This is a genomic window from Streptomyces sp. NPDC050485, assembly GCF_044458185.1.
Classification (GTDB): Bacteria; Actinomycetota; Actinomycetes; order Streptomycetales; family Streptomycetaceae; genus Streptomyces.
This window is the reverse complement of record NZ_JBITHR010000001.1, coordinates 111,951-225,996: the sequence shown is the minus strand read 5'-3', so window position 1 is coordinate 225,996 and position 114,046 is coordinate 111,951. Positions and strand designations below refer to the sequence as shown.

The window sequence follows — 114,046 nt, the reverse complement described above, 5'->3', positions numbered from 1 at the left end:
CGCTGTGGTCGGTGACCGAACAGCGGCACAAGCTGCTGCCGACCGCGCTGCTCTACTACGGCGTGCCCCAGCCGCCCGGCGCCGCCACGTGCCTGGCCACCTCCAACGGCACCGCCGCGGGAGGCACCCTGGAGGACGCCGTGCTCCAGGGCTTCCTGGAACTCGTGGAACGCGACGCGCTCGCCCTGTGGTGGTACAACCGCACCCGCCACCCCGCCGTGGACCTCGACGCCTTCGACGACCCGTGGATCACCGAACTGCGCCGCGTACACGCCTCGTTGGACCGCGAGGTGTGGGTGCTCGACCTGACCGCCGACCTCGGCATCCCGGTCCTTGCCGCACTGTCGCGGCGTACCGGCGCCGAACCGGGGCAGGCGCAGCACATCATGTTCGGCTTCGGCGCCCACTTCGACGCGGCGATCGCGCTCCGCCGCGCCCTGACCGAGCTCAACCAGATGATGCCGCACGTGGTGGCGCCCGACGGCAGCGTGTCCCGCGCGGCCACCGACGACGCCGACGTCCGCGAGTGGCTGCGCACGGCCACCGTCGAGGACCACCCCTACCTGCTCCCCGCCGACGTCCCGCCGACCGGCCCCGCCACCCACCCCTGCACCGCGCGCGACGATCTGCGTGAGGACATCGAGGCCGTCGTGGCGCTCCTGGGGAGCAAGTCGATGGAACTGCTCGTCCTCGACCAGACCCGGCCCGACGTGGGCCTGCCGGTGGTCAGGGTGGTGGTGCCGGGACTGCGCCCGCACTGGGCCCGCTACGCCCCCGGACGCCTCTTTGACGTCCCCGTACAGCTCGGCCGACTGGCCGCGCCGACCCCGTACGAGAACCTCAACCCCGTCCCGCTCTTCCTCTGAGCGCCCGCACCCCGCACGCGAACACCACACCCTGCCGGTGGAAGGACCCCCTGTCATGCGTATCGACCGCCTCGCGGCCCGTGAACTGAGCGAGTTCTGGTCGCTGCGCGAGGACGTCACGGTCCTGCCCGGCCAGGACACGCTGCTGCGCACACCCTGGGGGGAGCTGCGCCTGGAGCGCCCGGGGCCGCTGCTGCGCGAGGCGCTGTACCGGATGGAGCTCGGCCCGGTGTCGCTGGGCAATGTGGTGCCCGGCTTCCCGGGGTACGAGGTGCCCGATGGGGAGTGGAACGACGCGTCGCGCGAGCTGCTCGACGCCCTGGACCCTCTCCAGCACGTCATCGTGCGCCACTTGGCGATCGGCGCCTCGCCGCTGCTGAGTGTGGTCCCGCTGTCGCCGGCCGCCAGGTTCCGTCCGCCGCCGGTCGCCCCCGGCGCCGAACACCGGCTGCCCATGGACGTGGTGCTGCGCAGGCCGGGACGCGATCCGGTGCTCGCGTACGAGGGCTGTGACCACCGGGTGGAGCTGCACGGACCGGACGCCGCCCGGCTGCTCCTCCATTTGCAGGGCGCGTACAGCGATTTTCGGTCACCGTTCAACGATTCGCTGCCCCAGGCGGTGGTGCGGGCGGCCCGGTCGTATACGGCGGCCGCCGGAATGCTGGCCGTCCACGACGTGACGGGCGGTGCCCGTCTGTGAGAACCGGTCGAGCACTACAGATCCGGGCGCTGGATTACCTATGATCCGGTCCGAGACGTGCTTCTGACCGGGCACCGTTGAACCATGGGGGACATGTGAATGCAGCAACGGTCGGCTCGGTGGATGGGGAATCCGCCGACGCCGCCAGTCAGGAGCTACCGCCGCAAAAGGCGATAGCCATCACCGCGGTGGTGCTGGTCGGTTTCTTCGTCATCGACGGCTCGTTCGTCTGGGCGCAGCGGCCACCGGTGTGGGAGAGCGCGGCCGCCCTGCTCGCCTTCGCCGCGATCATGGGGTTGCAACTCGGCCATTCCTTCCCGCGGCTCTTTCCCCGGCTCACCCAAGTGCGGTATGCGGCCTGGGCGTTCCAGATCCTGCCCACCTATCTGCCGCTGGCCCTGTTCGGCGAGGCCTGGGGAGGAATGTCGGAGTTCCTCGCCGCGTCGGCGGTGCTGGTGTTTCCGACCGTGACGGGCTGGGCGCTGTTCTCCACCGTGATCGCCGCGGATGTCGTGGAGTTCCACCACTACGGGCTCGCCTGGGGCGATGTCGTCTACGCCAGCGTCGAGGCGATCCTCATCCCGCTCGTCCTCATCGGGCTCTCCCGGATGTCGGAGATGATCAGCCAGCTGCACCGCTCCCGGGCCGAGCTCTCGCGCTTGGCCGTGGCCGCCGAGCGGCTGCGGTTCGCCCGTGATCTCCACGACGTGCTGGGCTTCAGCCTCTCCGCGATCACCCTCAAGTGCGAGCTCGTCTACCGCCTGTTCACCGACGCCCCGGCGAAGGCGCAGGAGGAGCTGACCGAGATTCTGGGTACGTCGCGCAAGGCGCTCGCCGATGTGCGTTCGGTCAGCCGCGGCTACCGGGAGATGTCCCTGTGGGGCGAGGCGGACACGGCCGTCTCGATGCTCAGGGCGGCCGGCATCCGTACCACCGTGCACCTCGACCGCCACGAACTGCCGGGCGCGGTGGACACCATGCTGGCCACGGTGCTGCGCGAGGGCCTGACCAACCTGCTGCGGCACAGCAAGGCCGAACAGTGCCTGATCACGGTCGAACGCCGGGGGCGCGACGTCGCCTTCACGCTGGCCAATGACGGAGTCCGCTCCGGACGGCAGCCCAAGGGCGGCCCGGACGGCGGGCTCGCCGCGCTCGACGAGCGGGTCCGGCTCGTCGGCGGCACGCTCGCCCACCGCGCCGACGACGGCTGGTTCCGGCTGTGCGTCACCGTCGGGCTGCCCGACTCCGGCGAACCGGCGGCCGGCCCGTCGCCCGCCGCGGTCTGCGCGGACGACCCGGAGCAGCCGCCGGCGGCCCGGCCCCGCGGGGCGGGCCACCTGCACGTGGCGCCCCGGGACGCCGGCGCGATCACCCTCGCGGTGCTGGTCGGCTACTTCCTGGCCTGCTCGGCGGAAGGCTGGTCCTTCGCCCCGGCGGGCGGCTTCCCCAAAGGCGTGGAGCTGTGCCTGCTCGCCCTCCTCGCGCTCCAGCTGACCGAGTCCTTCCACTGGCGGTTCTCCTGGGCTGCGCGCTACCGCTCGCGACTGCGGTACGGGGCGCTCGGCCTCCAGGTGGTGTTCCAGTTCCTGCCCTTCCTGGCCTTCGGCCGCGCCTGGCCGGGCATCCCCGGATTCCTGGCGGGCTCCGCGCTCCTGGTGCTGCCCGCGGTGGCCGCCTGGCCGGCGCTGCTGATCGTCACCGCGGCCAGCGACGCCGCGCTGTACGCGTCCGGGGTGCCGCTCCAGGACGTCATCTACGAGACCGCGTACACCCCGATCTGCGCCCTCGTCGTCTTCGGCCTCTCCCGCATGGCGCAGCTCGCCTCCGAACTGCACCGCTCGCGCACCGAGATCGCCCGGCTCGCGGTGACCACCGAACGCCTGCGCTTCGCCCGCGACCTGCACGACCTGCTCGGCTTCAGCCTCTCCGCGATCACCCTCAAGTGCGAGCTGGTACGCCGCCTCGCGAAGACCAGGCCGGTGCAGGCGCAGGAGGAACTCACCGAGGTGCTCCAGATCGCCCGGCAGGCGCTCGCCGACGTCCGCACGGTGGCCGACGGGCGGCAGCGGATGAGCCTCACCGCGGAGGCGGCGAACGCCACCGCGATGCTGGCCGGAGTGGGCATCCGGGCCACCGTGGACACCGACTGCGGAGAGCTGCCCGGCGACGTGGACACCGTGCTCGCCACCATGCTGCGCGAGGGCCTGACCAACATGCTGCGGCACAGCAGGGCCGCACACTGCAAGATCACCGCGCAGCGCACCGCGGCCGGGGTGTGCCTCACGCTCGTCAACGACGGCGTGGACGGCTGCGCCGCGCCCGGCCTCGACTCCAAGGCCGACGGGGGCAGCGGCATAGGCAATCTGACCACCCGGGTCAACGCGGTGAACGGCCGGCTGATGGCGGGGCCGCGGCCGGACGGCTGGTTCGAGCTGAAGGCCGAGGTCGAACTGCTCGCGGCGTGAGGGACGTTACGAGCGGGCTGGGGGCGCGTGCCGGGCAGCACTGAGGGCCCGTACCGGGCACGGCTGGGGCGCCGTGGCGAGGTCGGCGGAGAAACGTTTTGTCCGGGACTGTGGCGGCAGCCCCGGCCCCGGTCCTCAGACCGAGTGCAGCCACCCCGCTTCGCGCGCGAGGCGGATCGCGTCGACGCGGTTACGCGCGTTGAGTTTGCTGACGGCCGAGGTCAGATAGTTCCGTACGGTGCCGGACGACAGGTGCAGCCGGGTGGCGATCTGGGCGGCCTCCATGCCCTCCGAGGCGAGCTGGAGCACTTCCTGCTCGCGGTCGGTCAGGGGGGAGGGGCCGGAGTCGAGGGTGGCGAGGGCCAGTTGCGGATCGATCACGCGCTCGCCCGAGGCCACCTGGCGGATCGCGGCGCAGAGGCTGTCCGGATCCGAGTCCTTCGGCAGGAAACCCGAGACGTGCGCGGCCAGCGCCCGTCTGAGGTTGCCGGGTCTGCCGAGGCTGGTGAGGATCAGCGTGCGGCACTCCGGCACCGAGGTGTGCAGTCCGGCGGCGGCGGTGATGCCGTCGGTGCCGGGCAGATCGATGTCCAGGACGGCGACATCCGGCCGCATGGCCATCGCGGTCGGCACGATGTCCGTACCCGACGACAGCTCCGCGACCACTTCGAGATCGGGCTCCAGTTCAATGAGTGACACCAATGCCTTGCGCAGCATATGCATGTCTTCGGCGATCAGAACTCGCACCATGGTGCCCCCCGTTGTGCTGGATCAAGGGTCGGTTCCAGCGATTATGCAATAGGACGCGGCCAAGATCCCGGGCTGAGACGAATCCGGCACATGCCGTTTCCGGACCGGTACGAGCGCCCTCGCACCGGCGCCTTTCAGCCAGCGCCCGACCACCGCTCAAGTGGCCGCTCCCATCCTCCCTCCACCCCGGCGCCGTCCCGGCGGCCGGGGCGAAGGGAGAGGTGGCATGGACATGAACGGACGTTGCAGCTCGGAAGGGGTTCTCTGACATGGCCCTCCGGACGAACCCGGATGTTCCGGGCGACGGCTCCGGCCGTCGCCCGAAGGGCACGTGGCGCCGCTTCGTCGGCCGCTGGCTGCGACCCGTGGGCGAGGCCCTCATGATCCACGGCGGTGTCGACATGTATCTGACCGCGGCCGACGGCAACAGGGCCCGGCTGCGCTCGCTCGACAGCGGGTTCCGCCTGATGCTGCGCACCGACGCGGACGGCCCGCCGCCGGGCCACCCCGAGCGGCTGCGCCCCGACGTCCCGCTCACCCGCCAGGAGCTGTCGCTCCTGCAGGACCTGCTGAGCGAGGTGCCGGGACCCAGGGGATGAGCGGTCCGCCGCCCCAACAGTTGATCTTCAAGTACCCGTCAAGGGCCGACGCGCAGAGTGGGAGGACCGACCATCCGTCCGAGCACCAGGGAGCAGAGGATGACCCCAGCGAGGAGCTTCACGCACGCACTGGCGGCGCGGTTCGCCGACAGAGCCGCCGAGACCGCTCTGCTCTGCCTGGACGGTGACGGCGACCCCGGCCGGCGCACCTACCGGGAACTCGACGCGCGGGCCAGGTCCGTCGCGGCCGCGCTGCTGCGCCGCCGCGCGGCCGGCACGCCCGTGCTGATCTCCATGGACGGCGGCCCGCACACCGTCGCCGCGCTCATCGGCTGCCTGTACGCGGGCGGGGTCGCCGTGCCCGTGCCGCCCCCGGAGAGCTCGCGGGCCGCCGCCGAACGCACCGCCGCGATCGCCGCCGAGACCGATGCCGCGATCGTGCTCACCGAGTCCGCACACGCCCCCGAACTCTCCCGCCGCCTCGCCGACGCCGGCCGGTCCTCGGTGGTGTGCCTCGCCGTCGACTGCCTGCCCGACGACGGCGCCGACTGGCAGCCGCCCGCCGTGGACGCCGGTGACACCGCGCTCATCCAGTACACCTCCGGATCGACCGCCGCCCCGCGCGGCGTCCAGGTCACCCACGCCAACCTCCTCGCCACCATGGAGTCGCTGCGCGGCGCGCTCGGCACCGATGAGAACGCGCGCGTCGGCGGCTGGCTCCCGCTCCACCACGACCTCGGCCTGATCGGCCAGCTGCTGCATCCGCTCTGGCTCGGCGCCACCGCCGTCCTCATGCCCCAGCGCCTGTTCGCGGCCGCCCCCATGCGCTGGCTGCACGAGGTGGCCCGGCACCGCGTCACCGTCACCGCCGCCCCCGACTCCGCGTACGCCCGCTGCCTCGCCGCCGTCACCGACGACGACCTCGCGGAACTCGACCTCAGCGCCCTTGCCACCGCCGTCAACGCCTCCGAACCCGTCTCCGCCGTCACCCTCGCCGCCTTCGCCCGGCGCTTCGCCGCCGCGGGCCTGCGCCCCGGCGCGCTCGCCGCCGGATACGGGCTCGCCGAGGCCACCCTCCTGGTCAGCCTCACCGGTCAACGTTCGCCCACAGAAGCGGTGTTGGGTGCCGAAGGACTTGAGCGCGGCCAGCTGGCCGCGCCCGAGCCGGGCCGCCCGGTGCGCACCCTGGTCGGCTGCGGACCCGCGACCGGCGTCACCGTACGCATCGTCGACCCGGACAGCTCGGCCGTGCTGCCGGACGGATCCGTCGGCGAGATCTGGGTGCGCGGCGAAGCGGTGGCCGCCGGGTACTGGCGCCGCCCCCTGGAGAGCGCCGCTGTCTTCGGCCACGCCACCGCGTCGGGCGAACGCGGCTTCCTGCGCACCGGCGACCTCGGCGCGCTGCGCGACGGCGAGCTGTACCTCACCGGCCGCATCAAGGACGCCCTCCTGGTGGACGGCCGCACCCTGCACCCGCAGGAGGCCGAGCGCCAACTCGCCCGGTCCGGCGCCCCGTTCGGCTCCGCCGTGGTGCTCTCCGCGCCCGCCGAACGCGAGGAGATCGTCGCCATCCAGGAGATCCGCGGCGCCGGCTGGAGCCGCGGCCAGCTCGCCGACCTCGCCGAACGGGTACGCGGCTGCCTGCACGAGGAGTTCGGCGCCCGGCTCGGCCCAGTGGTCCTGGTCCGCCCCGGCACCGTGCGCCGCACCACCAGCGGCAAGGTCCGCCGCTCACTGATGCGCGAGCTCTATCTGCGCGGCGAACTGCGCCCGCTGTACGCGTCGGCGCCCCCGTACGCCCCGGAAGGAGGCTGAGCCCATGCCCGACACCGCCGTCCGGGCCGCCGACCCGGAGGTACGCCACCGCGCCGAGCGGCTCGAATTCCGCTTCGGCGACCCCTGCGACCCGGCGAACCCACTGGGCTTCCGGGCCCTGCTCGCCGCCGACGGCGACGGCGAACTGCTCGCCGCCGCAGAGGAGTTGCTCGACGAGGAGGGCTTCGGCGCCGAGCTGGTGCCGGTCGCGCTCGGCGGCCGGCTGCACGACGCCGACCAGCTGATGCGGATGCTGCGGCCGGTCTTCCGCCGCGATGTCGCCCTCGCCTTCGGCTACGGCATCACCTCGCTGTTCGCGGCCGCCCCGGTGTTCGCCGCCGGGTCGCCGGGCCAGCGCGCGAGCGTGGCGCGCCTGCTCGCCTCGGGCGGCCGCGCGGCCATCGTGCACCGCTCGCTGGCCCACGGCACCGCGATGCTGCGCGGCGAACTCACCGCCATGCAGTACTCGGGCGGCCATGTCCTGGACGGTCGCAAGGACGTCGTCATCAACGCCGAACGCGCGGGCGCCGTCGTCGCCTACGTCCGCACCGACCCCGCCCCCGGCCCCGCGTCGCACTCCGTGTTCCTCCTCGACCCGGACCGACTGCCGCCCGACGGCGTGCGGTTGCTGCCCCGCCGCCCCACCACGGGCCTGCGCGGCTGCCGCTTCGCCGGGTACGAGTTCGACGCGTGCCCGGTACCCGGCGATGCCCTGGTCGGCGAACTCGGCGCGGGCGTACGCCTGTCGCTGCGTACGTTCCAGCTCAACCGCACCCTGATCACCGGCGCGGTGCTCGCCTCCGTGGACACCGTGCTGCGCGCGGCGGTGCGCGCCGCGCTCGCCACCGGCACCGTGGGAAGGCGTCAACGCGGGGTGCTCGCCGGGGTGTTCGCCGATCTGCTCGCGGGCGACAGCATGGCCACCGCCGTGCTGCGCGCGCTGTCCCTGCTGCCCGGCGCCGCCCATCTGGCCGCCGCCGGACTCAAATACCTCGTACCGGATCTGCTCCGGGACGACCTGGAGGAGCTGGCCACCGTGCTCGGCGCCGGCGGCTACAGCCGCGACACCGACCAGGGCATGCTCGGCAAACTGCTCCGCGATCTGCCCGCCGCCGGGCTCGGCCACGCCGGGACCGCTTCCTGCCAGGCCGTGGTGATCCCCCAACTCCCGCTCCTGGCGCGGCAGTTCTGGGGCCGGGAGGCCGAACCGCCCGCCGCCCTGTTCGGTACCGGCGAACCCGTGCCGCACCTCGACCTCGGCGGCCTCGAAGTCGCGGGCGGCGGCGACTTCCTGGCCGCCTCCCTGACCGCCTGCGCCGCCCGGCTTGCCGACTCCGGCGAGCCGGGTGCGTACGGCGACGTGCTCTCCGCGACGGCCGCCGCCTTCCACGCCGATCTGCTCGCCGTGCGCGAGGCCTGCCTCCTGATCGAACCCGGCGACCGGGCCGCGCTCTTGAGCCCCGCCACCGCCGCGCTCGCCGACCGGCACTCCGTGCTGTCCGCGGCCGGCGCCGCCCTCGCCACCTGGGAGCGCCACCGCCACACCGGCACGTTCCTCGCCGACCCCGCCTGGCTGATGCTCGCCCTGCACCGCTACGGGCGGCGCCTCGGCCTCACCCTTCCTCCGCTGCCGCCGGACTGCGTCGACCGGGTCGCGGAGGAGCTGCTGGCGCGCTTTCGGGCCGGCCGCAGTTTCGATCTTCACGACGCGCCTCTGGCGGAAGCAGGTACCCCATGAGCCCCCTCACCAGGACCGGCATCGCCGAACCCCTTCTGATGCCGGGACCGGACAGCCCCTGGAGCCGGGTGCGGCAGTCGATGGCCTGGCACGGCCATGTGGTGGTCCACGCGAGCTGGCGGGACTGGCTGCCGGCCGCCGTCGCCGACCCCCAGCTGCGTCCCCTGCTCGGCGCCCGCGACTGGCAGCGCCTCAACGCCCTCCAGGAACCCGAGGCCCGCGACCGCTTCGCGGCATCGCGGCTGCTTGTCAAATACGCCGCGGGCGCGGCCCTGCAGACCCCGCCCGAGACCGTCGAGCTCGCCTCCAAGGCGGGCGGCCGCCCCTATCTGCGCGGCTGCGACCAGATCGAGGTCAGCCTCAGTCACACCCGGGACCTCCTGGTGGTGGGGCTCAACCGGCGCGGCCGGGTCGGCGTCGACACCGAGCTGGCCGGCCGCCGCATCCAGTACTCCGCGGTCCAGCGCCACCTGTGCACCCCCGCCGAGCGCCGCTGGCTCGGCGCCCTGGACGAGGCCGAGCAGCAGCGCCGCCTGGTGCGCACCTGGACGCTGAAGGAGGCGTACACCAAGGCGCTCGGGCAGGGCATGCGGATGGGTTTCACCCAGTTCGGCTTCGACCCGGAGGCCACCACCCTGCTCACCCCGCAGGGCGAGCCCGCCTCGCACGGCGAGTGGGCGTTCGCCACCTTCGAGCTCGACGGCGGCTATCTGGTGGGCGTGGCCTGTCATGACGCGGGCCTTGAGGACGAGGGCGACACGGCGGTCTCGACCATGCTGGACGAGGGCTTCCTCGGCGAGGTCGTGGACCTGGTCGGCCGCGCCCACCGCTGAACGGCCGCGGGCAGCACAAAGGCCCCGTTCCGTCCTGGGGAAGGACGGGAACGGGGCCTTCGCGTTACTTCTGGATAGCGCCGCGCCCGCGTGGCGAACGCGTCCGCGCGCGGCACTGAGCTGCCGTCCGGGAGCGGTAGAGGGGCCGCTGGGTCCCGTCGGGCGGGTCGATCAGATGAAGCGGTTGGTCTCAGCCCTGGAGGCCGGCCACCTTGAGCGCCAGCGCCGACTTCTTGTTGGCGGCGGCGTTCTTGTGGATGACACCCTTGCTGACGGCCTTGTCGAGCTTCTTGGAGGCCTCGCGAGTGGCCACGGTGGCCTTCTCGAGGTCACCGGCCGCGACGGCCTCGCGAGCCTTGCGGATCGCGGTCTTGAGCGAGGACTTGACGGCCTTGTTGCGCAGGCGCGCCTTCTCGTTCGTCTTGTTCCGCTTGATCTGGGACTTGATGTTCGCCACGAAAGAGCCTTTGCAGGTTCGATGATTTAGATCTTGAGTTGTGCCCTGCCGCCGAGAGGGTGACGAGACACAGCTGTCCACGTTACCAGTCACCTCCCGACCAGCCCAAACCGAGCACAGGCCCGCAGGCGTGGGACGATAGAGACTGCTACTTACGTATCGAACCGTCGTCGACCCGAGACGAGACGCCGCGATTCGACCGCGCGTCTCAAGAATCAGGACCCTGCGTGCCCGCGACTCCTCCCAACGTGCCCGAGCCGAGCCGTACCGACCCGGCGCTGATCCGCAACTTCTGCATCATCGCGCACATCGACCACGGCAAGTCGACCCTTGCCGACCGGATGCTCCAGCTGACCGGCGTGGTCGACCAGCGGCAGATGCGCTCCCAGTACCTCGACCGGATGGACATCGAGCGCGAGCGCGGCATCACGATCAAGAGCCAGGCGGTCCGGCTGCCGTGGGCCCCCACCGAGGGCCCCGACCAGGGCCGGGCCCACATCCTGAACATGATCGACACCCCGGGCCACGTGGACTTCACGTACGAGGTCTCGCGCTCACTCGCCGCCTGCGAGGGCACCGTCCTGCTGGTCGACGCCGCCCAGGGCATCGAGGCGCAGACGCTGGCCAACCTGTACCTGGCCATGGAGAACGACCTCACCATCGTTCCCGTCCTCAACAAGATCGACCTGCCGGCCGCCCAGCCCGAGAAGTTCTCCGAGGAGCTCGCCAACCTCATCGGCTGCCGGCCGGAGGACGTGCTCAAGGTCTCGGCGAAGACCGGTGTCGGCGTGGACGCGCTCCTGAACCGCGTGGTCCGCGACGTGCCCGCCCCGGTCGGCGTCGCCGACGCGCCCGCCCGCGCGATGATCTTCGACTCGGTCTACGACTCGTACCGCGGTGTCGTCACCTACGTCCGTGTGGTGGACGGCCAGCTCAACAAGCGCGAGCGCATCCGCATGATGTCGACCGGCGCCACCCACGAGCTCCTGGAGATCGGCGTCTCGTCCCCGGAGATGACCCCGGCCGACGGCATCGGCGTCGGCGAGGTGGGCTACATCATCACCGGCGTGAAGGACGTCCGTCAGTCCAAGGTCGGTGACACCATCACCAGCCTGCACAACGGCGCGACCGAGGCCCTCGGCGGCTACAAGGACCCGAAGCCGATGGTCTTCTCCGGTCTGTATCCGCTGGACGGCTCGGACTACCCGGACCTGCGTGAGGCCCTCGACAAGCTCCAGCTCAACGACGCCGCCCTGGTGTACGAGCCGGAGACCTCGGCAGCCCTCGGCTTCGGCTTCCGCGTCGGCTTCCTCGGCCTCCTGCACCTGGACGTGATCCGCGAGCGCCTGGAGCGGGAGTTCGGCCTCGACCTCATCGCGACCGCCCCCAACGTGGTCTACCGGGTCGTCCTGGAGGACGGCAAGGAGGTCACGGTCACCAACCCGAGCGAGTTCCCCGAGGGCAAGATCTCGGACGTGTTCGAGCCCGTCGTGCGGGCCACGATCCTCGCGCCCAGCGAGTTCATCGGCTCGATCATGGAGCTCTGCCAGACCCGCCGCGGCACCCTGCTCGGCATGGACTACCTCTCCGAGGACCGGGTCGAGATCCGCTACACCCTGCCGCTCGCCGAGATCGTCTTCGACTTCTTCGACCAGCTGAAGTCCAAGACGCGCGGGTACGCCTCGCTCGACTACGAGCCCACCGGCGAGCAGGCCGCGAGCCTGGTCAAGGTCGACATCCTGCTGCACGGCGACAAGGTCGACGCCTTCTCCGCCGTCACGCACAAGGACGCGGCGTACGCCTACGGTGTGCGGCTCGTCGCCAAGCTGCGCGAGCTCATCCCGCGGCAGGCCTTCGAGGTGCCCATCCAGGCCGCCATCGGCTCCCGGGTCATCGCCCGCGAGACGATCCGCGCCATCCGCAAGGACGTCCTCGCCAAGTGCTACGGCGGTGACATCTCCCGCAAGCGCAAGCTCCTTGAGAAGCAGAAGGAGGGCAAGAAGCGGATGAAGATGGTGGGCTCCGTGGAGGTCCCCCAGGAGGCCTTCATCGCGGTGCTCTCCAGCGACGAGTCGGGCGGCAAGAAGAAGTAGTACGCCCTCGATCACCGGCTCTTCGCACCACCGCCACAACGGACCCCCGCGCCTTCGCGCGGGGGTCCGTTCGTTATGAAACCACTCTCCGTTGCCCCTTACGCGCCGGGCGACGGCGCTCTACTCTGATCACGGCCCGGTAGTTACTGGCCAGTTAAACAAGCATCGGACAAGCCAGAGCACTCGGACAACCAGCAGTCGTGCAGCCTTGCCGCAGGCCAGCCCGGAGGACGTCGTGAGCGACACACAGACCTTGATCGAGAACCGGCCGCCGTCCGTGGCGACCCTCTTCGTCCAGCGCGTGGACGCCACGCCGGACGCGGAGGCCTACCGCTACCCGGTTCCGGGCGCGGGCCGGGCGCCCGACGAATGGAAGTCGCTGAGCTGGGCGCAGGCCGCCGAGCGGGTCTACGCCGTCGCCGCTGGCCTGATCGACCTGGGCGTAAGCGCCGAGGAGCGGGTCGCGCTCTCCTCCTCCACCCGCGTCGAGTGGATCCTGGCCGACCTCGGGGTGATGTGCGCGGGCGCCGCCACGACCACGATCTACCCCTCCACCAACGCCGAGGAGTCGGCGTTCATCCTGGCCGACTCCGAGAGCCGGGTCCTGATCGCGGAGGACGCCGCCCAGCTGGCCAAGGCCCGCGAGCGCCGCGCCGAGCTGCCGAGCCTGAAGCACGTCGTGGTCCTCGACCCGGCCGGCGTCGAGCCCGCCGAGGACGACCCTCAGGGCTGGGTGCTCAGCCTCGCCGAGCTGGAGGCGCGAGGCGCCGCCCACCTGGAGAAGAACCCCGAGGCGGTCAAGGAGCGCGTCGCGGCCATCACCGCCGACCAGCTCGCCACCCTCATCTACACCTCCGGCACCACCGGCCGGCCCAAGGGCGTACGGCTGCCGCACGACAACTGGTCGTACATGGCGAAGGCGATCGCCGCGACCGGTCTGGTCACCGCCGACGACGTGCAGTACCTGTGGCTGCCGCTCGCCCATGTCTTCGGCAAGGTCCTCACCTCCGGCCAGATCGAGGTCGGCCATGTGACGGCGGTCGACGGCCGGATCGACAAGATCATCGAGAATCTGCCGGTCGTCCAGCCGACCTACATGGCCGCGGTGCCCCGCATCTTCGAGAAGGTCTACAACGGCGTCGCGGGCCGGGCCCGGGAAGGCGGCGGGGCCAAGTACAAGATCTTCCAGTGGGCGGCCGGGGTGGCCCGCGAGTACGCGAAGGTCAGCCAGGACAACTTCCGCCGCACCGGGCGGCCCGGGGCGCCGTTCGCGCTCGCTGCCAAGCACAAGGTCGCGGACGCGCTGGTCTACAGCAAGATCCGCGAGGCGTTCGGCGGGCGGCTGCGGGCCTGTGTCTCCGGCTCGGCGGCGCTCGCGCCCGAGATCGGCTTCTTCTTCTCCGGCGCCGGCATCCACATCCTGGAGGGCTACGGTCTCACCGAGTCCTCGGCCGCCTCCTTCGTCAACCCGGGCGAGGCCTACCGCACCGGCACCGTCGGCAAGCCGCTGCCCGGCACCGAGGTGCGGATCGCGGACGACGGCGAGATCCTGCTGCGCAGCCCCGGCATCATGCAGGGCTACCACGGGCTGCCCGAGAAGACCGCCGAGGTCCTGGAGTCCGACGGCTGGTTCCACACCGGCGACATCGGCGAGCTGTCCGCCGACGGCTATCTGCGCATCACCGACCGCAAGAAGGACCTCATCAAGACCTCCGGCGGCAAGTACATCGCGCCGGCCGAGGTCGAGGGCCAGTTCAAGGCGGTCTGCCCGTTCGTCTCCAACATCCTGGTGCACGGCGCCGACCGGAACTTCTGCACCGCGCTGATCGCCCTGGACGAGCCGACCATCCTCGGCTGGGCCAAGGAACAGGGCATCAAGGGTTCGTACGCCGACGTCGTGGCGGCCCCCCGCACGGTCGAGCTCATCGACGGCTACGTGGCCCGCCTCAACGAGGGGCTCCAGCGCTGGCAGACGATCAAGAAGTTCCGGCTCCTGCCGCGCGATCTGGACGTGGAGCACGGCGAGCTGACGCCCAGCCTGAAGCTGAAGCGGCCGGTGGTGGAGCGCGAGTACCGCCCGCTGATCGAGGAGATGTACGCGGGCTCCCGCGAGGCGTAGGAGGTGTGACGCGGCCGGGCTCAGCGTTCCCGGCCGCATCTCAGCTCCCTCAACACCTCCTCCACGCCGGCCAGTTGGCGGCGTACGTCTCTCATGTCGCCCGGCCCCTCGCGGGACAGCTCCGTCTCGATCAGGCCGAGGCGGTCGGCGATCCGGCTCAGCTGCTTCTGCTCCTGCGCGAGCAGCCGCTCCAACTGGCGGTTCTTGCGGTGCAGATCGAGGAAGACGTTGACCTTGGCGCGCAGCACCCAGGGGTCGAAGGGCTTGGTGAGGAAGTCCGCCGCACCCGTGGCGTACCCGCGGAACGCATACCCGTTGTCGGCATCCGTACCGGTCAGGAAGATGATCGGCACGTCCTTCGTCTGGTCGAGCCGTTTGATGTTGGACGCGGTCTCGAACCCGTCCATGCCCGGCATCCGCACGTCGAGCAGCACCACCGCGAACTTCTGCCGCAGCAGTGCCTTCATCGCCTCCTCGCCCGAACGCGCCCGAACCAGCGGCTCGTTAAGGGGGCCGAGGACCGCTTCCAGGGCGATCAGGTTGTCCTCCATGTCGTCGACCAGGAGGATGCTCGCCCGGTCGCCGGACGGTCGTGCCGCTGTGCTCATGACGGGGTTCGCCTCATACGCTCGGTGGTGCGGTCGCGGTGTCCCCGGTGCCGCTCGACTGTTCCGGGACGGAAGATGTGGCCCCGTCCTGCGGCGACTCGCCGCCGGGGTCCAGGAGGGTGCAGACGACCATGAGGAGCTGGTCCACGTCCACGGGCTTCGGCACGTACGCGTTGGCGCCCTGCGCGATCGACTTCTCGCGGTCGCCGGGCATCGCCTTGGCGGTGAGCGCGATGATCGGAAGGTCGCTCCACTGCGGGCTGCGCCGGATCGCCTCGATGGTCTCGTAGCCGTCCATCTCCGGCATCATGATGTCCATCAGGACGAGTTCGATGTCCGGGTTGCGCTCCAGGGCCTCGATGCCCTCGCGCCCGTTCTCCGCGTAGAGCACCGGCATGCCGACCCGGCCCAGGACGTGGGTGAGCGCGAACACGTTGCGGATGTCGTCGTCGACGATCAGGACCCGGCGGCCGGGCAGCACGTTGCCCGCGCGCCCCCGCTTCCACTCCTCCAGTTTGGTGGTGGCGGGCCAGCCGTCGTCCTGGTCGGGCAGCAGGACGTGATCGGAGGAGAGCCGATCGGAGGCGTCGAGGGTGGCTTCGGGGTCCTGCTCGGCCTCGCTGAGCACATGGCCCGGATAGCGGACGGGGACGTACAGCGTGAAGGTGGAGCCGCTGCCCGGCTGGCTCTCGGCGATGATCCGGCCGCCGAGCAGTCCGGCGATCTCCCGGCTGATGGACAGGCCGAGGCCGGTGCCGCCGTACTTGCGGTTGGTGGTGCCGTCGGCCTGCTGGAACGCCTCGAAGATCACCGGGAGCTTCTCCGGCGCGATGCCGATGCCGGTGTCCGTGACGGCGAAGGCGATCAGGTCGTCCACGTCGCTCAGCACGGCGTTCTCCGGGTCCTTGATGCGGTTGACGCGCAGCTCGACGCGGCCCGACGAGGTGAACTTGATCGCGTTGGACAGCAGATTGCGCAGGATCTGCTGGAGGCGCTGCTCGTCGGAGTACATCTCGCGCGGCACGTCCTCGCCGACCGACACCTCGAAGGCGAGCCCCCGGTCGAGGGTGATGGGGCGGAAGGTGGCGTGGACGTAGTCGAGGAGCTTGATGAGGGGGAGCTTCTTGGGGCGTACGTCCATGCGGCCCGCTTCGATCTTCGACAGGTCCAGGATGTCGTTGATCAGCTGGAGGAGGTCGGAGCCCGAGCGGTGGATCGTGGTGGCGAACCGCACTTCCTGGTCCGAGAGATGGGAGTCCGGGTTGTCGGAGAGCAGCCGGGCGAGGATGAGCAGCGAGTTGAGGGGCGTGCGCAGCTCGTGCGACATGTTCGCCAGGAATTCGGACTTGTACTGCGACGACGTCGCCAACAGGGCTGCCTTTTCCTCCAGTTCCGCGTTCGAGCGCTGCAACTCGGCCTGCTGGCGCTGGAGTTCGTCCGAGCGCTCCTGGAGCTGGATGGCGAGCCGCTGGGACTCGCTCAGCAGCGATTCGGTACGGGAGTTGGCGATGATGGTGTTGATCGCGACCCCGATCGTGTTCACGAACTGGTCGAAGAAGGCCAGGTGGACGTCGGAGAATCGGGAGAAGGAGGCGAGCTCGATGACGCCGAGCAGCTTGTCCTCGAAGAGGATCGGGATGATGACGACACTGGCCGGGGAGGCCTCCCCGAGCCCGGAGTTGATCTTGATGTAGTCCGGCGGGGCCTCCTCCAGGAGGATCCTCTTCTTCTCCAGGGCCGCCTGGCGGACCAGACCGTGGCCCGGCATGCCGGTCGTGTCGACGGTCGCGCCCTGGGCCGAGCCGTACCCGGCGATGAAGGCGAGGCCCTTGGTGGAGCTGGTGGTGCGGGACGGGGCGTCCTCGCCGTCGGGGTCGGCGAGGAAGAACGCGCCGTACTGGGCGTTCACCAGCGGGGTCAGTTCGCGCAGGATCAGGTCGGCGACCTCCATCAGATCGCGGTGGCCCTGCATCAGACCGGCGAGGCGGGCCAGATTGGACTCCAGCCAGTCCTTGGCGCGGGTGGTCTCGCGGAGGTTGGACACCATGAGGTTGATGTTGTCCTTCAGCTCGGAGACCTCGCCCCGGGTCTCCACGGTGATCGAACGCGACATGTCGCCCTGGGCCACGGCGGACGCCACCTCGGCGATCGCGCGGACCTGAGTGGTGAGGTTGAGCGCGAGCTCGTTCACACTGGTCGTCAGGCGCTTCCAGGTGCCGTACACGCCCTCCACCCGTGCCTGGCCGCCCAGTTGGCCCTCGGAGCCCACCTCGCGAGCCACCCGGGTGACCTCGGAGGAGAACGAGGACAGCGTGTCCACCATGGTGTTGATGGTGGTCTTCAGCTCCAGGATCTCGCCGCGGGCGTCCACGTCGATCTTCTTGGAGAGGTCGCCCTGGGCCACGGCCGTGGCGACCTGGGCGATGTTGCGCACCTGTGAAGTCAGGTTGTCCGCCATGTAGTTGACGTTCTCGGTGAGGTCCTTCCAGACGCCGGAGACGCCCCGGACCTGGGCGCGGCCGCCGAGGTTTCCTTCGGTGCCGACTTCGCGGGCCACCCTGGTGACTTCGTCGGCGAAGGCGCGGAGCTGCTCCACCATGGTGTTGACGGTGTCCTTCAGCTCCAGGATCTCGCCGCGCGCGTCGACGGTGATCTTCTTCGACAGGTCGCCGTTGGCGACGGCGGTGGTGACCTGGGCGATGTTGCGTACCTGTGAAGTCAGGTTGGATGCCATGAAGTTGACGTTCTCCGTCAGGTCGTTCCAGACACCCGCGACGCCGCGCACCTGGGCCTGACCGCCGAGGTTTCCTTCGGTGCCGACTTCGCGGGCCACCCTGGTGACTTCGTCGGCGAAGGCGGAGAGCTGGTCGACCATGGTGTTGATGGTGGTCTTCAGCTCCAGGATCTCGCCCTTCGCCTCGACGGTGATCTTCTTGCCGAGGTCTCCCTGGGCGACGGCGGTCGACACGAGCGCGATGTTGCGCACCTGCGAAGTCAGGTTGTCCGCCATGAAGTTGACGTTCTCGGTGAGGTCCTTCCAGACGCCGGAGACGCCCCGGACCTGGGCGCGGCCGCCGAGGTTTCCTTCGGTGCCGACTTCGCGGGCCACCCTGGTGACTTCGTCGGCGAAGGCGGAGAGCTGGTCGACCATGGTGTTGATGGTGGACTTGAGCTCCAGGATCTCGCCCTGCGCGTCGACGGTGATCTTCTGGGACAGGTCGCCGTTGGCGACGGCGGTGGTGACCTGGGCGATGTTGCGTACCTGTGAAGTCAGGTTGGACGCCATCAGGTTGACGTTGTCGGTGAGGTTCTTCCAGACCCCGGACACGCCCCGGACCTGGGCGCGGCCGCCGAGCCGGCCCTCGGTGCCGACTTCGCGGGCTACCCTCGTGACCTCGTCGGCGAAGGCGGACAGCTGGTCCACCATGGTGTTCACGGTCAGCTTCAGTTCCAGTAACTCGCCGGTGGCTTCGACCGTGACCGTACGGGTCAGGTCGCCGCGGGCCACCGCCGTGGTCACCGCCGCGATGTCGCGGACCTGCGCGGTGAGCCGCGCGGCCATCGTGTTCACGGCCTCGGTGACATCGCGCCAACTGCCGCTGAGGCCCTGCACCTTGGCCCGCCCGCCGAGCCGGCCCTCGGTGCCGACCTCGCGGGCCACCCGGGTCACCTCGCCGGTGAACAGCGAGAGCTGGTCGACCATCTTGTTGACCGCGCCGCCAAGGCGGCGCAGATCGCCGCGCAACTGGCGGTTGCCGTCGTGCAGATCGACCCGCTGGGTCAGATCGCCGCCCGCCACCGCGTCGAGCACCCGGGTCGCGTTCGCCGCCGGCACCACCAGGGCGTCCAGCAGGGTGTTCGCATTGGCGATGCTGGCGGTCCAGGTGCCCTGCCCGGGGCTGGCCGCGAGCCGGTCGTCGAGCCGCCCGTGCCGGATCACCTCGCGGCGCACCCGGGTCAGCTCGTCGCTGAAGTGCTGGTTGCGCACCACCACTTGGTTGAAGACCGCGGCCAGTTCGGCCGGCATGCCCTCGTGGACCTCCTGGAGCCGGACCCGGAAGTCTCCGTCGCGCAACGTTTGCATGGCGGCAAGCAGGGGCCGCAGCTCCGAGGCCCGGACCCAGCCTCCCTCCCCGGGAGGCATAGCACTGTCTGTGTTCATCGCTGCCCACTTCGATGACTCGGCGCTTATGGCCACGCTCAGTCTGTCACTCTGTCGGAGTCGTGAGCGGCGCATCGCAAGAACCGGTCAGGAGCCGCACCGTGGGACCCCTTCCAACGCAGCGGGAGACCTTGAACAGCCTGATTCCACCGTCCTCGCACGCCCCTTCCGCGGGCGCCGGGACCCGGACCGCCGACGCCGCCCCGGGCCTCCCGGCGGCGCCCAGGACCCATGCGGCCGCCCGCACCCGGCTGCCCGGAAACTCGCTTGCGCCCGGGGCCGCCCGCCGGTTCATACGGGCCACGCTCGCCGGCTGGGCCGGGCCCGGGCCGCCGGCGCCGGGCGAAGTCCCCGAATTCTCCGACCGGTTCGTGGACGACGCGGCGGTCCTGGTCAGCGAGCTGGTCACCAACGCGGTCGTGCACGCGGGCACGGCCGTCGAACTGCTCTGCCGCCTGGGGCCCGGTGACGGGCCGGGACCCGCCGCCCTCGTCATCGAGGTCTCCGACCAGCATCCCTCCCGCACGGTACGCAGCGAGCCGCGCTGCGCGCGGGACGAGCGGGCCGAGTACGAGTACGGGCGCGGTCTGCACGTCGTAGCGGCGCTCGCCGAATGCTGGGGCATCACCTACCGCACCGGGCGCAAAACCGTCTGGGCCCGCCTCGCGGTGCACGGCGACGAGCAGCCCGGGCCGAACCGGGCCCCCTGCGCAGACGTCCTCCAACGCGGCCTGCGCGCGGCCGAGATACTCGCCCCGAACCCCCACCGCGGCCCGCGGCAGCCCGAACCCGACTGGGTCGACCGCGGCGCCCTCACCTTCCTCGCCGAGGCCTCCGACCTCCTTGCCGGGCAGTTCGACGAGGACATGATCGCGGCGCTCGCCGGACAGCTCATGGTGCCCAGGTTCGCCGACTGGTGCGCCATCTGGCTCGACGCGGACGCCGGCCCCGCCGCCGCGCCCCGGCTGGCCCGCGTCTGGCACGCCAGGGAGTCCGCGCTCGAAGTGCTGCGGGCGACCGTCGAGAAGGAGCCGCCCCGGCTGCCCGCATCGGTCGGCACGGGTCCCGTGCCGGTGCCCTGGCCGCGCATGGCCGGGCAGCCCCACGACGGCGCGGCCCTGGCGTACCGCCTGGTCGCGGGCGGGCGCGGAGTGGGCGTCCTGCTGCTCGGCCGGGCCGGCCTGATACGCATGCCCGACGAAGTCACCGGCCTGATCGAGGACTTCGCGCGCCGAGTGGGCCTCGCGATCGGCGCGGCCCGTCAGTACACCCGGCAGGCCACCATCAGCCGGGTGCTCCAGCGCGGCCTGTTGCCGAGCCGCGTCGCCGAGATCCCCGGCGTCGACAGCGCCCTCGTCTACCAGCCGAGCAACGGGGGCGTGGCGGGCGGCGACTTCTACGACGTGTTCCCCGGCGCCGGCGGCCGCTGGTGCTTCGCGCTCGGTGACGTCCAGGGCAGCGGCCCCGAGGCCGCGGTGCTGACCGGGCTCGCCCGGCCCTGGCTGCGACTGCTCGCCCGCGAGGGATACGCCGTGCACGAGGTACTGGACCGGCTCAACCAGCTGCTCGTGGACAACACGACCGACGCCACCGAGGCAGCCGAGGCCGCGATCCGCCTGGCGGCCGTCGAGTCCGCCGCACCGGCCGAGCCGCCGGACGGCCCGCAGACCCGCTTCCTGTCCCTGTTGTACGGGGAGCTCGTGCCGGACGCCGAGGGCAGGGGAGTGCGGTGCACGCTGGTCAGCGCCGGGCATCCGCTGCCGCTGCTGCTGCGCCCCGACGGCTCGGTGCGGCCGGCCGCCGCCCCGCAGATGCTGCTCGGTGTGGTCGAGGGCGCGCGGTACGAGAGCGAAACCTTCCGGATGACCTCCGGCGACACCCTGCTGTGTGTGACCGACGGGATCACCGAGCGGCGCTCGGGACCGCGGCTGCTCGACGACGGCGACGGGCTCGCCGCGGTCCTGGCCCGCTGCACGGGCCTGACCGCGTCCGGGGTGGCCGCCCGGATCAAGCAGGCGGTGTACGCGTTCGCCGAGGCCCCGCCCGCGGACGATCTTGCGCTGCTCGTCCTGAGGGCGAGGTGACCCGGCAGCACCCGCGGTGCCGGACAATGGGGGCATGCCTTCCGTACTGCCCGATGGTGAGCCCATGCCCGAGGACGGGTCGCTGCCCCGCCACGCCCTGGAGGGCGCGGGGGAGCGGCCGCTCGGGTTCTACCTGCACGTGCCGTACTGCGCGACGCGCTGCGGCTACTGCGACTTCAACACGTACACGGCCAGCGAGCTGGTCGGCAAGGGCGGTGTCCTCGCGTCCCGCGACAACTACGCGGACATGGTCGTCGAGGAGATCCGGCTCGCCCGGAAGGTGCTCGCCGACGACCCGCGCCCGGTGCGGACCGTCTTCGTCGGGGGCGGCACGCCGACGCTGCTCGCCGCGGGCGACCTGGTGCGCATGCTGGCCGCCGTACGGGACGAATTCGGCCTCGCCGACGACGCCGAGGTGACCACCGAGGCCAACCCCGATTCGGTGGACCCGGCGTATCTGGCGGAGCTGCGGGACGGCGGGTTCAACCGGGTCTCCTTCGGCATGCAGAGCGCCCGGCAGCACGTCCTGAAGGTCCTCGACCGCACGCACACGCCCGGCCGCCCCGAGGCGTGCGTCGCCGAGGCGCGCGCGGCGGGCTTCGAGCACGTCAACCTGGACCTGATCTACGGCACCCCGGGCGAGAGCGACGACGACTGGCGGGCCTCGCTCGCGGCGGCCGTCGGCGCCGGGCCCGACCACATCAGCGCGTACGCCCTGATCGTGGAGGAGGGCACCCAGCTCGCCCGGCGGATCCGGCGCGGCGAGGTGCCGATGACGGACGACGACGAGCACGCGGACCGCTACCTGATCGCCGACGAGGTCCTCGGCTCGGCCGGTTTCTCCTGGTACGAGGTGTCGAACTGGGCCACCACCGAGGCCGGCCGCTGCCTGCACAACGAGCTGTACTGGCGCGGCGCCGACTGGTGGGGCGCCGGTCCCGGCGCGCACAGCCACGTCGGCGGGGTGCGCTGGTGGAACGTGAAGCACCCCGGCGCGTACGCGGCGGCGCTGGCCGGGGGCCGCTCCCCGGGGGCCGGGCGCGAGGTGCTGGCCCCCGAGGACCGCCGCGTCGAGCGCGTGCTCCTTGAGCTCCGGCTCCGCGAGGGCTGCGAGCTGACCCTGCTGCGCCCGGCGGGCCTCGCGGCGGCGCGCCGCGCGGTGGGCGAGGGCCTCCTCGACCCGGCGGCGTTCGACGCGGGTCGGGCGGTTCTGACCCTGCGGGGCCGACTCCTGGCAGATGCGGTGGTAAGGGATCTGGTCGACTGACCAGCATGCCCGGGGGCGGAGCCCCAACAGGCGACGGGCCGCAGCCGAACACACCCCCGGAGGGTCTCGGGAAGCCCCGATGCCCGTAAGCAGGGGTTCTGTCCCGCCCGACGATGCAGCGAGCGGGACAGCTTGAATTAAGTGCCAGCTAGTCCGTCCCTGCCGTACCGAACTCCGTCCTGGTGGTGCTCGTTGTTGTTGAGTGCCCGCCCCCGGACTCGAACCGGGGAACTCTGCGGCCGATATCCCGTACGGGCCGGTACCGCGCACCTCTGTCGTTGGGTCAGCGGTCTTGGCCGTCCTGGCCGTACGCCCTTCCGAGTGCCATAGCGGGTAGTGCCCACCGCGCCGGGTATTGATCGGTGCGTCAGCAGCCACGCCGCTATGAAAGGTGAGAATCATGCAGGCGAAGGTTGGAGATCGCATCGTCGTCTCCGGCAGAATTGGAATGCCGGAACTATCCGGTGAGATCGTGGAAGTGCGGGGAAACGACGGCGCCCCGCCGTATTTTGTGCGCTTTGATGACGGATATGAGCAGCTCGTTTATCCCGGCCCCGATTCAACGATCAGTCCCGCCTAGCCCGGCGAACTCACCGACTTGGGCCAGTCTGGACCCGGTGGGTACTGCACGCGCTTACAACCCTTTCGGCGCCCTGGTCAAGGGCGGTTACTCATGGGCGGTGCAGTCCCCCTGTCCGCCGTAGCGGACTCGCGCTCGCTGCTCCCTGGTTCCCCCGAGGGCGAGCTGACGAGGGGCCTTCGGCGCGCCCCATGGGCCCGTCTGCGGGCATGGGAAAGCCCCGCGGGCCCGAGGGGCTACCGGGGCCGGTGCGGACCGGTCGTACTGCATTCCAGGACGAACCTGTAAGGCACCGGGCCTAGCCCGCACACTCCATGTCGGTGCGGGGTAAGGCGAGCCTGTACGCCACTCGGGGAACGCCCAGAGCCCCGGCGGACAGTGGCCAACCGGGGCGTGCTCGGTCTCGTACGGGGTTGTTACGCGGCAGGCGCGAGAGCGTTCGGTGTGAGCTTGCGGTGCGCTTTGGCCATGGGCGTGGGCCCGTGGTCGGGGTTGTTCTCGGTGCCGATCTCGTCGGCCATGGTCGCGTTCTCTTCAATGGTGGGGTCAAGGTCAACTCGTCCGGCCGAGAGAGCCGCCCGCCGAGCTGCGGACGATCAAAGGGGCCGATCTTGGAAGCGGACACGTCCAGGTCGACCGCTTCGCGCAGTGTGTCGCCCTCGCCGAAGTCGATGCCGAGGGCTGCCGCTGCTATGCCGTCGGCTTCGCGCTGACGCTCGGGGCTGGCGGTCTCATCCGTCCGCACCGACAATCGGACGCACCGCACCCCGCGCAGGGTCTCGGTAGATGCGATTCCTACGGGTGTATATGCCTTATCCATGCCCCCCGTAGGGACTACGGCACCGTCACGAAGTCGATCAAGTGCTCCACCGAGCCCAGCAGCGTCGGGTCCAGGTCCTTGTACGTGTGGACGCGGGACAGGATGTGCTGCCACGCCGCGCCCGTGTTGTCCGGCCAGCCCAGCGCCCGGCACACGCCCGTCTTCCAGTCCTCGCCCCGGGGAACCCTCGGCCACGCCGCGATGCCCACCGAGGACGGCTTCACCGCCTCCCACACGTCGATGTACGGGTGGCCGACGATCAGTACGTCCGCATCCGTCACCGACGCCGCGATGCGGGACTCCTTCGAGCCGGGAACGAGGTGGTCCACCAGGACGCCGAGGCGGGCGTCCGGGCCGGGGGAGAATTCGGCGACGATCGCGGGGAGGTCGTCGATGCCCTCCAGGTACTCGACGACCACGCCCTCGATGCGCAGGTCGTCGCCCCACACCTTCTCCACCAGCTCCGCGTCGTGGCGGCCCTCGACGTAGATCCGGCCCGCCCGCGCGACCCGGGCCCGCGCGCCCGGTACGGCCAGCGATCCGGAGGCGGTGCGGGCGGGGCGTACGGGGGCGGCGGAGGGGCGTACCAGCGTGACCACCTTGCCCTCCAGCAGGAAGCCGCGCGGCGCGAGCGGGAAGACGCGGTGCTTGCCGAAGCGGTCCTCCAGCGTGACCGTCGGCCCCTCGGCCGTCTTCTCGCAGCGGATCACGGCCCCGCAGAACCCCGTGGAGACCTCCTCCACGACCAGATCGGCCTCCGCCGGCACCTCGGGCGCGGGGGCCTGCTTCTTCTTCCAGGGGGGCGTCAGGTCAGGGCTGTAGCTGCGCATTCGACAGAGAATACGGCGGCCCGCCCACCCCTACGAGCCGAACCTGGCCGCGAGTTGGTCCCGCTGGGCGCGGACGAAGGCCGCGTCGACCACCGACCCGTGCCCCGGTACGTACACCGCGTCCTCGCCGCCCAGCGAGAGCAGCCGGTCCAGGGCGGCCGGCCAGCGCGAACCCACCGCGTCCGGGCCCGCCTGGGGCTCGCCCGACTCCTCGACCAGGTCGCCGCAGAAGACGATCTCGGGAGATCCGCCGCTCGCCGGGACCAGGACCGCCAGGTCGTGGCCGGAGTGGCCCGGGCCCACGTTGGCGAGCAGGACCTGGCGGCCGCCCAGGTCCAGGGTCCACTCGCCGCACACCATGTGCTGCGGCCTGACCAGCAGGTCGGCGGCCTCGGCTGCCGCGTCGTCCGGCACACCCTGGCGCGTCGCGTCGCTGCGCAGCTCGTCGCGGTCGAGGGCGCGCTCGATCCCGACCGCCCCGAACACCTCGGCGCCGGCGAAGGCGGCCGTGCCGAGGACGTGGTCGAAGTGCGGGTGGCTGAGTGCGATATGGGTCACCCGGCGGCCGAACAGCGCCTCGGCCTGCGTCCGGAGCTCGGCGCCCTCCTGGAGGGTCGCGCCGGTGTCGTAAAGGAGGAGCCCGTGCTCCCCGGAGACCAGCCCGGCCGTGGCGTCCCAGACCGGCAGGCGCCTGCGGCCCACCCCGTCACCCAGGCGCTCCCAGCCGAACTCTTCCCAATTGACGTCCATGACGCGACGCTATCCGCAATCCCCCGGTGACGTCGCACGGTAGCGTGGTCGGCCGCCCTTGCTAGGGGCGTACCGGTCGGCCGTACACTGGCCGGGGGATTGCTGGCACTCGAACACAGCGAGTGCCAAAACGGACGGCAACTGGAGGTGTGCGCGATGCTCAGTGAACGCAGGCTTGAGGTGCTGCGCGCCATCGTCCAGGACTATGTCGGCACCGAGGAGCCGGTGGGGTCCAAGGCCCTGACCGAGCGGCACGCACTGGGCGTCTCACCGGCGACCGTGCGCAACGACATGGCGGTACTGGAGGAGGAGGGCTTCATCGCCCAGCCCCACACCAGCGCCGGCCGGATCCCGACCGACAAGGGCTACCGGCTCTTCGTCGACCGGCTCGCGGGCGTCAAGCCCCTGTCGTCGCCCGAGCGCCGCGCGATCCAGAACTTCCTGGACAGCGCCGTCGACCTGGACGACGTCGTCGCCCGTACGGTGCGGCTGCTCGCGCAGCTGACCCGGCAGGTGGCGGTCGTCCAGTACCCGTCGCTGACCCGCTCGACGGTGCGGCACGTGGAGCTCCTCTCACTGGCGCCGGCCCGGCTGATGCTGGTGCTGATCACCGACACCGGGCGGGTCGAGCAGCGCATGGTCGACTGCCCGGCGCCGTTCGGCGACGCCTCGCTCGCGGACCTGCGGGCCCGGCTCAACGCACGGGTCGTGGGGCGCCGCTTCGCGGACGTGCCGCAGCTCGTGCAGGACCTGCCGGAGTCCTTTGAACCGGAGGACCGAGGAACCGTTTCGACGGTCCTCGCCACCCTCCTCGAAACCCTGGTCGAAGAGACCGAGGAGCGGCTGATGATCGGCGGCACCGCCAATCTCACCCGCTTCGGACACGACTTCCCGCTGACCATCAGGCCGGTGCTGGAGGCGCTGGAGGAGCAGGTCGTGCTCCTCAAGCTGCTCGGCGAGGCCAAGGAATCGGGCATGACCGTACGCATCGGGCACGAGAACAACGCCCATGAAGGACTGAACTCCACGTCCGTCGTATCGGTCGGCTACGGTTCCGGCGGCGAGGCGGTCGCCAAACTCGGCGTGGTCGGACCGACCCGCATGGATTACCCCGGAACGATGGGAGCGGTACGCGCAGTGGCACGTTACGTCGGACAGATCCTGGCGGAGTCGTAAGTGGCCACGGACTACTACGCCGTACTCGGCGTGCGCCGCGACGCATCTCAGGACGAGATCAAGAAGGCCTTCCGGAGGCTGGCGAGGGAACTTCACCCCGATGTGAACCCCGACCCGAAGACCCAGGAGCGGTTCAAGGAGATCAACGCCGCTTACGAGGTGCTCTCCGACCCGCAGAAGAAGCAGGTGTACGACCTCGGCGGCGACCCGCTGTCGTCGTCGGGCGGCGGCGGTGCCGGTGGCTTCGGTGCCGGTGGCTTCGGCAACTTCTCGGACATCATGGACGCCTTCTTCGGCACGGCCTCGCAGCGCGGCCCGCGCTCGCGGACCCGCCGCGGCCAGGACGCAATGATCCGCCTGGAGATCGACCTCAACGAGGCGGCCTTCGGCACCACCAAGGAGATCCAGGTCGACACCGCCGTGGTGTGTACGACCTGCTCGGGCGAGGGCGCCGCGCCCGGCACCTCCGCGCAGACCTGTGACATGTGCCGCGGCCGCGGCGAGGTGTCCCAGGTCACCCGGTCGTTCCTGGGCCAGGTCATGACGTCGCGCCCCTGCCCCCAGTGCCAGGGCTTCGGCACCGTGGTCCCGACCCCGTGCCCGGAGTGCGCGGGCGACGGCCGCATCCGCTCGCGCCGCACGCTCACCGTGAAGATCCCGGCCGGTGTCGACAACGGCACCCGGATCCAGCTCGCGGGCGAGGGCGAGGTCGGCCCCGGCGGCGGCCCCGCCGGCGATCTGTACGTGGAGATCCACGAACTCCCGCACGACGTGTTCCAGCGCCGCGGCGACGACCTGCACTGCACGGTCACCATCCCCATGACGGCGGCGTCGCTCGGCACGAAGGTGCCGCTCCAGACGCTCGACGGCATGGAGGAGGTGGACATCCGTCCGGGCACCCAGTCCGGCCAGTCCATCCCGCTGCACGGCCGGGGCATCACGCATCTGCGCGGCGGCGGCCGGGGCGACCTCATCGTGCACGTCGAGGTCCTGACCCCGAGCAAGCTGGACCCCCAGCAGGAGGACCTCCTGCGCCAGCTGGCCAAACTCCGCGGCGAGGAACGCCCGACGGGCCAGTTCCAGCCGGGCCAGCAGGGCTTGTTCTCCCGCTTGAAGGACGCGTTCAACGGCCGTTGAGCCGAAAGAAACGAGGAGGGGCTGGCTTTCCCGGTACTGCCCGGGAAAGCCAGCCCCTCCGGCGTTTGAGGAGCGGGGTCCGGGGCGGAGCCCCGTGCGGGGTGGGCAATCAGCGGGCGATTCGGTGCGAGAGCAAGCACATGGCACGATGCGAGCATGGCTTTGACCGATCTCTGCCGGTATCCGATCGTGCAGGCGCCCATGGCGGGTGGCGCCTCCGGTCCGGCACTGGCCGCGGCCGTCTCCGAGGCCGGCGGGCTCGGATTCCTCGCCGCCGGGTACAAGACCGCCGACGGCATGTACCAGGAGATCAAGCAGCTGCGCGGGCTGACGAACCAGCCCTTCGGAGTCAACCTGTTCATGCCCCAGGACCCGCACACCGACCCCGCCGCCATCGAGGTCTACCGGCACCAGCTGGCGGGCGAGGCCTCCTGGTACGAGACGCCGCTGGGCGACGCCGACACCGGGGGCGACGACAACTACGAGGCCAAGCTGGCGATCCTGCGCGAAGACCCGGTACCGGTCGTCTCGTTCACCTTCGGCTGCCCCGAGCGCGCGGTACTCGACGCCTTCACGAAGCTCGGCACGTACACGATCGTCACCGTGACCACCCCCCAGGAAGCGCAGGCCGCGCAGCGGGCCGGGGCGGACGCGGTGTGTGTGCAGGGTGTCGAGGCGGGCGGCCACCAGGGCACCTACCGGGACGATCCGCAGACCGGCGGGGCAGGGCTCGGACTGCTCACGCTGATCGCACTCGTCAAGGAGACGGTCCAGCTGCCGATCGTCGCGGCGGGCGGCCTGATGCGCGGCGCGCAGATCGCGGCGGTGCTCGCGGCGGGCGCGGCCGCGGCACAGCTCGGCACGGCGTTCCTGGTCTGCCCGGAATCCGGCGCGAACGTACTGCACAAGCAGGCGCTGACCAACCCCCTGTTCGTCCGTACGGAGTTGACGAGGGCGTTCTCCGGGCGGCCCGCGCGCGGCCTGGTGAACCGTTTCATGCGGGAGCACGGTCCGTACGCCCCCGCCGCCTATCCGCAGGTGCACCAGCTCACCGCGGGCCTGCGCAAGGCGGCGGCCGGGGCCGGTGACCCCCAGGGCATGGCGCTCTGGGCCGGACAGGGCCACCGGCTGGCCCGCGATCTTCCGGCCGGCCGCCTCGTCGAGGTGCTGGCCGACGAACTCGACGCCGCGGGCGCCGAGTTGACCGCGACACTGCAGAATCTGAGGAACATGAGGAGTGCGTCATGACCGCCCCGGTCTTCGTCGTGGACAAGGTGCCGGGCGGCGGCGAGTTCGTCCTGGACGGGGCGGAGGGGCGGCACGCCGTCTCCGTCAAGCGGCTGCGCGCGGACGAGGAAGTGACCCTGACCGACGGCCGCGGGACCTGGGCGGACGCCGTGGTCGTCGCCGCCGAGGGCAAGGACCGCCTGGTCGTACGGATCACCGGCGGGTGCGCGACCGAGGACGAGCCCGCGGTACGGATCACCGTGGTCCAGGCGCTGCCCAAGGGCGACCGGGGCGAGGTCGCCGTGGAGACGATGACCGAGACGGGCGTCGACGCGATCGTGCCGTGGCAGGCCGCGCGCTGCATCACCCAGTGGAAGGGCGAGCGCGGCCTCAAGTCCCTTGCCAAATGGCGCAGTACGGCCCGCGAGGCGGGCAAGCAGTCGCGCCAGGTGCGGTTCCCCGAGGTGTCCGAGGCGATGACCACCAAGCAGGTGGCGGCGCTGCTCGCCGGGGCCGACCTGGCGGTGGTCCTGCACGAGGACCGCGATTACGCCTCCGGCGCGCTGGCCACCGCCGAACTGCCCGAGCACGGCGAGATCGTCCTGGTGGTGGGCCCCGAGGGCGGGGTCTCCCCGGACGAACTGGCCACTTTCACCCAGGCCGGAGCCAAGCCGTACCGCCTGGGCCGCAGCGTCCTGCGCACGTCGACGGCGGGCACGGTGGCAGCGGCCCTCCTGATGGGGCGTACGGGCCGCTGGTCGTAGCCCCCGAATTCGCCCCCTTGGCGGGCGAAACGGCCTGCTTGGCGACAGGTCCTGGCGGGCGAAAGGGTCCTGGCGGGGCAGAACGTTCCGCCTGGCGAATAAGTCCTGGCGGGCAAAAATCCAGCCTCTCATGGGGGTCCCCCCTGGCCCTTCAGGCCTTGGGGGAGTTTGAGGAGCGGGGTCCGGGGCGGAGCCCCGTGCGCACCGGGCTGCGGCCGGAATCGGACAACGGCCGCAAAAAAACTACCGCCCCCGGGTGCGACGGTGGCACCCTGGCGCTCATGGGGGCCAAGAGGTCGTACCGCCGCACCGCACACCGCACCCTGCCCGCCTTGGCCACGGCCGCCCTGGCGATCGGCGGGGTCGCCGCCTGCGACCCCGTCGGCGGGCTCAACTCCGCCGCCGTGGCGGTCACCACGCAGCAGACCGCGACGGCCGCCCTGAGCCACGAGCACGTCGACGTGAAGTGGCTTACCTGCACGGCGCACCTCAACGGCGGCGCCGGTCCGACCCCTTCGGCGGGCAGCACCACCCAGCAGGTCGCCGACGTGAGCTGCCAGGGCGAGACCAAGGACGGCAAGAAGATCACCGTCGACGGAAAGGTCACGCAGGAGCTCCAGGGCCGCTGCGTGAAGGGCGACCTGACCGCCAAGGTCGCGGGCAGGACCGTCTTCCGCGCCAGTGTCCTGGGCAACTGCGATGCCCCCGCCCCGACCACCGGCCCCGCGACGCCCGGCCCGCGCGGCAACCCCACGGTCACGGTGACCGTCACGGTGACGGAGTCCTTCCACGGCAAGTAGCACTCCTCGGAGCGCAACCCCCTCCGGCAAGCAGGCGCCCCTCCGCCAAGCCGCGCGCCGGAGACGACGGCTACTCCACGCCAAGCCGCGCGCCATCTGCGGCGGCACTCCACGCCTACGCCACGCACCACCCGCGGCAGCGCCCCCCACCTTCGCCAGAACGCGTTGAGTAGCATGCGGTTACCTGATCAACGCGACCAAGGAGGACCGGACCGTGGCCGGAGAGCCGCAGGCCGACTGCCTGTTCTGCAAGATCGTCTCGGGCGAAGTCCCGGCGACCGTCGTCCGGGAGACCGCGACGACCGTCGCCTTCCGCGACATAAACCCCCAGGCGCCTAGCCACGTCCTGGTCATCCCCAAGGTCCACCACCCGGACGCCGCCGCGCTCGCCGCCGCCGAACCGGCGATCCTCGCCGACGTGGTGCGCGAGGCCGGGGAGGTCGCCCGCGAGGAGAAGGTCGACCAGAGCGGCTACCGGATCGTCTTCAACACCGGCAGCGGCGCCGGGCAGACCGTGTTCCACGCCCATGCGCACGTGCTTGGCGGCCGCGGCCTCCAGTGGCCGCCCGGATAGCCGGACGACGCACAGGCCCTTACCGGACGAACAGGCAACCAACCGTGTCCGTACGTGAATTGGTGGTGCTCGGCACCGCCAGCCAGGTTCCCACCCGGCACCGCAACCACAACGGCTATCTGCTGCGCTGGGACGGCCAGGGCATCCTCTTCGACCCCGGGGAGGGCACCCAGCGGCAGATGCTGCGGGCCGGGGTCGCCGCCCACGACATCAACCGGATCTGCGTCACGCACTTCCACGGCGACCACTCGCTGGGCCTGGCCGGGGTGATCCAGCGGATCAACCTCGACCGGGTCCCGCACCCGGTCACCGCGCACTACCCGCTCAGCGGCGAGCACTTCTTCGAGCGGCTGCGGTACGCCACCGCCTACCGCGAGTCGGTTCCGCTCGCGCAGCAGCCCGTCGCGGGGGAGAGCGCGGTGCTGGCCGAGACGAGCGGGTACGTCCTGGAGGCCCATCGGCTCTCGCACCCCGTCGAGTCGTACGGCTACCGGATCGTGGAGCCCGACGGGCGGCGGATACTGCCCGCGCTCCTCGCCGAGCGCGGCATCAGGGGCCCCGACGTGGGGCGCCTCCAGCGCGAGGGCGAGCTGAACGGCGTCACCCTCGACGACGTGAGCGAGGTCCGGCTCGGGCAGCGGTTCGCGTTCGTGATGGACACCCGGATGTGCGCGGGCGTGCACGCGCTCGCGGACGGCTGCGACATGCTGGTCATCGAGTCGACGTTCCTGGACGGGGATTTCCAACTGGCCGCCGACCACGGTCACTTGACGGCAGGTCAGGCGGCGTCGGCGGCCCGGGACGCGGGCGTACGCCACCTCGTCCTCACCCACTTCTCGCAGCGGTACTCCGACCCGGAGGAATTCGAGCGGCAGGCCCGCGCCGCCGGGTTCGAGGGCGAACTGACCGTCGCCGCCGACCTGGTACGGGTCCCCCTGCCCAAACGCACCCCCTAGCCCCACCCCTTGGCCCCACCCCCTGGAAAGACCCCCCATGCCCCTCCCCAAGGCCGAACTTCACCTCCACATCGAAGGCACCCTCGAACCCGAGCTGGCCTTCGAGCTCGCCGCGCGCAACGGCATCGAGCTGCCGTACGCCGACACCGAGACGCTGCGCAAGGCGTACCTCTTCGAGGACCTCCAGTCCTTCCTCAACCTGTACTACTCGCTGATGACGGTGCTGCGGACCGAGGACGACTTCGCGGCGCTCGCCGAGGCGTATCTGACCCGGGCCGCCGCGCAGGGCGTGCGGCACGCCGAGATCTTCTTCGACCCGCAGGCGCACACCGCTCGCGGCATCCCGATCGGCACGGTGGTGGAAGGCCTGTGGCGGGCCCTGTCGGCAGGCGAGGAACGCCACGGCATCTCCACCCGGCTCATCCTCTGCTTCCTGCGGGACCAGTCGGCGGAGTCGGCGCTGCTCACGCTGGAGGCGGCGCGGCCGTACCTGGACCGCATCACGGCCGTGGGGCTCGACTCGGCCGAGGTCGGCCACCCGCCTGCCAAGTTCCGCGAGGTGTTCGAGGCGGCCGCCGCGCTCGGGCTGCGCCGGGTCGCGCACGCGGGGGAGGAGGGGCCGCCCGCGTACATCACCGAGGCGCTCGACATCCTGGGCGTCGAGCGCGTCGACCACGGGCTGCGCGCGCTGGAGGACCCGGCGCTCGTCGCCCGGCTGGCCCGCGACCGGATCCCGCTCACCCTGTGCCCGCTCTCCAACGTCCGCCTCCGGGCGATCGAGACGCTGGAGGAGCACCCGCTGCCCGCGATGATGGCCGCGGGCCTGCTGTGCACGGTCAACTCCGACGACCCCGCGTACTTCGGGGGCTATGTGGACGACACGTTCCACGCGGTGCGCGAGGCGCTGGGCCTCGACCGTGAGCGCCTGAGGGAGCTGGCGCGGAACTCCTTCGAGGCGTCGTTCCTGGAGGACGAGGAGGGGTTGCGGGCGCGGTACTTGGCAGAGGTCGAGGCGTACGACTTCGACGCGGAGTAGCCCACTGGGGCTTCGCCCCAGACCCCGCGTCCGGTCGGCTGCGGACCGTGCGTGGCTGGTCGCGCAGTTCCCCGCGCCCCTGGCAGGGTGCATACCCAGCCCGTCATGGGGCACATCAGGACGCCAGCACCTTGCGGCGCCGCCTCGCTCGCGAGCTGATCGGGATTTCCGCCACCTCCTGCTCGGGGACGCCGATCTGGGGGAGCAGCGCGGAGGACGCCCCCGCCGCCGCCCCCGCGACCACCGCCGCCGGCGCACCACCCCGCCGCCGGATGGACCCCGGCACCAGCGGCCGCCCCGACGTGTGGAGCGCGACCGCGGTCATCGGCGCCGCGATCAGAAGCAGCAGCGCGCACAGGACGAGCCCCATGCCCCGGTACCCCGCGTACTCCGACAGCAGGCTCCCCGTGAGCGGCCCGCAGGCCACCCCGAGCGAGGAGGCCGAACCGGCGAGCACCGCCCAGCGCCCGCGCGGGTCGAGCGAGGCGGACAGGCCGATCAGGTAGGAGAGGACGACCGGGTAGAAGACGTTCCAGAGGATCTCGCCGGTCGCGAACGAGGCGAGCCCGTGCGCCGACGAACTCGCCACGATGCAGCACGCGATGACCGCCGTACCCGCCCCGATCGGCACCGCCCGCCCCAGCCGCGCGCCGAGCGCACCCGCGCCGAGCACGCCGAGCAGCCCCGCGCCCAGCGCCACCGCGAAGACCATGCCGACGGTGACCTCGGTCAGCCCGGCCTGGGTGAGCCCGATCCGCCCGCTCACCCCCCACAGCGCGTTCTGCGCGAGCGACCAGCAGAGCATCGTCGCGGCGAGCACCGTGCCGGAACGGCGGTGCGGCAGGCGGATCCCGGAGATCTCCACCGGCCGGTTCGCGCTGTACGTGTCCGAACTGTGCGTGTCCGAAAGCCGGCCCGTCGCGGGCCACACCAGCGCCGCCACCACGGCGATCGCGGCGAGCGGCGCCGCATGGCCGCCGCCGAGGTGAGGGATCGTCAGATAGAGCGCGCCCGCGGTCGCCGAGACCGAGAGCAGGCCCAGCGTGGAGGCGCGGTGCGGGTCGCGCTGGGCGGCGATACCGGCCGCGGCCACCGCCGTCGCCGTACCGGAGCCGAGGCCGCCGACCACCGCGCCCGCCACGACGAGCGGGACCAGGGTGGTCAGCGCGGCGGCGCCGTACCCCGTGACGGCAAGCAGCAGGCCGAGTCTGGCGAGGCGGCGCGGGCCGTGCCGCTCGACCCGCGAGGCCAGTGTGAACCCGGCCGTCGCCGAGCTCAGCAGCAGGGTGGAGCCGACCAGTCCGGCCTGTGCGGGGGAGAGCCCGAGGCCCGCCGAGAGCCGGCCGACGACGGTGGGAAGGAGGTACGCGGCGAGGTAACCGGCGGTGAAGACGGCGACCAGCGGCCAGGCGGCACGAGGGCGTGCGGACATGGGCGTTCCAAGGAACAGTGCCCGTGGGGCAGGGAGGTCAAAGAGGGGGGATGCGCCCGGTGTTGTGCGGGAACGCGGCCCAATTTGTATCAAGCGTCCGGAGCGCGCGGAAAGCCGGGGTGGCGTGATCTGGGTCACGTTTCGTTTGGGGTGGATTCAGGTCGGGTAGACGCGCGAATTTCATCGCAAGTCTCTGTGGAGGGAGGGGAGTTGGGGCGACCCGGCGGGGGCGCCGGACCCTTGACGTCGCTCGTTCACATACCTAGTCTCCATTTTTATGGATGGACAGGATGGCGTAGAGCGGGCCGGCGTGGGGCAGGGCGGCGCGGAGGGCGTGAGGAGGAGTGAGGCGCAACGGGTCGCCGAGGTGCGGCTCACCCCCGTCCTCATCTCCGACCCCCCGCTCCTCAACGTCCAGGGCGTCCACCAGCCCTACACTCCCCGCCTCGTGGTCGAGGTCGTCACGGCCGACGGGGCGACCGGGGTCGGTGAGACGTACGGCGACACCAAATACCTCGAACTGGCCCGCCCGTACGCCGATGCGCTGGTCGGGCACGACATCGCCGACCTCAATGGATTGTTCACGCTCGTGAACCGGATCGGGGTCGAAGACTCCCGGGTGGACGAGTCCGTCGCCGTGGGCGGACTGCGCGGCGTCCAGACCGCCGACAAGCTGCGCCTGTCCGTCCTCTCCGCCTTCGAGGTGGCCTGCCTGGACGCGCTCGGCAAGGTCCAGGGCGTGCCCGTCCACACGCTGCTCGGCGGCAAGGTGCGCGACAGCGTGGAGTACAGCGCCTACCTCTTCTACCGCTGGGCCGAACATCCCGGCGGCGCCGGAGAGAAGGACGGCTGGGGCGCGGCCCTCGACCCGGCCGGGATCGTCGAACAGGCCCGCCGCTTCGTACGCGAGCACGGCTTCCGCTCCTTCAAGCTCAAGGGCGGCGTCCTCCCACCCGAGCGGGAGGTCGCCGCGATCCGCGCGCTGGCCGAGGCCTTCCCCGGGCACCCGCTCCGGCTCGACCCCAACGGCGGGTGGACGCCGGCCACCTCCCTGGACGTCGCCGCCGAACTCGCCGACGTACTCGAATACCTGGAGGACCCGGCGCCGGGCACGCCCGCGATGGCCGAGGTGTCCCGGGGCACCGCGGTCCCGCTCGCCACCAACATGTGCGTGACGACCTTCCCCGAGATCAGGGAGGCGTTCCTGACCGACGCCGTCCAGGTGGTCCTCTGCGACCACCACTACTGGGGCGGGCTGCGCAACACGCGTGAACTCGCCGCGATCTGCCGGGTGTTCGGGGTGGGCCTGTCCATGCACTCCAACACCCACCTGGGGATCAGCCTCGCCGCGATGACCCATGTCGCGGCGACCGTCCCCAACCTCGACTACGCCTGCGACAGCCACTACCCCTGGCAGACCGAGGACGTGATCACCACGCGCCACACCTTCCACGGCGGCCACCTGCCCGTCTCCGACGCCCCCGGCCTCGGCGTGCACCTCGACCGGGAGGCCCTGGCCCGCCTGCACCGGCGCTGGCTGGACGACGACGGCACGCTGCGGGACCGCGACGACGCGGCGGCGATGCGCAGGGCGCCGGGTCATGCGGACTGGACGACTCCGGTGCTGCCCCGCTGGTAGGGGGCCGGGTGCCGGGCGGTGGCGGGCCGCCGGTCGCGTACATCGGGCAGACTTGCCAGATCTGTACGCGAACGGAGAGCCCGCCGTGACGACACCACCCAGCAGAGAGCAGCCGCCCCGCCACCCGCGCCACACGTACTCCCCTGCCGGTTCCGCGGACGAACGCCAGCACCTGGAGGGCACCGACACGCCCGCCGGGCGCCGGCGGTCCACCCGGCTCGACCCGCTCGACGGACTGCGCGACCCGCGCGACCCGCCCTGCGACGTGTTCCTCACCGGCACGGTCTTCCTCGACATCATCTTCACCGGGCTCGACTCGGCCCCGGTGCGCGGCACCGAGTCCTGGGCGCGCGGCATGGGTTCGAGCCCCGGCGGCGTCGCCAACATGGCCACCGCGCTCGCCCGCCTCGGCCTGCGCACCTCCCTGGCCGCGGCCTTCGGCGACGACCACTACGGCGAATACTGCTGGGACGCGCTCGAACAGGGCGAGGGCATCGACCTGTCCCTGTCACGCACCGTGCCCGGCTGGCACTCGCCGGTCACCGTCTCCATGGCGTACGAGGGCGAACGCACGATGGTCTCGCACGGCCACGAGGCCCCGCCCGAACTCTCCGCGCCCAACTGCCCGCCCCGCGCCCGGGCCGCCGTCGCCTCCCTCGAACCGGGGCGCGGCGAGGAATGGATCGAGGACGCCGCACGGGCCGGTGCGCGGATCTTCGCGGACGTGGGCTGGGACGACACCGGGCACTGGGACCTGGCGGCGCTCGCCGAACTCGAACACTGCGAGGCGTTCCTGCCGAACGCGGCCGAGGCGATGCGCTACACCCGTACCGACTGCCCGCGCGCGGCGGCCCGCGCGCTGGCCGAGAAGGTGCCGCTCGCGGTGGTCACGCTGGGGCCCGAGGGCGCGTACGCCGTCGACGGCTCGACCGGTGAGACCGCCGACGTGCCCGCGATCGCCGTCGAGGCGCTGGATCCGACCGGGGCCGGGGACGTGTTCGTCGCCGGTTTCGTCACCGGCACCCTGGCCGGCTGGCCGCTCGCGGACCGGCTCGCCTTCGCGGGGCTCACGGCGGCGCTGTCCGTCCAGGAGTTCGGGGGCTCGCTGTCGGCGCCGGGGTGGGCGGAGATCGCGGGCTGGTGGGAGCGGATCCGCACATACGAGGCCCAGGACCCGTCGGCCTTGCGCCGCTACGCCTTCCTGACCGACCTCCTGCCCGGCGCGGCCCGAACCTGGCCCCTACGCCGAGCGGTCCCGACGATCGGCTTCAGGCGGCCCGCCTGACGCTGCCAGGGGGGCAGCGCGCCCGGGACGCGGCCCGCAGGCGGACTGCGGCGGAGGGGGGCCGGGACGGAGCCCGGCGCTGGGGTCTGTGCCCACCCTTGCCCAAGGTCTCGGCTCCGCTCGACCAGGGGAGACCCCGATCGTCCTGCGGAACGATTGCCCACAGCGAGGGAAGGGGCTCGGGCGTTTGAGGAAGGAGCCGGGCCCCGTACACCAGGGTGGAAAACCCCTCGGCGTGCCACGCGGCAAGTCGTACGCTTGGTTATCCAGAGGTTGTCGAGCAGCGAGAACCCTGCAACGGGAGGTATGTGCAGGCCACAGAGCCGGCCCATGACTCAGACACCCACACACCCGCAGGCGCACGCCCAGATCACCATCCCGGCCAAGCACCCCATGGTGACCATCCTGGGCTCGAGCGACTCCTTGCTGCGCGTGATCGAAACGGCCTTCCCGTCGGCCGACATCCACGTACGGGGCAATCTGATCAGCGCCGTGGGGGACGCGACGGAAGTCGCCCTCATCCAGCGCCTGTTCGACGAGATGATGCTGGTGCTCCGCACCGGGCAGCCGATGACGGAGGACGCAGTGGAACGCTCGATCGCCATGCTCCGGGCGAACGGCAGTGCAAACGGCGGCGACGGGGACGGCCACCGCGAGACGCCCGCCGAGGTGCTCACTCAGAACATCCTCTCCAGCCGCGGCCGCACCATCCGCCCCAAGACCCTCAACCAGAAGCGCTACGTCGACGCGATCGACAAGCACACGATCGTCTTCGGCATCGGCCCCGCCGGTACCGGCAAGACCTATCTCGCCATGGCCAAGGCGGTCCAGGCCCTGCAGTCCAAGCAGGTCACCCGGATCATCCTGACCCGGCCGGCCGTCGAGGCCGGCGAGCGCCTGGGCTTCCTCCCCGGCACGCTCTACGAGAAGATCGACCCATACCTGCGCCCCCTCTACGACGCCCTGCACGACATGCTCGACCCGGATTCGATCCCCCGGCTGATGGCCGCCGGGACGATCGAGGTGGCGCCGCTGGCTTATATGCGGGGTCGCACCCTCAATGACGCGTTCATCATCCTCGACGAGGCGCAGAACACCAGCGCCGAGCAGATGAAGATGTTCCTGACCAGGCTCGGCTTCGACTCGAAGATCGTCGTCACGGGCGACGTCACCCAGGTCGACCTGCCGAACGGGACGAAGAGCGGTCTGCGCCAGGTCCAGGACATCCTGGACGGCGTGGACGACGTGCACTTCTCCCGGCTCACCTCGCAGGATGTCGTACGGCACAAGCTCGTCGGCCGTATCGTCGACGCGTACGAGAAGTACGACAGCCGGCAAGACCAGAACGGTCAGAGCGGCCGAAACGGGAAGTAGAGCAAGCGCACCATGTCGATCGACGTCAACAACGAGTCCGGAACCGAGGTCGACGAGCAGGCGATCCTCGACATCGCCCGCTACGCGCTCACGCGGATGCGGATCCACCCGCTCTCCGAGCTCTCGGTGATCGTCGTGGACGACGAGGCCATGGAGCAGCTGCACATCCAGTGGATGGACCTGCCGGGTCCGACCGATGTCATGTCCTTCCCGATGGACGAGCTGCGCCCGCCGACGAAGGACGACGAGGAGCCCCCGCAGGGGCTCCTCGGTGACATCGTGCTCTGCCCCGAGGTCGCCAAGAAGCAGGGCGAGGACGCCGAGACGGGGCACTCCATGGACGAGGAGCTCCAACTCCTCACCGTCCACGGGGTGTTGCACCTGCTCGGCTATGACCACGAGGAGCCGGACGAGAAGGCCGAGATGTTCGGTCTGCAGGCGGCGATCGTCGACGGCTGGCGTGCGGAGAAGGGCCTGACCGGCCCCTCCCCGGCGCCGACCGTTTCATGACCGGACAGCTGATCGCGGGGGCCGTCGCGCTGGTCGTCGTGGCCTGGCTGGCGGCCTGTGCCGAGGCCGGTATCGCCCGTACCTCCTCCTTCCGCGCGGAGGAGGCGCTGCGGTCCGGCCGGCGCGGCAGTGCCAAGCTCGCCCAGATCGCCGCCGACCCGACCCGCTACCTCAATGTGGCGCTGCTCGTCAGGGTCGCCTGCGAGATGGCGGCGGGTGTCCTGGTCACGTACGTGTGCCTGAACGAGTTCGGCGAGACCTGGACCGCCCTGGTCGTCGCCATCGCGGTGATGGTCCTCGTCTCGTACGTCGCCGTCGGCGTCTCGCCGCGCACCATCGGGCGCCAGCACCCCCTCAACACGGCCACGGCGGCGGCGTACGTCCTGCTGCCGCTGGCCAGGATCATGGGGCCGGTCCCGCAGCTCCTGATCCTGCTCGGCAATGCGCTGACGCCCGGAAAGGGCTTCCGCAAGGGGCCGTTCGCGTCCGAGGCCGAGCTGCGGGCGATGGTCGACCTCGCTGAGCGGGAGTCGCTGATCGAGGACGACGAGCGCCGGATGGTGCACTCGGTCTTCGAGCTGGGTGACACGCTGGTGCGCGAGGTCATGGTGCCGCGCACCGACCTCGTCTGCATCGAGCGGTACAAGACGATCCGCCAGGCGCTCACCCTCGCGCTGCGGTCCGGTTTCTCGCGGATCCCGGTGACCGGGGAGAACGAGGACGACATCGTCGGGATCGTCTACTTGAAGGACCTCGTGCGCAAGACGCACATCAATCGGGACTCCGAGGCCGACCTGGTCTCCACCGCGATGCGGCCCGCGGCCTTCGTGCCCGACACCAAGAACGCCGGTGACCTGCTGCGCGAGATGCAGCAGCAGCGCAGCCACGTCGCCGTCGTCATCGACGAGTACGGCGGCACCGCGGGCATCGTCACCATCGAGGACATCCTGGAGGAGATCGTCGGTGAGATCACCGACGAGTACGACCGCGAGCTGCCGCCGGTGACCGAGCTGGCGGACGGCTGCTTCCGGGTCACCGCCCGGCTCGACATCGGTGACCTGGGCGAGCTGTTCGGATTTGACGAGTACGACGACGAGGACGTGGAGACGGTCGGCGGGCTGCTCGCCAAGTCGCTCGGCCGGGTGCCGATCGCGGGCGCGTCCGCCGTGGTGGAGCTGCCGGACGGGCGCCGGCTGCGGCTGACCGCCGAGTCCCCGGCCGGCCGCCGCAACAAGATCGTCACCGTGCTCGTGGAGCCGTCGAAGGGCGCGCAGAAGGAGGGCACGGAGTGACACCGAAGCAACTGAGGGCGTTCTGCCTGGAGTTCAACGCCGTGACGGAGGAGTTCCCGTTCAACCCGGAGACCTCGGTCTTCAAGGTGCTTGGGAAGATGTTCGCGCTGTGCGCCCTGGACGGGAAGCCGCTCACCGTCAACCTCAAGTGCGACCCGGACGACGCGGTCAGGCTCCGTGAGGAGCACGCCGCGATCGTGCCCGGCTACCACATGAACAAGCGGCACTGGAACACCGTGAGCGTGGCCGGGCTCCCGGACCGGCTGGTCCGGGAGCTCATCGAGGACTCGTACGACCTGGTGGTCGCCGGTCTGCCCAAGGCCGAGCGGCTCCGGCTCGACCGGGCCTGAGCCACTAGGCCTTCTTGCGGCTCAGACCGACCGCCACCAGGCCGGCTGCCGCGATCACGATCAGCGCGTCGATCGCGAGGACCGTGCGCACCCCGTCGAAGAGCGAGGCCTGCGTGGTGGCGAGCACGCCGAGCAGCGGGATGCCGATGGTGATGCCGACCTGCTGGGTGGTGGTGACCAGACCGGTCGCCAGGCCCTGCTCCTCGTTCGGGACACCGCTGGTCACGGTCACGCCGTACGAGATGATCGCGCCGAGGTGGCACATGCTGGCCAGCGAGACGGCGGCGGTGGCGAGCAGCGCGCCCGAGCCACTGCCGATACCGAGCAGCGCCGCGATGAACAGGCCCTGGCCGAGCAGTGAGCCGACGAGTACGCGCCGGGCGCCGAAGCGGCCGATGATCTTCGCGGCGTACGTACCGGCGAAGGCCGAGGCGATGCCCTGGACGCCGAAGACCAGACCGGTCTGGAAGGACGAGAGGTCCAGGGTCTCCTGGAGGTAGAGGGTCAGCACGAAGACGACCGTCGACATCATCGAGAAGGTGACCAGGCCGCCCAGGTTGCCCCAGGCCACCGTGCGGCGCTTCAGCATCGGCAGCGAGACCAGCGGGGCCGAGGCCTTCGACTCGACGGCCACGAAGGCGGCGAGCAGGGCGAGGCCCACGAGCAGGGTGCCCCAGACGTCCACACCGCCGAAGCCCTGCTGGGCCGCCGTCGACAGGGCGTAGATCACCGCGAGCAGACCGCCGGTGACGGTGACGGCGCCCGGCACGTCCAGGCGCGGCCGCTCGGGGGTGCGCGACTCGGGCAGCAGCATCGGCGCCAGGACGAGGACGATCACCGCGGCCGCCGTGAGCAGACCCATCGTGGAGCGCCAGCCCAGGGTGTCGGTCATGACCCCGCCGAGGACCATGCCCACGGTGAAGCCCAGGGACATCAGGGTGCCGGAGATGCCGAGCGCCTTGTCGCGCAGCGGGCCCTCGGGGAACGTCGTGGTCAGCAGGGACATGCCGGTCGGCACGATGACGGCCGCGCCGAGGCCCTGCAGGGCGCGCCCGGTCAGGAAGGACGCCGGGCCCCAGGCGAGGGTGGCGAGCAGCGAGGCCGCGCCGAACAGCGCGAGGCCGGTCAGGAACAGCTTCTTGCGGCCGAAGAGGTCGGCGATGCGGCTGAAGAGCAGCAGGAAACCGCCCGACGGCAGGGCGAACGCGGTGACCGCCCACTGGAGGGCGGACTGGCTCAGACCCAGGTCCTTGCCGAGCGCCGGCAGCGCCACGTTCAGTACGGAGAAGTCGAGCGCCACCATGAACTGGGCTGCGCAGAGCACGAAGAGGACCAGCCGGGCCCGGCCGCTGAGCCGGGTGTCGCCGGGGGAGGGGGCCACCGCGTCGGGTGCGGTGACTGTCGTCTGAGTATCGATCGCCATGGCCACTACCTTCGTGGCCCGGGAATGCCCGTGGAGAGTGGGAACTTATCCTGTTGCTGGCACCACCAGGCAGCCGACAGGGGGAGTTCGTGGCTACACCGATCGACAAGCACCGCCGGAGCGAGCTGCGCGAGTTCCTGATGAGCAGGCGGGCCAGGATCACTCCGGCCCAGGCCGGGCTGCCCGACGGCGGGGCCCGTCGCCGCACCCCGGGGCTGCGCCGCGAGGAGGTCGCCGTGCTCGCCGGGGTCGGGGTCTCCTGGTACCAGTGGCTGGAGCAGGGCCGTGACATCACGGTGTCGCCGCAGGTCCTGGAGGCGGTGGGCCGGGTGCTCCAGCTGACCAGCGCCGAGCGCCGCCACCTGTACGTCCTGGCCGGGCTCAACCCGCCGGCGCCCGAGGTCGACCCGGCCAACACCAATATGTGCCACGGGCTGCAGCGCCTGATCGACGCGTGGATGCCGTTCCCCGCGCACATCATGGACGCGTACTGGAACACGGTGATGTACAACGACGCGGCGTCCCTGGTGTTCGGGATGCGTCCGGAGATCGTGCAGAACTGTCTGATCGCGTTCTTCACCGACCCCATCTACCGGGCCCGCGCCAAGCGCTGGGACGAGGTCGCCTGCAATGTCGTCGCCCAGTTCCGGGCGGCCTGCTCGGAGCGGCCCGACGACGAGGGGTTCCGCGCGGTCGTGGAGGAGGCGAAGGAGCTCAGCCCGGACTTCGTGGAGCTGTGGGAGCGGCGCGACATCCAGCCCGGCGGGCAGCTCCAGAAGGAGATGGAGCACCCGCTCGTCGGCACGCTGTACGTCGAGTCGACCCAGCTGCGCGTCCCGGCCCGGCCGGACCTGGTGATCGCGCTGCACACCCCGCTGCCGAACACCGACACCGCCGAGAAGCTGGAGTGGCTGACCTCGCCGGAGGGCCGGCGCGGTTCCATGTACCCGATCGCGGGCTAGTCCCCCCTGTGGCCGGGCGGTGCGCCGGTCTCCCCCACCCACTCCTTATGCTCGGGGCATGACACAGAGCACCGAACTCGACCCCGAGGACCGCAAGATCATCACGCTCGCGCGCAGCGCCCGGGCCCGCAACGGTGTGGCCGAGGGCGCCGCCGTACGCGACGAGACCGGGCGCACCTACGTCGCGGGCACGGTCGAGCTCGCCTCGCTGAAGCTCTCCGCGCTCCAGACCGCCGTCGCGATGGCCGTGGCCAGCGGCGCGAAGTCCCTGGAGGCGGCGGCCGTGGTGACCGAGGCGGGGCACCCGGCGGACGCGGACCTCGCGGCGGTACGGGACCTGGGCGGCCCGGGCACCCCGGTGCTGCTGGCCGGACCCGACGGAGAGCTGCGGCTGACCACCGGGAAGTGACACGCGCCGAGCGGGACCAGGGCTGACCGGGAGGTCAGCCGCGCCGAGCGGGGGGCTGACCGGGGTCCAGTAACGCCCTTCTTTCCCTGCCACGTCCCGCTTTCCCCCTTTAGAGCCTGTGCTTTACCCCCGCACCCCTTAAGAATCAAGGCGTTGGCCCTTGTAATCCCCGGCTGCCCGCGCATCAATGGACGACAGTCGATCCGACGGTCCGTCAGATTCGCGGGCGGACCGGCGCGGGGTGCAGAGCCGCAGCCCCGGGCCGGAGTCGGATGCGCTCCCTCCGCGCAGTTCCGCAGCCTCTGCATCGCCATGCCCGCACGCCCGCGCACCCGTGCACGTGGGCCGCTGGGGGTCAGCTGCGCGGTCGTGTGTCGATGACGCGGCAGACGATCAACTCCCTGTAACGGGAAGGGGAATCATGCGTAAGAGCACCAGCAGGCCCCTCGCGCGGGCCGCACTCGCCGCGGGGGCGGTGGCCGTGGTGAGCCTCGCCTTCGCGCCGAGCGCCGCCGCCGTCTCACCGGGCTCGGCGACCGCCACGTACGACTGCGGTAGCTGGGGCGGTGGCAGTGCCACGCTCACCGCGACCCAGAGCGGCACGGCCGCCACCATCACGCTGACCTCGGCCGTCACCACGCCGGTCGCGGTCGGCGCCGACCAGATCAACGCGAATCTGACCCTCGCCGGGGGTGCCGGGGGCACCACCGTGTTCAGCGGTCAGGCGAACCCGGCCCTGAACGCGGGCGATCCGGTCACGATCGGCCCGCTGAACGGGACCGTCGCCTCCGGTGACAGCCTCGATTCGTACCTCTCCGGCACCGCCCTGTCGATGACGATCTTCGGGGTCTCGGTGAACTGCGACGCGACGACCTCGCAGGCGCCCGGCCCGTTCGTCTTCGACTGATCCCGCACCGTGCGCAAGGAGCCGGTGCCGTCCCGGGCGGCGCCGGCTTTCGTGCTGCGGTGGCTCTCGCGCCGCCGCGGTTGGGAGTCAGGGCATGAAATGCCGGGATCTTGACAGGATCTGATGGGTCATCAGTTATTGCGGCCGAATTCCGTTGACTTCTTTTCGGCCCCGGCCGTCAATGGCCCCCTGCCGGCGCAGCCGAGCCGCGCTGTGCCACTTCAGGAAGGGGGGCAAGCCCATGTCCGAACGTCGAAGACGGCGTCTGGCCGCCGTATTGGGGGCGGTCGCGCTCGCCGCGGGGACCGGCGCGCTCGCCGCACCCGCGAGCGCCCTGGCCGCGACGCCCGTCGACTTCGCCACGCACTGCATCCCGCCGTCGATCGCCGGAATCCCGCCGATCGACGGCACCACGAACGCGACCGTCACCGTCGACAACGCCGCACCGAAGGTCGGCGACAAGGTCACCGTCACCTACACGGTGAACAAGGCGGCCGCCGGCAACCCGGTCGACATCAACCTCCCCGCCGACATCATGACCCCGACCGGAAAGGTCGTCCTCGCGGGTGCCCAGACCGGCACCGTGGACGTCGCGGGTCCGAAGAAGAACGACCCGGTGCCCGGCAAGGGCGCGTTCCCGGCGTTCTCCATGAGCGGCAGCTTCACCGCCACCAAGGCCGGTGCGATCACCCTGTCGCCCGGCGACTACAACATCCACACCAGCTACGTCATGGAACTGGACACGCCCTGCACGGTCATCAACCCGCCCGCCCCCGCCTCCGGGACGGTCAACGCCACCGACGGCGGCGGACAGGTCAACCAGCGCGCGATCACGGCCAGTCCGGCATCCGGCAACGCCGGTGACCGCACGACCGTCACCGGGTCCAGGTTCACTCCGAACGCGGACGTCACCGTGGCGGGCTGGAACGGCACCGCGACCACCGGCGACAAGATCACCTTCAAGTCGGCCGCCAACGGCGGCTTCACCGCCCGGCCGAAGATCACCGACCCGGCGACCACCGGCATCGTGGCCTACGAGGGAGCGGCCTGGGACCCGGCCAACGGCGCGGGCCCGGTGGCGTACAAGGTTAACAGCGGCCCGCCGCCCACCGGACCGAACCAGAAGCTCAACTCGACTGTCAACACGGGTACGTTGGCGATGTCCCAGGCCGGTGACACCGTCGGACTCACGGCGGTCGACTTCGGCAAGGGCGGCGCCTCCACCGGCGATCTGAAGACGGTGACGGTCCAGGACTTCCGCGGTGGCCCCGCGGGCTGGTCCCTGACCGGCAAGGTCACCAACTTCACCGGCCCCGGCGGCTCCATCGACGCGGGCAAACTCAGCTGGACCCCGGCCTGCGCCACCAAGCCCGGCTCCCCGTCCGTGTGCGCCGCGGGCTCGGCCGGCAGTGTGGGCGGCGCGGGCGCGACCCTCGCCTCGACCCCGAACGCGGCGCTCACCGGCGGTGAGTTCACCGTCAACGCGAAGCTCTCGCTCGACGTCCCGGCGTTCACCGCCCCCGGCGCCTACAGCGGCGTACTGACCCTCACCCTCACCTGAGAGCCCGTGTCCATCGTGGGCCGGGCGCGCACCCGCCCCGCCCACCCGTCCCCGGGGGTCCGCACCGTGCGCAAGCTGTCCGCACTCCTCCTGGCTGCCGTGCTCGCCGTCCTCGCCGAGCCCGCCGCCCACGCCGCCGACAACGGCGACTGGTCCGTCTTCCCCACCGCCTCGGGCGCCGCCCAGCGGCCGTACTTCTACCTCTCCGCCGACCCCGGCACCACCCTCGCCGACAAGGTGACCGTCACCAACAAGACACCGGCACCGCTGAGCTTCCGGCTGTACGGGGCCGACGCGTACAACACCGAGCGTGACGGCGGGTTCGCCGTGCGCACCGAACAGGAGCGGCAGACCGGGGTGGGCGCCTGGGTGAAACCGGCCCGGAACAAGGTCACCGTTCCCGCCCGGTCCTCGGTCACCGTGCCGTTCACGCTCGCCGTGCCGCCGGACGCCGAGCCCGGGGACCACGTGGGCGCGCTGGTCGCGCTCGACGACCGGGTGGCGCCGGGTCCGGCCGCGGACGGCAAGGTCGCCGTCGGCGTCCAGCAGGCCGTGGGCGCCCGGGTCTATCTGCGGGTCAGCGGCCCGACCGTCCCCGCGCTCGCCATCGAGGACGTCTCGCTCTCCCAGCACCGTCCGCTGGTCCCGGGCACGGGAGAGAGCCGCACCGACATCACGTACACCCTGCACAACCGCGGCAACGTCACCCTCGACCCGAAGGTCGATCTGACGGCGGCGGGCCTCTTCGACCGTACGCTGCTCAGCCGCGGGCTGACCCGGATCCCCTCCGAGCTGCTGCCGGGCCAGCAGGTCAAGCTCACCGAGGTCTGGCACGGCGCGCCCCAACTCGACTGGGGCGACGTCACGTTGACGGCCAGCGCGAAGGACGCACGCGGGTCCGCGGCCGCGTCCTTCTTCGCGCTGCCATGGCTGGCGGCGGCGATCCTGCCGGCCGCGGCGCTCGCCCTGATCGCCCGGCGGATCGTGCGGCGTGCGCAGCGCAAATCAAGCCCCTCATGGGGGTCCCTCCCTGGCCCTTAAGGCCTTGGGGGAGATCGAGGAGCGGGGTCTGGGGCGGAGCCCCAGGGCCGCAGGGGCCCGCCTGGGCAGCGAGGGCGCTGGGATCGGGGAGAATGGCTGGCATGAGCGCTCGTACCCTTGCCGCTGACATCGCCGCCGAGACCACCCACCGGGCCGGCTTCGCCTGCTTCGTCGGTCGCCCCAACGCGGGCAAGTCCACCCTCACGAACGCTCTGGTCGGGCAGAAGGTGGCCATCACCTCCAACCGCCCGCAGACCACCCGGCACACCGTGCGCGGCATCGTGCACCGCCCGGACGCCCAGCTGATCCTGGTCGACACCCCCGGCCTGCACAAGCCGCGCACCCTGCTCGGCGAGCGTCTCAACGACGTCGTCCGCACCACCTGGGCCGAGGTCGACGTGATCGGCTTCTGCCTGCCCGCCGACCAGAAGCTCGGCCCCGGCGACAAGTTCATCGCCAAGGAGCTCGCGGGGATCAAGAAGACCCCCAAGATGGCCATCATCACCAAGACCGACCTGGTCGACTCCAAGACCCTGGCCGAGCAGCTCATCGCCGTGGACCAGCTCGGCAAGGAGCTGGGCTTCGAGTGGGCGCAGATCGTGCCGGTCTCGGCGGTCGGCGACACGCAGGTCCAGCTGGTGGCCGACCTGCTCATCCCGATGCTGCCGGAGAGCCCGCCGCTCTACCCGGAGGGCGACCTCACGGACGAGCCCGAGCAGGTGATGGTCGCCGAGCTGATCCGCGAGGCCGCCCTCGAAGGCGTACGGGACGAGCTTCCGCACTCGATCGCGGTCGTCGTGGAGGAGATGATCCCGCGCGAGGACCGCCCGGCGGACAAGCCCCTCCTCGACATCCACGCCAACGTCTACATCGAGCGCCCCAGCCAGAAGGGCATCATCATCGGCCCCAAGGGCAAGCGCCTGAAGGAGGTCGGCATGAAGTCCCGCAAGCACATCGAGGCGCTGCTCGGCACGCCGGTCTTCCTTGACCTGCACGTCAAGGTGGCCAAGGACTGGCAGCGCGACCCGAAGCAGCTGCGCAAGCTCGGCTTCTGAGGCGCCCGGCCGGGGGCCGCTACCCCGGGGTTTTACGCGATCTTCGGCGCGCAGCGCATGCTGATGTAGCAGCAGGCCTTCCCTTGGACACCAGGCTCTCAGTTCTCGGGGAGTTCGGCGATGAGGGCGGTGCCGGCCGGGCGGAAACCCAGGGTGGTGTACATGCGGGCCACGTCCTGGTCGCCCGCGGACAGGAACACCGTCTGCGTGCCCCGGGCGCGGGCGTCGGCGACCAGGGCCGCCGTGACCGCGCGGCCCAGGCCCCTGCGGCGCGCGGAAGGCAGCGTGCCGAGCCCGGCGATCTCGGTGACCGGGGCGACCGGGTTGTGCATGCCCGCGCAGAGCGGCAGGCCGTCCTCGAAGGCCGCCGCCACGGCCGTCCGGCCCGCGCGGATGCGCTCGGCGACCTGCCCGGCCCGGCCGTCACCGGCCCGGGCGGTGATCTCGGCGGCCAGCTCGGCCGGGCCCGCCGGGCCGACGTCCGTGCCGGGTGCGGCGAACGCGAGATGGGGCACGACCAGCGCCGCGTGCAGCAGCGGGTCGGCCGCGTCCAGCACGCGTACCAGGGGATGCGGCTCGGCGGCGGGCGCGTCCGGGTCCAGGACCATCAGCGGGTGCTCGTGCACCGCGAGGCCCGACTCCTCGACCGCCGCGCGGAGCCCCGGGCTCACCTCGGCGACCCACTCGAAGGCCTCGGGCGCCCCGAGCTCGCGCTGGCGGGCCCGCACCGCGTCCACATCGGCGGCCGTCACCGGCCCGGAGCGGCCAAGGGCGGGCCGCGCGTAGAAGGGCCAGCCGGCCCCCTCCCGTACGAAGAGACTGAGCGGACCGAAGTCCTCGACGCGCGCCGAGCTCCTGGGCACGGCATCGTAGTAGCGCTCGATCTCATCGAGCCGGGGGCGGGCAGGCATCGTCATGACGCGCATCAAACCAGGAGGCCACCCGGGACGCACCCGGGTTTCGGCGCCGTTCGGCGTCGCCTACGCCCCCTCCTTCAACACCCGTGAGATCAGCTCGCGTTGGGCCTCCGTCAGGCGCGGGTCGGCGCAGTGGGCCGTCCGGCCGTCCACCGTGATCTCGTAGTGGAAGCCGTCCGGTACGCCGGGTGACGGCTCGGTGCGGCCCCCGGCCAGGGCCGCCTCGGCCAGGGTCTCCCATTCGGCGGCATCGGGCCGGCCCGAGGTGTCGATCCCGGCCCGGCGCTCGATACCGGCGAATCCTCCTGTGCGGCACACCTGGATACGCATGGCCTCTGTCTAGCAGCCCCGGCCCGGTACGTCAGGACCGCACACCCCCTCGGCCTGAGGTATACGTCACCTTTTGTCCGTTTCGGCGACGGTGTCCCGCATACTGATACGGGACCGGCGCTCCCGGTGCCCCTCGGCTAAGCTGCGGCATCATGCGTTTCGGGCTGCTTCTCCTTAGCTGCCGCGGCGAGGGCCTGTAGTCGTAGGCCGACCCCCTCCCCGCGGGATCTGGTGTTGCGCGACAGTCGGCTGTCCCCCCTGCTGGACCCGAGGAGCCCTACGCAATGTCTGAGACGACTTTCGGCCGCCCCACTCCGGTCACCAACGCCACCCAGATGCAGAAGCCGTCCGGGATGCCCATTCACAAGTACGGCCGGTACGAGGCCGTGGACATCCCCGACCGCACCTGGCCCGAGGGCCGCATCACCAAGGCCCCGCGCTGGCTGTCCACCGATCTGCGCGACGGCAACCAGGCCCTGATCGACCCGATGAGCCCCGCCCGTAAGCGCGAGATGTTCGACCTGCTGGTGCGCATGGGCTACAAGGAGATCGAGGTCGGCTTCCCGTCGTCCGGCGAGACCGACTTCAACTTCGTACGCTCCATCATCGAAGAGGGCGCGATCCCCGAGGACGTGACGATCTCCGTCCTGACCCAGGCCCGCGAAGAGCTGATCGAGCGCACCGTGGAGTCCCTGCGCGGCGCCCACCGCGCCACGGTCCACCTGTACAACGCAACCGCCCCCACCTTCCGCCGGGTCGTCTTCCGCGGCACGAAGGACCAGGTCAAGCAGATCGCGGTGGACGGCACGCGGCTGGTCATGGAGTACGCGGACAAGATCCTGGGCGAGGAGACGATCTTCGGCTACCAGTACAGCCCGGAGATCTTCACCGACACCGAGCTGGACTTCGCGCTGGAGGTCTGCGAGGCGGTGTGCGACGTCTGGCAGCCCGAGGAGGGCCGCGAGATCATCCTCAACCTGCCCGCCACGGTGGAGCGTTCGACCCCGAGCACGCACGCGGACCGCTTCGAGTGGATGAGCCGCAACCTGTCGCGCCGCGCGCATGTGTGCCTGTCCGTGCACCCCCACAACGACCGCGGTACGGCGGTGGCGGCGGCCGAGCTGGCGATCATGGCCGGGGCGGACCGCATCGAGGGCTGCCTGTTCGGCCAGGGCGAGCGGACGGGCAATGTGGACCTGGTGACCCTGGGCATGAACCTGTTCAGCCAGGGCGTGGACCCGCAGATCGACTTCTCCCAGATCGACGAGATCCGCCGCACCTCCGAGTACTGCAACCAGATGGAGGTCCACCCGCGCCACCCCTACGCGGGCGACCTGGTCTACACCGCCTTCTCCGGCTCCCACCAGGACGCCATCAAGAAGGGCTTCGACGCGATGGAGGCGGATGCCGCCGCCGCGGGCAGGACGGTGGACGAGATCGAGTGGGCGGTGCCCTACCTGCCCATCGACCCGAAGGACGTGGGCCGCTCCTACGAGGCCGTGATCCGGGTCAACTCGCAGTCCGGCAAGGGCGGAATCGCGTACGTCCTGAAGAACGACCACAAGCTGGACCTGCCGCGCCGGATGCAGATCGAGTTCTCGAAGATCATCCAGCAGAAGACGGACGCCGAGGGCGGCGAGGTCACCCCGACCGCGATCTGGTCGGTCTTCCAGGACGAGTACCTGCCCAACCCCGAGAACCCGTGGGGCCGCATCCAGCTGCGTTCCGGCCAGACGACGACGGACCAGGACGGTCGCGACACCCTGACGGTGGAGGCGATCGTGGACGGCGCCGACACCGTACTGACCGGCACCGGAAACGGTCCGATCTCGGCCTTCTTCGAGGCACTGGCCGCGACCGGGGTGGACGCGCGGCTGCTGGACTACCAGGAGCACACGATGAGCGAGGGCGCGTCCGCGCAGGCCGCCTCGTACATCGAGTGCGCGATCGACGGTGCGGTGCTGTGGGGCATCGGCATCGACGCGAACACGACGCGAGCGTCCCTGAAGGCGGTCATCTCGGCGGTCAACCGCGCCGCCCGCTGACCGCTCCGCCGGTCTTCAAGCGCCGGGCAGGCTGCCCCAGCCGCCCGGCGCCGCCGGAGCCCCCGCAACCAGCGGGGGCTCCGCACTGTCACAATCGCGCCATCCACCCTCCTCTCCCCCTCCCGGGGTGCTGACGCCGCATCGCGGATGTGGCTAACATCACGTCAACGCGGCAATGTTGCCGGAGCGTTACGGAGGTGCGCGGTGCGGCCAGCACGGGGACAGAACGGTACGAACCTGAGCACCGGGCCGCAGTCCGGGCTCTCGTCCCGCATCGGAGCCGGCCTCTGGTCCGTCCGTACCGTGTGGCGCACCGTGGGTGACGGCGAGTTCTTCTGCCCCGACTGCGGCGGCGACCGGAACTACCAGCGCCGCACCGGCCGCAGACGCCTCACCGTCCTCGGCGTCCCGCTCGTCACCCGCGGCAGCGCGGGCCCGGTGGTCGAATGCGCCGCCTGCCAGGGGCACTTCGGTACCGAAACGCTGGACCACCCCACCACGACCCGCTTCTCGGCCATGCTCCGCGACGCCGTGCACACCGTCGCCCTCGCCGTCCTCGCCGCGGGCGGCACCTCGTCCCGTACGGCCACCGGCACCGCCGTGGCCACCGTCCGGGCCGCCGGATTCGAGGACTGCACCGAGGAAGCGCTCGTCGCCCTCATCGAGGCACTGGCCGCCGACACCGGCCGCTTCCTGGCCGCCCCGGCCGACGAGACCGACCCCTGCGGCGCCGCCCTCGCCATCGAACTCCACGAGGCCCTGGAACCGCTCGCCCCGCACCTCGCCCCCGCCGGCCGCGAGTCCATCCTGCTCCAGGGGGCGCGCATCGCCCTCGCGGACGGCCCGTACAGCCCCGCCGAACGCGAGGTGCTCAGCACGGTCGGCGGGGCGCTGTCGCTCTGCGCGGACGACACCGCCCGCCTCCTCGCGGCGGCCCGCACGCCCTCCTAAACTCTCGAACTTCCGGACTCTCGAACTCCCGGAAGGATCAGGAGAGTTGGGACGGAAGCCAGCCGTGCTGCACGGCCCGTGCGCCCGCCTCGAACCGGCTGCGCGCGCCGAGCCGATCCATCAGGTCCGTGGCGATCCGCCGCGCGGTGCGCTGCGACACCCCGAGCCGCTTCGCGATCGCCTCGTCGGTGTGGCCCTGCGCGAGCAGCGTGACGGTGGTGGCCTCCTGCGGGCTCAGCCCGTGCCCGTCCCGCATCGAGGCGCTCCCGAGCGGCTGGGCCCCTTCCCACACGCTGTCGAACAGCGCGCACAGCGCGGTGAGCGTGCCCTGGCCGTTGAGCACGCGCGAAGGTGGCGACCTCGGTACGGGTCTCACGGGCCAGTCCGGCCAGCCGGTCCCGTATCTGGTCGAGCCCGATGAGGTGCTCCACGCCCGGGCTCGCGGCCGCCGGACGCAGATCGGCGTACTCGGCGATCAGCTGCGCGGCGACGGCCCGCGAGGCCTCCAGCTTCTGCTGCTGGGCGGCCAGCTCGGCTTGCTGACGGGCCATCAGGATCTCCATCCCGATGTCTGGCGAGACCGCTCTGAGCCGGCCGCACTGCTCGGCCGACGACCGGATCAGCGCGAGTTCGCTCAGTGTTTCCAGGGCTCTTCGTACGTCCTGTTCGGGCACCCCCAGTGCCGCGACGAGTTCGGCCACTCCACCCTGCGGATCGGCCAGCATGGCCCGGTAGACGGATTCCGCGACTGCATCGAGTCCCAACGCGGTAAGCATTCTCCAACCGTTCCAATTAAGTGACCAGGAGTGAGTCTTGTACCCATTCCTGGTCACTGCGGATATCCCGAACGGTTTTGGATGTCCGGCTGGTCTCCCGCTTTCCGCTGTTCCCCGCTCGGGCACGTGCATCGTGTGCGCGTTCCGTGGCGGGTGGGCGGGTTTCCTCGCGCCCCCGGATGCCTGGTCCGGCCTGGACGGTCCGATGCCCGCGACGATCGCTCTGGTCGTCGTGGGGCGGTGTCGTCCGTCGCCGGATCGGGTGTCCGAGGGCGCGTCTGCCAATCGCCACCGAGGCGGCGTCATGGCGAGTCATCTTGCGTGTACTGCTGGTCAGGGGCTGCGCCAGTGCTGGCCGCCCCACATCGAGGTGTAGGCCGGGTCGACGGCCACGATGGACAGGTCCATCTCGGCGGCCATCGAGATCAGCCGGGCCTTGAGCCTGCCGGTTGGGATGCCGGAAATGATCTGCCGGAACCGCTTCCTGCGGCCGTGTTTCTCGCGGGTCTTCTCGGCGGTGAAGTCCAGGTCTTCGATCGCGATGGCGGCGACGCCGCAGCGTTTGGCCCAGTGCAGCAGTTGGTTGATGGCGTGCCGGATCTGCGCGTCCCGGTGTGGGGCCGGCCCGGACAGGTCGTAGGAGAAGCGCTGGGGGTCGCCGACCGGATTGCCGTGGACGTCCAGTAGGTAGGCGGCGAAGTGGTCGGCGTTGGTATCGACACCGATCATTCCCCGGGCCCGTGCGGTCTCCAGCGGGACCGTCTTGACCACGGGGCGCTGCCAGGAGGCGGTCAGATACCAGCGTCCGCGTGCCACGTCGAGGTGGATGCGGTAGGCCACAGCCCTGTTCGCGCTGATGCGGTCGGCCCATTCCTGGCCCCGATGCTGGAACGCGATGCGGGAGGCGAGGACGTACCGGCCGTGCCTGGCGTTCGCCAGATCGGCGAGCGGCGCGGGGAGCTTGATGCTGACTTCGCCGTCGGGGGTGACGCGGATCGTCTCGTTGCCGTACCGCTTCCCGGATTCGCCGTCGGCGGCCAGGAACCAGCGTTCGGCTTCCCAGCGCTGACGCCACTGGGCCTCGGTGAGCTGTGCGGCTTCGAGGTTGTGCCGATGGTTGAGCACCTTCCGGCCGCCGCGCACGACGTGCACGGCCCCGCTCTCCCGGTCGGCACGGGCCACAGCCAGACGGTGTTCCAGGGTGTGCAGACGACGCGACTTGTGGAACCACTCGCCCTTGCTGCGGTCCGCCCGGAGCACGCTTCGTGCCGCGCTCGCCGACCGGCTGGGACAGACGGTGCATCAGCGTGCGCACACCGGCCTCAAGGCACTGGATATGTGCCAGCTGGCAGCGACGGGAGAGCGCCCACTGATCGTGGGTGGCTTTCGTGATGCTGCCCGCCCAGCGCGAGGACGACTCGGCGGTCAAACCCTGCTTACGAACCGCCCACCGCTCCGCGTCGTGGTCGTTGCCGTCCGCGCAGCGCGCTGCCAGGCGCCCGAGGTGCTCGCTGGCCATGCGCAACACTTCGTCATCCCCGGGCGTCAGGCTCTTGAGCCGGTCGCGGATCGCCACACCGGACGGCCCCAAGGCAACGAACGGCGCTTCGATCAAACGCAGTTGCCGTTTCGCGACCCCCTGCACCGCCCGCCTCCCTCCACGATCAACACCTCGAACCTACCGGCCACCACTGACAATCCGACCCCCACCGCTTACAGCGCCCCCACAGCACAACACAGGACACACTCATGCGCTCTTACACACACCCCTGACCACTCAACCAGCAGCAGTTCCCCACCCCGCCCCGCCTCACAGCCCCCCGCGCTTGACCCCGCTCACGAAGCCCACCCAGGCCTCGCCCTTGATGATGAGGGCGGGGCCGGTGGGGTTCTTGCTGTCCCGGACGGGGACGATGCCGGGGACTCCGTCGGCTACTTCGAGGCATGTCTCGCCGCCGTCGCCGCCGCTGTATGTGCTTTTGCGCCAGCGGGCGGCGCCGGGGAAGTCTTGGGCGACTTCGACGCACTCGCCGCCCTCGCCGTTGCTGTAGCTGCTCTTGCGCCACCGAGCAGTGCTCAGCTCGTACTCGTGCATCGTCTGCAGTCCTCAGCCGCCGACTGGATCAGGGCGAGGGACGCCTCCGGCGACAGCGCGGCGGCCCTGAGCAGATCGTAAGCTCGCTGCGCCCGCTTCACCACCGCCGGTTCGTCCAGCAGATTCCCCGAAAACTGGGTCTCTGTATACGCAGTTGGCGGCGCATCCTCGAAGTCCATGAGCGCCATCATCCCGCCCATGCCTGCGTGTGCTCCGACGGCGTACGGCAGGACCTGGACCATCACCACGCGCTGCTGCGCGAGCTCGGCGATGTGGCCCAACTGCTCGGTCATCGTCGCAGGACCGCCGACTGGCATACGGAGTACGTGCTCGGGATGGCCCAATACACGGGACTTGTAGCGCCCTTGAGGATCCGCGCCCGTTCTATCCGCGCCGCGACCTTCTCCTCCACGTACTCGTCCGTGGCGAACGGGTTCGTGGCGAGGATGACCGCCCGGGCGTACGCAGCGGTCTGCAACAGCCCGGGAACCAGCGTCGAAGCGAAGTGGCAGATTGTCGAAGCCAGCGCTTCAAGCTCGGCCGCTGCCGCGAAGTACTCGGCATAGCGCGAGTCATTGATGAGCTCCCGGCACATCCGCTCGAAAAAGCCATCGGTTTGTAGGGCCGCATCGATCCGCTGGGCCACATCCAACTGCGGTTTGCGAATTGCCTGTTCGAACTGGCCGATGTAGCCGCCGGATACGAAGACCTGGGTCCCCAGGTCCTCCTGGGTGACCACGGCGGCCTCGCGGCGGCGTTTGAGTTCCGCGCCGAAGAACTCCCAGGCCGCCTGGCGCGAGCCGGCCCGTCGTCCACTGCCCGTCTCGGCCATGGTTCAACCCCCTTGCACGGCACGGTGGTTGTAGTCCGCGCCCCCTTGTTGACTCCCCGTCCGACTGGTCAATGTAGAGCCGCGGGGACGGAAAGGGAATGGGAGGCTTTGGCCATGGCTGTTGACGGAAAAATCGCGGAAGCGGAGTCGGTCGTAGGGGAATTAAAGAATGCGCTGGCCCGGTCCGGAATTACCCTTCCCTCGCTCGGGCTCGATCCGATTACGTACACGAACGAAAAACTGGGGCCATTGATCGACTTGGGCCGCTGCACACCGGATACTGCCCGTCGCCTGTGTTCCGTTCTTCCGGAGGGAAAGCCATGACCGCACTCCCGGCCGTGGGTTCGTACGTCGTAGACACCGGGAACGGGAGACTGGGTCAGGTGATGGGGAGGGAGGGGCCGTACCTCCAGTTGCGGCCGTTCGGGGGCGGGCGGGAGTGGGACTGCCTGCCGGAGGCGGCCCGCACCGCGACCACGGCGGAACGGCTGAGCGCGGCCACGGCGTACGCCAACGCGCGGAGCCGGGGCGAGGTGCCCTGAGGGCCGCGGTCCCTCAGGGGCCGTCGGTGGGCTGGATGAAGGCGTCGCCGCCCGGCCCCGTCCCCTGCCCGCTGCGCGGGGTCTTGGACGGGGCGGGGGCGGGCGGCAGCGGGGCCAGCTCGGTGCCGTTCCAGCGCAGGGTGGTGGTCGACTGGCGGTCCCGGCCGCCGGTCGGCTCGGTGATCACCAGGTCCTGGCCGAGGAGGTCGGCGGTGAGTCCGGGGCGGCCCGCGTATTCGAGGACGGCGTGGGCCTGCTCGCCGACGGCGATGTAGACCCAGAGGAGGGTGCGGCCCAAGTCGTCGTAGGCGAGGACGAGTTCGCGCTTTCCGTCACCCGTGAGGTCGGCGTACGCGGGCGTACGCAGCCGGCACGAGGCACCGTCCGGGCACTCTTTGAGGCCGCTCTGCACCGCGCGGTCGGTGGCCGGGTCGGCGGCCAGCAGCCGCACCCCGTCGATCTTGGTGAGGTCCCCGTCGGGCACGGTCACCCCGGGCACCGGTTCGCGGGCGTGGAAGCCCTGACCGGGCCGGGCGGGCACGACGGTCGGGGTGTGGTCGGGCCAGAGCGGCGAGGCGGTCACCGAGGTGGCGGGGGTGGGCGCCGGGCCGTCGTCCCGCAGCCCCTCGCCCGCCGAGCAGCCCGCGAGCGCCAGCAGGGCGACCGCGCAGGCCGTCGCGCGGGCGCGGCGGCCGGTCGTGGGCAGCGGCATGTCCGGTCCGTCCAGGTGGTGGGGGCATCCGTACACAGGGGAAGAGGGCCCTGCTGGCGCAATGGTGCCCCATCCCCCTATGCGAAACCCGTGAACCACCCCGCCCCCGCCTCGCCCGCCACCCCGCGAGCTCTTGAACACCAAGGCCGGAGCGGGCGGGGGGTGATCCGCGCCACTCCGGCACCGGTCCTGCCCGGATCCGGGCCCGCACGCCGTGCTGGGTGGCCCGTGCAGGACAATGGGCGCATGAGTCTGTTCCGTGACGACGGGATCGTGCTGCGCACGCAGAAGCTCGGCGAGGCCGATCGCATCATGCTGTGCTCTCCCGGGGGGCAACCCCCGGACCCCCGGCCGGACACTCGTGGGGGCGTGCGATGAGTCTCTTCCGTGATGACGGGATCGTGCTGCGCACGCAGAAGCTCGGCGAGGCCGATCGCATCATCACGCTGCTCACGCGCGGGCACGGGCGGGTGCGGGCGGTGGCTCGGGGGGTGCGGCGGACCAAGTCCAAGTTCGGGGCGCGGCTCGAACCGTTCTCCCACGTCGACGTGCAGTTCTTCGCGCGCGGCAGCGAACTCGTCGGCCGCGGGCTCCCGTTGTGCACCCAGAGTGAGACCATCGCTCCGTACGGTGGCGGAATCGTCACCGACTACGCCCGCTACACCGCCGGTACGGCCATGCTGGAGACGGCGGAACGGTTCACCGACAACGAGGGCGAACCGGCCGTGCAGCAGTACCTGCTCCTGGTGGGCGGCCTGCGCACCCTCGCCCGCGGCGAGCACGCCCCGCACCTCATCCTGGACGCCTTCCTGCTGCGCTCGCTCGCCGTGAATGGATACGCCCCGAGTTTCGATGATTGCGCGAAATGCGGCATCCACGGGCCCAATCGCTTCTTCTCGGTGGCCGGCGGCGGCGTGGTGTGCGGTGACTGCCGCGTACCCGGCAGCGTCGTACCCTCTGCGGAGGCCATCGGACTGCTCGGCGCGCTGCTCACGGGGGACTGGGACACCGCGGACGCGAGCGAGCCGAGGCATGTGCGGGAGGCGAGCGGGCTCGTATCGGCTTATCTGCACTGGCATTTGGAGCGCGGCCTGCGCTCCCTGCGATACGTAGAGAAAACCTGAGCATCTAGGGAGAGAGCTCCACATGGCAGTACGCGGAATCCTGGGCGGGCGGTCCCGGCGCGAGTACAAGACCCCCGAGCCGCACCCCTCGGGCGCGGTGCCGCCGAAGATCCCGGCCGAGCTGGTGCCGAACCACGTCGCCTGCGTCATGGACGGCAACGGCCGCTGGGCCAAGGAACGCGGCCTGCCCCGCACCGAGGGCCACAAGGTCGGCGAGGGCGTCGTCCTCGACGTGCTCAAGGGCTGTATCGAGATGGGCGTCAAGAACCTCTCCCTGTACGCCTTCTCGACCGAGAACTGGAAGCGCTCGCCCGACGAGGTCCGCTTCCTGATGAACTTCAACCGCGATGTCATCCGCCGTCGGCGGGATGAAATGGACGAACTGGGCATCCGGATCCGCTGGGTGGGCCGCATGCCCAAGATGTGGAAGTCGGTCGTCCAGGAGCTCCAGATCGCCCAGGAGCAGACCGTCGGCAACGACGCCATGACGCTCTACTTCTGCGTGAACTACGGCGGCCGCGCCGAGGTCGCGGACGCGGCGCAGGCCATCGCGCGCGACGTGGCGGCCGGAAGGCTCGACCCGTCGAAGGTCAACGAGAAGACCTTCGCGAAGTACCTGTACTACCCGGACATGCCCGACGTCGACCTGTTCCTGCGCCCCAGCGGCGAGCAGCGCACCTCCAACTACCTGATCTGGCAGAGCAGTTACGCCGAGATGGTGTTCCAGGACGTGCTGTGGCCCGACTTCGACCGGCGCGACCTGTGGCGGGCCTGCCTGGAGTTCGCCTCCCGCGACCGGCGCTTCGGCGGTGCCATCCCGAACGAGGCGCTGGCCGCGCTGGACAAGAGCGGCGACCTGCCCCGACTGTGACACGGGTCACGACGGAACGGTGACATTACGGTGTCGCCGTTCCGCCGGATGGTGGTGCCCATGACGCACCCCGCTTACGTTTCGAACGGTTTCCGCTTCCTCGCCACTACGGGGCTCGACCCCGCCGAACTCGCCGACACGCTCGCCTTCAACGAGCGCCAGGAGCGGGCCAACGACCAGCAGGTCCCGCTGCACCTCCAGGGCCCGGCGGCGGCCCGCGCCGCCCGGGGGACATTCGGGGGCGCCCTGCTGCCCGAGGGCACCTGGCGCATCCTCACCGTCGGCCCCGACCGGCGTGAACTGCGGCTGCGGATCTTCGTGCCGCCCGTCGTCAACGGCGTACACCTGCACATTCACGGCGGGGGAGGGGTGGTCGGGGGCGCCGGCCTCCAGGACGAGCGGCTGTGGCAGCAGGCCCGTGACGCGCGGGTCGCCGTCGTCAGCGTCGAGTACCGGCTCGCGCCCGAGGATCCCTACCCGGCGGGCCAGGACGACTGCGAAGAGGCCGCGCTGTGGCTGATCGCACACGCCGAGCGGGAGTTCGGCACCCGGCGGCTCACCATCGGCGGGGAGTCGGCGGGTGCCCGGCTCGCCGTCGTCACCCTGCTGCGGCTGCGCGACCGGCACGGGCTGGGCGGCGCGTTCCGGGCGGCCCAACTGACCTTCGGCGGCTACGAGTTGGCGGCAGGCATGCCGAGCGCCCGCACCTTCGGCGAACGCAACTGCCTGGTGAACACGCCGATTCTGGAGTGGTTCCAGGAGCAGGTGTTCGGCGGGCTGAGCGAGGAGGCCCGGCGCTCGCCCGACATCTCCCCGGTCTACGCCGACCTGACGGGTCTGCCGTCCGCCCGTTTCGTGGTGGGCACCATGGATCCGCTCCTCGACGACACCCTGCTGATGGCACAGCGCTGGCGGGCCGCCGGCAACCCGGCCGAGCTGACCGTGGTCGCCGAGGCCTGGCACGGCTTCACGCTCTACCCGATCGCCGTCGCCCGGCGCGAACTGGCCGCCCAGGACCGGTTCATCGCGGCGGCGGTCTCTGAGAACATCGCCGGGTGAACCGTACGGAACGGCTGTATGCCCTGGTCGAGGAGCTCCGCGCGACAGCGCCCCGGCCGCGCACGGTGGGCTGGCTCGCGGCCCGCTTCGAGGTGTCTTCGCGCACCGTCCAGCGCGATCTTCAGGCGCTGATGGAGTCGGGGGTGCCGGTGCGCTCCGAGGCGGGGCGGTACGGCGGCTGGTTCGTGGACGCCGCGATGACCCTGCCGCCGGTCAACCTCACCAGCGCCGAGGCCCTGGCCGTCGCCACGGCGCTGGCCGGGGCGGAGGAGGCCACGCCGTTCTCGACGGGGGCGCGGGGGGCGATGCGGAAGCTGGCGGCGGCGCTGTCCGCGGACGCGGCGGAGTCGGTACGAGACCTCACGGCCCGCATCCACCTGCTGCCGGGGCGCACGGAGGATGGGGTGTTGCTCGCAGTTGAACAGGGCGTGCTGGAAAGGAAGTTGCTGCGCATCCGGTATGCCGATGGGGCGGGCCGGGAGTCGGAGCGGTGGGTCGAGCCGGGTGGGCTGCTGCGGGCGGACGGCGGCTGGTACCTGCTGGCGTGGTGCCGCCTGCGCCAGGCGGGCCGGGGCTTCCGGCTGGACCGCATACGGTCGGCGACGGTTTCGGAAGAACGCTGCGAGCCGCGTCCGCTGTCGATGCTGGACGAGGACCTGGCGCGCCGGGTGTCCGGCTCGAAAACGCTGAGCTCATTGGCGAGAGAGCCCTAGCCAGCGGGCTTTCCCCCACCCCGCCCCTTCCCGCTGTGACACTCAGCGGCTCCGCCGCGGGTCTCCGGGGGTGGGGGTGGAAAAGGGAGGGGTTTCCCTCCGGGGCTCCGCCCCCGAACCCCCTCCGGGGGCTGCGCCCCTCGACCCCCAAATCCAGCCCCTCATGGGGGTCCCTCCCTGGCCCTTAAGGCCTTGGGGGAGTTTGAGGAGCGTGGGTCCGGGGGCGGAGCCCCCGGGAGCGGTCCGCGGATGGCGTGGGGGTTCGGGGGCGGAGCCCCTGAGGGGGTGGGAGGAAGCGGCTCCCTACTGCCCCGCAGGGTTCGCGCACTCCGCGCAGGTGCCGAAGATCTCCACCGTGTGGGCCACGTTCACATACCCGTGCTGCGAGGCGATCGACTCCGCCCACTTCTCGACCGCCGGCCCCTCGACCTCCACCGCCTTGCCGCACACCCGGCACACCAGGTGATGGTGGTGGTCGCCCGACGAGCAGCGCCGGTACACGGACTCCCCGTCGCTGGTGCGCAGCACATCCACCTCGCCCGCGTCCGCGAGGGACTGGAGCGTGCGGTAGACGGTGGTCAGGCCCACCGAGTCACCCCGGTGCTTGAGCATGTCGTGCAGTTCCTGCGCGCTGCGGAACTCGTCCACCTCGTCCAGCGCCGCCGCCACCGCGGCACGCTGCCGGGTCGACCGGCCTCGTACGGGGGCGGTATTCGACCCGCCGAGTGGCGCTGTCGTCACAGGTGCCTCCAAGCTTTGACCCGTACAAACTCTCCTGGGGCCATTGTGCCAGCTCTCGCTCAGGCCGTGACCTCGCCGACCGGAGGCTTTGCCGGTGCGGGCACGTCGAGGCCGCACTCGCCCTCGGCCTCCGCGGCCGCCCTGGCCCGCGACCGCCGCTTGGCGAGCGGGGTCGCGAGCGCCGTCAGGACGATGAAGATCGCGATGGTGAAGAGGACGATCACCGCGCCGGGCGGCACGTCTTCGTAGTACGTGACCACCGTGCCGCTCAGCGTCACCGTCACCCCGATCGCCACCGCGATCGCGAAGGTCAGCGCGAAGCTGCGGGACAGCTGCTGGGCGGCCGCGACCGGCACCACCATCAGCGCGCTCACCAGGAGCAGGCCCACCACCCGCATGGCCACGGTCACCGTGACCGCCGCCGTGATGGCCGTCAGGAGGTTCAGGGCGCGCACCGGCAGACCCGTCACCCGCGCGAACTCCTCGTCCTGGCTCACCGCGAAGAGCTGCCGCCGCAGGCCGACGGTCACCAGGAGGACGAAGGCCGCCAGGAATCCGATCGCCCAGACGTCGGACTGCGACACCGTCGACAGCGAGCCGAAGAGGTAGGAGTTCAGGTTGGCCGTCGAGCCGCCCGGGGCGAGGTTGATGAAGAGCACACCGCCCGCCATGCCGCCGTAGAAGAGCATCGCGAGCGCGATGTCGCCGCGCGTCTTGCCGTACCAGCGGATCAGTTCCATCGTGACCGCGCCGAGGACGGAGACGAGTGTCGCCATCCAGACGGGCGAGGTCGAGAGCAGGAAGCCGAGGCCCACGCCCGTCATCGCCACGTGGCCGATGCCGTCGCCCATCAGGGCCTGGCGGCGCTGGACGAGGTAGATGCCGACGGCGGGCGCGGTGATCCCGACGAGGACCGCGGCGATCAACGCCCGTTGCATGAAGGGGGAGTTCAGGAGTTCCATCATGGTCAGCTCAGCAGTCCCGTGCGTACCGGCTCGGCGGCCGTGTGCGGATGTACGTGGTCGTGGCCGGGCAGGGCGTGCTGGCCGACGGCTCTCGGCGGCGGCCCGTCGTGCGCGACGCAGCCGTCGCGCAGCACCACCGCCCGGTCGATCAGCGGCTCAAGCGGTCCCAGCTCGTGCAGGACGAGGAGGACGGACGCGCCCTCGGCGACCTGCTCGCGCAGGGTCGCCGCGAGGATCTCCTGGCTCTCGATGTCGACGCCCGCCATGGGCTCGTCCATGATCAGGAGTTCCGGTTCGGCCGCCAGGGCCCTCGCTATGAGGACCCGCTGGTGCTGGCCGCCGGAGAGGGCGTCCACCGAGTCCTTGGCCCGGTCGGCCAGGCCCACCGCCGCGATCGCCCGGTCGACGGCCTCGCGGTCCGCCTTGCGCAGGATCCCGAAGCGGGTCCGCGAGAGGCGGCCCGAGGAGACGACCTCGCGGATCGTGGCGGGCACCCCGCCCGCCGCGGTGGTGCGCTGCGGTACGTAGCCGACCCGCCCCCAGTCGCGGAAGCGCCGGCGCGGCGTGCCGAAGATCTCGACCGAGCCGCCGCTGAGCGGCACCTGGCCGATGATCGTCCGGATCGCGGTGGACTTGCCCGAGCCGTTCGCGCCGAGCAGTGCGACGACCTCACCGCGGTGCACGGCCAGGTCGATGCCGCGCAGGACCGGGCGCGAACCGAGCTCGGCCGTCACCTTGCTGAGCGATATGACGGGCTCCATGGCCGGTGCCTCCAAAGCGGAAGGAAGAGGGGTCACTTGGCGCCGAGCGCCGTCGTGAGGGCCGTCAGGTTGGACCGCATCACCGAGAAGTAGTCGGTGCCCTTCGACTTGTCGGTGATGCCTTCGATGGGGTCGAGTACATCAGTCTTGAGGGAGGCGTCCGAAGCCAGGGTCTTGGCGGTCTTGTCGCTGACGAGCGTCTCGTAGAAGACCGTCGTCACGCCGTCGGCCTTCGCCATCTTTTGGAGGTCCTTGATCCGGGCCGGGCTCGGCTCGGACTCGGGGTCGAGGCCGTTGATGGCCTCCTCGGTCAGCCCGTAGCGCTCGGCGAGGTACCCGAAGGCGGCGTGGGTGGTGATGAAGACCTTCGTCTTGGTGTTCTTCAGGGCGGCCGCGTACTCCTTGTCGAGGTCGCCGAGCTTCTTCACCAGGTCGTCGGTGTTCTTCTTGTAGTCCGCCGCGTGGGCCGGGTCGGCCTTCTCCAGGGCGGCGCCGATGCCCCGGGCGACCTCGGCGTACTTCACCGGGTCCTGCCAGATGTGCGGGTCGCTGCCGGCCTCGGCGTGGCTCTGCCCGTCGGCGGCGTGGTCGTGCTCGGCGGCGTGCCCGCCCACCTCGTTGCCGTGCTGCTCCAGCTTGGTGAGCGTCGAGGCGTCGACCTTCGTCTTGACGTCGGACTGCTTGACGGCGGCGTCCACGGCGGGCTGCAGGCCCTTGAGGTAGACGACCGCGGCGGCATCGTTGAGCTGTGCGGTCTGCTTGGCGCTGATCTCCAGGTCGTGCGGCTCCACGCCCGGCTTCGTCAGGTTGGAGACCGAGACGTGGCTGCCGCCGATCTGCTCGGTCAGGAACTGCATCGGGTAGAACGACGCCACCACCTTCAGCTTGCCGTCCTTGTTGTCCGCGGTGGCCGGGCCCGAGCCGCAGGCCGTGAGGGCGGTGAGACCGAGGAGGACGGCGGAGGGGAGGGCGGCCGCGGGTATGAGGCGTCGTACGTTCATGACATCCATTTTCAACAAAACTGGAAACGATTGTCAATAATCGGTGCCGACCGCCCCGTGTGACGTGCCCCGCACGAGAACCGATTTGATAGAGGGGGTGCGGCCGCCGCTAATCTGAGGCCTTCGCCGTTACTGGTTAGTCCCCCCTGTTCGTCGTCGTCGTAATGAAGAGAGCACCGTGGCCGCCGACAAGATCGACACCATCGTCAACCTGAGCAAGCGCCGTGGCTTCGTCTACCCGTGCAGCGAGATCTACGGTGGTCAGCGTGCCGCCTGGGACTACGGGCCGCTGGGTGTCGAGCTGAAGGAGAACCTGAAGCGCCAGTGGTGGCGCTACATGGTCACCTCGCGCGAGGACGTCGTCGGCATCGACTCGTCGGTGATCCTGGCCACCGAGGTCTGGGAGGCCTCCGGTCACGTCGCCACTTTCACCGACCCGCTCACCGAGTGCACCTCCTGCCACAAGCGCTTCCGTGCGGACCACCTCATCGAGGCGTACGAGGAGAAGCACGGCAAGGAGCCCGTGAACGGCCTCGCCGACCTCAACTGCCCCAACTGCGGCAACAAGGGCACCTTCACCGAGCCCAAGAACTTCTCGGGTCTGCTCTCCACCCACCTCGGCCCGACCCAGGACAGCGGCTCGGTCGCCTACCTGCGTCCCGAGACCGCGCAGGGCATCTTCACCAACTTCGGCCAGGTCCAGCAGACTTCCCGCAAGAAGCCGCCGTTCGGCATCGCGCAGATGGGCAAGTCCTTCCGCAACGAGATCACGCCGGGCAACTTCATCTTCCGCACCCGCGAGTTCGAGCAGATGGAGATGGAGTTCTTCGTCAAGCCCGGCGAGGACGAGCAGTGGCAGGAATACTGGATGGAGCAGCGCTGGAACTGGTACACGGGCCTGGGTCTCCGTGAGGAGAACATGCGCTGGTACGAGCACCCGGCCGAGAAGCTCTCGCACTACTCCAAGCGCACCGCCGACATCGAGTACCGCTTCCAGTTCGGCGGCAGCGAGTGGGGCGAGCTGGAGGGCGTCGCCAACCGCACCGACTACGACCTCTCCGCGCACGCCAAGGCGTCCGGCCACGACCTGTCGTACTTCGACCAGGAGGCCGGCGAGCGCTGGACGCCGTACGTCATCGAGCCCGCCGCCGGTGTCGGCCGCTCGATGCTGGCCTTCCTGCTCGACGCGTACAACGAGGACGAGGCCCCGAACGCCAAGGGCGTCATGGAGAAGCGCGCCGTGATGCGCCTCGACCCGCGGCTGGCGCCGGTCAAGGTCGCCGTCCTGCCGCTGTCCCGCAACCCGCAGCTCTCGCCGAAAGCGAAGGGGCTGGCCGCCGACCTGCGGCAGAACTGGAACATCGAGTTCGACGACGCCGGTGCGATTGGGCGCCGCTACCGTCGCCAGGACGAGATCGGTACGCCGTTCTGTGTGACCGTGGACTTCGACACGCTGGACGACAACGCGGTGACCGTGCGCGAGCGCGACACGATGGCCCAGGAGCGGGTGTCGCTGGACCAGATCCAGCAGTACCTGGGCAGCAGGCTGCTCGGCTGCTAGGCGCTCCGCTGGAGGTGCGGTGATCAGCTGCGGGCCGTCCGTGGCTGGTCGCGCAGTTCCCCGCGCCCCTGAAGGCGCATGCCAAGAAGCCCCGGGTTCCTTTGTCGGGAAACCGGGGCTTCTGCCTTGTGCGGTAGGGGAGTTACGGTTTGCGCAGTGCGATCACTGCGCATGCCACGGCCATGGGCAGTTCGGCGGCCAGCGCCAGGGTCAGGGCGGTGGCGAGCTCGCCGCCGGGTGCCGCGGTCGTCACGTCGAACCACGCGTCCATCACCAGCAGCGCCCCCGTCGCCGCGGCGAGCTGCGCGACCCGCGGGTCGTTCCGCTTGAGCAGCACACCCGTACCGATCAGGCTCACCGCGAGTATCGCGTCCAGACCGATCCACGCCGTCGACCAGTTGGAGACCTCGGTGGTCTGCGGCAGCGTCTTGGCGAGCACCACCATCCACGGCACCAGCGCCACCCCGGCGCCGGTGAGGACCGTCGCGAGCCGGGGCCGGCGGCGCAGCACTCCCGAAGCGCCCGAGACGGTACGGGACATACGGCTCGTACGGATCTGCGGGGCGACGAGAGTCATGGCGGCGGGTCTCCTTCCGGCCCGGCGGTCCGTCCGTCCGAGCACAGCAACAAGACTCGCCGCACCAGCGGCTCCAGTCAGTAACGCGGCTGTCCGAACCGGGGGTGGTGCTGGCTATACCCCCGAGCGGGCAGCAGGGTGATGGCAGCGCTCCGACCAGGCCAACTACGCTGTGGACATGGCAACTCCCGGCCCGCTGCGGCGCGCGTACGACTGGACCGCCGCGCACGCACCGTGGTCGGCGTGGGCCTGGCGCAACACCGCCCTCGTGGTGGCGGCCGTACCCCTGTCGGTGCCCGCCGCGGTCGCCCTCGCGTACACGTTCTCCAACCCCGGGCACATCTTCAAGACACTGGGCTTCGTGCTGGTCCTGTGCCCGCTGCTCACCGCGCTCCAGCGCAGCCGCTTCTGGTCGCTCGTCGGCCTCGACATCCCGAAGATCAACTGGCCCCACCGCTGGTACCGCTGGGGCGGACTGACCGCCCGACTGAAAGCCGAGTCGACCTGGCGGCAGTACGGCTACCACCTGTTGATCGCCCCGCTCGCCGCGATCGGCGGTGCCCTGGTCGTGCTCGGCTGGGCCTCGGGGGCCGCCTGCACCCTCGTCCTCTCCTGGGTGTGGGCGCTGCCCGTGAGCTACCGGCCCGCGGGCTGGACCGACGCCTACGCCGGATTCACCGTCCTCGGCGTCCTGCTGCTGATCGCCACGCCCTGGTTCGCCGCCCTCGTCGCCCGGCTCGACTCCGGCGCCGCCACCGTACTGCTCGGCCCCAACCGGGCCAAGGAACTGGAACGCCGGGTCGAGGACCTCGCCGAGAGCCGGGCCGACATCCTGGACGCCGCCGACCTCGAACGCCGGCGCATCGAGCGGGACTTGCACGACGGCGCCCAGCAGCGCCTCGTCTCCCTCGCCATGAACCTCGGCATCGCCCGCGCCACCCTCACCGACCTGCCGCCCGAAGCCAGGGCCGTCATCGACGAGGCCCACCGCGAGGCGAAGGAAGCCATCGAGGAACTCAGCAACCTGGTACGCGGACTGCACCCGGCCGTCCTGGAGGACCGCGGCCTGGACGCCGCGATCTCCGGCATCGCGGCCCGCGCCCCCTTCCCCGTCGGACTCACCGTGGACATGGCCGAACGGCCCTCGCCCACCGTCGAGGCCGTCGCCTACTTCGTCGTCTCCGAAGCCCTCGCCAACGTCGCCAAGCACGCCCGTGCGACGCGCTGCTCCGTCCAGGTCCGCCGCCGCGCCGAACTCCTGACGATCACCGTCAGCGACAACGGGGTGGGCGGCGCCGACCCGGCGGGCGGCACCGGCCTGATGGGCCTGCGCAAACGCGTAGGGTCGGTCGACGGAACCATCAGGATCAACAGCCCCCTCGGGGGCCCGACCGTCATCACTGTGGAGCTGCCGTGCGGGCTGTGATCGCCGAGGATTCGGTGCTGTTGCGGATAGGACTCGTCAAGGTCCTGGAAATGGCCGGATTCGAGGTCGCCGCCGAGGCCGGGGACGCCGAGAGCCTGCTCACGGCCGTCGAGGAACACCGGCCGAAACTGGCGCTCGTGGACGTCCGGATGCCGCCCGGCTTCACCGACGAGGGCGTCCGTGCTGCCCTGATGATCCGTCAGCAGTGGCCGGACACCGCCGTGTTGCTGCTCTCGCAGTACGTCGAGGAGCGGTACGCCGCCGACCTGCTCGCCACCCAGACCGGCGGCATCGGCTACCTGCTGAAGCAACGGGTTGCCGACGTCGAGGAGTTCGTGGACGCCCTCAAGCGCGTCGCGGCCGGCGGCACCGCGCTGGACCCGCAGGTCGTCGCCCAGTTGCTGCTCCGGCGCGGCGGCGGACCCGACCCGCTGGAACGCCTCACCCCGCGTGAACGCGATGTCCTCGCGCTCATGGCGGAGGGCCGCTCCAACGCCGGAATCGCCGCCGAACTCGTCGTCAGCGAAAGCGCGGTGGCCAAACACATCAACAACATCTTCGCCAAGCTGGACCTGCCGGTCGCCGACGGCGACCACCGCCGGGTCCTCGCCGTCCTGCGCTTCCTGGACGGCGGCTCGTCGTGACCGCCACCGAGCAGCGCACGGAGCCCCGGGGCACCGAGCGCCCGCGCCATCGCACCGCGTGGATCGTCACCGCGCTCCTGGCCGCGCTGTTCATCGTGGCGCCGTTCGCCTTCCTGACGGTCGCCGACGCGGTCAGCGAGACCGCCGCGTACGCGAGCCCCGGCAACGGGCAGCGCCACCCGGTCTCGGCCGTCGAGGTGGACGCCGGGGCCGCCCAGGTCACCGTCACGCCGGGCGCCGCAGGAGAAGTGCGGATGACCGGCCGCCTCAACTGGTCGATGAAGCGCCCCAAGGTCGAGGAGAAGTGGGTCGGCGACACCCTCAAGGTGCACACCCACTGCGACGGCTTCGTGGACCGGTACCTCCAGAACTGCACGGTCGAACTCAACCTGACGGTGCCCGCCGGCATCCGCCTCAAAGTGCGCGGCGGCTCCGGCGCGATCAGGGTCCGCGATCTGACCGGCCCGGTCGACCTCGCGGGCGGATCCGGCGCCATCAAACTGCGCGGGCTGAAGGGCACGGTCAAGGCCCGGGTCGGCTCCGGCGAACTCAACGCCACGCAGCTCGCCGGCCCCGAGGCCGACCTGTCGGCCGGATCCGGCACCGTGAACGGCGAGTTCACCGCCCCGCCGCGGCGGGTGAGGGCTTCCGCCGGATCGGGCACCGTCACGGTCACCGTGCCGGGGCCCGACCGCTACCAGGTCCTGGGCGGGCGGGGATCGGGTGACCGCAGCATCCAGAAGGACTTGGTCGACGAGAACTCGGACCGGATCCTCGACGTCAGCAGCGGGTCCGGATCGGTCACCGTCCAATATCCGGACGGGGACCCCTGGGCGCCCGGGGGTGCCCAGGCTCCGGCCTCGCCGGGCAACGCGGCCTCCGGGGCGCCCCAGCCTCCCGGGACCCCTTAGCTCTTCAGCCCCTGCAACAGCAGGTCCACCACCGCGCCGAACTCCTCCCCGATGGACGGGCGCGACCACTCCGCCGCGTACACCGGGTCGTGGAAGCGGCCCGTCGCGTCGAACACCGCCCGTGCCGAGACGGCGGGCGACTCGTACGGGATGGTGAACTCGCCCCGGGCGACGCCGAGTTGGACGATCACGCGGAGCTGGTCCACCAGCTCGGCTATGTGCTCCTCCACGACCGTGCTGTTCTCCCGCAGCAGCACCTCGTACGTCTGGAACAGCTCCGGGTCGTCGCCCGCCTTGTGCAGCTTGGCCTGGAACAGCTCGCTCAGCCAGAGCCGCAGCACGGCCTCCGACTCCAGGTCCTGCCGGGTCGCGATGTCCCGCAGCAGGTCCGTCGAGCGGTTCAGCCACCGCTCGGTGACCGCCTCGCGCAGCGCGGCCTTGGTACGGAAGTGGCGGTAGACCGTGCCGTGGCTCACCCCCAGCTGGCGCGCGACGTCGACGACCGTGGCCTTCGCCGGGCCGTGGCGGCGCAGCACCTCCTCGGTCGCGGCGAGGATGCGCTCGGCGGTCAGTGGTTCCGTACTCATGACCATGACGTTACCTGCCACTCAAGACGGCCCGCCGAGCCTGTGGACAACTCCCGGACGGGGGCGGGAGCAGCGGCGAACGGCCCGGGCAGGCTCTCAGTGCTCGCTGTCCAGGTGGGCCATCTGGGCCTGCGGGTAGCGGTCGCCCGCGGCCGCGCCGGGCGGGAACGCGGCCTCGATCGCGGCGAGGTCGTCCGCGCCGAGCTCCACGTCCAGCGCGCCGAGCGCCTCGGTCAGCCGGTCCCGGCGGCGCGCGCCGACCAGCGGCACGATGTCCTCGCCGCGCGAGAGCACCCAGGCGATGGCGATCTGCGCCACCGAGACGCCCTTCTGCTCGGCGATCTTCCGCAGCGCCTCGACCAGATCGAGGTTGTGCTGGAGGTTCTCGCCCTGGAAGCGCGGGCTCATGCCGCGGAAGTCGCCCGCGGCCAGCTGCCGGTCCCGCGAGAAGTGCCCGCTGATCAGACCGCGCGAGAGCACCCCGTACGCGGTGACGCCGATGCCCAGCTCGCGGGCGGCGGGCAGGATCTCGTCCTCGATGCCGCGCGAGATCAGCGAGTACTCGATCTGGAGGTCCGAGATCGGGGTGACGGCGGCGGCCCGGCGCAGGGTGGCCGCACCGACCTCGGAGAGCCCGACGTGCCGTACGTGCCCGGCCTCGACCAGTTCGGCGATGGCGCCGACGGTCTCCTCGATCGGCACGTTCTCGTCGACCCGGGCGATCCGGTAGACGTCGATGTGGTCGACACCGAGGCGCTGGAGGGAGTACGCGGCGAAGTTCTTGACCGCGGCCGGCCGGCCGTCGTACCCGTACCAGCCGCCCTGCGGATCGCGAAGGGCGCCGAACTTCACGCTGGTCAGCGCCTGCTCGCGGGCCGGAGCGGGGGCGGTGCGCAGCGCCTCGCCGATCAGCATCTCGTTGTGCCCCATGGCGTAGAAGTCGCCGGTGTCGAGAAGCGTGATGCCGGCGTCGAGCGCAGCATGGATCGTGGCGATGGACTCGCCCCGGTCCGCCTCGCCGTACAGGGCCGACATGCCCATGCAGCCGAGGCCGAGTGCGGAGGTCTGGGGGCCGGTGGTGCCGAGGGTGCGGGTTCGCATGAGGGCTCCTTGGTGGTGGGGTGTGGCTCATCCACCATGGCATGACAGCTGACAGATTTCAATATTTGTCATCTGTCATGCGTGGGTGCCCCGGGAAAACTGGTACGGCCACCCCCGGATCTCCAGGTACCGTCGCCACATGGCTAAGAGTCGTAACAACCTGCTCGGTGTCGGTGGACAGCGAAAGAAGGTGTCCCGCAACGGAGACCAGGGCTCCGTCCAGGGGAGTGCGGCCGACCGCAAGGCGGCCGTGGACAAGAAGGAGGAGCTGCTGCGCAAGATGCGCGAGCGCGCCAACCCCGCGACGGAGTCGAGCGAGAGCTGATCCGAAGACGCCGAAGGGCCCGGACCGTGCCACCTGGCACCCGGTCCGGGCCCTTCGCCGTACCCCGCCTCACTCCTCCCCGCTCTCACCGCATGACACGCGGCAGCCGCAGGCTCAGCAGTGCCGTCAGGGCGATCATGCCGAGCTGTACGAGAAGCGTGACGACGAGCGCGTCGCGCATGCCCATCGAGGGGGAGAGCGCCAGGAAGAGGCTGCCCAGGGTGGCGACGCCGAGGGCGAGTGCCGACTGCTGGGTGGTGACCACGACTCCGCTGCCCACCCCGGCCCGGTCGGCCGGTACGTCGGAGAGCATCAGCCGGATGAGGACCGGCAGTTGGAGGCCCTGGCCGAGTCCGGCGATCGCGACGCCGGGTGCGAGTTCGGCGATCGTCAGGCCCGACCAGTCGCGCCAGACGGTCAGTGCGATCAGGGCCACGCCCACCGCCTGGAACAGTCCGCCCGCGGTCACGATCCGGGTGCCGAACCGGCCGATGAGCCGGGGCCCGGCGAGCGAGGCGGCGAAGAAGGCGAGCGCCATCGGCACCAGGGCGAGACCGGCGTCCACCGGACCCATCCGCAGGCCCTGCTGCAGCACCACGGCGATCACGAACATGAAGCCGCTGAAGCCGACCGAGAACGGCAGCACCATCACCAGACCGCGCCGCAGCGAGTCCAGTTCGAGCAGGCTCGGCGGCACCAGCGGAGTCTGCCCGAGCCGGTCCGCGCGCCGCTCCACCAGGAAGAACGCGACGGCCGCGAAGGGGAAGACGCCCAGCGAGACCCAGGTCCACAGCGGCCAGCCGGCCGCCCGCCCCTCGGTCAGCGGAAGCAGCAGCGAAAGCAGGGACACCGCGAGCAGCAGCGTGCCGGGTACGTCGATGGTGGCCGGGCGGTCCGAGCGGGTCTCCGGCACCGAGCGGACCGTGAGGATCAGGCCGAGGACGGCGACCGGCACGTTCACCAGGAACACCGAGCGCCATCCGGACCCGGCCACGTCGGCCGCGACCAGGACGCCGCCGAGTATCTGCCCGGCCACCATGGACAGGCCCGCGGTCGCCCCGTACAGGCTCATCGCCCGGGCCCGGCGCGGACCCTGGGTGGTGGCCTGGATGGTGGCAAGCACCTGCGGCATCATCAGCGCGGCCGCGGCACCCTGTGCCACCCGCGCCCCGACCAGGGTCCAGGCGCTGGGCGCGAGGCCGCAGGCGAGCGAGGTGAGGCCGAAGGCCGCCATGCCGATCAGGAAGAGCCTGCGCCGGCCCGCCATGTCGCCGAGGCGCCCGCCGAGCACGAGCAGGACGGCGTAGGCCACGCCGTATCCGGCGACCACCAGTTCCAGCAGGGCCGGGCCCGCGGCGAGGTCGCTGTCCATGGAGGGCAGCGCGACATTGACGATGAAGAAGTCGATCAGCGGCAGTGCCGCGCCGAGCAGCACCGTGAACAGCCCGAGCGGGCCGATCACTGCCCCATGTCGGTTGACCGGGACCGAAGTTGTGGAAGGGTTGGAGATCGTCCGTACCGTTGTTTCGCTCACGGAGAAGACGATCCTCCACTCCTCAGCCTGGTACCAGAGTCTCCTTATCCTGGTAGAAGCACTACCAGGCAACCGGCTGACAACCCCTCGCGCGTGGGGCACCCTGAAGTCATGACCATTGTGGCCCCGGCGAGCGACGTCCGCCGCCATGAGCTGGCGGAATTCCTGCGCAACCGCCGTGAGCGCATCACCCCCGAGCAGGTCGGCCTGCCACGCGGCCGCCGCCGGCGCACCCCGGGGCTGCGCCGCGAGGAGGTCGCGCAGCTCTCCGCGGTCGGTGTGACCTGGTACACCTGGCTGGAGCAGGCCCGCGACATCCAGGTCTCCCCGCAGGTCCTCGACGCGCTGGCGCGGGCCCTGCTGCTCGACCCCAGCGAGCGCAGCCACCTCTTCGCGCTGGCCGGCGCCCTCGACCCGGCGCCGAACACGGCCTGCCCGAGCGTGACCCCGGCGCTGCGCGCGATGCTCGACCAGCTGGGTCCGATCCCGGCCTGCGTCCAGAACAGCCGGTACGACATCCTCGCGTACAACACGACGTACGGACGGCTGCTCTGCGATCTCGACGCGCTGCCGCCCGAGGACCTCAACTGCATGTGGCTGGCCTTCACCAACCCCGAGTGGCGGGGCTCGGTCGTCGATGTCGCCGAGACGAACCGGGTGATGGCCGCCAAGTTCCGCGCCTCGATGGCCGAGCACCTCGCGGAGCCGGCCTGGAAGGCGCTGCTGGCCCGCCTTGAGTCCGCCTCGCCGGAGTTCCGCGAGGTCTGGGCCCGGCACGAGGTGGTCGGCCAGAGCGGCAAGCTGAAGTACCTGCGCAACGCGCACGTCGGCCTGCTGTACGTGGAGCACAGCAATCTGTGGCTCGGCCCGTCGGCGGGCCCGCGGCTGGTGACGTACGTACCGGTGGACGAGGAGAGCCGCCAACGCCTGGAGAAACTCCAGGAGTTGGCTCAATCCCGTCAGGCGTTGGCGTCCGCGGGGGTCTGAGCGACCGGGGCCTCCAGGCGTTCGGCGGTCCGCCGCGCCGACGCGCGCGCCCACCGCCCGCTGGTCGCGAGCCCCACGCACAGCACGCTCAGACCGCAGCCGGTGATGATCCACCAGGCGGGCCGGGCGGCCCCGGTGAAGGCGTCGGCGTACCCGCCGGACGCCGTGCCCGCCATGCCGCCCGCGAGCACCGCGCCGATCACGGCGACACCCAGGGTCTGGCCTATCTGGCGGCTGGTGGAGGCGACCGCGGCGGCCACCCCGGCCTGGGAGCGGGGCATTCCGGAGACCGCGGTGTTGGTGATGGGCGCGTTCACCATGCCGAAGCCGAGGCCGAACAGGACGTACCCGGTGAACAGCAGCGCCGTGGTGTGCTGGGCGTCGAGGGCCGCGAACAGCAGCCCGCTGGCGGCCATCGCGACGCCCGCGATCAGCAGCGACAGGCGCGGGCCCCGGCTGCCCACGAGGCGTCCCGACAGCGGGGCGCAGACGAGGGTCAGGGCGGCCATCGGCAGCATGTAGAGCCCGGCGTTCAGGGCGCTCAGGCCGCGGGCGTTCTGGAGGTACAGCGTGTTGAGGAAGAGGAACCCGCTGAGCGCGGCGAAGGCCGAGACCGCTATGACGGTCGCGCCGCTGAACGGGGCGCTGCGGAAGAAGCGCAGATCGATGAGGGGTTCGGCCCGCCGGGGCTCGTACAGCAGCAGGCCCGCGAGAGCGGCGACCGCGATCGCGGCGAAGGCCAGGATCAGCGGCGAGTCCCATCCGGCGCTGGGCACCTCGATGATCGCGTACGTCAGTGAGCCGAGCAGCGCGATGACCAGGAGCTGGCCGACGGGGTCCGGGCGGCGGGGCTTGGGGGCGCGCGACTCGGGAACGTAGCGCCAGGTCAGGAAGAGGGCGAGCAGGCCGACCGGCAGGTTGAGCCAGAAGATCGAGCGCCAGCCCACCGATTCGACGAGGACGCCGCCGACGATCGGGCCCGCGGCCATCGAGATGCCGACGACACCGCCCCAGACGCCGATGGCACGGGCGCGTTCGCGGGGGTCGGTGAAGGTGTTGGTGATGATCGACATGGCGACCGGGTTGAGCATCGAGCCGCCGACCGCCTGCACCATCCGGAAGGCCACCAGGGACTCCAGGTTGGGGGCCAGCGAGCAGAGCACGGAGCCGATGGTGAACAGGACGAGACCGGCCTGGAACACCTTGCGGCGGCCGATCCGGTCGGCGGTCGAGCCCGCCAGCATGAGCAGCGAGGCGAGGACGAGGGTGTACGCGTCGATCGTCCACTGCATGCCGGAGACGCCGGCGTGCAACTCCTTCTGCATGGAGGGGAGGGCGACATTGAGGACGGTGTTGTCGAGGCTGACGATCAGCAGACTCATGCAGCAGATCGCCAGGATGAGCATCCGTCGGCGATGGGTGGGCTCGGACATGGCTTCGATAGTACGCCTAACTAACGACTCCTGGGGCGGTCCGCGCGCATGGGTGACAATAAACAGATGACCACGCTCTCCATCGGCCCGCACGCCGTGCAGCCGCCCGTGGTGCTCGCACCCATGGCCGGCATCACCAACGCTCCGTTCCGCACCCTGTGCCGCGAGTTCTCCGGCGGCAAGGGCCTGTTCGTCAGCGAGATGATCACGACGCGGGCGCTGGTCGAGCGCAACGAGAAGACCATGCAGCTCATCCACTTCGACCAGACCGAGACCCCGCGCTCGATCCAGCTGTACGGAGTGGACCCGGTCACCGTCGGCAAGGCCGTCCGCATGATCGTGGACGAGGACCTGGCCGACCACATCGACCTCAACTTCGGCTGCCCGGTCCCCAAGGTGACCCGCAAGGGCGGCGGCTCGGCCCTGCCCTACAAGCGGCCGCTGCTGCGCGCCATCCTGAACGAGGCCGTCTCCAACGCCGGGGACCTCCCGGTCACGATGAAGATGCGTAAGGGCATCGACGACGACCACATCACCTACCTCGACGCGGGCCGGATCGCCGTCGAGGAGGGCGTCACCGCGATCGCCCTGCACGGCCGCACCGCCGCCCAGCACTACGGCGGCACCGCCGACTGGGAGGCCATCGCACGCCTCAAGGAGCACGTCCCGGAGATCCCGGTGCTCGGCAACGGCGACATCTGGTCCGCCGAGGACGCCCTGCGCATGGTCAAGGAGACCGGCTGCGACGGTGTCGTGGTCGGGCGCGGCTGCCTCGGGCGGCCCTGGCTCTTCGGCGACCTGGTGGCCGCCTTCGAGGGTACGGATTCGTTCGCGCGGCCCACGCTGCGGACGGTGTCCGAGGTGATGCTGCGGCACGCGACGCTGCTCGGCGAGTGGATCGGCGACGAGAAGCGCGGCGTGATCGACTTCCGCAAGCACGTCGCCTGGTACCTGAAGGGGTTCGCGGTCGGTTCGCAGCTGCGCAAGAGCCTGGCCGTCACCTCGTCCCTGGACGAGCTGGGCGCTCAGTTGAGCGAGCTGGATCTGGACCAGTCGTGGCCGGACGGCGCCGACGGCCCGCGCGGCAGAACGTCCGGAAACAACCGGGTCGTCCTGCCGGACGGCTGGCTGAAGGACCCGTACGACTGCTCCGGGATCAGCATGGAAGCCGAGCTCGACACCTCGGGCGGCTGACATCGGGCTACGCCGATGGCTCCGGATCCCTGGATTTCTGATCGATCAGACGCGTGATTCTCGCCACCCCTGATAGGGGTTGCGCTCAGATGAGCAGATCTTGGGTGGCTGCACCTCTGAAAGGGGTGGCACTGAGTGCCACCCCTTTGATGTTCAGAAGTTGAAATCAGATGGGCTAGGACTCGCTCAGGTGAGCGTGCATTTTAGGGCTTGTCCGACATCAACCCTTCAAGAGTTGAAGTAATCAGCCTAAACCTGGTTACGCGTCAGTCACTTTCGATCTGCTGGCGGACGAGTGGTTAAGCCCCCGTGACGCACAAGTGGACGTACCCAGACACCTTCGATCTGGGTATGTTCCTCGCCGTCAGGGCAGCCACCATGCCGTTCGCGGATTCGAGGAGTCGAGACCCGTGTCGGAAGACAAAGACCTCCAGCACACCCAGAAGTTCGTCTACGACTTCACCGAGGGGAACAGGGACCTCAAGGACCTTCTCGGCGGGAAGGGCGCGAACCTCGCCGAGATGACCAATCTCGGTCTCCCGGTCCCGCCCGGGTTCACGATCACCACCGAGGCGTGCAAGGTCTACCTCGACAGTGGCGACGAGCCCGCCGAGCTGCGCGACGAGGTGAGTGCACACCTCGACGCCCTCCAGCAGGCGATGGGCAAGCAGCTCGGCCAGGCCGACGACCCGCTGCTGGTCTCCGTCCGCTCGGGCGCCAAGTTCTCGATGCCCGGCATGATGGACACCGTCCTCAACATCGGGCTCTCCGACGAGTCGGTGGCCGGCCTCGCCGTCCAGGCGGGCGACGAGCGCTTCGCCTGGGACTCCTACCGCCGCCTGATCCAGATGTTCGGCAAGACCGTGCTCGGCGTGGACGGCGAGCTCTTCGAGGAGGCCCTCGAAGACGCCAAGGCCGCGAAGAAGGTCACCGTCGACACCGACCTCGACGCGGGCGACCTGAAGAAGCTGGTCAAGCAGTTCAAGAAGATCGTCAAGACCGAGGCCGGGCGCGACTTCCCGCAGGACCCGCGCGAGCAGATGGACCTCGCGATCCGCTCGGTCTTCGAGTCGTGGAACACCGACCGGGCCAAGCTGTACCGCCGCCAGGAGCGCATCCCGGGTGACCTGGGGACAGCGGTCAACATCTGCTCGATGGTCTTCGGCAACCTCGGCCCGGACTCCGGCACCGGCGTCGCGTTCACCCGCGACCCGGCCTCCGGCCACCAGGGCGTGTACGGCGACTACCTGCAGAACGCGCAGGGCGAGGACGTCGTCGCGGGCATCCGCAACACCGTGCCGCTCGCCGAGCTGGAGTCGATCGACAAGGCGTCGTACGACCAGCTCATGCAGATCATGGAGACCCTGGAGACCCACTACAAGGATCTCTGCGACATCGAGTTCACCATCGAGCGCGGCCAGCTGTGGATGCTCCAGACCCGGGTCGGCAAGCGCACCGCCGGTGCCGCCTTCCGGATCGCCACGCAGCTCGTGGACCAGGGCCTGATCGACGAGGCCGAGGCGCTCCAGCGTGTCAACGGCGCCCAGCTCGCCCAGCTGATGTTCCCGCGCTTCGACGACAACTCCAAAGTCGAGCAGCTCGGGCGCGGCATCGCCGCCTCGCCGGGCGCGGCCGTCGGCAAGGCCGTCTTCGACTCGTACACCGCGATCAAGTGGTCGCGGTCGGGCGAGAAGGTCATCCTGATCCGCCGCGAGACCAACCCGGACGACCTCGACGGCATGATCGCCGCCGAGGGCATCCTGACCTCGCGCGGCGGCAAGACCTCGCACGCCGCCGTCGTCGCGCGCGGCATGGGCAAGACCTGTGTCTGCGGCGCCGAGGAGCTTGAGGTCGACACCAAGCGGCGCCGGATGACCGCGCCGGGCGGCGTGGTCGTGGAAGAGGGCGACCTCGTCTCCATCGACGGCTCCACCGGCAAGGTCTACCTCGGCGAGGTCCCGGTCGTGCCGTCCCCGGTGGTCGAGTACTTCGAGGGCCGCATGCACGCGGGCGCCGACGACGCCGACGAGCTCGTCGCCGCTGTCCACCGGATCATGGCGTACGCGGACCGGGTACGCCGCCTGCGCGTACGGGCCAACGCCGACAACGCCGAAGACGCCCTGCGCGCACGGCGGTTCGGGGCCCAGGGCATCGGCCTGTGCCGCACCGAGCACATGTTCCTCGGCGAGCGGCGCGAGATGGTCGAGCGGCTCATCCTCGCCGACACCGACGACGAGCGCGAGGTGGCACTCAGTGCCCTGCTCCCGCTCCAGAAGAAGGACTTCGTCGAGCTGTTCGAGGCGATGGACGGACTCCCGGTCACCGTCCGCCTGCTGGACCCGCCGCTGCACGAATTCCTGCCCGACATCACCGAGTTGTCGGTCCGCGTCGCGCTCGCCGAGTCCCGCAGGGACGCCAACGAGAACGACCTGCGCCTGCTCCAGGCCGTGCACAAGCTGCACGAGCAGAACCCGATGCTCGGCCTGCGCGGCGTGCGCCTCGGGCTGGTCATCCCGGGGCTGTTCGCGATGCAGGTGCGGGCGATCGCCGAGGCGGCCGCCGAGCGCAAGAACGCCAAGGGCGACCCGCGCCCCGAGATCATGATCCCGCTGGTCGGCACGGTCCAGGAGCTGGAGATCGTGCGCGAGGAGGCCGACCAGGTCATCGCCGAGGTCGAGGCCGCCACCGGCACCGATCTCAAGCTGACCATCGGCACCATGATCGAGCTGCCCCGGGCCGCCCTGACGGCTGGTCAGATCGCCGAGGCCGCCCAGTTCTTCAGCTTCGGCACCAACGACCTCACCCAGACCGTCTGGGGCTTCTCGCGCGACGACGTGGAGGCCTCGTTCTTCACCGCGTACCTGGAGAAGGGCATCTTCGGGGTCTCGCCGTTCGAGACCATCGACAAGGACGGCGTCGGCTCGCTCGTGCGCTCCGCCGTGCAGGCCGGCCGCGAGACCCGCCCCGACCTGAAGCTCGGCGTCTGCGGCGAGCACGGCGGCGACCCCGAGTCGGTGCACTTCTTCCACGAGGTGGGCCTGGACTACGTGTCCTGCTCGCCGTTCCGCATCCCGGTCGCCCGCCTCGAAGCGGGCCGGGCGGCGGCGGAGGCCAAGGGCAGCGACTCCCGCTGAGACCCCGGAGCCGCCGTCGGGTCCCCGACCCTCAACACCGATCCGGCGGCGGCTCCGGAACACCGAGAAGGGGCGGCACCCTGTGCGGGGGTGCCGCCCCTTTTGCGTTGTCTCTTCCGGGCTGCCCAGTAAGCGTTCGCCGAGTGCGATCGCCGTACACCGTTCGGGTGTGCGGACGCTTAATTCCTGTTGAAGGGCGGACATTTAACAGGGCGGTGGCCGGAAATGCAGAGTGCGGTTCACGGATCCCCACCCATGAACCGCACTCTGTCAACCGCGTCGAGCACGGAGCCGCCACCTACGCCCACCGCCGCCAGAGCCTGTGAAGCCCCCCACGGTCTTCGCAGAGTCTTTCCGGTTGGCTCGGTGTCGTGCCCGACGAGGTACAGCTTTCCTTCCCCAGGGGCCTGTCCGCGAGGCCTTTCAACTGTGGCTGAAAGGCCCGTGGTCACGTGCAGTGACGGGAGGCATACTCAGTCGAGTCGGGCGGGGGATCAATTGCGGCTGCAACACAAGGCAACAAGTTGCAACACACTGGACAGGTGGGGTTTCCGTGCTGCGCATTCATTTCACCGGCGAGGATCTGGCCCGGCTCCGTATGGCACCGGGTCCCGACACGCTGTGGGAAACGATTCTCAGCTTTCATCGCTTAAGGGACCGGCGGGGCGCCACCGTATTCGGTGAATGGCGACAGGAAACGCGCGCCCGGCTGGGCGGAGAAACGCGATTGCTCTCCGCAATCGTTCCGTGTCGGGGATATTTCCCCGACTTTCTCACGCCGCCGCAGGGGCCGCATTCCCTGGAATCCGGTCTGGAGCGAATTCGGGCGACCGGAGCCGAACGGCTGAACGAGGAACTCTCCCGGCTCCCCGGCGGCTGTCCGACGACCGGCTGGGCGGCCGCCCTCGCCGATGGCGCGAGCGGTCAACTCGGCCGTCTCGCCGATATGTTGGGCGGCTATCACCAAGCGGCGGTGTCCCCGTACTGGGCGCACATACAGACCCGCGTCGACGCCGACCGGGCGGCCCGCGGCCGGGCGCTGCTCGACGGCGGCGCCGGGGAGCTCCTCGCCTCGCTGCCGCCGATGCTGCGCTGGCGCGCCCCGGTCCTGGAGGCCGACTATCCGGTGGACCGCGAACTCCATCTGGACGGCCGCGGGTTGCTGCTCCAGCCGTCGTTCTTCTGCCGCCGCACCCCGGTCGCCCTCCAGGACCCGAAGCTGCCGCCGGTGCTCGTCTACCCGGTGACGCACACCCAGGCGCCGTACGAATCCCCGCCGGGCCCCGACCGCGGGTCCTCGCTCGGCCGCCTCGTCGGCCACACCCGCTCCAGCGTGCTCCAGTCCATCGGGAACGGCTGCACCACCAGTGAACTCGCCCGCAGGGCAGGCGTTTCGCTCGCCTCCGCCAGCCAGCACGCCGGCGTCCTGCGCGACGCCGGCCTCCTGGTCACGCTGCGGCACGGCAACTCCGTATTGCATACGCTGACCCCGCTCGGCAACGCCCTGCTGTGCGGCGCGCCGCCGCGCGGGCCCTACCGGCGTCAGTCGTCGATCCCCGAGCGCTCCACGCCGGCCACGATGTAGCGCTGGAGCAGCAGGAAGACCAGGACCAGCGGGACGATCGACACGGCGGCGGCGACGAACAGCTCGTGCAGGTGGACCACTTGGGCGGTGGTGAAGGTGGAGAGCGCCACCTGCACCGTCCAGGAGTCCCGGTCCTGGCCGATGACCAGCGGCCACAGAAAGGAATTCCAGGCGCCGATGAACACAATGGTGCCGACGGCCGCGAAGACCGGGCGCGCATTGGGGACGACGATCCTCCAGTACGTACGCCAATATCCGAGTCCGTCGACACGGGCCGCATCCTCCAACTCCCGTGGAAATCCTGTGAAGTACTGGCGGAAGACGAAGCACGCGAAGCCGGAGAACAGGGTGGGGATGATCAGGCCGCGCAAGCTCGACACCCAGCCGAGGGACGAAACGAGAACGAAACTTGGTACGAACGTGACCGCCGCGGGAACCATCAGCGTGCCGATCACCGCGTAGAAGACCTGGTTGGCGAAGCGGTACGGGATACGGGCCAGACCGTACCCCGCGAGTGAGGCGAACAGCAGGGTGCCGGCCGTCGTGGCGAGGGCGATCAGCGCCGAGTTGACCAGTGAGCGGGCCATCGGGACGGCCGGGTCGGCGAAGACTTCGCTCACATTCGACCAGTGCAGGGTGGACGGGAAGAACGTCCAGCCGGGCGAGGTGATGTCCTGCTCGGTCGCGAGCCCGTTGCGCACGAGCAGGTAGAAGGGGACGAGGAAGAGCAGCGCGAGGGCGACCAGGACCGCCCCGCGCAGGGCGCGGCCGGCCCGGACGAGGGCGTCGTCGGGGCCGGGGCGGGAGCGGGTGCGGCGTGGGGTTGGACGGGGGCCGTGCGGGTCTGTGCGGCGTGCGGTCATGCGTCGGCCTCCTTGCGGCCGAGGCCGAACCAGCGGGCCTGGAACACCGTCACCACCGCGATGATCAGCGCGAGGATCACCGCGCCGGCGCTGCCCATCCCCAGGTTCTGCCCCTGGCCGAGGGCGGTGTAGTAGAGGTAGACCAGCGGCGGGCGGGCGTAGGGCGGATAGCCGCGGGAGTCCGAGAGCAGGTTGTAGAACTCGTCGAACGCCTGGAACGCGTTGATGACAAGCAGCAGCACCACCGCGATCGAGGTGGTGCGCAGCTGGGGGAAGGTGATGTGGCGGAACACCTGCCAGCCGGGCCGCGCCCCGTCGACCGCGGCCGCCTCGTACAGGCGGGGGCTGATCCGCTGGAGCCCGGCCAGGAACAGGATCATGTAGAACCCGGCCTGGAGCCACAGCCGTACGGTCACGATGGCCAGCCAGTACCAGGGCGGATGGGTCGTGGAGAGCCAGGCCGTCTGGTCGGCGCCGAACCAGCCGAGCACGGTGTTGGCGAGCCCGAACCGCACCCCGTTGAAGATCGACAGCTTCCAGATCAGCGCGGCGACCACGTACGAGCAGGCCGCGGGCAGGAAGAACACCGAGCGGAAGAAGGCCTGGAAGCGGCGGGTCCGGTTCACCATCAGCGCGAGGGCGAGCGCCAGCGCGTAGGTCGCGGGCACGATGAACAGGGAGAACACCGCGAACGTGGCCAGGCTGGAGGTGAACGCGTCGTCGCGCAGCATCGCCGTGTAGTTGTCGAAGCCCACGAAGTCGGTCGGCGAGACCGTGTTGTGGGCGTCGAAGAAGCTGAGGTAGACGCTCCACAGCAGCGGGACGTAGGTGAAGAGGGCGAGCCCGGCGGCGAAGGGGCCGACGAAGATCCAGAACCAGAGGGTGTTGTCCGAAATGCGTCGTCGCATCGTTGTCAGCGCTTCTTCACCCGCTGAAGTTCGTCATTGGTCTTCCGGATGACGGATCTCAACTCGCCGTCGGGGCCGGCGCCGTCCTTGATGATCCGGCTCAGCGCGTCCTGGTAGGCGGTCTGAAGCGTCGGCGTCCACAGCAGGGGCTGCGCGTAGCCGTCGTCCGTCGCGTACCTCACCGCGTCGGCCGCCGCGCCCTGCCGCAGCTTGGCCGCCTTCCTGGCGAGCGAGAGCCGGGCCGGGATGTGGAAGCCGTAGGAGAGCGCGAAGTCCTCCTGGAAGTCGGTCCGTTCGACCCACAGCCACTTCAGGTAGGCCTTCGCCTCGGCCTGGCGCTTCGAGCGGGTGGACACGGCCGCCGCGTACGCACCGACCGGGACCGACGGCTTTCCGTTCGGGCCGTCCTTGGGGAAGGGCAGCACCCCGAAGTCGTCGCCGAAGGCCTTCTGCACGGCGGGCAGCGCCCACAGCCCCGACCACTGCATCGCCGTGAGCCCCTGGACGAACGCCGAGGGGTCGGACCAGTCGGTGGGGGCGCCGAGCAGCAGCGACTTGTCGGCGTACAGCCGGTGCAGCTTGCCGAGGGTGCGGGCGGCGGCCGGGTCGTCGAAGCCCGCCCTGCCGTCGGCGGTGACCAGGCTCAGCCCGGCCGCGTACAGCGGCGTACCGCCGAGCACCCCGGCCCCGCCGTCGTTGCCGAGGAAGAGGCCCTTGACCTTGTCGCGCGTCAACGCCTTGGCCGCGTCCACGAGTTCATCCAGCGTGCCCGGCGGCTGGACGCCCGCCTTCGCGAGGAGGCTCTTGCGGTAGTAGAGGAACTGCGTGTCGATGACCTGCGGGATGCCCCAGATCTTCCCGTCGTACGTCTTCGGCGCGAGCACGGCCGGGTTGAAGTCGTCCTTCACCCCGTCGAACAGGGCGGTGAGATCGGCGACCTGGCCGCCCTGGATCTGGTCCAGGGTCGGCCCGTTGACCTCGAAGACGTCCGGACCCGAGGAGGTGAGCAGCGCGGCGGCGGTCTGCTGGTCGTAATTGCCGGGCCGCCACTGGACGGTGACCTTCGCCCGGTCGTACGCCGCCGCGTACCGGCGGACGGCGGCCTCGGTGCCGGGCTCCCCGTACTGGTGGTACCAGTGGTCGAGGGCGACCTTCCCGTCCGCCGAACTGCCCTTGTCACGGCCGGTGTTGGAGCCGCAGGCGGTGAGCAGGCCGAGTGCGGCCCCGGTGCCGAGCAGTGTCCGACGGCTGATCGTCATGGCGTACGCCCCCTGTTCGTCATCCCGCTGTACGGCTCAACGATCAACCATGCAGCGGGATTACGACAGCGATATTGCGGCGTTGTGTCAGCCCGCCCGGCCCGGATGCCGCGGGTGGTCAGGCCTCGCCGCGGGTGACCGGCGCGCCGAGCCGGAAGCGCAGCCGGCAGATCACCGCGTCGGTGTCCTTGCGGACGGCGTGGGCGAGTACCGCGCCGCGCTGGTTCTGGAGCACCCGCTGCCAGATGTGCGCGGGCTCCACCTCCGGTATCAGCACGGTGACGCGGGTGCGCGGGTGGTAGGTGTGGACGCGGCTCACGTAGTCGGCGACGGGGCGGCCGAGCGTACGGTGCGGGGAGGTCAGCTCGACCAGTTCCACCCCCGGGTTCCACAGCTCCCAGTCGCGGCGCAGCGCCTCGGTGGCGCGCCGGTCCTCCTCGTCGGGGTGGCTGACGGTCACGGCCCGCACCTCGTCGCCCAGGGACACGGCGGCGTTCAGGGCCTCGCAGGTCAGCCGGGACAGGTGCGAGACCGGCACGATCACCAACGACCGGTCGCGGCGCGGCGGTTCGGGCACCCGGCCGAGGCCGAGCCGCTCGCCGATCCGTCCGTACGCCCGGTGCACGGCTTCGAAGGCGAGCACGATCAGCGGCAGCGCGATGACGATCAGCCAGGCGCCCTCGGTGAACTTGGTGGCGGTGACCACGATCGCGGAGACGCCGGTGAGGACCGCGCCGAAGCCGTTGAGCAGGGCCTTCCACTGCCAGCCGGGGGAGCGTTCCAGACGCCAGTGGATCACCATGCCGGTCTGGCAGATGGTGAAGCCGACGAAGACGCCGATCGCGAAGAGCGGGACCAGGGTGTTGGTGTCGCCGCCGGAGAAGACCAGGAGCGCGGCGGAGACGGCGGCAAGGGCGAGCACTCCGTGCCGGTGGACCTGCCGGTCGGCCTTGAGGCCGAAGACGTGCGGCAGGTAGTTGTCGCGGGCGAGCAGCGACATGAGGACGGGCAGCCCTCCGAAGGAGGTGTTCGCGGCCAGCGCCAGCAGGACGACGGTGGCGAACTGCACGACGTAGAAGGCCCAGTTGTGGCCGAGGGAGGCGTCCGCGAGCTGGGCGAGCACGGTCACGCCCTCGACCGGCTGGAGGTGGAAGCGGCCGATGAGTACGGAAAGACCGATCAGCATGACGCCGAGCAGCGAGCCGAGCGCCACCTCGGTGCGCTGGGCGCGCTTGGCGGCGGGGGCGCGGAAGGACGGCACGGCGTTGGCGACGGCCTCGACACCGGTCAGCGCGGAACAGCCGGACGCGAAGGCCTTGAGCAGCAGTAGCGCGCCGACACTGGTGGCGTTCCCCGCGAGGACCGAGGCGTGCCCGTCGGCGGTGTACGTGGAGGCGGGGGCCGAGCGGAACAGACCGACGACGACGATCGCGAGGATCGAGGCGATGAAGACGGCGGTCGGAATGATGAAGGCCTTCGCCGAGTCCACGATGCCGCGCAGATTGACGGCGGTGACCAGGACGAGCACACCGAGGCAGATGAGCAGCCGGTCGCCGTACAGGCTGGGGAAGGCGGAGGTCAGCGCGGCCACGCCGGCCGTCACGGACACGGCCACGTTCAGTACGTAGTCGAGGATCAGCGAGGCGGCGGCGACCAGGCCGGTGCGGGCGCCCAGATGGCGGCGGGCCACGGCGTAGGAGCCGCCGCCGTTCGGGAAGGCCGCGATGACCTGGCGGTAGGAGGCGACGAGAACCGCGAGCAGCGCGGCGATGGCGAGCGTCACGGGAAGGGTGAAGCCGAGCCCGTACGCACCGGCCGAGGCCAGGACCAGGACGATGGCCTCCGGTCCGTACGCCACGGAGGCCATCGCGTCGAGGGAGAGGGCGGCCAGGCCCTGGGTGGCGGTGAGCCGGGTGCGGTCGGCCGCTCCGGCTCCGGGAGGTTCTGCGGGGGCCGTATCGCTGACGACGGCCTTCGACGTGGTGAGCATGAGGCTCAGCCTGCGACCGGTTCTGCCGGGTGCCGACCCCCTTTGGCGCTGCCTTGTCGGAAGCCGCCCGCATCTATACGCGATCTTGACGGGCGGCCCTCCCAGGACGGGCGGGTGCTGCTCCCAGGGCGGGCGGGTGCACCCCGGAGTGACCTCTGCGGACGCCGGAAAAAAATAGACCCGGCGCGGCGATGAGTTTCCGTGCGGGGCGTCGTCTACCTCTCGTAAGCAACGCCACCACCCACGAGGGAGCTCCCGATGCCCACCATGATCTTCGTGAATCTGCCGGTGAAGGACCTGGACCGCTCGAAGGAGTTCTTCGGCAAGCTGGGCTACTCCTTCAACCCCCAGTTCACCGACGAGAACGCCGGCTGCCTGGTCATCAGCGACACCATCTACGCGATGCTGCTGACCGAGCCCTTTTTCAAGGGCTTCACGAAGCGGCAGATCGCCGACACCGCGACCACCGTCGAGTCGATCGTCTGCCTCAGCGCGGACAGCCGTCAGGACGTCGACCGTCTGGTCGACACCGCGCTGGCCTCCGGCGGCTCGCCCGCGAACGACACCATGGAGCAGGGGCCCATGTACGGCCGCTCCTTCCTGGACCCCGACGGCCACCACTGGGAGGTCATGTTCATGGACCCCGCCGCGGTCAACGCCTGCTGAGGGTCAGGGAGCCGGGTACGTCACGCCGGTGAGCCGCTCGGAAGCCGACCACAGGCGCTCACCGGCGACGTCGTTCAGCGTCCACCTCGCCCGCCAGGACCTGGCGGGCGCGCCGCGCCACATGAACACGGACGGGCCCGTGAACGAGTCGGGCCGCACCCCGGGCGCGGTCGCCGCGTACAGCGTGGGCAGCGCCCCGGCCTCGGCGGGCTGGGCGATGACGCGGTTGCCGAGCTCGGCGAGCCGCTCGGCGGCCCTGCGGCCCTCCATCCGTACGCCCCGGGTCTGGAGGTTGGTCGCGGCATAGCCGGGGTGCGCGGCCGCCGCGACGATGTCCGAGCCCTGTGCCCGCAGCCGCCGCGCCAGCTCGTGGATGAAGAGCAGATTGGCCGTCTTGGACCGGCCGTAGGCGACCCAACGCCGGTAATTGCGCTCACTGTTGAGGTCGTCCAGGTCGATGTTGGCCAGCGCGTGCAACCCGCTGGACACGCTGACCACCCGCGCCGCCCCGGCCGCCCGCAGCCGGGGGAGCAGCAGCCCGGTCAGCGCGAAGTGCCCGAGGTGGTTGACGCCGAACTGCGTCTCGAACCCGTCGGAGGTCTTCCGGTACGGGAGCGCCATCACGCCCGCGTTGTTGACGAGCAGATCGATCCGCTCGTACGGGAACGCCGCCGCGAACTCCCGTACCGAGCCGAGGTCGGCCAGGTCGAGCCGCCTGAACTCGGCGTCCGCGCCCGGGACTTCGCCTCTGATGCGGTCCTCGGCCTCCTTGCCGCGCGCCTCGCTGCGACAGGCGAGCACCACCCGTGCGCCACGGCGGGCCAGCTCGCGCGCCGTGACCAGACCGATGCCGCTGTTCGCCCCGGTGACGACGGCCGTGCGGCCGCTCTGATCGGGGATGTCCTGAGCACTCCAGCCCTGAGTCATACGCCCACCGTACCGCTCGGTATGGCAGGTGGGCGGGACGGGGAAGCTGTGCCGCCCGGGAGGACGGGCCCGGACAGCTCGGTGAGCAGTTCGGGATCGCGATGCCCGGCGTACCGGTCGAGGGCCGACAGCGGACTCAATGGGAACGATCGGTCGCGTAGACCTCGACGGCCTGAGCGTCGTCGTCCAGGCACCGTCCGGTTTCCAGGTCGAAGCGGTGTTTGAGGAGCGGCGAAGCGACATAGGGGCGGCCGTCCGGTGTCGCGCCGATCAGGCCGCGCGAGAGGACGTAGGCGCCGGTGAACGGGTCGCGGTTGTCGATCGCGTACGTACGGCCGTGGCGGTCGGTGAAGACGGCGGCCTGCCGGCCGTCCGGGAGCAGCGCCGCGACGCCGCGGCCGGGGGTGAGACGAGCGGCCTCGCAGACCGTGAACCAGCCTTCGTCCAGCTTGAGTTGGACCGTGCTCATCGGGTGGCTCCCAGGGTGAGGAGGGGGAGTTCGGGCTTGATCTGGTCGCGCTCGGGGACGAACCGGACCGAGGGGTCGGGGGTGCCGGGCGCGTTGACGAAGGACACGAAGCGGGCGAGCCGCTCGGGATCGTCCAGGGTCTCGGCCCACTCGTCGCGATAGCCCGCCACATGCGCTGCCATCAGGGCCTCCAGCTCGGCGCAGACGCCGAGCGAGTCGTGCACGACCACATCCCTGATGTGGCCGAGGCCGCCCTCGATCCGCTCCAGCCACACCGAGGTGCGCTCCAGGCGGTCGGCGGTGCGGATGTAGAACATCAGGAATCTGTCGATCAGACGGACGAGTTCGTCATCGTTGAGGTCCTGCGCCAGCAGATCGGCGTGGCGCGGGCTCGCGCCGCCGTTGCCGCCGACGTACAAGTTCCAGCCGTTGGCGGTGGCGATCACGCCGAAGTCCTTCGACTGGGCCTCTGCGCACTCGCGGGCGCAGCCGGAGACCGCCGACTTCAGCTTGTGCGGCGAGCGCAGGCCCCGGTAGCGCAGCTCCAGATCGATCGCCATCCGCACCGAATCCTGTACCCCGTAGCGGCACCAGGTCTGCCCCACACACGACTTGACCGTGCGCAGCGCCTTCCCGTACGCGTGCCCCGATTCGAAACCGGCGTCCACCAACCTGGTCCAGATGGACGGGAGTTGGTCGACCCGGGCGCCGAAGAGGTCGATACGCTGACCGCCGGTGATCTTCGTGTAGAGGCCGAAGTCCCGGGCCACCTCGCCGATCACGATGAGCTTCTCGGGGGTGATCTCGCCGCCCGGGACGCGCGGCACGATCGAATAGGAGCCGTTGCGCTGCAAGTTGGCCAGGAAGTGGTCGTTGGTGTCCTGGAGGGCCGCCTGCTCGCCGTCCAGGATGTGGCCGTTTCCGAGGGCGGCCAGGATCGAGGCGACGGCCGGCTTGCAGATCTCGCAGCCCTCACCGCCCCGCGCCCCCTCCCGCCCGTGCCCGTCGAGGAGTTCGGTGAAGGAGGCGAGGCGCAGCGCGAGCGCGATCTCGTACAGCTCCTGGCGGCTCTGCGCGAAGCAGCCGCACAGCCCGCCGTCGCCGGACGCGGGGAGCAGCAGCCCGATGGTCTTGACGCAACTGCCGCAGCCGGTACCGGCCTTGGTGCACCGCTTGACCTCGGGCAGCGTCGAGCAGGCGGTGATAGCGCCCTTGGTGACGTTGTGGCAGGAGCAGATGACCGCGTCGTCGGGCAGCGCGTCGGGGCCGAGCGCGGCCGGTGCGCCGAGCCCCGCCGGAAGGACCAGCTGCTCCGGGGAGACCGGCGGAACGTGCCCGGTCAGCGGGCGCAGCATGCCGTACGCGTCCGCGTCGCCGACCAGGACGCCGCCGAGCAGCGCGCCCTCGGCCGAGATGACCAGCTTCTTGTAGATCCCCGAACGCGAGTCGGAGTAGACCACGTCCAGGCAGCCCTCGGCCGTGCCGTGCGCGTCGCCGAACGACGCGACGTCGACGCCGAGCAGCTTGAGCTTGGTCGACAAGTCGGCTCCGGTGAAGGTGCGTCCGGCGCTCGCGGCGATCGTGTCGGCGGCCGTCTCGGCCATCTCGTAGCCGGGCGCGACAAGGCCGTACACCCGGCCGTCGGCCGCCAGGGCGCACTCGCCGATCGCGAACACCGAGGGGTCCTCGGTCCTGCACTGCTCGTCGACGACGATGCCGCCGCGCTCACCCACCGGGAGCCCGCAGTCGCGGGCCAGCTGGTCGCGGGGGCGGACACCGGCCGAGAAGACCACCAGGTCGGTCGGCAGATGCGAGCTGTCGGAGAGTGTCATTCCCTTGACCCGGCCCTCGTCATCGGCCGTGATCTCCTGGGTGCCGACACCCGTGTGCACGGTGAGGCCCATCTTCTCGATGGTGCGCAGCAGCGCGGCCCCGCCGCCCTCGTCCACCTGTACCGGCATCAGCCGCGGCGCGAACTCCACGATGTGCGTGTCAAGGCCGATCCCGCGCAGCGCACCCGCCGCCTCCAGACCGAGCAGCCCGCCGCCGACCACCGCGCCGGTGGTCGCGGTCTTCGCGTACTCCTCGATGGCGAGCAGGTCCTCGATCGTGCGGTACACGAAACAGCCGTCGGCGTCCTTGCCGGGCACCGGCGGCACGAACGGGTAGGAGCCGGTGGCCAGGACGAGCGTGTCGTACGCGAAGGTCCGGCCGGAGCGCGCGGTGACCGTGCGCGCGGCCCGGTCCACGGACTCCGCCGGATCGTCCACGTACAGCTCTATGCCGTGACTCTGCATGAAGTCGTCGGGTACGAGGCTGAGTTCGTCGGGGGTCGTCCCCTCGAAGTACGAGGTGAGGTGGACCCGGTCGTAGGCGGGGCGGGGCTCCTCGCACAGCACGACCACCCGGGCCCGCCCGGTCGCGCCGCGCTCGGCGAGCGCTTCCAGGAAGCGCTGGCCGACCATGCCGTGGCCGACGACCACGATCGTGGAAAGGTGTTCGGTGGGCACGTCAGGAACCTCCGTCGTGGGTGAGCAGGTGGAGCAGGGGCGCGTCCGGTACGGGCTCGTCGCCCTCCCAGGTCCGGGCGAGTGCCCCGACCGCGCCGAGATCGCCGAGGAGTACGCCCCCGACCAGGCGGCCGCCGCGCACGACGACCTTGCGGTAGGCGCCCCGGGTCGCGTCCGCGAGCTGGGCCACGTCGTCGCCGGGGCGGGGCGTGGGTTCGCCGAACGCGGCGAGGTCGAGCGGGCGCGGGCCGCCCAGGGTGAGCCGGGTCAGACCGCGGCTGCCGGGGTAGCGGCCGCGGCCGGTGGCGAGCAACTCGCCCAGCGCGTCGGCCTGTTCGAGCGCCGGACCCGCGAGCCCGTACACCGAGCCGCGGTGCTCGGCGCAGTCGCCGATGGCATGGATGTACGGGTCGGAGGTGCGCAGTTCGTCGTCCACGACCACGCCTTGGCGGACGTCGAGTCCGGCGGCCAGCGCGAGACCGGTCCGGGGGCGGACCCCGCAGGCAAGGACGGTGAGCTCGGCGGTCAGGACGAACCCGTCGGCGAGCTCGACATCGGTGCCGCCGGGCCCGGTCAGACCGCGTACCCGGCACTCGGTGTGCACCTCCACGCCGAGTGTTTCGAGGTGGCTGCGGACCAGGGCCGAGGCGGCCGCGTCCAGCTGACGCTCCATCAGCCGCTCGCCCTGCTGGGCGAGTACGACCTGGGCGCCGCGCTCGGCGAGCGCCCGCGCGGCCATCACGCCGAGCAGCCCGCCGCCGATGACCACCGCGCGGGTGCCGTCGCCGGCCTTCTCGCGCAGGGCGAGCGCGTCGTCCAGAGTGCGGAAGGGGTGGACGCCGTCGGGCAGCCGGCCCTCGCGCAGGCCTCGAAGCGGTGGCAGCACCGGGTTCGAGCCGGTCGCCAGGACCAGGCGCCCGTAGGGGACGGCGCTGCCGTCGTCGCAGTGCACCACGCGGGCGGCGCGGTCGATCCGCACCGCCCGGACGCCGCGCCGCACCGGCACCGGGGGCAGCGCTATCACCTCGGGCCCGTACCGCCCGGCGAGCACCTCCGCGAGGAGCACCCGGTTGTACGGTGCGTGGGTCTCCTCGCCGATGACGGTCACCGGGACATGCCGGGCCAGGCGGGCACCCGCTGTGCCGCCGCCGATCACCACGATGTCCGTACTCATGTGCCCAGCGTGCGCGGCGGCTGTTACCCGGCCGCATCCCGCCGATTTCCACGGGGGAACCTTGAGCTCAGCGGGGCGGGGGGCGGGGTGTGAGGGTCTGCCGCTCGGGAGTGGTGCCGGGGCGGGGGTGGGGGCAGCTCAGCGCGCTGCCGCCCGCCCCCGACCGGAGGCCCGCGGCCGGAAGCTCTGATCTGGCTCAAGCATCCAGAAAGTAATGGACGCCTCCGCTCACCGCTCCTTAGGGTCGCGATCATGCCTGACATATCGCTGACCATGCTCATTGTGCTCTGCCTCGCCGCGGGCGCGGCCGGCTGGATCGACGCGGTGGTCGGCGGCGGCGGACTGCTCCTGCTGCCCGCCCTGCTCCTCGGCCTGCCGCACGTCCCGGCCGCGCACATCCTCGGCACCAACAAGGCCGTCGCCATCGTCGGCACCTCGGGCGCCGCCGTGACGTACGCGCGCAAGGCGCCGGTGAAGGTGAAGACGGCGGTACGGATCGGGCTCGCGGCGCTGGCAGGTTCCATGACCGGCGCGTTCTTCGCGGCCGGGATCAGCAGCGCGGTGCTGCGCCCGGTGATCCTGGTGGTCCTGGTCGGCGTCGCCGCGTTCGTCATGCTCAAGCCCGCCTTCGGCACGGGGCCCAGCGGGCAGCCCGTCACACGGTCCCGTACCGTCACCGCGATCGTCCTCGTCGGCGGTGGCATCGGCCTCTACGACGGCCTGTTCGGCCCCGGCACCGGCACCTTCCTGGTCCTCGCCCTCACCGCCGTGCTCCACCTCGACCTGGTGACCGCGAGTGCCACCGCCAAGATCGTGAACGTCTGCACCAACGCGGGTGCGCTCGCCATGTTCTCCTACCAGGGCAACGTGATGTGGCAACTGGCCGCGATCATGGCGGTGTTCAACCTCGCGGGCGGCATGCTCGGTGCGCGGATGGCGCTGAAGAAGGGGAGTGAGTTCGTACGCGGAGTGCTGCTCGTCGTCGTCTTCTCCCTGGTCGCGAAGCTGGCCTTCGACCAGTGGAACGCGTAGTCGCTCCGCTGGGGGGCCTGTTTTGGTGCGGGTCGTGCGTGGTTGCTCGCGCAGTTCCCCGCGCCCCTTGAGCGTGCGGTGCCTCGCAGGGTTGTGGGTGGACCGGTCGGCTGCGGGTCGTGTGTGGTTGCTCGCGCAGTTCCCCGCGCCCCTTCAGGGCGTCGGCGGCTGGGTTACTCCGGTCAGGTGGGCGAAGACCACCACGTTGCCGCGGTAGCCGGTCTTCTTCGAGAAGCCGCCGCCGCAGGTGATCAGCCGGAGCTCCGGGCGTGCGGCGGCCCCGTACACCTTGGCGTCCGGGAACGCGTCGCTCTCGTACACCTCGATGGCGTCCACGCCGAACACCGCGGTCCGCCCGTCCTTGCGCACCACCTCCACCCGGTTGCCCTTCTTCAGCGCGCCGAGCGCGTAGAAGACGGCGGGGCCGCGCGAGTCGTCGACGTGGCCCGCCATCACGGAGGTGCCCACGGCACCGGGCGGGGTGCCGTTCTTGTACCAGCCGGCCACATTCGTGTTCCCCGGCGGCGGCACCTCCAGGCTGTGGTCGGGGCCGAGCCCGAGCCCCATCACGGGCGCGTCGACGCGGATCACGGGGATCTTGATGCGTACGGGTTCGGAGGGCGGCAGGCCGTCGGCCGGCGCGGATGCGACCGCTGACCCGCCCGGGGTTTCGGCTGCCGATCCGGTACGGCCCGACGCCGGACCCGCCGGACCCGCCGGGCCCGCCGCGAACGCCTCGGCCGCCGACGGCTGCGGGGGCTCCTCGGACTCGAAACCCCGCTCGACCAGCCAGAGGCCGACGAACGCGGCGATCACCATCAGCCAGCCCGCGTTGCGCCGTGCGGTCCGGGCCGACAAGGGCGGTCAGCCCCGGCCCTGCGCGCCGCTCGCCCGGCGACGCAGCAGCCAGGTGCCGCCCACGGCGGCCGCGGCCAGAACCGCCACGCCCGCCGCGATCTCGGTGGTGTCGGGGCCGATGCTGCCGCCGACCCCGGTCCGCACATGACCCCGGGGGTCGTTCCCCCACCCGCCCTTGTCGTGGTCGCGCTGGTCGTTTCCGGACCCGCCCTTGTCGTGATCGCGCTGGTCGTTCCCGCCCCCACCCTTGTCGTGGTCCCGGGGGTCGTTCCCCCACCCGCCCTTGTCGTGGTCGCGCTGGTCGTTCCCGGACCCGCCCTTGTCGTGGTCCCGCGGGTCGTTCCCGCCCCCGGACTTGTCGTCGCGGCCCCGCGGCTCGCGGTCGCCACCGCCGGTGACCGTCAGCTGCGCCTCGACGGACTTGCCGTTCTCGCAGCTCACGCTGATCCGGAAGCTCCCCGACCGGGCGTGCGACGGCACCTGGAACTGCCCGGCGAGCACCTCCTTGTGCGTGGAGGCCGTCATCGGGAAGTCGCCCGCGCTCACCGCGTTCGCATCGCCCGTGGCCCGCGACCCGGACCCGCAGGCGGTGGTGTTCGCGGTCACCGTCGTGCCCGGCGAGGCACTGGTCGGCCAGAGCTCCAGCGAACCGCCCCGGTCACTGTCGGCGTACGCGAGCGAACCCGCCGGGCCCAGCGCGGCGGCGGTCGCCAGCAGGGCGCTGGTCACGAGTCGGGCAGTACGCATGGGTCCTCCGGGGGCGGCACGGCATGGGCTTCTGCCTTCGACCTAACCGGGGGACCGCCTGCCCCGCCCGTCGGCGGGGGGCGAAAGGGTGATGGAGCGCGGGCCGTACGGGTGATCAGACGACATCCCAAGGCGCCTGCTCATAAGCGCGCCACACCACCTTCATCAGCTCCGCGTCCACCGCGAACCCGCGCTCGTCGATGCGGCCGACCGGGGCGATTCCGCGGGAGTTGGTGACGAAGGCCGCGCTGTAGGTGTCGAGGGCGGACAGGGTCACTTCGCGGTGGGCCGACTTCAGGCCGTACTCCGTGAGGCGGGGTTCGAGTACCGCCATGGTGATGCCGAGCAGTGCGGGGCGGTTCGGCCAGACCACTGAACTGCCGTCCCAGAACGCGATGTTGGTGATCGAGCCCTCCGCGATGACGCCGCCCGGGCCGGTCAGCAGCGCGTCGGTGAAGCCCCGGCGTTCGGCGAGGCGGCCGTAGTAGGCCTGGGCGAAGCCGCCGAGGTGCTTGATGTGGGCGACCGGGCGCTCGTACGGCACGGAGAGAAGGGACTGGGCGGTGGGAGGCATGTCGACGGGCTCGCGCACGACGACCATCGGAGTGGGCGCCTCGGCGGGTCCGTACACGTAGACACGTACCGCCGCGTCGGACCGGCCGCAGGCGGTGAGTGCCTGCCGCACCAGGGAGCGGACGCGTTCGCCGTCGAGGCCCGGGCCGAACAGTTCGCGGGTGGCCCGGTCGAGGCGGGTGAGGTGGTGGGCCAGGCCACGGACCCGCCCGCCGCGTACCTGCATGGCGGTGAAATGTCCGTAGCCGCCGGTCAGCGCGGGGACGAGGAGGTTCTCGGCGTCGGCGGGGCGGCCGTCGATCTCGACGTACGGAAGTGTCATGGGCTTCAAGATAGTTCGCCGTCGGCCGGGCTTGACCTCAATCATGCTTGAGGTTGGAAGCTTCTCGGCATGGACATCACCACAGCCGAGCAGGCTGCTCTCAAGCTCACCGTTGTCGTCGCCTCCAACCGCGAGGGCCGGTTCGCGCCGGTCGTCGCCGGCTGGTTCCTCTCCCGGGCCCGCGAGCACGCCGGTCTCGACATCGAGGTGCTCGACCTCGCCGAGGCCGAGCTGCCGACCACCATCTCGCACCGCCCGTCCCCCGCCGTCGCGGCCCAACTGTCCGTCATCACACCGAAGTTGGCGGCTGCGGACGCCTTTGTCGTGGTCACCCCCGAGTACAACCACTCCTTCCCCGCCTCCCTCAAGAACCTCATCGACTGGCACTACACCCAGTGGCAGGCCAAGCCGGTCGGCTTCGTCTCGTACGGCGGGATCTCCGGCGGCCTGCGGGCGGTCGAGCAACTGCGCCAGGTCTACGCCGAGATGCATGCCGTCACCGTCCGGGACACGGTCAGCTTCCACAACGCGCACGGCCTCTTCGACGAGGACGGTGCGCACCGCGAGCCCTCGCAGGCCGACGCCGCCGTGAAGAAGATGCTGGATCAGGTGGCGTGGTGGGCGCATGCCCTGCGGGACGCCAAGAAGGCCCGCCCGTACGCCGGTTGAGTGACCTGGAAAAGGACTGTCAGGCGGCGGGCAGGGTGACCACGGCGAGCGCGCCGCCGTCCGCCGCGTTGCGCAGCGCGACCCGGGCGCCGATGACCTGCGCCTGGCCCATCGCGATGGTCAGCCCGAGCCCGGTGCCCTGGCCGCGTTCCTGAACACCCGTCACAAAGCGCTGCGGGCCGTCCCTCAGCAGGCGTTCGGGGAACCCGGGGCCGTGGTCCCGGACGCTGACCGAGGTGCCGTCCACGGCCACCTCGACCGGACCGGAACCGTGCCGCCTGGCGTTGGCGATGAGGTTGGCCACGATCCGTTCCAGGCGGCGCGCATCGGTGCGGACGAGGGTGTCCGTGCGGTCGGGGTCGGCGGTCCGGTCCGTCGGGTCGGGGTCGGCGGGCCCGTCCGTGCCGTCGGGACCGGTGGTCGTTTCGCGGGCCTCGGTGTCCTCCGGGTCGTACCCGCCCCGCGCCGGGTACGCCAACTCCACGGCAGCCCCGCACCGTTGGAGTATCCCTTCCAGCGTGGCGTCCAGCGGCAGGACCTCCAGGTGGGGCTGCTCCGCGTTCGCGTCGAGCCGGGCGACCTCAAGCAGGTCCTCGGTCAGGACGCGCAGCGCCGCGACCCGATCGCGCACCAGCTCGGTCGGGCGGCTCGGCGGCAGCAGTTCGGCGGCGGTGTGCAGTCCGGTCAGCGGGGTGCGCAGCTCGTGCGCCACATCCGCGGTGAAGCGCTGCTCGGCCTCCAGGCGTCCTTGCAGCGACGCGGCCATCGTGTCGACCGCGCAAGCCAGCTCGGCCACCTCGTCCTGGCGGCCGGCCGGGGCCGACTGGCCGATCCTGGCGTCGAGTTCACCCCGGCTGATCCGGCGCGCGGTGGCCGCGGCGGTGCGCAGCTCACGGCTCAGCCGACTGGCGAGCCCGGCGCCGCCGAGCGCGGCGAGCCCGACCACGACCGTGCCCCACGCCACCAACTGGCTGTCCAGCTCGTGGAGTTCGTTCCGCTGGGCGTCCAGCGGCTGCCGTACCGAGAGCACCCGGTCGCCCACCGGCCGCGCGGCCCACACGGCCGGATGCGGACCGTCCAGGTCCAGGAAGGTGCTGCGGCGGCCGTCGCGCGCGGACTTCCGCAGCGGCTCGGGCAGCTCCGGATGGTCGATGGCGGCCTCCGTGTCCGCACGGTCGACCTGGCCGGTCAGCTCGTACAGCTGGCGTACGCGGATGAGCTGGGCGGTGGCCGACTCACGGGCGGTCGAGGCGACCTGGGCGGTGCGGGACTGGTGGATGAGGAGGGCGATGGTGACGGCCACCAGGGAGCAGCCGATCGCCAGGAGTGCGGCGATCTTCCAGCGCAGGCTGAGGCCCCGGGTCAGGTCGCGTATGCGGCTGAGCAGGCGGCGGGGGTGCGGGGTGGGGGTCACGAGGCGGTCCTCGGTGGCTTCGTGCCGCTCGTCCTCGGCGGGCCAGGGGTCTTGCGCGGCCCAGGGGTTCCGCCTTCGTCGGCCGCGCCCGGGGTGCCCGGGGCCCTCGGCCCGATCTCCTTGTACGTCTTGATGTCGCTCACCGGCGACAACCGCACCCCGTCCCACCGGTAGCGCACCGCCTGTTCCGCGCCGTCGTCCGCGGCGCCGCGCGTCACCAGGTCGGTGCCGACGGCCTCCACGGCCAGGCGGCTGCCGCCGGTGAGCAGGATCGGGACGACCCTCGCGTCCCGGACCGTGTAGACGATCACGGCCGTGCGCCGGTTCTCCAGATCCGCCGCGATGATCAGCTCGGGCGAGCCGTCGTGGCCCGTCAGGTCGTGCAGGACCGGCGGGCGGATGCCGGGGTGCCCGGGGTGGTCGATCAGGGGCAGCCGGGCGAGGCTGCTGGCGCGGGGGTCGGCCTTGATGATCTCCATCGGGTCCATGCCGCGCAGCCCCTCCTTCGGCACCTTCAGCTCCTTGGTGAGCGGCGTGGGCGGTTCCGCCTGGCCGGACGCCATGACGCCGTTGCGCTTGGCATCGTTCTCGTACCAGTCGGCCCACAACTGCTGGGGCCGCGGCTGGAGGGCGACCGTGGAGGCGCGGCCGCCGTCTTCGAGGCCGGAGCGCGTGCCGCAGCCGGACGCGGCGAGCACCACCGCGGCGATGCCGAACGCGACGACGCCCGCGACGGCGGCCGCGCGGAGAATCCGGAAGGTCTGGATCATGATGGGATGCCGGGGTCGGGAGGACGGCCGGGATGTCGGCCGCGTCCCTCGACACTAGGAACGGATCATCACGGAAACCGGGACAACACGTAACAGCCGTGCGTACGCTCCGCCCCAGCCGGCGGGTTCGGGACGAAGGGCCCGGCCGGAGGACTCTTCACATCCCGGCCGGATACGGCCGTTCGACCGAGGGAGGAAGCCGTGTCATCGGCCGAACCGCTGATTGTGCAGACCACGACCGACAGCGCGGACAAGGCCGCGGCGCTCGCCCGCGGCGCGGTGGAGGCCCGCGTCGCGGCCTGCGCGCAGATCGCGGGCCCCGTCACCTCCGTCTACCACTGGGCGGGCGGCATCGAGACGACGCAGGAGTGGCAGGTGCTCCTCAAGACCACCGCCGCCCGCTATCCGGACCTGGAGCGCCACCTCCTCGCGGCCCACGACTACGAGACGCCCGAGATCATCGCGACCGCGGTGGTGGCGGGCAGCGCCGCCTACCTGTCCTGGATCACGGCCGAGACGGCCGCCGGATGAGCCCCGCCGCCGAGCCCCCGCTGCCCTTCTTCGTGTACGGCACGCTCCGTCCCGGCCAGCGCTACTACCGGCGCTTCCTGCGCGGCCGTACGGTGTCCGAACGCCCGGCGCTGCTGACCGGCGCCCTCCTGTACGACGGCCCCGGCTATCCGTACGCCATAGCCGGCGACGGCACGATCACCGGCAGCCTCATCGAGGTCGAGCCCGCCGATCACGCCGAACTCCTCGCCGCACTGGACGAGTTGGAGGGCTACGTCGGCCCCGGCCACCCCCGCAACACCTACGACCGGCTGGTGCGCGAGGTGCTGGCCGACGGCCGCCGCGTACGGTGCCTGACCTATCTGGCGGCGCCCCGCCTGGCCCGCGAACTGCGCGCGACCGGCACCCCGATCACCGGCGGGGACTGGCTCACCCGGCCCGCTCCACCCGCACCGCGCACACCTTGAACTCGGGCATCTTCGAGACCGGGTCGAGCGCCGGGTTCGTCAGGTTGTTGGCCCGGCCCTCGCCCGCCCAGTGGAACGGCATGAACACCGTGTCCGAGCGGATGGCGGCGGTGACCCTGGCCGGGGCCGTGGCCCGCCCGCGCCGGGAGGTCACCGTCACCGGATCGCCGTCGGCCACCGAGATCCGGGCGGCGAGCAGCGGATGCATCTCGACGTAGGCGCCGGGTGCGGCCGCGTTGAGTTCGGCGACCCGCCTCGTCTGCGCGCCCGACTGGTACTGGGCGAGGACCCGGCCCGTGGTGAGCACCACCGGGTAGTCGGCGTCGGTCTCCTCGGCCGGGCCCCGGTGTACGACCTCCACGAACCTGGCCCGGCCGTCCTCGGTCGCGAACCGGTCGAGGAACAGCCGGGGCGTGCCCGGATGCCCGTCCTCGGGGCACGGCCAGAACACCCCGTCCTCGGCCTCGATCCGGGCATAACTGATGCCCGAGTAGTCCGCCGCCCCGCCCGCCGAGGCCCGCCGCAGCTCCTCGAACACCTCCTCCGGGTCGACCGGGAAGCCCTTCGCCGCCGAGTCCGAACCAAGCGTCTCCGCAAGGGAGTTGAGCACTTCCAGGTCGCTGCGGACGCCCGCCGGCGGGGTGAGGGCCGCCCGCCGGAGCAGCACCCGCCCCTCCAGATTGGTCGTCGTGCCGGTCTCCTCCGCCCACTGCGTCACCGGAAGCACCACGTCCGCGAGCCCGGCGGTCTCCGACAGGACCACGTCCGCGACGGCCAGGAAGTCCAACTCCCGCAGCCTGCCCTCCACATGGGTCGCGCGCGGCGCCGACACGACCGGGTTCGACCCCATGACGAGCAGCGCCTTCACCTCGCCGCCCAGCGCGTCGAGGAGTTCGTACGCGCTCCGTCCCGGACCCGGCAGCGCGTCCGGGTCGACGCCCCACACCCCGGCCACATGGGCCCGCGCCGCCGGGTCGGTCAGCTTGCGGTAGCCGGGCAACTGGTCGGCCTTCTGGCCGTGTTCGCGGCCGCCCTGCCCGTTGCCCTGGCCGGTCAGACAGCCGTACCCGGACAGCGGCCGCCCCGCCCGCCCGGTCGCCAGGCAGAAGTTGATCCACGCGCCGACCGTGTCGGTGCCCTTGGCGTGCTGCTCGGCGCCGCGCGCGGTCAGCACCATCCCGTCCGGGGCGTCACAGAACATGCCCACGGCCTGCCGGAGTTGGGGCACCGGCACCCCCGTTATCCGCTCCACCAGCTCCGGCCAGTGCGCCATCGCCCCCGCCCGCGCCGCCTCCCAGCCCGCCGTCCGCTCCCGTATGAACTCCTCGTCGGTGCGCCCCTCGGCCACCACCAGGTGCAGCAGGCCGAGCGCCAGGGCGAGGTCGGTGCCGGGGCGCGGTGCCAGATGCAGATCGGCCTGCTCGGCGGTCTTCGTCCGGCGCGGGTCGATGACGATCAACTTGCCACCGTTCTCCCGCAGTTCGCGCAGGTACCGCAGCGCGGGCGGCATGGTCTCGGCGAGGTTCGAGCCCGCCAGGATGACACAGCCGGTCCGCGCCACGTCCGCCAGCGGGAACGGCAGCCCCCGGTCCACGCCGAACGCCCGCTGGTGCGCGGCGGCCGCCGACGACATGCAGAACCGCCCGTTGTAGTCGATCTGCGAGGTCCCCAGCACCACCCGGGCGAACTTCCCCAGCGCGTACGCCTTCTCATTGGTCAGCCCGCCGCCGCCGAACACCCCGACCGCGTCGGCCCCGTACTCCTGCCGTACGGAGCCGAGCCGCTCGGCGACCAGGCGCAGGGCCTCCGCCCAGGAGGCCGGTTCGAGCCGGCCGGTGGCGGGGCGGCGGATCAGCGGCCCGGTCAGCCGGGCCCCGGGGGAGAGCAGCGCGGGCGCGGTGCGCCCCTTGCCGCACAGCGCGCCCCGGTTCACCGGGAAGTCGCGCTCGACCACGTCGAGCCCCCCGTCCGCGCCGGGTGCGGCCCGCAGCCCCATGCCGCACTGCAGCGAGCAGTAGGGGCAGTGGGTGGCGGTCACGGCGGGGGAGTCGAGGAGCATGCCCGCCAGTGTGGGACGGCCGTGTTACGCCCGCGCCCACCGGCGGTTACGCGCCGGGTGCGGCGGCCTCATCCCGGCCATGGCGGGCCCGTGAGGCCCGGGCGGGGTTGGGCGCAGGCTCTCAGCCCGCCAGCGCGCGGGCGACCCCGGGCTCCTTGGGGCCGAGGAAGGTCGGGTCGGGCTGGAACACCGCGTCCACCGCTGCCTTCCCCGCGGCGAACACCTCCCGCACCCCGCCGTAGTACCAGGTCGCGTCGTGCGCGGCAGCGACGCCGACGCCGTACGACCGCACCCCCGCGGCCTCGCACAGCGCCACGGCGCGCCGGATGTGGAAGCCCTGGCTCACCAGGACGGCCCGGTCCACGCCGAAGATCCGCTTGACCCGCGCGCAGGAGTCCCAGGTGTCGAACCCGGCGAAATCGCTGACCACGCGCCTGTCCGGCACCCCGTGCTGGACGAGATAGGCGCGCATGGCGTCGGGCTCGCTGTACTCGGCGCGGCCGTTGTCCCCGGTGACGAGGACCGCCTTCACCTTTCCCGTGCGGTACAACTGCACCGCCGCGTCAAGGCGGTTGGCGAGGTACGGCGACGGCTTGCCCTCCCACAGGCCGGCCCCGAACACCACGGCGACCCCGGACGCCGGAGCGTCGGCCACCGTGCCGATCCGGTCACCGGTGGTCGCGTACATCCAGGTGGCGGGCGCGAGCGCGAGCACGCACCCGGCCACGACGGCCTGCACGAGCCGCCGGCGGCCGGCCCGGGTGCGCGGCAGACGCGGTCGCTTCAGTCGGATGCGCGGCACGTGGTTCCCCCTGGTGATCTCCGTCGGTGCACGACGGGACGGACGCGACGAAGGTGTACGACGGGACGGACGCGACGAAGGTGTACGACGGGACGGACGCGACGGCCACCGCGCCGGTTCGGCGCACGGCCCGCATCCGTACAGCTCTGTGACATGACCGCGTCCACTTCACCCGGTCCGGGACCATGGGGATGGGCCCGCACCCCGGGCCCGCCGCCCCTGTGAGGCCATGGAAAACACCCGTCACCGGTACGCAACGGCCCGGCAACGTGCGCCCGGCAGGATCGGTCCATGACGGAGACGGATCGCTCCCATGCGGAGACGGAGACGGGCCAGTCCCTGCCGTTCGACACCACCGCGCAGCTCCTCACCCGCATCACGGCCCAACTGGGCAGTCAGCTCAGCCACGTACGACTGAACGGAACCCGCGCCCCCATGCCCCCCGCCGGCCGCCCCGCCCTCGTCGCCGTCGCGCACGGCAGCCGCGACCCCGGCGCGCTGCGGACGGTCACCGAGCTCCTGGAGCGGGTCCGCGAACTGCGGCCGGGCCTCGACGTCCGCCTCGGCCACATCGAGATCGACCGCCCGCTGCTCACCGACACGCTGGCCGGAATGCGCGGAGCGGCCGTCGTCGTGCCGCTGCTGCTCAGCCGGGGCCACCACGTCAAACACGACATACCCCAGGCCCTCGCCACCGCCGGCAGCCATCTGCGGACGTGGACCGCGGCCCCGCTCGGCCCGCACCCGCTGCTCGTCGAGGCGCTGTACGGGCGGCTCGTGGACGCGGGCTGGCACCTCGACGCCCGGACGGTGCGCGGCGCCGGGGTCGTGCTGGCCGCCGCCGGATCCCGCGACCCCGACGCGGCCGCCGACACCCGGCGCACCGCCCGGCTGCTCAGCGAACGCCTCGGCGGGGTCCCGGTGTTGCCCGCCTACGCCTCGTCCCCCAAACCCTCGACTCCTCCCCCGAGTTCTCGGCCAGGCTCGAACAGAGGGGACCCCCATGCGCAGGCGAGACCCCATTCCTCGCCCACCGTGCCCGAGGCGCTGCGCGCACTCGCCGCGCGCGGCCGGCACCGGGTCGCCATCGCCTCGTATTTCACCGCGCCGGGACGTTTCGCGGCGCAGAGCGCGGCTGAGGCGCCCTGGCTCGCCGCCGCCCCCCTGGGTGCGCATCCGGCCATGGCCAGGCTCGTCCTGCACCGGTACGAGGAAGCGCTGGCGTCGCCGACGCTCCGCGACACCGCTCCCGGCCTGGGAAGTGGCTCGAAGTGGCCCGAAGGGCGAGCCTCGACGGCCGCTTGAGTCCGCTTGTCAGTGACTCCGTTTACTGTCGGTGCATGGAGTTCTACGCCGAGGCCGACACAGAACGGTGGGCCGCCGAGCCCGACAAGCGGCCCGGCCGCACCGCCTTCCAGCGCGACCGCGCGCGGGTGCTGCACTCGGGGGCGCTGCGCCGCCTGTCCGGCAAGACCCAGGTCGTCACCCCGGGCTCGCGGAGCCAGGTCTGGGACGCGAGCCCGCGCACCCGCCTCACCCACTCCCTGGAATGCGCCCAGGTCGGCCGTGAACTGGGCGCCGCCCTCGGCTGCGACCCGGACCTGGTCGAGGCCGCCTGCCTCGCCCACGACATGGGCCACCCGCCGTTCGGGCACAACGGCGAGCAGGCGCTCAACGACTTCGCCAAGGACATCGGCGGCTTCGAGGGCAACGCCCAGTCGCTGCGCCTGCTCACCCGCCTCGAACCGAAGCGCTTCGTGCGCTCCTCGGTCACCGGAAAACCCGTCAGTGTCGGCCTCAACCTCACCCGCGCCGCCCTGGACGCCGCCACCAAGTACCCCTGGGCGCGCGGTGGCCACCCCACCGACCCGGCCTCGGTGAAGTTCGGGGTGTACGAGGACGACCTGCCGGTCTTCGAATGGGTCCGGGAGGGCGCCACGCCCTACCGCAAGTGCTTCGAGGCCCAGGTCATGGACTGGTCCGACGACGTGGCGTACTCGGTGCACGACGTCGAGGACGGTCTGCACGCCGGCCACATCGACCCCCGCGCGCTGTTCTCCGAGACCGAACGGGACGGCATCTGGCGGGTGGCGATCGGCAGATACGTACCGCAGGACACCGATCCGCAGGAGCTCGCGGAGGCTCTGGAGCGGCTGGTCGACCGGGAGTGGTGGCCGCGCGGCTACGACGGCTCGGCAGTCGCCCAGGCCCGCCTCAAGGACGCCACCAGCCAGCTCATCGGCCGGTTCTGCCTGGCCGCCGAGGGCGCCACCCGCGCCGCCTTCGGCTCCGGACACCTCATGCGGTACGGGGCGGAGCTGGTCGTCCCGCGCGAGACCAGCACCGAATGCGCCGTGCTGAAGGCCGTCGCCGACCGCTACGTGATGCAGCGCGACGAACAGGAAAGGCTCCGCGCCGACCAGCGCGTCGTCCTTGCCGAGCTCGCCGACGCGCTGACCGCCCGGGCCCCCTTCGAAGGCCTGGACCCGCAGTTCCGCGCGCTGTACGACGAGGCCGACGACGACCGTACGAAGAAGCGCGTGATCGTCGACCAGATCGCCTCGCTCACCGACGCGGCGGCCCGCTCCCTGCACTCCAGACTCACCGTGCACCACCGGTAATCCAGGCCGACCCGGCGCCCCAACGGAGCAAGCCCCCTTCCCCCATCACGCTCCGTGCGGGACGCTCGCAGATGGCGGCAGCGCAACAAGGAGGCATCAAGTGGTCGACGCAGATCGGACATTCGTCATCGTCGGAGGCGGTCTCGCGGGGGCGAAAGCCGCCGAGACGCTCCGCTCCGAGGGGTTCAACGGGCGGGTGATCCTCATCGGCGACGAGCGCGAGCACCCCTACGAACGACCGCCCCTCTCCAAGGGGTTCCTGGCCGGCAAGGAGGAGCGCGACAGCGTCTTCGTGCACGAGCCGGCCTGGTACGCGCAGGCCGACATCGAGCTCCACCTGGGCCAGACCGTCACCGCCATCGACCGCGCCGCCAAGACGGTACGGCTGGGCGACGGCACCCTCATCCAGTACGACCGGCTGCTTCTGGCCACCGGCGCCGAGCCGCGCCGCCTGGACATCCCCGGCACGGACCTGGCCGGCGTCCACCACCTGCGCCGCCTGGCCCACGCCGAGCGGCTGAAGCACGTCCTGAAGGCGCTCGGCCGCGACAACGGCCACCTGGTCATCTCGGGCGCCGGCTGGATCGGCCTGGAGGTCGCGGCCGCCGCCCGCGGTTACGGCGCGGAGGTCACCGTCGTCGAACCGGAGCCCACCCCGCTGCACAACGTGCTCGGCCCCGAGCTCGGCCAGCTCTTCGCCGACCTGCACGCCGAGCACGGCGTCCGCTTCCACTTCGGCGCCCGCCTCACCGAGATCACCGGCCAGGACGGCATGGTCCTGGCCGCCCGCACCGACGACGGCGAGGAACACCTGGCGCACGACGTGCTCGCCGCGATCGGCGCCGCCCCGCGCAGCTCGCTGGCCGAGACGGCGGGCCTCGCCATGGTCGACCGCGCGCACGGCGGCGGCATCGCCGTGGACGGCTCGCTGCGCACCTCCGACCCGGACATCTTCGCGGCCGGCGACGTGGCCGCCGTCCACCACCCGCTGCTCGACATCCGGCTGCGCGTCGAGCACTGGGCCAACGCGCTCAACGGCGGACCGGCCGCCGCCCGCGCCATGCTGGATCAGGACGTGTCGTACGACCGCGTCCCCTACTTCTTCTCCGACCAGTACGACCTCGGGCTCGAATACTCGGGGTGGGCGCCGCCCGGCTCGTACGACCAGGTGGTGATCCGCGGGGACGCGGGCAAGCGCGAGTTCATCGCGTTCTGGCTGAAGGAGCGCCGGGTGCTCGCCGGGATGAACGTGAACGTGTGGGATGTCACAGAGCCGATCCAGGCCCTGATCCGGTCCGGGGCCCGGGTGGACACCGAGGCGCTGGCCGATCCGTCGGTCCCGCTCGGGACCTCGCTCAGTGATGTCACACCGTCCCCGTAGACTTCATGCGTGGCAGGCAGGATCAACGATGACGACGTGAAGGCGGTCCGGGACGCGGTCCCGATCGACGCCGTCGTGTCCGAGTACCTCCAGCTGCGCAACGCGGGGGGAGGCAACCTCAAGGGCCTCTGCCCCTTCCACGACGAGAAGTCCCCGTCCTTCCAGGTCAGCCCGAGCAAGGGGCTCTTCCACTGCTTCGGCTGCCAGGAAGGCGGCGACACGATCGCCTTCGTCCGGAAGATCGACCACCTGTCGTTCTCCGAGGCGGTCGAGCGGCTCGCCGCCACCGCGGGTATCACGCTCCGCTACGAAGAGGGCGGGTACAACCCCGCGCACCAGCGCGGCGAGCGCATCCGCCTGGTCGAGGCGCACCAGGCCGCCGCCCAGTTCTACATCGAGCAGCTCGGCAGCCCCGAGGCGGAGATCGGCCGCGCGTTCCTCGCGGAGCGCGGCTTCGACCAGGCCGCCGCCGCACACTTCGGCGTCGGCTACAGCCCCGCGGGCTGGGACCATCTGACGCGCTATCTGCGCGGCAAGGGCTTCAGCGACAAGGAGCTGCTGACCTCGGGCCTCGCCCAGGAGAGCCGCCGCAACCCCATCGACCGCTTCCGCGGCCGCCTGATGTGGCCGATCCGCGACGTCTCCGGCGAGGTGGTGGGCTTCGGCGCGCGCAAGCTGCGCGACGACGACAACGGCCCGAAGTACCTGAACACCCCCGAGACGCCGATCTACAAGAAGTCGCAGGTCCTGTACGGAATCGACCTGGCCAAGAAGGAGATCGCCAAGAGCAGCCGCGCGGTCGTGGTCGAGGGCTACACCGACGTCATGGCCTGCCACCTGGCCGGTGTCACCACCGCCATCGCGACCTGCGGCACGGCCTTCGGCGGTGACCACATCAAGATCCTGCGCCGCCTTCTGATGGACAACGGCTCGGCCCGCGTGATCTTCACCTTCGACGGCGACGCGGCGGGCCAGAAGGCCGCCCTGCGCGCCTTCGAGGACGACCAGAAGTTCGCCGCCGAGACGTACATCGCGATCGCCCCCGACAACATGGACCCCTGCGATCTGCGCCTGGCCAAGGGCGATGAGGCGGTCGCCGACCTGGTCCAACCCCGCACGCCGCTCTTCGAGTTCGCGATCCGCCAGATCGTCCGGCGCTACGACCTGGAGACCCCGGCGGGCCGGGCCGCGGCCCTCGACGAGGCGGCGCCGATCGTGGCCCGCATCAAGAACGTCGCCTCCCAGCACGAGGTCGCCGTCCAACTCGCCGGAATCCTCGGCATCCTGGACACCCAGTTCGTGGTGAAGCGGGTCGCCCAGCTCGCCCGCTGGGCCCGTGACCGCGGCGGCAAGGGCCCCGCGCCCGCGGGCCACCGCCAGCAGCAGTACGAGAGCGCCGCCCCCCGGGCCGCCGCCCCGGGCCCCGCGCTGAACCTGCGCAGCCCCGCCCACCGCACCGAACGCGAGCTGCTCAAGCTGGCGTTGCAGCACCCGCACCTGGTGTCCCCGGCCTTCGACGCGTACGGCACCGACGAGTTCACCGCCCCGCCGTACGCGGCGGTCCGCCAGTGCATCCAGGAAGCGGGCGGCGCCACCGACGCCCCCTCCGACTACCTCCCGGCCGTCATGGACCGCGCCCCCAACGACGTGGTGCGCGCCCTGGTCACCGAGCTCGCCGTGGAAGCGGTCCACGCCCGCACGGTGGACGAGGCGTACGCGGGCGAGCAGTTGGTGGCCGTGCGCCGCCGGGCCGTCGACCGCCGCCTCCTGGACATCCAGGGCACCCTGGCCCGCCTGGGCCAGCACGGCGACCCGGCCCAACTGGCCGCCGTCCAGAACGAGTTGTGGGTCCTCCAGCAGTACGGCCAGGCCCTGCGCAACAAGGGCGCGGCGGCTCTTTAGCCGCCGCCGCACGGGGTACCCGCCCCGCTGTAGGCATTCGGCGCGATTGCGGGGCGCAACCGCTGCGGCATATCCGTCCGGGTAATCACCCGGTCACGCACCGGCTTCAAAAAGTCACCGCACGCCCGTCGCGTCGATCATGTGTCGTACCCCACACTGGGTTGCGGTGCCTGAGTCCCCGGAGCGCGGCCGGCCCACCCCTGTCGGTGGGCACCTCACCCCCGCGGATCCGCTCATCGTGTACGGGACGGAAAGCGGTCCGGCCGCCTCCGTCCCGCTGCCGCACGCCCCCGATCCGGCAGCGATCACCCTGGAGGTCGCCCCCGTGCAGACCCAGACCCTGACCGACAACGACGTCGTCACGGCCGTACCCCCGCAGTCGCGGGCCGTGCACCACCCCGAGGCGGACCCGCCGGGCTCGGCCGCCGGGCCCGAACGGGTCGCCGAGGAAGAGGCCCCCGAACCACCGGACCCGCGGCCCGGCCGCGCCGATACCGGCGGCCCTTCCTCCGACCTCTTCCGCCAGTACCTGCGCGAGATCGGCCGCATCCCGCTGCTCACCGCGGCCGAGGAGGTCGAACTCGCCCGGCGCGTCGAGGCGGGCCTGTTCGCCGAGGAGCGGCTGAGCACGGCCTCCGATCTGGACTCCCAACTCGCCGTCGACCTCGACAAGTTGGTCGTCATGGGCCGGATGGCCAAGCGCCGCCTCATCGAAGCCAACCTGCGCCTGGTGGTCTCCGTCGCCAAGCGGTACGTGGGGCGCGGGCTCACCATGCTCGACCTGGTCCAGGAGGGAAACCTCGGACTGATCAGGGCGGTCGAGAAGTTCGACTACGCGCGCGGCTACAAGTTCTCGACGTACGCGACCTGGTGGATCCGCCAAGCCATGTCGCGCGCGCTTGCCGACCAGGCCCGCACCATCCGCGTCCCCGTCCACGTGGTCGAACTCATCAACCGCGTGGTGCGCGTCCAGCGCCGGATGCTCCAGGAGCGCGGCTACGAGCCGACGCCCGAAGAGGTCGCCGCTCACCTCGACCTGACCCCGGAACGGGTCGGCGAGGTGCTGCGTCTCGCCCAGGAACCGGTCTCGCTGCACGCACCGGTGGGGGAGGAGGACGATGTCGCGCTCGGCGATCTCATCGAGGACGGCGACGCCGCGTCCCCCGTCGAGTCCGCCGCCTTCCTGCTGCTGCGCGAGCACCTGGAGGCCGTGCTCTCCACGCTCGGCGAACGCGAACGCAAGGTCGTCCAACTGCGCTACGGGCTGGCCGACGGCCGCCCGCGCACCCTGGAGGAGATAGGCCGCATCTTCGGCGTGACGCGCGAACGCATCCGCCAGATCGAGTCGAAGACCCTGAACAAGCTGCGCGACCACGCCTTCGCGGACCAGCTCAGGGGTTATCTGGACTGAAACGGCAAGGGGCCGGCGCGAATCCCGCACCGGCCCCAACTGCCCTACCGGTCAGTCGACTTCGGCGACCGCCTGCGCGAACTGGGCCGCGTACAGCCGCGCGTACGCCCCCTGCGCCGCCAACAGCTCGTCATGCGTGCCCTGTTCGACGATCGAGCCGTTCTCCATCACCAGGATGACGTCCGCGTCCCGGATGGTGGAGAGCCGGTGCGCGATGACGAACGACGTACGCCCGTGGGCGAGGCGCGCCATCGCCTTCTGGATCAGTACCTCGGTACGGGTGTCGACCGAGCTCGTCGCCTCGTCCAGGACCAGGATCACCGGGTCGGACAGGAACGCCCGCGCGATGGTGATGAGCTGCTTCTCACCCGCGCTGACCCCGGTGCCCTCGTCGTCGATGACGGTGTCGTAGCCCTCCGGGAGCGTCCGGATGAACCGGTCGGCGTGGGCCGCCTTCGCGGCCTCTTCTATCTCCTCGCGGGTGACTTCCTTGGCGGCGCCGTACGCGATGTTGTCCGCGATCGAGCCGCCGAACAGCCAGGTGTCCTGGAGCACCATGCCGATCCCGGAGCGCAGCTCCTCGCGGGTCATGCGCGCCGCGTCCACCCCGTCCAGGGTGATCCGGCCGCCGGTGACCTCGTAGAACCGCATGAACAGGTTCACCAGCGTCGTCTTGCCGGCGCCCGTCGGGCCGACGATGGCGACCGTGTGACCCGGCTCCACCGTCAGCGACAGGTCCTCGATGAGCGGCTTCTCCGGCTCGTACCGGAAGGACACCTTCTCCAGCGCGACCGCGCCGCGCGGCTGGTCGGGGCGCTCGGGCGAGGACACGTCCGGCGCCTGCTCCTCTGCGTCGAGCAGCTCGAAGATCCGCTCGGCCGACGCGACGCCCGACTGCACCAGGTTCGCCATCGAGGCGACCTGGGTCAGCGGCATCGAGAACTGCCGCGAGTACTGGATGAAGGCCTGGACGTCACCGATGGACAGCGATCCGGTGGCGACCCGCAGACCGCCGACCACCGCCACCAGGACGTAGTTCAGGTTGGACACGAACATCATCAGCGGCTGCATGACCCCGCTGTTGAACTGCGCCTTGAACGAGGCCTCGTACAGCGCGTCGTTCTGCTCGGCGAAGGCGTTCGCCGACTCCTGCTGACGCCCGAAGACCTTCACCAGGGCGTGCCCGGTGTACATCTCCTCGATGTGCGCGTTCAGCTTGCCCGTCGACTTCCACTGCTGGACGAACTGCGGCTGCGAGCGCTTGCCGACCCTCGTCGCCACGACCACCGACAGCGGCACCGTGACCAGTGCCACGAGCGCGAGCAGCGGCGAGATCCAGAACATCATCACCAGGACGCCGACGATGGTCAGCAGCGAGTTGATGAGCTGGCCCATCGTCTGCTGCATCGTCTGCGAGATGTTGTCGATGTCGTTGGTCGCGCGGCTGAGCACCTCGCCGCGCTTGGCCTTGTCGAAGTACGACAGCGGCAGCCGCGACAGCTTCGTCTGGATGTCCTCGCGCATCCGGAACACGGTCTTGTTGATGGCCCGGTTGGAGAGCCGGGTCGCCACCAGCATCATCAGCCCGGCGCCGACGTACACCGCGAGCGCGGCGAGCAGCACCCCGCCGACCGCGTGGAAGTCGATGCCGCTGCCCGGGGTGAAGTCGACCCCGGAGAGCATGTCGGCGAGAGAGCCCTGGCCCTTGGCGCGCAGCGCCTCGATGGCCTGCGCCTTGCTGATCCCGGCCGGCATCAGCGGGTTCTTGCCGATCACGCCCGCGAAGACCAGGTCGGTCGCCTTGCCGAGGATCTTCGGCCCGACCACCGACAGGCCGACGCTGCACACGACCGCGAGCAGCATCACCGACAGCGTGGCCTTCTCCGGCGCCAGCTGTCTGATCAGCCGTTTGCCGGACTCCTTGAAATTCATCGACCGCTGATCCGGGCCGCCGCCCATCATCATGCGTCCACCGGGCCCGCTCATGCCGCCTCAGCCTCCGTCAGCTGGGAGAGCACGATCTCCCGGTACGTCTCGTTGTCGGCCATCAGCTCGTGATGGCGGCCGGTCCCGACGACCCGTCCCTCGTCGAGGACGACGATCCGGTCGGCATCCCGGATGGTGGAGACCCGCTGGGCGACGATCACGACCGTGGCCTCGGCGGTCTCGCGACCGAGCGCGGAGCGCAGGGCCGCGTCCGTGGCGTAGTCGAGCGCCGAGAAGGAGTCGTCGAAGAGGTAGATCTCCGGGCGCTGCACCAGGGTGCGCGCGATGGCGAGCCGCTGGCGCTGACCGCCGGACACGTTCGTGCCGCCCTGCGCGATCGGCGCGTCGAGGCCGCCCTCCAGCTCGGCGACGAACTCCTTGGCCTGCGCGACGTCGAGGGCGTGCCAGAGCTCCTCGTCGCTCGCGTCGGGATTGCCGTACCGCAGATTGGTGGCCACCGTCCCGGAGAACAGGTACGGCTTCTGCGGCACCAGCGACACGGTCTTGGCGAGCAGCACGGGGTCGAGTGTGCGGACGTCCTCGCCGTCGACCAGGACCGCGCCGTCGGTCGCGTCGAACAGCCGCGGCACGAGCCCGAGCAGCGTCGACTTTCCGCTGCCCGTCGACCCGATGATCGCGGTGGTCTCGCCGGGCCGGGCCACGAGCTCCACGCCCCGCAGCACGGAGGCCTCCGCGCCCGGGTACTTGAAGTCGGCGCCCCGCACCTCCAGATGACCGTGCCGGCGCAGTTCGCGCACCGGGTTCTCGGGCGGCACCACGCTGGTGTCGGTCCCGAGGACCTCCTCGATGCGCTCGGCGCAGACCTCGGCGCGCGGCACCATCATGAACATGAAGGTGGCCATCATGACGGCCATCACGATCTGCATCAGGTACGCGAGGAACGCGGTGAGCTGGCCGATCTGCATGTGGCCGCTGCTGATGCGGTGCGCACCGAACCAGACGACCGCGACCGAGGACACGTTCACGACGGTCATGACGGTCGGGAACATCAGCGCCATCAGCCGCCCGGTGGACAGCGAGACCTCGGTCAGCTCGGTGTTGGCGCCCCGGAAGCGCCCCTGCTCGTACTCGTCCCGGACGAAGGCCCGGATCACGCGGTTGCCGGTGATCTGCTCGCGCAGCACCCGGTTCACCGTGTCGAGGCGGGTCTGCATGGTGCGGAACAGCGGCCGCATCTTGCGCACGATCAGCGAGACGGCGATCCCGAGGACCGGGACGACGGCGAGCAGCACCGCCGAGAGCGGCACGTCCTGGCCGAGCGCCATGATGATGCCGCCGACACACATGATCGGCGCGGACACCATCAGCGTGAACGCCATCAGGACCAGCATCTGGACCTGCTGGACGTCATTGGTGGTGCGGGTGATCAGGGACGGCGCCCCGAAGTGGCCGACCTCGCGCGCCGAGAACGACTGGACCCGCGCGAAGACGGCGGCCCGGACGTCGCGCCCGAGGGCTGCCGCGGTCCGGGCGCCGAAGTAGACGGCGCCGATGTTGCAGAACACCTGGACCAGGCTGACGGCGATCATGATGCCGCCGTGTCCCAGGATGTAGCCCGTGTCCCCGTTCACGACACCGTTGTCAATGATGTTCGCGTTGAGGGTGGGCAGATACAGGGTGGCGCTGGTCTGCAGCAGTTGCAGCAGGACCAGCAGGGCAATCGGTTTCTTGTACGGACTCAGGTGGGTCCGCAGAAGTCGTATGAGCACGCGCAGGCTCTCCGGGTCGGCAAGATCGGGGGTTCGACCCCCCATCTTGCGACACTCCACCCCTGGAAGCTCAAGCGATTATCGAGCTGGAGTCAAAAGGAATAGCAAAGAGCCCGCACCGGGTCCGCGTCAAGCACCCTGGCCGA

At 71.1% G+C, this 114,046-nt stretch carries 98 protein-coding genes and 4 pseudogenes (2 of these 102 only partly in view); 59 read left to right on the top strand and 43 right to left on the bottom strand.

Translation table 11 applies throughout. The annotated features are described in order from the left end of the window. The 3 genes from ACIBK6_RS01040 to ACIBK6_RS01030 form a co-directional block, all read left to right on the top strand. Positions 1-866: the 3' end of a TOMM precursor leader peptide-binding protein gene (locus ACIBK6_RS01040; protein ID WP_399047651.1), read on the top strand. It extends 1,429 nt beyond the left edge of the window; 866 of the gene's 2,295 nt are visible here — the last part of the coding sequence; the start codon falls outside the window, past its left edge; it ends in the stop codon at positions 864-866. Positions 867-921: 55 nt separating this feature from the next. Beyond that, on the top strand, positions 922-1,566 hold the full coding sequence (locus ACIBK6_RS01035; RefSeq protein WP_399047650.1) for a hypothetical protein: 645 nt from the start codon (positions 922-924) through the stop codon (positions 1,564-1,566). A gap of 95 nt (positions 1,567-1,661) precedes the next feature. Beyond that, positions 1,662-4,031, top strand: coding sequence for a sensor histidine kinase (locus ACIBK6_RS01030; RefSeq protein ID WP_399047649.1), 2,370 nt, complete (start codon positions 1,662-1,664; stop codon positions 4,029-4,031). 135 nt (positions 4,032-4,166) lie between these two features. On the opposite strand, the gene ACIBK6_RS01025 is transcribed toward ACIBK6_RS01030, so the two are convergent. Then, a complete protein-coding gene (locus ACIBK6_RS01025) occupies positions 4,167-4,781 on the bottom strand; it encodes a DNA-binding response regulator (protein ID WP_399047647.1) in 615 nt (204 codons plus the stop codon). A 269-nt stretch (positions 4,782-5,050) separates the two neighbouring features. Between ACIBK6_RS01025 and ACIBK6_RS01020 the strand changes: the two genes are divergently transcribed. From ACIBK6_RS01020 to ACIBK6_RS01005, 4 genes are all read left to right on the top strand, one after another. Further along, positions 5,051-5,380, top strand: coding sequence for a DUF6059 family protein (locus ACIBK6_RS01020; protein ID WP_399047646.1), 330 nt, complete (start codon positions 5,051-5,053; stop codon positions 5,378-5,380). Positions 5,381-5,479: 99 nt separating this feature from the next. Further along, positions 5,480-7,195, top strand: a complete 1,716-nt coding sequence (locus ACIBK6_RS01015; RefSeq protein ID WP_399047645.1) for a fatty acyl-AMP ligase — start codon at positions 5,480-5,482, stop codon at positions 7,193-7,195. A 4-nt stretch (positions 7,196-7,199) separates the two neighbouring features. Further along, complete coding sequence (locus ACIBK6_RS01010; RefSeq protein ID WP_399047644.1) at positions 7,200-8,933, top strand: acyl-CoA dehydrogenase; 1,734 nt, start codon at positions 7,200-7,202, stop codon at positions 8,931-8,933. Beyond that, positions 8,930-9,766, top strand: coding sequence for a 4'-phosphopantetheinyl transferase family protein (locus ACIBK6_RS01005; RefSeq protein WP_399047642.1), 837 nt, complete (start codon positions 8,930-8,932; stop codon positions 9,764-9,766). The genes ACIBK6_RS01010 and ACIBK6_RS01005 overlap by 4 nt, the downstream gene beginning before the upstream one ends. A 190-nt stretch (positions 9,767-9,956) precedes the next feature. Here ACIBK6_RS01005 and rpsT read toward each other — a convergent pair whose 3' ends face one another. Next, on the bottom strand, positions 9,957-10,223 hold the full coding sequence (gene rpsT / locus ACIBK6_RS01000; RefSeq protein ID WP_399047641.1) for a 30S ribosomal protein S20: 267 nt from the start codon (positions 10,221-10,223) through the stop codon (positions 9,957-9,959). Positions 10,224-10,450: 227 nt separating this feature from the next. Between rpsT and lepA the strand changes: the two genes are divergently transcribed. Both lepA and ACIBK6_RS00990 read left to right on the top strand, forming a co-directional pair. After that, positions 10,451-12,316: a translation elongation factor 4 gene (gene lepA, locus ACIBK6_RS00995; protein WP_399047639.1), complete on the top strand. Its 1,866-nt coding sequence runs from the start codon at positions 10,451-10,453 to the stop codon at positions 12,314-12,316. Positions 12,317-12,551: 235 nt separating this feature from the next. Then, positions 12,552-14,435: an AMP-dependent synthetase/ligase gene (locus tag ACIBK6_RS00990; RefSeq protein ID WP_399047638.1), complete on the top strand. Its 1,884-nt coding sequence runs from the start codon at positions 12,552-12,554 to the stop codon at positions 14,433-14,435. 20 nt (positions 14,436-14,455) lie between these two features. On the opposite strand, the gene ACIBK6_RS00985 is transcribed toward ACIBK6_RS00990, so the two are convergent. Both ACIBK6_RS00985 and ACIBK6_RS00980 read right to left on the bottom strand, forming a co-directional pair. Beyond that, a complete protein-coding gene (locus tag ACIBK6_RS00985) occupies positions 14,456-15,043 on the bottom strand; it encodes a two-component system response regulator (RefSeq protein WP_399047637.1) in 588 nt (195 codons plus the stop codon). Between the two features lie 13 nt (positions 15,044-15,056). Beyond that, a complete protein-coding gene (locus ACIBK6_RS00980) occupies positions 15,057-19,127 on the bottom strand; it encodes a HAMP domain-containing protein (RefSeq protein ID WP_399047635.1) in 4,071 nt (1,356 codons plus the stop codon). 179 nt (positions 19,128-19,306) lie between these two features. On the opposite strand from ACIBK6_RS00980, the gene ACIBK6_RS00975 reads away from it, so the two are divergent. The 3 genes from ACIBK6_RS00975 to ACIBK6_RS00965 all read left to right on the top strand — a co-directional run bounded on the left by ACIBK6_RS00975 (position 19,307) and on the right by ACIBK6_RS00965 (position 23,136). Next, positions 19,307-21,289, top strand: a complete 1,983-nt coding sequence (locus tag ACIBK6_RS00975) for a SpoIIE family protein phosphatase (RefSeq protein ID WP_399047633.1) — start codon at positions 19,307-19,309, stop codon at positions 21,287-21,289. Between the two features lie 34 nt (positions 21,290-21,323). After that, the gene (hemW, locus tag ACIBK6_RS00970) at positions 21,324-22,556 is read left to right on the top strand and encodes a radical SAM family heme chaperone HemW (protein ID WP_399047632.1); all 1,233 of its coding nucleotides are present in this window, start codon (positions 21,324-21,326) and stop codon (positions 22,554-22,556) included. A 400-nt stretch (positions 22,557-22,956) separates the two neighbouring features. Further along, positions 22,957-23,136, top strand: a complete 180-nt coding sequence (locus tag ACIBK6_RS00965; RefSeq protein WP_399047630.1) for a DUF1918 domain-containing protein — start codon at positions 22,957-22,959, stop codon at positions 23,134-23,136. Between the two features lie 556 nt (positions 23,137-23,692). Here the strand turns inward: ACIBK6_RS00965 and ACIBK6_RS00960 are convergent. From ACIBK6_RS00960 to ACIBK6_RS00950, 3 genes and pseudogenes are all read right to left on the bottom strand, one after another. Then, a pseudogene (locus tag ACIBK6_RS00960) lies at positions 23,693-23,956 on the bottom strand (recombinase family protein); the annotation flags it as partial. Positions 23,957-23,970: 14 nt separating this feature from the next. Next, positions 23,971-24,786, bottom strand: a complete 816-nt coding sequence (locus ACIBK6_RS00955) for a DUF3097 domain-containing protein (protein ID WP_399047629.1) — start codon at positions 24,784-24,786, stop codon at positions 23,971-23,973. A 30-nt stretch (positions 24,787-24,816) separates the two neighbouring features. Further along, positions 24,817-25,536 (bottom strand): MBL fold metallo-hydrolase, encoded by a 720-nt coding sequence (locus ACIBK6_RS00950; RefSeq protein WP_399047628.1) that lies wholly within the window; start codon positions 25,534-25,536, stop codon positions 24,817-24,819. Between the two features lie 156 nt (positions 25,537-25,692). Between ACIBK6_RS00950 and hrcA the strand changes: the two genes are divergently transcribed. The 8 genes from hrcA to ACIBK6_RS00910 all read left to right on the top strand — a co-directional run bounded on the left by hrcA (position 25,693) and on the right by ACIBK6_RS00910 (position 33,206). Next, entirely contained in the window at positions 25,693-26,712 is a 1,020-nt protein-coding gene (gene hrcA / locus ACIBK6_RS00945; protein ID WP_399047627.1) for a heat-inducible transcriptional repressor HrcA, read from the top strand. Next, positions 26,713-27,849 carry a molecular chaperone DnaJ gene (gene dnaJ, locus ACIBK6_RS00940; RefSeq protein WP_114035367.1) on the top strand — a complete coding sequence of 379 codons (1,137 nt, stop codon included), beginning with the start codon at positions 26,713-26,715 and terminating at the stop codon, positions 27,847-27,849. A 156-nt stretch (positions 27,850-28,005) separates the two neighbouring features. Further along, a complete protein-coding gene (locus tag ACIBK6_RS00935; RefSeq protein WP_399047626.1) occupies positions 28,006-29,097 on the top strand; it encodes a nitronate monooxygenase in 1,092 nt (363 codons plus the stop codon). Further along, the gene (locus ACIBK6_RS00930) at positions 29,094-29,840 is read left to right on the top strand and encodes a 16S rRNA (uracil(1498)-N(3))-methyltransferase (RefSeq protein WP_399047625.1); all 747 of its coding nucleotides are present in this window, start codon (positions 29,094-29,096) and stop codon (positions 29,838-29,840) included. Before ACIBK6_RS00935 ends, ACIBK6_RS00930 begins: the two co-directional genes overlap by 4 nt. A gap of 281 nt (positions 29,841-30,121) precedes the next feature. Continuing rightward, positions 30,122-30,640 (top strand): hypothetical protein, encoded by a 519-nt coding sequence (locus ACIBK6_RS00925; protein ID WP_399047624.1) that lies wholly within the window; start codon positions 30,122-30,124, stop codon positions 30,638-30,640. A gap of 214 nt (positions 30,641-30,854) precedes the next feature. After that, positions 30,855-31,214: a histidine triad nucleotide-binding protein gene (locus tag ACIBK6_RS00920; protein ID WP_399047622.1), complete on the top strand. Its 360-nt coding sequence runs from the start codon at positions 30,855-30,857 to the stop codon at positions 31,212-31,214. 44 nt (positions 31,215-31,258) lie between these two features. Continuing rightward, positions 31,259-32,170: a ribonuclease Z gene (locus tag ACIBK6_RS00915; protein WP_399047621.1), complete on the top strand. Its 912-nt coding sequence runs from the start codon at positions 31,259-31,261 to the stop codon at positions 32,168-32,170. A 37-nt stretch (positions 32,171-32,207) separates the two neighbouring features. After that, positions 32,208-33,206 carry an adenosine deaminase gene (locus ACIBK6_RS00910; RefSeq protein WP_399047619.1) on the top strand — a complete coding sequence of 333 codons (999 nt, stop codon included), beginning with the start codon at positions 32,208-32,210 and terminating at the stop codon, positions 33,204-33,206. Between the two features lie 115 nt (positions 33,207-33,321). On the opposite strand, the gene ACIBK6_RS00905 is transcribed toward ACIBK6_RS00910, so the two are convergent. Further along, complete coding sequence (locus ACIBK6_RS00905) at positions 33,322-34,638, bottom strand: MFS transporter (protein WP_399047618.1); 1,317 nt, start codon at positions 34,636-34,638, stop codon at positions 33,322-33,324. Between the two features lie 277 nt (positions 34,639-34,915). Here ACIBK6_RS00905 and ACIBK6_RS00900 point away from each other — a divergent pair, with 277 nt between their 5' ends. The 6 genes from ACIBK6_RS00900 to ACIBK6_RS00875 all read left to right on the top strand — a co-directional run bounded on the left by ACIBK6_RS00900 (position 34,916) and on the right by ACIBK6_RS00875 (position 41,088). Continuing rightward, positions 34,916-36,277 carry a glucarate dehydratase family protein gene (locus tag ACIBK6_RS00900; protein WP_399047617.1) on the top strand — a complete coding sequence of 454 codons (1,362 nt, stop codon included), beginning with the start codon at positions 34,916-34,918 and terminating at the stop codon, positions 36,275-36,277. Between the two features lie 172 nt (positions 36,278-36,449). Then, positions 36,450-37,562 (top strand): carbohydrate kinase family protein, encoded by a 1,113-nt coding sequence (locus ACIBK6_RS00895; protein WP_399048436.1) that lies wholly within the window; start codon positions 36,450-36,452, stop codon positions 37,560-37,562. A 330-nt stretch (positions 37,563-37,892) separates the two neighbouring features. After that, a complete protein-coding gene (locus tag ACIBK6_RS00890; RefSeq protein WP_399047615.1) occupies positions 37,893-38,936 on the top strand; it encodes a PhoH family protein in 1,044 nt (347 codons plus the stop codon). A gap of 12 nt (positions 38,937-38,948) precedes the next feature. Beyond that, a complete protein-coding gene (gene ybeY / locus ACIBK6_RS00885; RefSeq protein ID WP_399047613.1) occupies positions 38,949-39,446 on the top strand; it encodes an rRNA maturation RNase YbeY in 498 nt (165 codons plus the stop codon). After that, positions 39,443-40,738, top strand: a complete 1,296-nt coding sequence (locus ACIBK6_RS00880) for a hemolysin family protein (protein ID WP_399047610.1) — start codon at positions 39,443-39,445, stop codon at positions 40,736-40,738. Before ybeY ends, ACIBK6_RS00880 begins: the two co-directional genes overlap by 4 nt. Beyond that, positions 40,735-41,088, top strand: coding sequence for an MmcQ/YjbR family DNA-binding protein (locus ACIBK6_RS00875; protein WP_399047609.1), 354 nt, complete (start codon positions 40,735-40,737; stop codon positions 41,086-41,088). The genes ACIBK6_RS00880 and ACIBK6_RS00875 overlap by 4 nt, the downstream gene beginning before the upstream one ends. A 4-nt stretch (positions 41,089-41,092) precedes the next feature. Here ACIBK6_RS00875 and ACIBK6_RS00870 read toward each other — a convergent pair whose 3' ends face one another. Beyond that, positions 41,093-42,511: an MFS transporter gene (locus tag ACIBK6_RS00870; RefSeq protein WP_399047608.1), complete on the bottom strand. Its 1,419-nt coding sequence runs from the start codon at positions 42,509-42,511 to the stop codon at positions 41,093-41,095. Between the two features lie 140 nt (positions 42,512-42,651). On the opposite strand from ACIBK6_RS00870, the gene ACIBK6_RS00865 reads away from it, so the two are divergent. The 6 genes from ACIBK6_RS00865 to era all read left to right on the top strand — a co-directional run bounded on the left by ACIBK6_RS00865 (position 42,652) and on the right by era (position 48,446). Beyond that, on the top strand, positions 42,652-43,473 hold the full coding sequence (locus ACIBK6_RS00865; RefSeq protein ID WP_399048435.1) for a helix-turn-helix transcriptional regulator: 822 nt from the start codon (positions 42,652-42,654) through the stop codon (positions 43,471-43,473). A 58-nt stretch (positions 43,474-43,531) separates the two neighbouring features. Beyond that, positions 43,532-43,882: a cytidine deaminase gene (locus ACIBK6_RS00860; RefSeq protein ID WP_399047606.1), complete on the top strand. Its 351-nt coding sequence runs from the start codon at positions 43,532-43,534 to the stop codon at positions 43,880-43,882. Positions 43,883-44,303: 421 nt separating this feature from the next. Next, on the top strand, positions 44,304-44,789 hold the full coding sequence (locus ACIBK6_RS00855; protein WP_399047604.1) for a hypothetical protein: 486 nt from the start codon (positions 44,304-44,306) through the stop codon (positions 44,787-44,789). Positions 44,790-45,030: 241 nt separating this feature from the next. Next, entirely contained in the window at positions 45,031-46,350 is a 1,320-nt protein-coding gene (locus ACIBK6_RS00850) for a beta-xylosidase (protein WP_399047603.1), read from the top strand. A gap of 66 nt (positions 46,351-46,416) precedes the next feature. Beyond that, a complete protein-coding gene (locus ACIBK6_RS00845) occupies positions 46,417-47,391 on the top strand; it encodes a WxL protein peptidoglycan domain-containing protein (RefSeq protein WP_399048433.1) in 975 nt (324 codons plus the stop codon). Positions 47,392-47,483: 92 nt separating this feature from the next. After that, positions 47,484-48,446 carry a GTPase Era gene (era, locus tag ACIBK6_RS00840; protein WP_399047601.1) on the top strand — a complete coding sequence of 321 codons (963 nt, stop codon included), beginning with the start codon at positions 47,484-47,486 and terminating at the stop codon, positions 48,444-48,446. A gap of 98 nt (positions 48,447-48,544) precedes the next feature. Here era and ACIBK6_RS00835 read toward each other — a convergent pair whose 3' ends face one another. Next, positions 48,545-49,363 (bottom strand): GNAT family N-acetyltransferase, encoded by an 819-nt coding sequence (locus tag ACIBK6_RS00835; RefSeq protein ID WP_399047600.1) that lies wholly within the window; start codon positions 49,361-49,363, stop codon positions 48,545-48,547. Between the two features lie 63 nt (positions 49,364-49,426). Continuing rightward, positions 49,427-49,693 carry a protealysin inhibitor emfourin gene (locus tag ACIBK6_RS00830; RefSeq protein ID WP_399047599.1) on the bottom strand — a complete coding sequence of 89 codons (267 nt, stop codon included), beginning with the start codon at positions 49,691-49,693 and terminating at the stop codon, positions 49,427-49,429. 284 nt (positions 49,694-49,977) lie between these two features. Between ACIBK6_RS00830 and leuA the strand changes: the two genes are divergently transcribed. After that, the gene (gene leuA / locus ACIBK6_RS00825; protein ID WP_399047598.1) at positions 49,978-51,738 is read left to right on the top strand and encodes a 2-isopropylmalate synthase; all 1,761 of its coding nucleotides are present in this window, start codon (positions 49,978-49,980) and stop codon (positions 51,736-51,738) included. Between the two features lie 204 nt (positions 51,739-51,942). Further along, entirely contained in the window at positions 51,943-52,689 is a 747-nt protein-coding gene (locus ACIBK6_RS00820; RefSeq protein WP_399047597.1) for a TerB family tellurite resistance protein, read from the top strand. Between the two features lie 37 nt (positions 52,690-52,726). Here the strand turns inward: ACIBK6_RS00820 and ACIBK6_RS00815 are convergent. From ACIBK6_RS00815 to ACIBK6_RS00800, 4 genes and pseudogenes are all read right to left on the bottom strand, one after another. Then, positions 52,727-53,465 (bottom strand): annotated as a pseudogene (locus ACIBK6_RS00815) (helix-turn-helix domain-containing protein). Positions 53,466-53,481: 16 nt separating this feature from the next. Next, positions 53,482-55,110: pseudogene (locus ACIBK6_RS00810) on the bottom strand (IS200/IS605 family accessory protein TnpB-related protein). Between the two features lie 165 nt (positions 55,111-55,275). Continuing rightward, entirely contained in the window at positions 55,276-55,560 is a 285-nt protein-coding gene (locus ACIBK6_RS00805; protein WP_399047595.1) for a DUF397 domain-containing protein, read from the bottom strand. Beyond that, a pseudogene (locus ACIBK6_RS00800) lies at positions 55,542-56,392 on the bottom strand (helix-turn-helix domain-containing protein). The gene ACIBK6_RS00805 and the pseudogene ACIBK6_RS00800 overlap by 19 nt, the downstream one beginning before the upstream one ends. Before the next feature lie 320 nt (positions 56,393-56,712). Here ACIBK6_RS00800 and ACIBK6_RS00795 point away from each other — a divergent pair. After that, positions 56,713-56,934, top strand: a complete 222-nt coding sequence (locus tag ACIBK6_RS00795) for a hypothetical protein (protein WP_399047593.1) — start codon at positions 56,713-56,715, stop codon at positions 56,932-56,934. A gap of 13 nt (positions 56,935-56,947) precedes the next feature. Here ACIBK6_RS00795 and ACIBK6_RS00790 read toward each other — a convergent pair whose 3' ends face one another. Next, on the bottom strand, positions 56,948-57,646 hold the full coding sequence (locus ACIBK6_RS00790) for a hypothetical protein (protein WP_399047592.1): 699 nt from the start codon (positions 57,644-57,646) through the stop codon (positions 56,948-56,950). A gap of 374 nt (positions 57,647-58,020) precedes the next feature. On the opposite strand from ACIBK6_RS00790, the gene recO reads away from it, so the two are divergent. Genes recO through ACIBK6_RS00770 form a run of 4 tightly spaced genes read left to right on the top strand, consistent with a single transcriptional unit; the run spans position 58,021 to position 61,413 of the window. After that, on the top strand, positions 58,021-58,770 hold the full coding sequence (gene recO, locus ACIBK6_RS00785; protein WP_399047590.1) for a DNA repair protein RecO: 750 nt from the start codon (positions 58,021-58,023) through the stop codon (positions 58,768-58,770). Between the two features lie 22 nt (positions 58,771-58,792). After that, positions 58,793-59,641, top strand: a complete 849-nt coding sequence (locus tag ACIBK6_RS00780; RefSeq protein ID WP_399047588.1) for an isoprenyl transferase — start codon at positions 58,793-58,795, stop codon at positions 59,639-59,641. Positions 59,642-59,701: 60 nt separating this feature from the next. Next, positions 59,702-60,700, top strand: a complete 999-nt coding sequence (locus ACIBK6_RS00775) for an alpha/beta hydrolase fold domain-containing protein (protein WP_399047586.1) — start codon at positions 59,702-59,704, stop codon at positions 60,698-60,700. Continuing rightward, on the top strand, positions 60,697-61,413 hold the full coding sequence (locus ACIBK6_RS00770) for a helix-turn-helix transcriptional regulator (RefSeq protein WP_399047584.1): 717 nt from the start codon (positions 60,697-60,699) through the stop codon (positions 61,411-61,413). Before ACIBK6_RS00775 ends, ACIBK6_RS00770 begins: the two co-directional genes overlap by 4 nt. A 303-nt stretch (positions 61,414-61,716) precedes the next feature. Here the strand turns inward: ACIBK6_RS00770 and ACIBK6_RS00765 are convergent, their stop codons facing one another. From ACIBK6_RS00765 to ACIBK6_RS00750, 4 genes are read right to left on the bottom strand one after another with little or no spacing between them, the layout of a single operon-like run. After that, positions 61,717-62,154 (bottom strand): Fur family transcriptional regulator, encoded by a 438-nt coding sequence (locus ACIBK6_RS00765; protein WP_399047582.1) that lies wholly within the window; start codon positions 62,152-62,154, stop codon positions 61,717-61,719. A gap of 59 nt (positions 62,155-62,213) precedes the next feature. Next, a complete protein-coding gene (locus ACIBK6_RS00760) occupies positions 62,214-63,116 on the bottom strand; it encodes a metal ABC transporter permease (protein ID WP_399048431.1) in 903 nt (300 codons plus the stop codon). A 5-nt stretch (positions 63,117-63,121) separates the two neighbouring features. Next, positions 63,122-63,880 carry a metal ABC transporter ATP-binding protein gene (locus tag ACIBK6_RS00755; RefSeq protein WP_399047581.1) on the bottom strand — a complete coding sequence of 253 codons (759 nt, stop codon included), beginning with the start codon at positions 63,878-63,880 and terminating at the stop codon, positions 63,122-63,124. Between the two features lie 32 nt (positions 63,881-63,912). Then, on the bottom strand, positions 63,913-64,881 hold the full coding sequence (locus ACIBK6_RS00750) for a metal ABC transporter substrate-binding protein (RefSeq protein ID WP_399047579.1): 969 nt from the start codon (positions 64,879-64,881) through the stop codon (positions 63,913-63,915). A 178-nt stretch (positions 64,882-65,059) separates the two neighbouring features. On the opposite strand from ACIBK6_RS00750, the gene ACIBK6_RS00745 reads away from it, so the two are divergent. Continuing rightward, positions 65,060-66,442 carry a glycine--tRNA ligase gene (locus ACIBK6_RS00745; RefSeq protein ID WP_399047577.1) on the top strand — a complete coding sequence of 461 codons (1,383 nt, stop codon included), beginning with the start codon at positions 65,060-65,062 and terminating at the stop codon, positions 66,440-66,442. Positions 66,443-66,584: 142 nt separating this feature from the next. Here ACIBK6_RS00745 and ACIBK6_RS00740 read toward each other — a convergent pair whose 3' ends face one another. Beyond that, complete coding sequence (locus tag ACIBK6_RS00740) at positions 66,585-67,019, bottom strand: hypothetical protein (RefSeq protein ID WP_399047576.1); 435 nt, start codon at positions 67,017-67,019, stop codon at positions 66,585-66,587. A 178-nt stretch (positions 67,020-67,197) separates the two neighbouring features. Here ACIBK6_RS00740 and ACIBK6_RS00735 point away from each other — a divergent pair, with 178 nt between their 5' ends. From ACIBK6_RS00735 to ACIBK6_RS00725, 3 genes are read left to right on the top strand one after another with little or no spacing between them, the layout of a single operon-like run. After that, positions 67,198-68,445 carry a sensor histidine kinase gene (locus ACIBK6_RS00735; protein ID WP_399047574.1) on the top strand — a complete coding sequence of 416 codons (1,248 nt, stop codon included), beginning with the start codon at positions 67,198-67,200 and terminating at the stop codon, positions 68,443-68,445. Continuing rightward, positions 68,433-69,089 (top strand): response regulator, encoded by a 657-nt coding sequence (locus ACIBK6_RS00730; protein ID WP_399047572.1) that lies wholly within the window; start codon positions 68,433-68,435, stop codon positions 69,087-69,089. The genes ACIBK6_RS00735 and ACIBK6_RS00730 overlap by 13 nt, the downstream gene beginning before the upstream one ends. Then, complete coding sequence (locus ACIBK6_RS00725; protein ID WP_399047570.1) at positions 69,086-70,000, top strand: DUF4097 family beta strand repeat-containing protein; 915 nt, start codon at positions 69,086-69,088, stop codon at positions 69,998-70,000. The genes ACIBK6_RS00730 and ACIBK6_RS00725 overlap by 4 nt, the downstream gene beginning before the upstream one ends. On the opposite strand, the gene ACIBK6_RS00720 is transcribed toward ACIBK6_RS00725, so the two are convergent. Beyond that, on the bottom strand, positions 69,997-70,593 hold the full coding sequence (locus ACIBK6_RS00720) for a TetR/AcrR family transcriptional regulator (protein ID WP_399047568.1): 597 nt from the start codon (positions 70,591-70,593) through the stop codon (positions 69,997-69,999). The two genes, ACIBK6_RS00725 and ACIBK6_RS00720, sit on opposite strands and share 4 nt — an antisense overlap. A gap of 90 nt (positions 70,594-70,683) precedes the next feature. Beyond that, complete coding sequence (locus ACIBK6_RS00715; RefSeq protein ID WP_399047566.1) at positions 70,684-71,688, bottom strand: aldo/keto reductase; 1,005 nt, start codon at positions 71,686-71,688, stop codon at positions 70,684-70,686. Positions 71,689-71,827: 139 nt separating this feature from the next. Between ACIBK6_RS00715 and ACIBK6_RS00710 the strand changes: the two genes are divergently transcribed. Then, the gene (locus tag ACIBK6_RS00710) at positions 71,828-72,013 is read left to right on the top strand and encodes a DUF6243 family protein (RefSeq protein ID WP_393838448.1); all 186 of its coding nucleotides are present in this window, start codon (positions 71,828-71,830) and stop codon (positions 72,011-72,013) included. 85 nt (positions 72,014-72,098) lie between these two features. On the opposite strand, the gene ACIBK6_RS00705 is transcribed toward ACIBK6_RS00710, so the two are convergent. Beyond that, a complete protein-coding gene (locus tag ACIBK6_RS00705) occupies positions 72,099-73,523 on the bottom strand; it encodes an MFS transporter (protein WP_399048429.1) in 1,425 nt (474 codons plus the stop codon). Between the two features lie 135 nt (positions 73,524-73,658). On the opposite strand from ACIBK6_RS00705, the gene ACIBK6_RS00700 reads away from it, so the two are divergent. After that, complete coding sequence (locus tag ACIBK6_RS00700) at positions 73,659-74,534, top strand: helix-turn-helix domain-containing protein (RefSeq protein ID WP_399047565.1); 876 nt, start codon at positions 73,659-73,661, stop codon at positions 74,532-74,534. On the opposite strand, the gene ACIBK6_RS00695 is transcribed toward ACIBK6_RS00700, so the two are convergent. Then, positions 74,507-75,967, bottom strand: a complete 1,461-nt coding sequence (locus ACIBK6_RS00695) for an MFS transporter (protein ID WP_399047563.1) — start codon at positions 75,965-75,967, stop codon at positions 74,507-74,509. The genes ACIBK6_RS00700 and ACIBK6_RS00695 overlap by 28 nt on opposite strands. A 48-nt stretch (positions 75,968-76,015) precedes the next feature. Between ACIBK6_RS00695 and dusB the strand changes: the two genes are divergently transcribed. The 3 genes from dusB to ACIBK6_RS00680 all read left to right on the top strand — a co-directional run bounded on the left by dusB (position 76,016) and on the right by ACIBK6_RS00680 (position 81,880). After that, positions 76,016-77,161 carry a tRNA dihydrouridine synthase DusB gene (dusB, locus tag ACIBK6_RS00690; protein WP_399047562.1) on the top strand — a complete coding sequence of 382 codons (1,146 nt, stop codon included), beginning with the start codon at positions 76,016-76,018 and terminating at the stop codon, positions 77,159-77,161. A 410-nt stretch (positions 77,162-77,571) separates the two neighbouring features. Further along, positions 77,572-80,295: a pyruvate, phosphate dikinase gene (gene ppdK, locus ACIBK6_RS00685; protein WP_399047561.1), complete on the top strand. Its 2,724-nt coding sequence runs from the start codon at positions 77,572-77,574 to the stop codon at positions 80,293-80,295. Between the two features lie 553 nt (positions 80,296-80,848). Next, positions 80,849-81,880, top strand: coding sequence for an ArsR/SmtB family transcription factor (locus ACIBK6_RS00680; RefSeq protein ID WP_399047559.1), 1,032 nt, complete (start codon positions 80,849-80,851; stop codon positions 81,878-81,880). Here ACIBK6_RS00680 and ACIBK6_RS00675 read toward each other — a convergent pair. The 4 genes from ACIBK6_RS00675 to ACIBK6_RS00660 all read right to left on the bottom strand — a co-directional run bounded on the left by ACIBK6_RS00675 (position 81,838) and on the right by ACIBK6_RS00660 (position 86,900). Further along, on the bottom strand, positions 81,838-82,743 hold the full coding sequence (locus ACIBK6_RS00675) for a carbohydrate ABC transporter permease (RefSeq protein ID WP_399047558.1): 906 nt from the start codon (positions 82,741-82,743) through the stop codon (positions 81,838-81,840). The genes ACIBK6_RS00680 and ACIBK6_RS00675 overlap by 43 nt on opposite strands. Next, positions 82,740-83,651, bottom strand: a complete 912-nt coding sequence (locus ACIBK6_RS00670) for a carbohydrate ABC transporter permease (RefSeq protein ID WP_399047557.1) — start codon at positions 83,649-83,651, stop codon at positions 82,740-82,742. Before ACIBK6_RS00670 ends, ACIBK6_RS00675 begins: the two co-directional genes overlap by 4 nt. Positions 83,652-83,656: 5 nt before the next feature. Then, entirely contained in the window at positions 83,657-84,910 is a 1,254-nt protein-coding gene (locus tag ACIBK6_RS00665; protein WP_399047555.1) for an ABC transporter substrate-binding protein, read from the bottom strand. 118 nt (positions 84,911-85,028) lie between these two features. Continuing rightward, the gene (locus tag ACIBK6_RS00660) at positions 85,029-86,900 is read right to left on the bottom strand and encodes an APC family permease (protein ID WP_399047554.1); all 1,872 of its coding nucleotides are present in this window, start codon (positions 86,898-86,900) and stop codon (positions 85,029-85,031) included. A gap of 258 nt (positions 86,901-87,158) precedes the next feature. On the opposite strand from ACIBK6_RS00660, the gene ACIBK6_RS00655 reads away from it, so the two are divergent. Then, positions 87,159-87,566 (top strand): VOC family protein, encoded by a 408-nt coding sequence (locus ACIBK6_RS00655; RefSeq protein WP_399047552.1) that lies wholly within the window; start codon positions 87,159-87,161, stop codon positions 87,564-87,566. Positions 87,567-87,569: 3 nt separating this feature from the next. Here ACIBK6_RS00655 and ACIBK6_RS00650 read toward each other — a convergent pair whose 3' ends face one another. The 4 genes from ACIBK6_RS00650 to ACIBK6_RS00635 form a co-directional block, all read right to left on the bottom strand. Beyond that, complete coding sequence (locus ACIBK6_RS00650; protein ID WP_399047551.1) at positions 87,570-88,493, bottom strand: oxidoreductase; 924 nt, start codon at positions 88,491-88,493, stop codon at positions 87,570-87,572. A 136-nt stretch (positions 88,494-88,629) separates the two neighbouring features. Then, the gene (nirD, locus tag ACIBK6_RS00645) at positions 88,630-88,962 is read right to left on the bottom strand and encodes a nitrite reductase small subunit NirD (RefSeq protein WP_399047549.1); all 333 of its coding nucleotides are present in this window, start codon (positions 88,960-88,962) and stop codon (positions 88,630-88,632) included. After that, the gene (gene nirB, locus ACIBK6_RS00640) at positions 88,959-91,427 is read right to left on the bottom strand and encodes a nitrite reductase large subunit NirB (RefSeq protein ID WP_399048427.1); all 2,469 of its coding nucleotides are present in this window, start codon (positions 91,425-91,427) and stop codon (positions 88,959-88,961) included. Before nirB ends, nirD begins: the two co-directional genes overlap by 4 nt. A 46-nt stretch (positions 91,428-91,473) precedes the next feature. Beyond that, the gene (locus ACIBK6_RS00635) at positions 91,474-92,646 is read right to left on the bottom strand and encodes an NAD(P)/FAD-dependent oxidoreductase (protein WP_399047548.1); all 1,173 of its coding nucleotides are present in this window, start codon (positions 92,644-92,646) and stop codon (positions 91,474-91,476) included. 252 nt (positions 92,647-92,898) lie between these two features. Here ACIBK6_RS00635 and ACIBK6_RS00630 point away from each other — a divergent pair, with 252 nt between their 5' ends. Further along, positions 92,899-93,678 (top strand): sulfite exporter TauE/SafE family protein, encoded by a 780-nt coding sequence (locus tag ACIBK6_RS00630; RefSeq protein ID WP_399047547.1) that lies wholly within the window; start codon positions 92,899-92,901, stop codon positions 93,676-93,678. A 153-nt stretch (positions 93,679-93,831) separates the two neighbouring features. On the opposite strand, the gene ACIBK6_RS00625 is transcribed toward ACIBK6_RS00630, so the two are convergent. From ACIBK6_RS00625 to ACIBK6_RS00615, 3 genes are all read right to left on the bottom strand, one after another. Further along, a complete protein-coding gene (locus ACIBK6_RS00625) occupies positions 93,832-94,497 on the bottom strand; it encodes a class F sortase (protein ID WP_399048425.1) in 666 nt (221 codons plus the stop codon). A 45-nt stretch (positions 94,498-94,542) separates the two neighbouring features. Next, on the bottom strand, positions 94,543-95,283 hold the full coding sequence (locus tag ACIBK6_RS00620) for a hypothetical protein (protein ID WP_399047545.1): 741 nt from the start codon (positions 95,281-95,283) through the stop codon (positions 94,543-94,545). 115 nt (positions 95,284-95,398) lie between these two features. Continuing rightward, positions 95,399-96,178 (bottom strand): aminotransferase class IV, encoded by a 780-nt coding sequence (locus tag ACIBK6_RS00615; RefSeq protein ID WP_399047543.1) that lies wholly within the window; start codon positions 96,176-96,178, stop codon positions 95,399-95,401. A 69-nt stretch (positions 96,179-96,247) separates the two neighbouring features. Between ACIBK6_RS00615 and ACIBK6_RS00610 the strand changes: the two genes are divergently transcribed. Beyond that, positions 96,248-96,847, top strand: a complete 600-nt coding sequence (locus tag ACIBK6_RS00610; RefSeq protein WP_399047542.1) for an NADPH-dependent FMN reductase — start codon at positions 96,248-96,250, stop codon at positions 96,845-96,847. A 19-nt stretch (positions 96,848-96,866) separates the two neighbouring features. Here ACIBK6_RS00610 and ACIBK6_RS00605 read toward each other — a convergent pair whose 3' ends face one another. Together ACIBK6_RS00605 and ACIBK6_RS00600 are read right to left on the bottom strand one after the other, a co-directional pair. After that, a complete protein-coding gene (locus ACIBK6_RS00605) occupies positions 96,867-98,261 on the bottom strand; it encodes an ATP-binding protein (protein WP_399047540.1) in 1,395 nt (464 codons plus the stop codon). Continuing rightward, positions 98,258-99,031, bottom strand: coding sequence for a hypothetical protein (locus ACIBK6_RS00600; protein WP_399047538.1), 774 nt, complete (start codon positions 99,029-99,031; stop codon positions 98,258-98,260). Before ACIBK6_RS00600 ends, ACIBK6_RS00605 begins: the two co-directional genes overlap by 4 nt. A 201-nt stretch (positions 99,032-99,232) precedes the next feature. Here ACIBK6_RS00600 and cutA point away from each other — a divergent pair, with 201 nt between their 5' ends. Beyond that, positions 99,233-99,562: a divalent-cation tolerance protein CutA gene (cutA, locus tag ACIBK6_RS00595; protein ID WP_399047536.1), complete on the top strand. Its 330-nt coding sequence runs from the start codon at positions 99,233-99,235 to the stop codon at positions 99,560-99,562. Then, positions 99,559-100,008, top strand: coding sequence for a gamma-glutamylcyclotransferase family protein (locus ACIBK6_RS00590; RefSeq protein ID WP_399047534.1), 450 nt, complete (start codon positions 99,559-99,561; stop codon positions 100,006-100,008). The genes cutA and ACIBK6_RS00590 overlap by 4 nt, the downstream gene beginning before the upstream one ends. Here the strand turns inward: ACIBK6_RS00590 and ACIBK6_RS00585 are convergent. Both ACIBK6_RS00585 and ACIBK6_RS00580 read right to left on the bottom strand, forming a co-directional pair. Next, positions 99,971-102,067, bottom strand: coding sequence for a molybdopterin oxidoreductase family protein (locus ACIBK6_RS00585; protein WP_399047532.1), 2,097 nt, complete (start codon positions 102,065-102,067; stop codon positions 99,971-99,973). The two genes, ACIBK6_RS00590 and ACIBK6_RS00585, sit on opposite strands and share 38 nt — an antisense overlap. A gap of 121 nt (positions 102,068-102,188) precedes the next feature. Beyond that, a complete protein-coding gene (locus ACIBK6_RS00580) occupies positions 102,189-102,869 on the bottom strand; it encodes a vancomycin high temperature exclusion protein (RefSeq protein WP_399047530.1) in 681 nt (226 codons plus the stop codon). A gap of 26 nt (positions 102,870-102,895) precedes the next feature. On the opposite strand from ACIBK6_RS00580, the gene ACIBK6_RS00575 reads away from it, so the two are divergent. The 6 genes from ACIBK6_RS00575 to ACIBK6_RS00550 all read left to right on the top strand — a co-directional run bounded on the left by ACIBK6_RS00575 (position 102,896) and on the right by ACIBK6_RS00550 (position 110,184). Then, a complete protein-coding gene (locus ACIBK6_RS00575) occupies positions 102,896-103,021 on the top strand; it encodes a hypothetical protein (protein WP_399047529.1) in 126 nt (41 codons plus the stop codon). 139 nt (positions 103,022-103,160) lie between these two features. Beyond that, positions 103,161-104,174: a sirohydrochlorin chelatase gene (locus ACIBK6_RS00570; protein WP_399047527.1), complete on the top strand. Its 1,014-nt coding sequence runs from the start codon at positions 103,161-103,163 to the stop codon at positions 104,172-104,174. A 35-nt stretch (positions 104,175-104,209) separates the two neighbouring features. Beyond that, a complete protein-coding gene (locus tag ACIBK6_RS00565) occupies positions 104,210-105,490 on the top strand; it encodes a deoxyguanosinetriphosphate triphosphohydrolase (protein ID WP_399047526.1) in 1,281 nt (426 codons plus the stop codon). Between the two features lie 100 nt (positions 105,491-105,590). After that, positions 105,591-106,871: an NAD(P)/FAD-dependent oxidoreductase gene (locus ACIBK6_RS00560; RefSeq protein ID WP_399047524.1), complete on the top strand. Its 1,281-nt coding sequence runs from the start codon at positions 105,591-105,593 to the stop codon at positions 106,869-106,871. A 9-nt stretch (positions 106,872-106,880) separates the two neighbouring features. Further along, on the top strand, positions 106,881-108,773 hold the full coding sequence (dnaG, locus tag ACIBK6_RS00555; RefSeq protein ID WP_399047522.1) for a DNA primase: 1,893 nt from the start codon (positions 106,881-106,883) through the stop codon (positions 108,771-108,773). A gap of 166 nt (positions 108,774-108,939) precedes the next feature. Then, complete coding sequence (locus ACIBK6_RS00550) at positions 108,940-110,184, top strand: RNA polymerase sigma factor (protein WP_399047520.1); 1,245 nt, start codon at positions 108,940-108,942, stop codon at positions 110,182-110,184. A gap of 51 nt (positions 110,185-110,235) precedes the next feature. Here ACIBK6_RS00550 and ACIBK6_RS00545 read toward each other — a convergent pair whose 3' ends face one another. From ACIBK6_RS00545 to ACIBK6_RS00535, 3 genes are all read right to left on the bottom strand, one after another. Beyond that, a complete protein-coding gene (locus tag ACIBK6_RS00545; protein WP_399047518.1) occupies positions 110,236-112,170 on the bottom strand; it encodes an ABC transporter ATP-binding protein in 1,935 nt (644 codons plus the stop codon). Continuing rightward, the gene (locus tag ACIBK6_RS00540; protein WP_399047516.1) at positions 112,167-113,900 is read right to left on the bottom strand and encodes an ABC transporter ATP-binding protein; all 1,734 of its coding nucleotides are present in this window, start codon (positions 113,898-113,900) and stop codon (positions 112,167-112,169) included. The genes ACIBK6_RS00545 and ACIBK6_RS00540 overlap by 4 nt, the downstream gene beginning before the upstream one ends. Positions 113,901-114,029: 129 nt before the next feature. Continuing rightward, a protein-coding gene (locus ACIBK6_RS00535; RefSeq protein ID WP_399047514.1) for an FGGY family carbohydrate kinase crosses the window boundary here: on the bottom strand, positions 114,030-114,046 show its 3' end. Its footprint extends 1,429 nt past the window's final position; only the last 17 of its 1,446 coding nucleotides appear in the window; the start codon falls outside the window, past its right edge; its stop codon occupies positions 114,030-114,032.

Bases quoted from the DNA above. Each gene is read 5' to 3' on its own strand.
- ACIBK6_RS00965 (WP_399047630.1), top strand. From the start codon at position 22,957: ATGCAGGCGAAGGTTGGAGATCGCATCGTCGTCTCCGGCAGAATTGGA.
- ACIBK6_RS00615 (WP_399047543.1), bottom strand. From the start codon at position 96,178: ATGACACTTCCGTACGTCGAGATCGACGGCCGCCCCGCCGACGCCGAG.
- ACIBK6_RS00880 (WP_399047610.1), top strand. From the start codon at position 39,443: ATGACCGGACAGCTGATCGCGGGGGCCGTCGCGCTGGTCGTCGTGGCC.
- ACIBK6_RS00700 (WP_399047565.1), top strand. From the start codon at position 73,659: ATGACCATTGTGGCCCCGGCGAGCGACGTCCGCCGCCATGAGCTGGCG.
- ACIBK6_RS00675 (WP_399047558.1), bottom strand. From the start codon at position 82,743: ATGACCGCACGCCGCACAGACCCGCACGGCCCCCGTCCAACCCCACGC.
- era (WP_399047601.1), top strand. From the start codon at position 47,484: ATGGCTGGCATGAGCGCTCGTACCCTTGCCGCTGACATCGCCGCCGAG.
- ACIBK6_RS00650 (WP_399047551.1), bottom strand. From the start codon at position 88,493: ATGACTCAGGGCTGGAGTGCTCAGGACATCCCCGATCAGAGCGGCCGC.
- ACIBK6_RS00630 (WP_399047547.1), top strand. From the start codon at position 92,899: ATGCCTGACATATCGCTGACCATGCTCATTGTGCTCTGCCTCGCCGCG.
- nirB (WP_399048427.1), bottom strand. From the start codon at position 91,427: ATGGTCGGCCAGCGCTTCCTGGAAGCGCTCGCCGAGCGCGGCGCGACC.
- ACIBK6_RS00955 (WP_399047629.1), bottom strand. From the start codon at position 24,786: ATGCGCAGCTACAGCCCTGACCTGACGCCCCCCTGGAAGAAGAAGCAG.
- dusB (WP_399047562.1), top strand. From the start codon at position 76,016: ATGGGTGACAATAAACAGATGACCACGCTCTCCATCGGCCCGCACGCC.
- ACIBK6_RS00755 (WP_399047581.1), bottom strand. From the start codon at position 63,880: ATGGAGCCCGTCATATCGCTCAGCAAGGTGACGGCCGAGCTCGGTTCG.
- recO (WP_399047590.1), top strand. From the start codon at position 58,021: ATGAGTCTCTTCCGTGATGACGGGATCGTGCTGCGCACGCAGAAGCTC.
- ACIBK6_RS00590 (WP_399047534.1), top strand. From the start codon at position 99,559: ATGAGCCCCGCCGCCGAGCCCCCGCTGCCCTTCTTCGTGTACGGCACG.
- ACIBK6_RS00780 (WP_399047588.1), top strand. From the start codon at position 58,793: ATGGCAGTACGCGGAATCCTGGGCGGGCGGTCCCGGCGCGAGTACAAG.
- ACIBK6_RS00670 (WP_399047557.1), bottom strand. From the start codon at position 83,651: ATGCGACGACGCATTTCGGACAACACCCTCTGGTTCTGGATCTTCGTC.
- ACIBK6_RS00620 (WP_399047545.1), bottom strand. From the start codon at position 95,283: ATGCGTACTGCCCGACTCGTGACCAGCGCCCTGCTGGCGACCGCCGCC.
- ACIBK6_RS00855 (WP_399047604.1), top strand. From the start codon at position 44,304: ATGCGTAAGAGCACCAGCAGGCCCCTCGCGCGGGCCGCACTCGCCGCG.
- ACIBK6_RS00985 (WP_399047637.1), bottom strand. From the start codon at position 15,043: ATGAGCACAGCGGCACGACCGTCCGGCGACCGGGCGAGCATCCTCCTG.
- ACIBK6_RS00860 (WP_399047606.1), top strand. From the start codon at position 43,532: ATGACACAGAGCACCGAACTCGACCCCGAGGACCGCAAGATCATCACG.
- ACIBK6_RS00830 (WP_399047599.1), bottom strand. From the start codon at position 49,693: ATGCGTATCCAGGTGTGCCGCACAGGAGGATTCGCCGGTATCGAGCGC.
- ACIBK6_RS01010 (WP_399047644.1), top strand. From the start codon at position 7,200: ATGCCCGACACCGCCGTCCGGGCCGCCGACCCGGAGGTACGCCACCGC.
- ACIBK6_RS01020 (WP_399047646.1), top strand. From the start codon at position 5,051: ATGGCCCTCCGGACGAACCCGGATGTTCCGGGCGACGGCTCCGGCCGT.
- ACIBK6_RS00790 (WP_399047592.1), bottom strand. From the start codon at position 57,646: ATGCCGCTGCCCACGACCGGCCGCCGCGCCCGCGCGACGGCCTGCGCG.
- ACIBK6_RS00625 (WP_399048425.1), bottom strand. From the start codon at position 94,497: ATGGTGATCGCCGCGTTCGTCGGCCTCTGGCTGGTCGAGCGGGGTTTC.
- ACIBK6_RS00750 (WP_399047579.1), bottom strand. From the start codon at position 64,881: ATGAACGTACGACGCCTCATACCCGCGGCCGCCCTCCCCTCCGCCGTC.
- nirD (WP_399047549.1), bottom strand. From the start codon at position 88,962: ATGAGCACGGTCCAACTCAAGCTGGACGAAGGCTGGTTCACGGTCTGC.
- ACIBK6_RS00665 (WP_399047555.1), bottom strand. From the start codon at position 84,910: ATGACGATCAGCCGTCGGACACTGCTCGGCACCGGGGCCGCACTCGGC.
- ACIBK6_RS00865 (WP_399048435.1), top strand. From the start codon at position 42,652: ATGAGCAGGCGGGCCAGGATCACTCCGGCCCAGGCCGGGCTGCCCGAC.
- ACIBK6_RS00585 (WP_399047532.1), bottom strand. From the start codon at position 102,067: ATGCTCCTCGACTCCCCCGCCGTGACCGCCACCCACTGCCCCTACTGC.
- ACIBK6_RS00870 (WP_399047608.1), bottom strand. From the start codon at position 42,511: ATGGCGATCGATACTCAGACGACAGTCACCGCACCCGACGCGGTGGCC.
- ACIBK6_RS00835 (WP_399047600.1), bottom strand. From the start codon at position 49,363: ATGACGATGCCTGCCCGCCCCCGGCTCGATGAGATCGAGCGCTACTAC.
- ACIBK6_RS00600 (WP_399047538.1), bottom strand. From the start codon at position 99,031: ATGATCCAGACCTTCCGGATTCTCCGCGCGGCCGCCGTCGCGGGCGTC.
- hemW (WP_399047632.1), top strand. From the start codon at position 21,324: ATGCCTTCCGTACTGCCCGATGGTGAGCCCATGCCCGAGGACGGGTCG.
- ACIBK6_RS00900 (WP_399047617.1), top strand. From the start codon at position 34,916: ATGGATGGACAGGATGGCGTAGAGCGGGCCGGCGTGGGGCAGGGCGGC.
- ACIBK6_RS00795 (WP_399047593.1), top strand. From the start codon at position 56,713: ATGACCGCACTCCCGGCCGTGGGTTCGTACGTCGTAGACACCGGGAAC.
- ACIBK6_RS00545 (WP_399047518.1), bottom strand. From the start codon at position 112,170: ATGAGCGGGCCCGGTGGACGCATGATGATGGGCGGCGGCCCGGATCAG.
- ACIBK6_RS00695 (WP_399047563.1), bottom strand. From the start codon at position 75,967: ATGTCCGAGCCCACCCATCGCCGACGGATGCTCATCCTGGCGATCTGC.
- ACIBK6_RS00610 (WP_399047542.1), top strand. From the start codon at position 96,248: ATGGACATCACCACAGCCGAGCAGGCTGCTCTCAAGCTCACCGTTGTC.
- hrcA (WP_399047627.1), top strand. From the start codon at position 25,693: ATGCTCAGTGAACGCAGGCTTGAGGTGCTGCGCGCCATCGTCCAGGAC.
- ACIBK6_RS01005 (WP_399047642.1), top strand. From the start codon at position 8,930: ATGAGCCCCCTCACCAGGACCGGCATCGCCGAACCCCTTCTGATGCCG.
- ACIBK6_RS01015 (WP_399047645.1), top strand. From the start codon at position 5,480: ATGACCCCAGCGAGGAGCTTCACGCACGCACTGGCGGCGCGGTTCGCC.
- ACIBK6_RS00890 (WP_399047615.1), top strand. From the start codon at position 37,893: ATGACTCAGACACCCACACACCCGCAGGCGCACGCCCAGATCACCATC.
- ACIBK6_RS00980 (WP_399047635.1), bottom strand. From the start codon at position 19,127: ATGCAAACGTTGCGCGACGGAGACTTCCGGGTCCGGCTCCAGGAGGTC.
- ACIBK6_RS01035 (WP_399047650.1), top strand. From the start codon at position 922: ATGCGTATCGACCGCCTCGCGGCCCGTGAACTGAGCGAGTTCTGGTCG.
- ACIBK6_RS00660 (WP_399047554.1), bottom strand. From the start codon at position 86,900: ATGCTCACCACGTCGAAGGCCGTCGTCAGCGATACGGCCCCCGCAGAA.
- ACIBK6_RS00775 (WP_399047586.1), top strand. From the start codon at position 59,702: ATGACGCACCCCGCTTACGTTTCGAACGGTTTCCGCTTCCTCGCCACT.
- ACIBK6_RS00655 (WP_399047552.1), top strand. From the start codon at position 87,159: ATGCCCACCATGATCTTCGTGAATCTGCCGGTGAAGGACCTGGACCGC.
- ACIBK6_RS00905 (WP_399047618.1), bottom strand. From the start codon at position 34,638: ATGTCCGCACGCCCTCGTGCCGCCTGGCCGCTGGTCGCCGTCTTCACC.
- ACIBK6_RS00760 (WP_399048431.1), bottom strand. From the start codon at position 63,116: ATGGAACTCCTGAACTCCCCCTTCATGCAACGGGCGTTGATCGCCGCG.
- ACIBK6_RS01025 (WP_399047647.1), bottom strand. From the start codon at position 4,781: ATGGTGCGAGTTCTGATCGCCGAAGACATGCATATGCTGCGCAAGGCA.
- ACIBK6_RS00935 (WP_399047626.1), top strand. From the start codon at position 28,006: ATGGCTTTGACCGATCTCTGCCGGTATCCGATCGTGCAGGCGCCCATG.
- ACIBK6_RS00930 (WP_399047625.1), top strand. From the start codon at position 29,094: ATGACCGCCCCGGTCTTCGTCGTGGACAAGGTGCCGGGCGGCGGCGAG.
- ACIBK6_RS00740 (WP_399047576.1), bottom strand. From the start codon at position 67,019: ATGACTCTCGTCGCCCCGCAGATCCGTACGAGCCGTATGTCCCGTACC.
- ACIBK6_RS00735 (WP_399047574.1), top strand. From the start codon at position 67,198: ATGGCAACTCCCGGCCCGCTGCGGCGCGCGTACGACTGGACCGCCGCG.
- ACIBK6_RS00710 (WP_393838448.1), top strand. From the start codon at position 71,828: ATGGCTAAGAGTCGTAACAACCTGCTCGGTGTCGGTGGACAGCGAAAG.
- ACIBK6_RS00850 (WP_399047603.1), top strand. From the start codon at position 45,031: ATGTCCGAACGTCGAAGACGGCGTCTGGCCGCCGTATTGGGGGCGGTC.
- ybeY (WP_399047613.1), top strand. From the start codon at position 38,949: ATGTCGATCGACGTCAACAACGAGTCCGGAACCGAGGTCGACGAGCAG.
- ACIBK6_RS00720 (WP_399047568.1), bottom strand. From the start codon at position 70,593: ATGGTCATGAGTACGGAACCACTGACCGCCGAGCGCATCCTCGCCGCG.
- ACIBK6_RS00805 (WP_399047595.1), bottom strand. From the start codon at position 55,560: ATGCACGAGTACGAGCTGAGCACTGCTCGGTGGCGCAAGAGCAGCTAC.
- ACIBK6_RS00565 (WP_399047526.1), top strand. From the start codon at position 104,210: ATGGAGTTCTACGCCGAGGCCGACACAGAACGGTGGGCCGCCGAGCCC.
- ACIBK6_RS00910 (WP_399047619.1), top strand. From the start codon at position 32,208: ATGCCCCTCCCCAAGGCCGAACTTCACCTCCACATCGAAGGCACCCTC.
- ACIBK6_RS00635 (WP_399047548.1), bottom strand. From the start codon at position 92,646: ATGAGTACGGACATCGTGGTGATCGGCGGCGGCACAGCGGGTGCCCGC.
- ACIBK6_RS00715 (WP_399047566.1), bottom strand. From the start codon at position 71,688: ATGCGAACCCGCACCCTCGGCACCACCGGCCCCCAGACCTCCGCACTC.
- ACIBK6_RS00570 (WP_399047527.1), top strand. From the start codon at position 103,161: ATGACGGAGACGGATCGCTCCCATGCGGAGACGGAGACGGGCCAGTCC.
- ACIBK6_RS00950 (WP_399047628.1), bottom strand. From the start codon at position 25,536: ATGGACGTCAATTGGGAAGAGTTCGGCTGGGAGCGCCTGGGTGACGGG.
- ACIBK6_RS00925 (WP_399047624.1), top strand. From the start codon at position 30,122: ATGGGGGCCAAGAGGTCGTACCGCCGCACCGCACACCGCACCCTGCCC.
- leuA (WP_399047598.1), top strand. From the start codon at position 49,978: ATGTCTGAGACGACTTTCGGCCGCCCCACTCCGGTCACCAACGCCACC.